Origin of the sequence: Streptococcus sp. ACS2, assembly GCF_000525585.1 — a bacterium.
In the GTDB taxonomy this organism is placed as follows: Bacteria; Bacillota; Bacilli; order Lactobacillales; family Streptococcaceae; genus Streptococcus.
Genome location: NZ_JALT01000012.1, coordinates 1 through 115,343, shown reverse-complemented (window position 1 = coordinate 115,343; position 115,343 = coordinate 1). Strand labels below are relative to the sequence as shown.

114 protein-coding genes, 1 tRNA gene and 1 pseudogene (1 of these 116 running past the window's edge) are annotated in these 115,343 nt (G+C 40.6%); 19 read left to right on the top strand and 97 right to left on the bottom strand.

The features are described from left to right. The 18 genes and pseudogenes from HMPREF1517_RS01850 to HMPREF1517_RS01760 form a co-directional block, all read right to left on the bottom strand. A protein-coding gene (locus HMPREF1517_RS01850) for a YutD family protein (protein ID WP_037599118.1) crosses the window boundary here: on the bottom strand, positions 1 to 333 show its 5' portion. 396 nt of this gene lie to the left of the window's left edge; only the first 333 of its 729 coding nucleotides appear in the window; it begins with the start codon at positions 331 to 333; the stop codon falls past the left edge of the window. Between the two features lie 54 nt (positions 334 to 387). Further along, complete coding sequence (locus HMPREF1517_RS01845; protein WP_037599117.1) at positions 388 to 1,743, bottom strand: bifunctional metallophosphatase/5'-nucleotidase; 1,356 nt, start codon at positions 1,741 to 1,743, stop codon at positions 388 to 390. A 273-nt stretch (positions 1,744 to 2,016) separates the two neighbouring features. After that, positions 2,017 to 2,247: a Blp family class II bacteriocin gene (locus HMPREF1517_RS01835; protein WP_002884558.1), complete on the bottom strand. Its 231-nt coding sequence runs from the start codon at positions 2,245 to 2,247 to the stop codon at positions 2,017 to 2,019. Positions 2,248 to 2,726: 479 nt separating this feature from the next. Further along, positions 2,727 to 4,070 carry a DEAD/DEAH box helicase gene (locus HMPREF1517_RS01830; RefSeq protein ID WP_037599115.1) on the bottom strand — a complete coding sequence of 448 codons (1,344 nt, stop codon included), beginning with the start codon at positions 4,068 to 4,070 and terminating at the stop codon, positions 2,727 to 2,729. 73 nt (positions 4,071 to 4,143) lie between these two features. Beyond that, a complete protein-coding gene (gene mraY, locus HMPREF1517_RS01825) occupies positions 4,144 to 5,166 on the bottom strand; it encodes a phospho-N-acetylmuramoyl-pentapeptide-transferase (protein ID WP_002891748.1) in 1,023 nt (340 codons plus the stop codon). 1 nt (position 5,167) lies between these two features. Then, complete coding sequence (gene pbp2x, locus HMPREF1517_RS01820) at positions 5,168 to 7,435, bottom strand: penicillin-binding protein PBP2X (protein WP_037599114.1); 2,268 nt, start codon at positions 7,433 to 7,435, stop codon at positions 5,168 to 5,170. A gap of 3 nt (positions 7,436 to 7,438) precedes the next feature. Continuing rightward, positions 7,439 to 7,759 (bottom strand): cell division protein FtsL, encoded by a 321-nt coding sequence (gene ftsL, locus HMPREF1517_RS01815; protein WP_002891750.1) that lies wholly within the window; start codon positions 7,757 to 7,759, stop codon positions 7,439 to 7,441. 2 nt (positions 7,760 to 7,761) lie between these two features. Further along, positions 7,762 to 8,712 carry a 16S rRNA (cytosine(1402)-N(4))-methyltransferase RsmH gene (gene rsmH / locus HMPREF1517_RS01810; RefSeq protein ID WP_002888254.1) on the bottom strand — a complete coding sequence of 317 codons (951 nt, stop codon included), beginning with the start codon at positions 8,710 to 8,712 and terminating at the stop codon, positions 7,762 to 7,764. 113 nt (positions 8,713 to 8,825) lie between these two features. Further along, a complete protein-coding gene (locus tag HMPREF1517_RS01805; protein WP_037599113.1) occupies positions 8,826 to 9,878 on the bottom strand; it encodes a hypothetical protein in 1,053 nt (350 codons plus the stop codon). A 30-nt stretch (positions 9,879 to 9,908) separates the two neighbouring features. Beyond that, positions 9,909 to 10,345, bottom strand: a pseudogene (locus HMPREF1517_RS01800) (Wzz/FepE/Etk N-terminal domain-containing protein). A gap of 141 nt (positions 10,346 to 10,486) precedes the next feature. Beyond that, entirely contained in the window at positions 10,487 to 10,885 is a 399-nt protein-coding gene (locus HMPREF1517_RS01795; RefSeq protein ID WP_037599112.1) for a DUF805 domain-containing protein, read from the bottom strand. Between the two features lie 87 nt (positions 10,886 to 10,972). After that, a complete protein-coding gene (locus HMPREF1517_RS01790) occupies positions 10,973 to 11,371 on the bottom strand; it encodes a DUF805 domain-containing protein (RefSeq protein ID WP_037599111.1) in 399 nt (132 codons plus the stop codon). 99 nt (positions 11,372 to 11,470) lie between these two features. Further along, positions 11,471 to 11,887 carry a DUF805 domain-containing protein gene (locus HMPREF1517_RS01785; protein WP_037599110.1) on the bottom strand — a complete coding sequence of 139 codons (417 nt, stop codon included), beginning with the start codon at positions 11,885 to 11,887 and terminating at the stop codon, positions 11,471 to 11,473. 99 nt (positions 11,888 to 11,986) lie between these two features. Next, positions 11,987 to 12,379: a DUF805 domain-containing protein gene (locus HMPREF1517_RS01780; RefSeq protein ID WP_021146440.1), complete on the bottom strand. Its 393-nt coding sequence runs from the start codon at positions 12,377 to 12,379 to the stop codon at positions 11,987 to 11,989. 95 nt (positions 12,380 to 12,474) lie between these two features. Next, on the bottom strand, positions 12,475 to 13,725 hold the full coding sequence (locus HMPREF1517_RS01775; RefSeq protein WP_037599109.1) for a glutamate-5-semialdehyde dehydrogenase: 1,251 nt from the start codon (positions 13,723 to 13,725) through the stop codon (positions 12,475 to 12,477). A gap of 1 nt (position 13,726) precedes the next feature. Continuing rightward, the gene (proB, locus tag HMPREF1517_RS01770; RefSeq protein WP_037599108.1) at positions 13,727 to 14,530 is read right to left on the bottom strand and encodes a glutamate 5-kinase; all 804 of its coding nucleotides are present in this window, start codon (positions 14,528 to 14,530) and stop codon (positions 13,727 to 13,729) included. Between the two features lie 119 nt (positions 14,531 to 14,649). Further along, positions 14,650 to 16,239 carry a DUF4231 domain-containing protein gene (locus tag HMPREF1517_RS01765; protein ID WP_037599107.1) on the bottom strand — a complete coding sequence of 530 codons (1,590 nt, stop codon included), beginning with the start codon at positions 16,237 to 16,239 and terminating at the stop codon, positions 14,650 to 14,652. Between the two features lie 2 nt (positions 16,240 to 16,241). Next, the gene (locus HMPREF1517_RS01760) at positions 16,242 to 16,973 is read right to left on the bottom strand and encodes an ABC transporter ATP-binding protein (RefSeq protein WP_002891761.1); all 732 of its coding nucleotides are present in this window, start codon (positions 16,971 to 16,973) and stop codon (positions 16,242 to 16,244) included. Between the two features lie 274 nt (positions 16,974 to 17,247). On the opposite strand from HMPREF1517_RS01760, the gene HMPREF1517_RS01755 reads away from it, so the two are divergent. Beyond that, entirely contained in the window at positions 17,248 to 17,979 is a 732-nt protein-coding gene (locus HMPREF1517_RS01755) for a DUF554 domain-containing protein (RefSeq protein WP_037599106.1), read from the top strand. A gap of 351 nt (positions 17,980 to 18,330) precedes the next feature. Here HMPREF1517_RS01755 and addA read toward each other — a convergent pair whose 3' ends face one another. The 15 genes from addA to HMPREF1517_RS01680 form a co-directional block, all read right to left on the bottom strand. Further along, positions 18,331 to 21,984: a helicase-exonuclease AddAB subunit AddA gene (gene addA, locus HMPREF1517_RS01750; protein WP_037599105.1), complete on the bottom strand. Its 3,654-nt coding sequence runs from the start codon at positions 21,982 to 21,984 to the stop codon at positions 18,331 to 18,333. Next, positions 21,974 to 25,294, bottom strand: coding sequence for an ATP-dependent nuclease subunit B (gene rexB / locus HMPREF1517_RS01745; protein ID WP_037599104.1), 3,321 nt, complete (start codon positions 25,292 to 25,294; stop codon positions 21,974 to 21,976). Before rexB ends, addA begins: the two co-directional genes overlap by 11 nt. A 245-nt stretch (positions 25,295 to 25,539) precedes the next feature. Next, positions 25,540 to 26,913, bottom strand: coding sequence for a GHKL domain-containing protein (locus tag HMPREF1517_RS01740; protein ID WP_037599103.1), 1,374 nt, complete (start codon positions 26,911 to 26,913; stop codon positions 25,540 to 25,542). A 34-nt stretch (positions 26,914 to 26,947) separates the two neighbouring features. Next, on the bottom strand, positions 26,948 to 28,258 hold the full coding sequence (locus HMPREF1517_RS01735; RefSeq protein ID WP_002891771.1) for a hypothetical protein: 1,311 nt from the start codon (positions 28,256 to 28,258) through the stop codon (positions 26,948 to 26,950). 277 nt (positions 28,259 to 28,535) lie between these two features. After that, positions 28,536 to 30,278, bottom strand: coding sequence for a DUF6287 domain-containing protein (locus HMPREF1517_RS01730; protein WP_037599102.1), 1,743 nt, complete (start codon positions 30,276 to 30,278; stop codon positions 28,536 to 28,538). A gap of 9 nt (positions 30,279 to 30,287) precedes the next feature. Continuing rightward, on the bottom strand, positions 30,288 to 30,548 hold the full coding sequence (locus HMPREF1517_RS01725) for a hypothetical protein (protein ID WP_002891774.1): 261 nt from the start codon (positions 30,546 to 30,548) through the stop codon (positions 30,288 to 30,290). Then, positions 30,549 to 31,364 (bottom strand): ABC transporter permease, encoded by an 816-nt coding sequence (locus HMPREF1517_RS01720; protein ID WP_002891777.1) that lies wholly within the window; start codon positions 31,362 to 31,364, stop codon positions 30,549 to 30,551. A gap of 8 nt (positions 31,365 to 31,372) precedes the next feature. Next, positions 31,373 to 32,158: an ATP-binding cassette domain-containing protein gene (locus tag HMPREF1517_RS01715; RefSeq protein ID WP_002891779.1), complete on the bottom strand. Its 786-nt coding sequence runs from the start codon at positions 32,156 to 32,158 to the stop codon at positions 31,373 to 31,375. A 9-nt stretch (positions 32,159 to 32,167) separates the two neighbouring features. After that, positions 32,168 to 32,680, bottom strand: a complete 513-nt coding sequence (locus tag HMPREF1517_RS01710) for a hypothetical protein (protein ID WP_037599101.1) — start codon at positions 32,678 to 32,680, stop codon at positions 32,168 to 32,170. After that, positions 32,677 to 34,275 (bottom strand): Hsp70 family protein, encoded by a 1,599-nt coding sequence (locus tag HMPREF1517_RS01705; RefSeq protein WP_037599100.1) that lies wholly within the window; start codon positions 34,273 to 34,275, stop codon positions 32,677 to 32,679. The genes HMPREF1517_RS01710 and HMPREF1517_RS01705 overlap by 4 nt, the downstream gene beginning before the upstream one ends. A 325-nt stretch (positions 34,276 to 34,600) precedes the next feature. Next, positions 34,601 to 35,296 (bottom strand): LiaF transmembrane domain-containing protein, encoded by a 696-nt coding sequence (locus tag HMPREF1517_RS01700; RefSeq protein ID WP_037599099.1) that lies wholly within the window; start codon positions 35,294 to 35,296, stop codon positions 34,601 to 34,603. 4 nt (positions 35,297 to 35,300) lie between these two features. Then, complete coding sequence (locus HMPREF1517_RS01695; RefSeq protein WP_004183428.1) at positions 35,301 to 35,747, bottom strand: LytTR family DNA-binding domain-containing protein; 447 nt, start codon at positions 35,745 to 35,747, stop codon at positions 35,301 to 35,303. A 209-nt stretch (positions 35,748 to 35,956) separates the two neighbouring features. After that, a complete protein-coding gene (locus tag HMPREF1517_RS01690) occupies positions 35,957 to 37,684 on the bottom strand; it encodes a zinc ribbon domain-containing protein (protein WP_037599098.1) in 1,728 nt (575 codons plus the stop codon). A gap of 51 nt (positions 37,685 to 37,735) precedes the next feature. Continuing rightward, on the bottom strand, positions 37,736 to 38,953 hold the full coding sequence (locus tag HMPREF1517_RS01685; protein ID WP_037599097.1) for a DUF6574 domain-containing protein: 1,218 nt from the start codon (positions 38,951 to 38,953) through the stop codon (positions 37,736 to 37,738). Between the two features lie 117 nt (positions 38,954 to 39,070). Beyond that, complete coding sequence (locus HMPREF1517_RS01680; protein WP_037599096.1) at positions 39,071 to 40,456, bottom strand: Cof-type HAD-IIB family hydrolase; 1,386 nt, start codon at positions 40,454 to 40,456, stop codon at positions 39,071 to 39,073. Between the two features lie 70 nt (positions 40,457 to 40,526). On the opposite strand from HMPREF1517_RS01680, the gene HMPREF1517_RS01675 reads away from it, so the two are divergent. Both HMPREF1517_RS01675 and HMPREF1517_RS10540 read left to right on the top strand, forming a co-directional pair. Further along, positions 40,527 to 41,495 (top strand): asparaginase, encoded by a 969-nt coding sequence (locus tag HMPREF1517_RS01675; RefSeq protein WP_037599095.1) that lies wholly within the window; start codon positions 40,527 to 40,529, stop codon positions 41,493 to 41,495. Positions 41,496 to 41,498: 3 nt separating this feature from the next. Further along, a complete protein-coding gene (locus HMPREF1517_RS10540) occupies positions 41,499 to 41,642 on the top strand; it encodes a hypothetical protein (protein WP_198017471.1) in 144 nt (47 codons plus the stop codon). 49 nt (positions 41,643 to 41,691) lie between these two features. Here HMPREF1517_RS10540 and HMPREF1517_RS01670 read toward each other — a convergent pair whose 3' ends face one another. The 14 genes from HMPREF1517_RS01670 to HMPREF1517_RS01605 all read right to left on the bottom strand — a co-directional run bounded on the left by HMPREF1517_RS01670 (position 41,692) and on the right by HMPREF1517_RS01605 (position 57,143). Next, complete coding sequence (locus tag HMPREF1517_RS01670; RefSeq protein ID WP_002884695.1) at positions 41,692 to 41,904, bottom strand: helix-turn-helix domain-containing protein; 213 nt, start codon at positions 41,902 to 41,904, stop codon at positions 41,692 to 41,694. A 9-nt stretch (positions 41,905 to 41,913) separates the two neighbouring features. Next, positions 41,914 to 42,522: a DUF2975 domain-containing protein gene (locus HMPREF1517_RS01665; protein ID WP_037599094.1), complete on the bottom strand. Its 609-nt coding sequence runs from the start codon at positions 42,520 to 42,522 to the stop codon at positions 41,914 to 41,916. Between the two features lie 191 nt (positions 42,523 to 42,713). Next, a complete protein-coding gene (locus tag HMPREF1517_RS01660) occupies positions 42,714 to 43,151 on the bottom strand; it encodes a hypothetical protein (protein WP_037599093.1) in 438 nt (145 codons plus the stop codon). A gap of 620 nt (positions 43,152 to 43,771) precedes the next feature. Continuing rightward, positions 43,772 to 43,990 (bottom strand): hypothetical protein, encoded by a 219-nt coding sequence (locus HMPREF1517_RS10605; RefSeq protein WP_232219551.1) that lies wholly within the window; start codon positions 43,988 to 43,990, stop codon positions 43,772 to 43,774. A gap of 277 nt (positions 43,991 to 44,267) precedes the next feature. Next, the gene (gene recG, locus HMPREF1517_RS01650; RefSeq protein WP_037599172.1) at positions 44,268 to 46,286 is read right to left on the bottom strand and encodes an ATP-dependent DNA helicase RecG; all 2,019 of its coding nucleotides are present in this window, start codon (positions 46,284 to 46,286) and stop codon (positions 44,268 to 44,270) included. A 132-nt stretch (positions 46,287 to 46,418) separates the two neighbouring features. Beyond that, the gene (gene alr / locus HMPREF1517_RS01645; RefSeq protein ID WP_037599092.1) at positions 46,419 to 47,522 is read right to left on the bottom strand and encodes an alanine racemase; all 1,104 of its coding nucleotides are present in this window, start codon (positions 47,520 to 47,522) and stop codon (positions 46,419 to 46,421) included. A gap of 27 nt (positions 47,523 to 47,549) precedes the next feature. Further along, complete coding sequence (acpS, locus tag HMPREF1517_RS01640; RefSeq protein ID WP_002891813.1) at positions 47,550 to 47,903, bottom strand: holo-ACP synthase; 354 nt, start codon at positions 47,901 to 47,903, stop codon at positions 47,550 to 47,552. 2 nt (positions 47,904 to 47,905) lie between these two features. Further along, entirely contained in the window at positions 47,906 to 48,937 is a 1,032-nt protein-coding gene (locus HMPREF1517_RS01635; protein ID WP_037599091.1) for a 3-deoxy-7-phosphoheptulonate synthase, read from the bottom strand. Positions 48,938 to 49,021: 84 nt separating this feature from the next. Then, on the bottom strand, positions 49,022 to 50,053 hold the full coding sequence (locus HMPREF1517_RS01630; protein WP_003094677.1) for a 3-deoxy-7-phosphoheptulonate synthase: 1,032 nt from the start codon (positions 50,051 to 50,053) through the stop codon (positions 49,022 to 49,024). A gap of 20 nt (positions 50,054 to 50,073) precedes the next feature. Continuing rightward, the gene (secA, locus tag HMPREF1517_RS01625; RefSeq protein ID WP_004183450.1) at positions 50,074 to 52,623 is read right to left on the bottom strand and encodes a preprotein translocase subunit SecA; all 2,550 of its coding nucleotides are present in this window, start codon (positions 52,621 to 52,623) and stop codon (positions 50,074 to 50,076) included. 182 nt (positions 52,624 to 52,805) lie between these two features. Further along, positions 52,806 to 53,150, bottom strand: a complete 345-nt coding sequence (locus HMPREF1517_RS10140) for a hypothetical protein (protein WP_084639271.1) — start codon at positions 53,148 to 53,150, stop codon at positions 52,806 to 52,808. Positions 53,151 to 53,152: 2 nt separating this feature from the next. Further along, positions 53,153 to 54,100: a mannose-6-phosphate isomerase, class I gene (gene manA / locus HMPREF1517_RS01615; RefSeq protein WP_037599090.1), complete on the bottom strand. Its 948-nt coding sequence runs from the start codon at positions 54,098 to 54,100 to the stop codon at positions 53,153 to 53,155. Positions 54,101 to 54,165: 65 nt separating this feature from the next. Continuing rightward, on the bottom strand, positions 54,166 to 55,059 hold the full coding sequence (gene scrK, locus HMPREF1517_RS01610) for a fructokinase ScrK (protein WP_002891824.1): 894 nt from the start codon (positions 55,057 to 55,059) through the stop codon (positions 54,166 to 54,168). Between the two features lie 182 nt (positions 55,060 to 55,241). Further along, on the bottom strand, positions 55,242 to 57,143 hold the full coding sequence (locus HMPREF1517_RS01605) for a sucrose-specific PTS transporter subunit IIBC (RefSeq protein ID WP_037599089.1): 1,902 nt from the start codon (positions 57,141 to 57,143) through the stop codon (positions 55,242 to 55,244). Positions 57,144 to 57,331: 188 nt separating this feature from the next. Between HMPREF1517_RS01605 and HMPREF1517_RS01600 the strand changes: the two genes are divergently transcribed. Then, positions 57,332 to 58,774, top strand: coding sequence for a sucrose-6-phosphate hydrolase (locus HMPREF1517_RS01600; RefSeq protein WP_013991171.1), 1,443 nt, complete (start codon positions 57,332 to 57,334; stop codon positions 58,772 to 58,774). An 8-nt stretch (positions 58,775 to 58,782) separates the two neighbouring features. Beyond that, positions 58,783 to 59,748, top strand: coding sequence for a LacI family DNA-binding transcriptional regulator (locus tag HMPREF1517_RS01595; protein WP_037599088.1), 966 nt, complete (start codon positions 58,783 to 58,785; stop codon positions 59,746 to 59,748). A 90-nt stretch (positions 59,749 to 59,838) separates the two neighbouring features. On the opposite strand, the gene nusB is transcribed toward HMPREF1517_RS01595, so the two are convergent. The 14 genes from nusB to uvrA form a co-directional block, all read right to left on the bottom strand. Next, positions 59,839 to 60,273 (bottom strand): transcription antitermination factor NusB, encoded by a 435-nt coding sequence (nusB, locus tag HMPREF1517_RS01590; RefSeq protein WP_002884506.1) that lies wholly within the window; start codon positions 60,271 to 60,273, stop codon positions 59,839 to 59,841. Then, a complete protein-coding gene (locus tag HMPREF1517_RS01585; protein WP_002884704.1) occupies positions 60,266 to 60,655 on the bottom strand; it encodes an Asp23/Gls24 family envelope stress response protein in 390 nt (129 codons plus the stop codon). Before HMPREF1517_RS01585 ends, nusB begins: the two co-directional genes overlap by 8 nt. 70 nt (positions 60,656 to 60,725) lie before the next feature. Beyond that, complete coding sequence (gene efp / locus HMPREF1517_RS01580; RefSeq protein WP_002884532.1) at positions 60,726 to 61,286, bottom strand: elongation factor P; 561 nt, start codon at positions 61,284 to 61,286, stop codon at positions 60,726 to 60,728. A gap of 115 nt (positions 61,287 to 61,401) precedes the next feature. Further along, positions 61,402 to 61,857: a deoxycytidylate deaminase gene (locus HMPREF1517_RS01575; RefSeq protein ID WP_002884736.1), complete on the bottom strand. Its 456-nt coding sequence runs from the start codon at positions 61,855 to 61,857 to the stop codon at positions 61,402 to 61,404. A gap of 18 nt (positions 61,858 to 61,875) precedes the next feature. Beyond that, the gene (locus tag HMPREF1517_RS01570; protein ID WP_014635041.1) at positions 61,876 to 62,937 is read right to left on the bottom strand and encodes a M24 family metallopeptidase; all 1,062 of its coding nucleotides are present in this window, start codon (positions 62,935 to 62,937) and stop codon (positions 61,876 to 61,878) included. 132 nt (positions 62,938 to 63,069) lie between these two features. Further along, positions 63,070 to 63,792 carry a hypothetical protein gene (locus tag HMPREF1517_RS01565; RefSeq protein WP_232219550.1) on the bottom strand — a complete coding sequence of 241 codons (723 nt, stop codon included), beginning with the start codon at positions 63,790 to 63,792 and terminating at the stop codon, positions 63,070 to 63,072. After that, positions 63,782 to 64,603 carry an ABC transporter ATP-binding protein gene (locus HMPREF1517_RS10535; RefSeq protein ID WP_037599087.1) on the bottom strand — a complete coding sequence of 274 codons (822 nt, stop codon included), beginning with the start codon at positions 64,601 to 64,603 and terminating at the stop codon, positions 63,782 to 63,784. The genes HMPREF1517_RS01565 and HMPREF1517_RS10535 overlap by 11 nt, the downstream gene beginning before the upstream one ends. 137 nt (positions 64,604 to 64,740) lie before the next feature. After that, positions 64,741 to 64,893 (bottom strand): hypothetical protein, encoded by a 153-nt coding sequence (locus tag HMPREF1517_RS10530; RefSeq protein ID WP_164555397.1) that lies wholly within the window; start codon positions 64,891 to 64,893, stop codon positions 64,741 to 64,743. Between the two features lie 12 nt (positions 64,894 to 64,905). Next, positions 64,906 to 65,055 carry a hypothetical protein gene (locus tag HMPREF1517_RS10525; protein ID WP_021152571.1) on the bottom strand — a complete coding sequence of 50 codons (150 nt, stop codon included), beginning with the start codon at positions 65,053 to 65,055 and terminating at the stop codon, positions 64,906 to 64,908. A gap of 37 nt (positions 65,056 to 65,092) precedes the next feature. Then, the gene (locus HMPREF1517_RS10130; RefSeq protein ID WP_037599086.1) at positions 65,093 to 65,227 is read right to left on the bottom strand and encodes a bacteriocin; all 135 of its coding nucleotides are present in this window, start codon (positions 65,225 to 65,227) and stop codon (positions 65,093 to 65,095) included. 202 nt (positions 65,228 to 65,429) lie between these two features. Beyond that, positions 65,430 to 65,630: a hypothetical protein gene (locus tag HMPREF1517_RS01550; RefSeq protein WP_004183464.1), complete on the bottom strand. Its 201-nt coding sequence runs from the start codon at positions 65,628 to 65,630 to the stop codon at positions 65,430 to 65,432. Positions 65,631 to 65,666: 36 nt separating this feature from the next. Continuing rightward, on the bottom strand, positions 65,667 to 65,816 hold the full coding sequence (locus tag HMPREF1517_RS10520; RefSeq protein WP_014632605.1) for a hypothetical protein: 150 nt from the start codon (positions 65,814 to 65,816) through the stop codon (positions 65,667 to 65,669). A gap of 174 nt (positions 65,817 to 65,990) precedes the next feature. After that, positions 65,991 to 66,233 (bottom strand): DUF3923 family protein, encoded by a 243-nt coding sequence (locus tag HMPREF1517_RS01545; RefSeq protein ID WP_014632604.1) that lies wholly within the window; start codon positions 66,231 to 66,233, stop codon positions 65,991 to 65,993. A 93-nt stretch (positions 66,234 to 66,326) separates the two neighbouring features. Then, on the bottom strand, positions 66,327 to 69,152 hold the full coding sequence (gene uvrA / locus HMPREF1517_RS01540; RefSeq protein ID WP_037599085.1) for an excinuclease ABC subunit UvrA: 2,826 nt from the start codon (positions 69,150 to 69,152) through the stop codon (positions 66,327 to 66,329). A 295-nt stretch (positions 69,153 to 69,447) separates the two neighbouring features. Between uvrA and HMPREF1517_RS01535 the strand changes: the two genes are divergently transcribed. The 3 genes from HMPREF1517_RS01535 to HMPREF1517_RS01525 all read left to right on the top strand — a co-directional run bounded on the left by HMPREF1517_RS01535 (position 69,448) and on the right by HMPREF1517_RS01525 (position 72,131). Beyond that, a complete protein-coding gene (locus HMPREF1517_RS01535) occupies positions 69,448 to 70,392 on the top strand; it encodes a magnesium transporter CorA family protein (RefSeq protein ID WP_013991181.1) in 945 nt (314 codons plus the stop codon). A gap of 69 nt (positions 70,393 to 70,461) precedes the next feature. Next, the gene (locus HMPREF1517_RS01530) at positions 70,462 to 71,133 is read left to right on the top strand and encodes a DUF1129 domain-containing protein (protein WP_014635046.1); all 672 of its coding nucleotides are present in this window, start codon (positions 70,462 to 70,464) and stop codon (positions 71,131 to 71,133) included. A 116-nt stretch (positions 71,134 to 71,249) separates the two neighbouring features. Next, the gene (locus tag HMPREF1517_RS01525; RefSeq protein WP_014635047.1) at positions 71,250 to 72,131 is read left to right on the top strand and encodes a DUF4300 family protein; all 882 of its coding nucleotides are present in this window, start codon (positions 71,250 to 71,252) and stop codon (positions 72,129 to 72,131) included. A gap of 125 nt (positions 72,132 to 72,256) precedes the next feature. Here the strand turns inward: HMPREF1517_RS01525 and rpsR are convergent, their stop codons facing one another. From rpsR to rpsF, 3 genes are read right to left on the bottom strand one after another with little or no spacing between them, the layout of a single operon-like run. Then, positions 72,257 to 72,496, bottom strand: coding sequence for a 30S ribosomal protein S18 (rpsR, locus tag HMPREF1517_RS01520; protein WP_000068665.1), 240 nt, complete (start codon positions 72,494 to 72,496; stop codon positions 72,257 to 72,259). Between the two features lie 41 nt (positions 72,497 to 72,537). Then, on the bottom strand, positions 72,538 to 73,056 hold the full coding sequence (locus HMPREF1517_RS01515) for a single-stranded DNA-binding protein (RefSeq protein ID WP_002891844.1): 519 nt from the start codon (positions 73,054 to 73,056) through the stop codon (positions 72,538 to 72,540). A gap of 11 nt (positions 73,057 to 73,067) precedes the next feature. Further along, positions 73,068 to 73,358 (bottom strand): 30S ribosomal protein S6, encoded by a 291-nt coding sequence (gene rpsF, locus HMPREF1517_RS01510; RefSeq protein ID WP_002884188.1) that lies wholly within the window; start codon positions 73,356 to 73,358, stop codon positions 73,068 to 73,070. Positions 73,359 to 73,578: 220 nt separating this feature from the next. Between rpsF and HMPREF1517_RS01505 the strand changes: the two genes are divergently transcribed. Beyond that, on the top strand, positions 73,579 to 74,532 hold the full coding sequence (locus HMPREF1517_RS01505; RefSeq protein ID WP_037599084.1) for a hypothetical protein: 954 nt from the start codon (positions 73,579 to 73,581) through the stop codon (positions 74,530 to 74,532). A gap of 1,176 nt (positions 74,533 to 75,708) precedes the next feature. After that, on the top strand, positions 75,709 to 76,860 hold the full coding sequence (mutY, locus tag HMPREF1517_RS01500; protein WP_037599083.1) for an A/G-specific adenine glycosylase: 1,152 nt from the start codon (positions 75,709 to 75,711) through the stop codon (positions 76,858 to 76,860). 21 nt (positions 76,861 to 76,881) lie between these two features. Here the strand turns inward: mutY and HMPREF1517_RS10700 are convergent, their stop codons facing one another. The 4 genes from HMPREF1517_RS10700 to polA form a co-directional block, all read right to left on the bottom strand. After that, positions 76,882 to 77,007: a hypothetical protein gene (locus HMPREF1517_RS10700; RefSeq protein ID WP_269634927.1), complete on the bottom strand. Its 126-nt coding sequence runs from the start codon at positions 77,005 to 77,007 to the stop codon at positions 76,882 to 76,884. 148 nt (positions 77,008 to 77,155) lie between these two features. After that, entirely contained in the window at positions 77,156 to 77,416 is a 261-nt protein-coding gene (locus tag HMPREF1517_RS01495) for a hypothetical protein (RefSeq protein WP_037599082.1), read from the bottom strand. A 20-nt stretch (positions 77,417 to 77,436) separates the two neighbouring features. Continuing rightward, positions 77,437 to 77,838 carry a DUF6608 family protein gene (locus HMPREF1517_RS10760; protein ID WP_002891858.1) on the bottom strand — a complete coding sequence of 134 codons (402 nt, stop codon included), beginning with the start codon at positions 77,836 to 77,838 and terminating at the stop codon, positions 77,437 to 77,439. Between the two features lie 543 nt (positions 77,839 to 78,381). Then, positions 78,382 to 81,021, bottom strand: a complete 2,640-nt coding sequence (gene polA / locus HMPREF1517_RS01485) for a DNA polymerase I (protein ID WP_037599081.1) — start codon at positions 81,019 to 81,021, stop codon at positions 78,382 to 78,384. A 231-nt stretch (positions 81,022 to 81,252) separates the two neighbouring features. Here polA and HMPREF1517_RS01480 point away from each other — a divergent pair, with 231 nt between their 5' ends. Then, on the top strand, positions 81,253 to 83,601 hold the full coding sequence (locus HMPREF1517_RS01480) for an endonuclease MutS2 (RefSeq protein ID WP_037599080.1): 2,349 nt from the start codon (positions 81,253 to 81,255) through the stop codon (positions 83,599 to 83,601). 102 nt (positions 83,602 to 83,703) lie between these two features. Here the strand turns inward: HMPREF1517_RS01480 and HMPREF1517_RS01475 are convergent, their stop codons facing one another. Continuing rightward, positions 83,704 to 84,246 carry a CvpA family protein gene (locus tag HMPREF1517_RS01475; protein ID WP_004183553.1) on the bottom strand — a complete coding sequence of 181 codons (543 nt, stop codon included), beginning with the start codon at positions 84,244 to 84,246 and terminating at the stop codon, positions 83,704 to 83,706. Continuing rightward, positions 84,243 to 84,557 carry a cell division protein ZapA gene (gene zapA / locus HMPREF1517_RS01470; protein ID WP_004183554.1) on the bottom strand — a complete coding sequence of 105 codons (315 nt, stop codon included), beginning with the start codon at positions 84,555 to 84,557 and terminating at the stop codon, positions 84,243 to 84,245. The genes HMPREF1517_RS01475 and zapA overlap by 4 nt, the downstream gene beginning before the upstream one ends. 316 nt (positions 84,558 to 84,873) lie before the next feature. On the opposite strand from zapA, the gene rnhC reads away from it, so the two are divergent. Genes rnhC through recD2 form a run of 3 tightly spaced genes read left to right on the top strand, consistent with a single transcriptional unit; the run spans position 84,874 to position 88,971 of the window. Beyond that, positions 84,874 to 85,764, top strand: a complete 891-nt coding sequence (gene rnhC / locus HMPREF1517_RS01465) for a ribonuclease HIII (RefSeq protein ID WP_037599079.1) — start codon at positions 84,874 to 84,876, stop codon at positions 85,762 to 85,764. 18 nt (positions 85,765 to 85,782) lie between these two features. Further along, on the top strand, positions 85,783 to 86,406 hold the full coding sequence (gene lepB / locus HMPREF1517_RS01460; protein ID WP_013991198.1) for a signal peptidase I: 624 nt from the start codon (positions 85,783 to 85,785) through the stop codon (positions 86,404 to 86,406). Between the two features lie 60 nt (positions 86,407 to 86,466). Then, positions 86,467 to 88,971: an SF1B family DNA helicase RecD2 gene (gene recD2, locus HMPREF1517_RS01455; protein WP_037599078.1), complete on the top strand. Its 2,505-nt coding sequence runs from the start codon at positions 86,467 to 86,469 to the stop codon at positions 88,969 to 88,971. Positions 88,972 to 89,022: 51 nt separating this feature from the next. Here recD2 and HMPREF1517_RS01450 read toward each other — a convergent pair whose 3' ends face one another. Genes HMPREF1517_RS01450 through tsaB form a run of 5 tightly spaced genes read right to left on the bottom strand, consistent with a single transcriptional unit; the run spans position 89,023 to position 92,194 of the window. Beyond that, the gene (locus HMPREF1517_RS01450; RefSeq protein ID WP_037599077.1) at positions 89,023 to 89,349 is read right to left on the bottom strand and encodes an AzlD domain-containing protein; all 327 of its coding nucleotides are present in this window, start codon (positions 89,347 to 89,349) and stop codon (positions 89,023 to 89,025) included. Continuing rightward, positions 89,336 to 90,028 (bottom strand): AzlC family ABC transporter permease, encoded by a 693-nt coding sequence (locus HMPREF1517_RS01445; protein ID WP_037599076.1) that lies wholly within the window; start codon positions 90,026 to 90,028, stop codon positions 89,336 to 89,338. The genes HMPREF1517_RS01450 and HMPREF1517_RS01445 overlap by 14 nt, the downstream gene beginning before the upstream one ends. A gap of 51 nt (positions 90,029 to 90,079) precedes the next feature. Next, positions 90,080 to 91,093, bottom strand: coding sequence for a tRNA (adenosine(37)-N6)-threonylcarbamoyltransferase complex transferase subunit TsaD (gene tsaD / locus HMPREF1517_RS01440; protein ID WP_037599075.1), 1,014 nt, complete (start codon positions 91,091 to 91,093; stop codon positions 90,080 to 90,082). Continuing rightward, on the bottom strand, positions 91,093 to 91,548 hold the full coding sequence (rimI, locus tag HMPREF1517_RS01435; RefSeq protein WP_037599074.1) for a ribosomal protein S18-alanine N-acetyltransferase: 456 nt from the start codon (positions 91,546 to 91,548) through the stop codon (positions 91,093 to 91,095). The genes tsaD and rimI overlap by 1 nt, the downstream gene beginning before the upstream one ends. Then, complete coding sequence (gene tsaB, locus HMPREF1517_RS01430; protein ID WP_037599073.1) at positions 91,508 to 92,194, bottom strand: tRNA (adenosine(37)-N6)-threonylcarbamoyltransferase complex dimerization subunit type 1 TsaB; 687 nt, start codon at positions 92,192 to 92,194, stop codon at positions 91,508 to 91,510. Before tsaB ends, rimI begins: the two co-directional genes overlap by 41 nt. Before the next feature lie 260 nt (positions 92,195 to 92,454). On the opposite strand from tsaB, the gene HMPREF1517_RS01425 reads away from it, so the two are divergent. Both HMPREF1517_RS01425 and rnjA read left to right on the top strand, forming a co-directional pair. After that, entirely contained in the window at positions 92,455 to 92,685 is a 231-nt protein-coding gene (locus HMPREF1517_RS01425) for a DNA-dependent RNA polymerase subunit epsilon (RefSeq protein WP_002884752.1), read from the top strand. 4 nt (positions 92,686 to 92,689) lie between these two features. Continuing rightward, complete coding sequence (gene rnjA, locus HMPREF1517_RS01420) at positions 92,690 to 94,372, top strand: ribonuclease J1 (protein ID WP_002884294.1); 1,683 nt, start codon at positions 92,690 to 92,692, stop codon at positions 94,370 to 94,372. A 100-nt stretch (positions 94,373 to 94,472) separates the two neighbouring features. Here the strand turns inward: rnjA and HMPREF1517_RS01415 are convergent, their stop codons facing one another. The 5 genes from HMPREF1517_RS01415 to HMPREF1517_RS01395 all read right to left on the bottom strand — a co-directional run bounded on the left by HMPREF1517_RS01415 (position 94,473) and on the right by HMPREF1517_RS01395 (position 99,123). Beyond that, positions 94,473 to 95,105 (bottom strand): CHAP domain-containing protein, encoded by a 633-nt coding sequence (locus HMPREF1517_RS01415; protein WP_008535629.1) that lies wholly within the window; start codon positions 95,103 to 95,105, stop codon positions 94,473 to 94,475. 186 nt (positions 95,106 to 95,291) lie between these two features. Beyond that, the gene (glnA, locus tag HMPREF1517_RS01410; protein WP_002884322.1) at positions 95,292 to 96,635 is read right to left on the bottom strand and encodes a type I glutamate--ammonia ligase; all 1,344 of its coding nucleotides are present in this window, start codon (positions 96,633 to 96,635) and stop codon (positions 95,292 to 95,294) included. Positions 96,636 to 96,683: 48 nt separating this feature from the next. After that, positions 96,684 to 97,058 carry a MerR family transcriptional regulator gene (locus tag HMPREF1517_RS01405; RefSeq protein ID WP_008535631.1) on the bottom strand — a complete coding sequence of 125 codons (375 nt, stop codon included), beginning with the start codon at positions 97,056 to 97,058 and terminating at the stop codon, positions 96,684 to 96,686. 173 nt (positions 97,059 to 97,231) lie between these two features. Next, positions 97,232 to 97,735 carry an FUSC family protein gene (locus HMPREF1517_RS01400; protein WP_037599072.1) on the bottom strand — a complete coding sequence of 168 codons (504 nt, stop codon included), beginning with the start codon at positions 97,733 to 97,735 and terminating at the stop codon, positions 97,232 to 97,234. Between the two features lie 188 nt (positions 97,736 to 97,923). Continuing rightward, complete coding sequence (locus tag HMPREF1517_RS01395) at positions 97,924 to 99,123, bottom strand: phosphoglycerate kinase (RefSeq protein ID WP_002884739.1); 1,200 nt, start codon at positions 99,121 to 99,123, stop codon at positions 97,924 to 97,926. A gap of 141 nt (positions 99,124 to 99,264) precedes the next feature. Here HMPREF1517_RS01395 and HMPREF1517_RS01390 point away from each other — a divergent pair, with 141 nt between their 5' ends. Further along, positions 99,265 to 99,969: a hypothetical protein gene (locus HMPREF1517_RS01390; RefSeq protein WP_037599071.1), complete on the top strand. Its 705-nt coding sequence runs from the start codon at positions 99,265 to 99,267 to the stop codon at positions 99,967 to 99,969. A gap of 111 nt (positions 99,970 to 100,080) precedes the next feature. On the opposite strand, the gene gap is transcribed toward HMPREF1517_RS01390, so the two are convergent. From gap to rsgA, 10 genes are all read right to left on the bottom strand, one after another. Then, positions 100,081 to 101,091 (bottom strand): type I glyceraldehyde-3-phosphate dehydrogenase, encoded by a 1,011-nt coding sequence (gap, locus tag HMPREF1517_RS01385; RefSeq protein WP_002884461.1) that lies wholly within the window; start codon positions 101,089 to 101,091, stop codon positions 100,081 to 100,083. A gap of 188 nt (positions 101,092 to 101,279) precedes the next feature. Next, a complete protein-coding gene (gene fusA / locus HMPREF1517_RS01380) occupies positions 101,280 to 103,361 on the bottom strand; it encodes an elongation factor G (RefSeq protein ID WP_002891917.1) in 2,082 nt (693 codons plus the stop codon). A 212-nt stretch (positions 103,362 to 103,573) separates the two neighbouring features. Then, the gene (gene rpsG / locus HMPREF1517_RS01375; RefSeq protein ID WP_002884746.1) at positions 103,574 to 104,044 is read right to left on the bottom strand and encodes a 30S ribosomal protein S7; all 471 of its coding nucleotides are present in this window, start codon (positions 104,042 to 104,044) and stop codon (positions 103,574 to 103,576) included. Between the two features lie 18 nt (positions 104,045 to 104,062). After that, positions 104,063 to 104,476, bottom strand: a complete 414-nt coding sequence (rpsL, locus tag HMPREF1517_RS01370; protein WP_002884809.1) for a 30S ribosomal protein S12 — start codon at positions 104,474 to 104,476, stop codon at positions 104,063 to 104,065. A gap of 228 nt (positions 104,477 to 104,704) precedes the next feature. Next, positions 104,705 to 105,520 (bottom strand): pur operon repressor, encoded by an 816-nt coding sequence (gene purR / locus HMPREF1517_RS01365; RefSeq protein WP_002891918.1) that lies wholly within the window; start codon positions 105,518 to 105,520, stop codon positions 104,705 to 104,707. A gap of 93 nt (positions 105,521 to 105,613) precedes the next feature. Further along, positions 105,614 to 106,555, bottom strand: a complete 942-nt coding sequence (locus tag HMPREF1517_RS01360) for a 3'-5' exoribonuclease YhaM family protein (RefSeq protein ID WP_037599070.1) — start codon at positions 106,553 to 106,555, stop codon at positions 105,614 to 105,616. Continuing rightward, the gene (gene rmuC, locus HMPREF1517_RS01355) at positions 106,545 to 107,819 is read right to left on the bottom strand and encodes a DNA recombination protein RmuC (protein ID WP_037598490.1); all 1,275 of its coding nucleotides are present in this window, start codon (positions 107,817 to 107,819) and stop codon (positions 106,545 to 106,547) included. Before rmuC ends, HMPREF1517_RS01360 begins: the two co-directional genes overlap by 11 nt. Position 107,820: 1 nt before the next feature. Then, positions 107,821 to 108,453 carry a thiamine diphosphokinase gene (locus HMPREF1517_RS01350; RefSeq protein ID WP_037599069.1) on the bottom strand — a complete coding sequence of 211 codons (633 nt, stop codon included), beginning with the start codon at positions 108,451 to 108,453 and terminating at the stop codon, positions 107,821 to 107,823. After that, positions 108,446 to 109,105 carry a ribulose-phosphate 3-epimerase gene (gene rpe, locus HMPREF1517_RS01345; RefSeq protein WP_002884311.1) on the bottom strand — a complete coding sequence of 220 codons (660 nt, stop codon included), beginning with the start codon at positions 109,103 to 109,105 and terminating at the stop codon, positions 108,446 to 108,448. Before rpe ends, HMPREF1517_RS01350 begins: the two co-directional genes overlap by 8 nt. Positions 109,106 to 109,112: 7 nt before the next feature. Beyond that, positions 109,113 to 109,985, bottom strand: a complete 873-nt coding sequence (rsgA, locus tag HMPREF1517_RS01340; RefSeq protein ID WP_037599068.1) for a ribosome small subunit-dependent GTPase A — start codon at positions 109,983 to 109,985, stop codon at positions 109,113 to 109,115. Between the two features lie 134 nt (positions 109,986 to 110,119). Here rsgA and HMPREF1517_RS01335 point away from each other — a divergent pair. Continuing rightward, a tRNA-Leu gene (locus HMPREF1517_RS01335) sits at positions 110,120 to 110,202 on the top strand. Positions 110,203 to 110,241: 39 nt separating this feature from the next. On the opposite strand, the gene rsmA is transcribed toward HMPREF1517_RS01335, so the two are convergent. From rsmA to trxA, 5 genes are all read right to left on the bottom strand, one after another. After that, entirely contained in the window at positions 110,242 to 111,114 is an 873-nt protein-coding gene (gene rsmA, locus HMPREF1517_RS01330) for a 16S rRNA (adenine(1518)-N(6)/adenine(1519)-N(6))-dimethyltransferase RsmA (protein ID WP_037599067.1), read from the bottom strand. A 126-nt stretch (positions 111,115 to 111,240) separates the two neighbouring features. Continuing rightward, entirely contained in the window at positions 111,241 to 111,801 is a 561-nt protein-coding gene (rnmV, locus tag HMPREF1517_RS01325; protein ID WP_037599066.1) for a ribonuclease M5, read from the bottom strand. After that, positions 111,794 to 112,570 carry a TatD family hydrolase gene (locus tag HMPREF1517_RS01320; RefSeq protein WP_037599169.1) on the bottom strand — a complete coding sequence of 259 codons (777 nt, stop codon included), beginning with the start codon at positions 112,568 to 112,570 and terminating at the stop codon, positions 111,794 to 111,796. Before HMPREF1517_RS01320 ends, rnmV begins: the two co-directional genes overlap by 8 nt. 53 nt (positions 112,571 to 112,623) lie before the next feature. Further along, positions 112,624 to 113,055: a CoA-binding protein gene (locus HMPREF1517_RS01315; RefSeq protein WP_037599065.1), complete on the bottom strand. Its 432-nt coding sequence runs from the start codon at positions 113,053 to 113,055 to the stop codon at positions 112,624 to 112,626. A 65-nt stretch (positions 113,056 to 113,120) separates the two neighbouring features. Beyond that, the gene (trxA, locus tag HMPREF1517_RS01310) at positions 113,121 to 113,435 is read right to left on the bottom strand and encodes a thioredoxin (RefSeq protein ID WP_037599064.1); all 315 of its coding nucleotides are present in this window, start codon (positions 113,433 to 113,435) and stop codon (positions 113,121 to 113,123) included. A 194-nt stretch (positions 113,436 to 113,629) separates the two neighbouring features. Here trxA and HMPREF1517_RS01305 point away from each other — a divergent pair, with 194 nt between their 5' ends. After that, positions 113,630 to 114,412, top strand: a complete 783-nt coding sequence (locus HMPREF1517_RS01305; RefSeq protein WP_037599063.1) for a protein-ADP-ribose hydrolase — start codon at positions 113,630 to 113,632, stop codon at positions 114,410 to 114,412. A 31-nt stretch (positions 114,413 to 114,443) separates the two neighbouring features. Here HMPREF1517_RS01305 and HMPREF1517_RS01300 read toward each other — a convergent pair whose 3' ends face one another. Continuing rightward, on the bottom strand, positions 114,444 to 114,857 hold the full coding sequence (locus tag HMPREF1517_RS01300) for an acyl-CoA thioesterase (protein ID WP_037599062.1): 414 nt from the start codon (positions 114,855 to 114,857) through the stop codon (positions 114,444 to 114,446). 17 nt (positions 114,858 to 114,874) lie between these two features. Next, on the bottom strand, positions 114,875 to 115,210 hold the full coding sequence (gene traF / locus HMPREF1517_RS01295) for a conjugal transfer protein TraF (protein ID WP_037599061.1): 336 nt from the start codon (positions 115,208 to 115,210) through the stop codon (positions 114,875 to 114,877). Positions 115,211 to 115,343 lie beyond the last annotated feature (133 nt).

Below are 115,343 nucleotides of genomic sequence, written 5' to 3'. Positions count from 1 at the left end.
CAAAATAAAGTAAGCACAGCCAAAGGCACAGTATTCACGCAAATACTCCGATAATCGGCTAATGCGGTCTGTCTTACGCGTATTAGGGCGCTCGTCCTCGTAAAATCCCTTAAGACGAAGCTGATCATTAGACCAGTCCCCAACGATATAATCATACTTGAGCATGATTTCAGAAAAACGTTGCCCAAAGCGGGTAGCGTCTAAAGCATCCTTGTGATTTTCAAGAACTGTAAACTGACAGGCATCTGATTTCAGAAGATCAGCCACATACACAAAGTCTGGCCCTGGATATTTATTATAATTAAACATTTCTGGCAAGATTTCTTTACGCATGTGCCATCCTTTCTGCTCTCTCTTATTTTCTATCCTGATGCTGTAATAATGTCTCTATATCTTATCCCAATTGGCACCATTTTTTCCTAAATACTTGGCCACAAGTTCCCTTAACAAATCTGGAAAAAGAAGAGTAACCTCCTTTTCCTTAATTGTAGGGAAGTAAGAAGCAAAGTAGTACTGGTCCACAAGGACCAAACTAAACTTCTCATTGGAATCTACAACCCTTCTATTATACAACAAATTACCGTTTTTGTAAGCAAAATTCCCTGTGATTACTTCACCAAATGTCTTCCCTCTGAATCCCATACCTTTAATAGCTTGATTTTTAAGGAGTTCAGCCTTAGTAAAAACTTCCTGACAGATTTCTTTGAGTTCTTGTCCTGTCACGACTAGACGTGCCATCCGCATCTGGTGAGGAAGGGCTTCTTGCAGGTCTGCCATGGTCACTTGAGGACCTAGTGTTTTCATGATAAGTCCAGTATTTAAAAGCGTTAATTGGCTATCGGTCTCCTGACAAACAGCCTGTAAAACCAATTGACAGGTCTCATCAAAATCTAGTTCTCGACCTAGATTAGCTACTTTTTTCTGAGCTAAACGACGATGGCCTTCCTCACGCATAGCCTTGATAAAGGTTTCGTCCTCCTTGTCTAAATCCAAGATGTAGGACTTGGTGGGGATAGCCTCAATCTGACATTCTATCAATCGCCCATTTTCCACAGTAAGGTCAATACAGCCAAGATAATAGCCATATCTGTCAGCAGCTGCCAAATAGGTTTCATTGACTAATTTCCCCTCTTCAAAAAGGTGATGCGTGTGGCTCCCGATGACAAGGTTTACCTGCGGATAAGTCTCTGCAATCTGCTCATCATAGCGTACACCCAGATGGCTAAGAACGACGACTATGTCTGCATCCTTTACCTCAGGACGAGCCAAATCCTCTTCCAACCTAGCCATAGGCTCTAACACCTGCCAACCATTGGGAGCATAGGTGATGTAATATGGGAAGGTATAGGCTAAGAAAGCAATGTTTGTACCTGCTTTAGTTCTGTGGATAAGATAGGACTTGGCCCATTCAGGCTGTCTCCCCTCATCCTTGAGATTTCCTATGATAGGCTGAAACTTAGCCTGCTCATAAAGACAGTCTAGCTCATCCTTGGCCAGACCAATCCCCTCATTATTTCCAATAGTCGCATAGTCTATCCCCAACTCATTCATCAGGGCTACATTAAAACGCCCGGCTGTCGCATCAGATAAGGGATGGGACTTATCCACATTGTCCCCAAGATCTACCTTAATCAACTCTCTATCCGTCTGACTCAAATCATCCACAGCTCGCTTGAGTTGTGGATACTGTTCAAAATGAGAGTGTAAATCATTGATATGAAGAATTCGAATCGTGTCTTTCATGACTCCTATTGTAGCACTTTTGCTATAAAAAAACTTGACAATCATTCTGCCAAGTTTTTACATGCTATTTTTCAAACAGGAACGTATTCCTAGTTAACTTTCTTTTTAACATATTCTTCTGCGAGATGATAGACGTCATCTGCTAGGGATATACTGACATAGATGCACACAATTGAGAAAATTTCTCCTCTAAAGTGTTGCCAAGCAAAGAATATAAGCCCATAAATTAGGAGAGCAAGTACTATTTGGCCAAAAAATTGACTCAGTAATCGCCTAATAACGACAAATAAGTCCATAAGTAATCCCATCTTTAATACCATAACCAATACCCTTTAAGGCTGCACCTTGCCAAGTACCTGTTTGAATACCACCTTTAATGGCTCCTCCAACAGCCCCGACGCCTACGGCAGCTGTAGCTCCCCAAAAACTACATGCTCCACCCTTAACAGTAGAAAGATCTTCGGAATTAAGTGAGTTAAAATTGTTAATGATTTGTGTCGTCATTAAAACAACCTCCTTTAAAATATTTTTTAGCCTTTTCTCAAAAGCTATGATTGTATTATAGATAGAAAGCCAACAAAAAAGTAGTGACATAAATGTCACTACCTGATTTTGAGAGTTGACTCAACTAATAACCTCAAACTTACACATTATTTTACTTTAAACGGAAAGCTTCTTAAAAATGTCTGTGATAAAACTATTTAAAATCTGTCATAGTTTCAGTTCTTAAGACAGCCAATTATTTTGCGAGTGTAGTGAGCATATACTGAGACTTGTCGCTGTGATAATGACGACTAAGACTTTGTAGTCATAAGCGTTGGGAAGTTTTGAGACCTTAGGCTCAAAAGAAAAATATATCTTCAAACTAAATAAGGTCTTTTGAGTTTCCAAAAAGTTTGATAATAATCAAAAAAGCTGAAACACTTTGGTTTCAACCTCTTGAATTTTTAAATTAAAATTTGCTCTCACCTAGAAGCCAATACTTAGAAACTTTGCTTCTTAGCTTTACGCTCAGCTCGCCCCTTAGCACGGTTAGCTGTACGACGCTCACGTTTGCGTTTTTCGTCAACTTTCCACTGAATTTTCTTCTTGTAGCCAGGCTTGATTTTTTTCTTTTTCTTCTTAACCAAACCAATCATTTCCGTATCAAGTTTTTGATAGGCTTTTTCACGATTGGCACGACGGTCGCGGTCATAGGTATCTTGAAACTCGCCGTCCTTATAGACTTTAGGTTCAAAGGTAATCCCCATCTTTTCAAGCTCACGAATATCTGAGTCGTCGCTTGGTTGATAGAGGGTGATGGCTGTTCCTGACAAGCCATTACGTCCAGTACGTCCTACACGGTGAACAAAGAAGGACAAGTCTTGAGGGATGGCATCATTGATTACATGGCTAACCCCTTCAATGTCAATCCCACGCGCCGCAAGGTCCGTCGCTACAATGTACTCAAAATCAAGCTTCTTGACTTGATTCATGATACGCTTACGTTCACGTGGTGGAATACCGCCGTGAATTTTCGCTACTTTAAGACCATTTGACACTAGGTAACTGTGCAAATCATCAGCACGTTCCTTGGTATTAACGAAAATCATTGCTAGATACGGCTGCATCCCCTTAAGCATCTCAAGAATCTGTTCATTCTTGTTGCGACCCTTGGTAGATACCAACCAGTTATCAATGGTATCCGCAATAACTGTTGAGGTTTTGATTTGTTCCATGACTGGATTGGTCAAATACTTCTTCAAGAATGGTTGCAATTTTTGAGGAATGGTTGCTGAGAAGACCAAAATTTGAACTTCCTTAGGCAGACTTGCTGCAATCTTGTCTACAGTATCCAAGAATCCCATATCCATGGTCATGTCAGCTTCGTCAACAACAAAAGTATGGGCCTTGTGGATAGCCAAATCACCAGACTTAACAAGGTCATAGATACGCCCTGGTGTCCCGATAACAATATGAGGTTGGGCTACCTTGAGTTTCTCAATTTGACGTTGCTTGTCCGTACCACCTACGTAATTAACAACACGAATTTCAGTTTCAGAGTGTTTGGCAATTTGTTTTGTCGCTTGGTAAATTTGTGTCGCCAATTCACGTGATGGTGCTGTAATAACAACCTGAACATCACCACTCTCTGGATTTAGTTTCTCAAAAATTGGCAAGAGGAAGGTATGTGTCTTCCCTGAACCCGTCTTTGATTCACCAACCAAATCACGACCTGAACGGACTACAGGAATCAATTTCTGTTGAACAGGTGTTGGCTCTTTAAACTTAATCTCGTCAAGAGCCTCCTGAATAAATGTTTTAAAATTAAAATCTTTAAATGACATGCTTAGTTACTTCTTTTCTATCTAGTCTATCCCTATCATTATAACAGAAAAAGAGCATTTCTGCTCTTTTCATTTATTTCATAACGTTTCCAAGAACCATCCAAAGGGTAATGGCACTTGCAAGTGCTCCAACTGTCCAAAGGAAAGCATCAACCTTCCACTCTGACCATTTGTCACCCTTACCTGAAAGACCACCCAACTCGAGGTGATGGTGGAATGGTGTCATACGGAAAATACGACGACCTTCACCATACTTACGCTTAGTGTATTTAAAATAGCTGACCTGTAGCATGACAGAAGCTGTCTCAAAGACATAAACCACACCAATCAAGAGTAGGGTCCACTCTACACGTAGGGCAATAGAGATAACCGCAAGCATAGCTCCAAGTGACAAGGAACCAACATCTCCCATAAAGACCTTGGCTGGCTTATGATTAAAGACGAAGAAGCCAAGAAGAGCCCCAATCATAGTGATAATGATAGTCAAGATAGCGAACTCACCCTTGACAAAAGCGATAATCCCATAGGCAATCAAGCTGATAACCACAGAGATAGAAGCTAAACCATCAATACCGTCTGTCAAGTTCACAGCATTTGAGAAACCAACAATCCAGAATAGGACAAAGAGAACATAAAAGACACCGAGATGAATGGTTAATCCACCAATAGCTAGGCTATCTGTCCCACTAGGGAGTACGTGGATAAAGTAGAAAAGCAAACCCGCAATAATCTGCAAGGCCATCTTTTGCCAAGGTTTAAGTCCCTCATTGATTTGACGGAAAATCTTAAGGAAATCATCAAGGAAGCCGATGATTCCATAAATCAAAATTACAAAGAGAATCCCTACTGTAGCACCATAGGCTTGGTGGCCCTCGCTAAAGACGTGGAAGTTAAAAATCAAGCTAACCAAGATGGCAACCACTAGGAAGACTGTCCCTCCCATAGTTGGTGTTCCAGCCTTAGCCAAATGCTGCTTCACATCTTCATGCATTTGTTGGCCACCGATTTTCTTGATTTTGTAGTAAGTAATAAAGTGAGGCATGGCGAGCACCGTCAACACAAAGGCGGCCACACCTGCTATCAGACTCATAGTCATCTTAGTCTCCTAAAGTAATGGTAATCTTCTTGGTTTTAGACAGGGCTTTTCCTGCCGCAACACTTTGTTTGGTAACAGTCCCTGACTTGCCACCCTTATAAGTAACTTTAATGCCTTTCCATTTGGCAAAGGTTTCAACGTTCTTCTTGGTCCAACCATACATGTCTGGAAGTTCTGTGAAATCATTGGTCATGATAAGAATCTGTTCATTAGCCTTGATATTGGCTTTGGCATCTACAGAAACCTTCTCAATCTTATCACCAACACCCAGAACAATCGGATGAATCAAGTTTTGACGAAGGGTGTTAGCTGTCTCGCCCGGACTCTTACCGATAATATCGCCGGTTTGATAGCTCGTTTCATCGGTCTTTCCACCACCTTCAGAAACAGAGGTATCAAGCGTATCACCCATGGACATAGCTTCTTCTAGGACAGGGTTAACCACCGTCGCATAAAAATTATTATCCCAGGTCTTAGGTTCCTGAACTGTTACATACATAACATATTGTGGATCATCAGAAGGAACCATAGCTACAACTGAGTTGAGCGTTTCGTTGGTCCCAACTTTATAGGTTCCTGTTTTTTCATCGGCCACTTGGGCTGTTCCTGACTTAACCGCAACATCATAGTTACCAACCTTAATGATTGGCGAACCTTCAGACTTGTTGTACAGGGTACCAAACTCTGGGTCTGTACCAACAGAAATCATATAATTACGGGTCTCAGAAGCAGCCTGCTTGGAAACTGGCTTACCAATAACTTCTTTCTTAGCCGTACGAACAGTGCCTTGGTTAACATCGGCAACTTGTTTGATAAATTGAGGTTCCAACATAACACCATTGTTAGAGATAGCTGAAAAAGCACGAAGCATCTGAACCTGAGTCACTGAAATCCCTTGTCCAAAGGATGATTGCGCAATATTCACAGAGTTTCTTGAGACAACCCCTGAAGATTCACCTACCATCCCAAAACGGGTTGGAAGTCCAAACTTATAGAGTGATAGGTAGTTTGACCAAACCTTGTCTCCCATCTCTTGTTCCAACATGGTCATCAAAACGTTACTTGAATAAGAGAAGCCTTGAGCAAATGACATGGTTCGGCCTGACGAGATACCTTCATTAATAGACCAGTCATTGATTTCAACATCATCAACCTTGATACCGTTGGCATTGCTATAGGTCGCATTAGGATTGAAACTTCCATTGTTAATAGCAGCTGACAAGAGCATGACCTTCATGGTTGATCCAGGCTCATACTGAGCTTCGTAAAGACGGTTAACCCAGTCATAATTCTTCTTAGCCTGTCCCTCAAGGGTATCAGAATTATAGGTCGGACGTTGTGTCGTTGCAAGAATTTCACCTGTCTTAGCATTAACAACTGTCGCTGAAGCATTTACCCCTTGCGTCTGCTCCATAAAAGTATCCATCTGCGTTTCTAAGAAGGTTTGGAGAGGCGCTGACAAGGTTGTATAGATGTTCTTACCATCGATAGCTTCCTTGGTAATGGTTTCCGTACCAAGAAGCGTATTACCGTTTTTATCCTTCTCATAGATGGCCTCACCATCTGTCCCAGTCAAGAGGCTATTGAGCGAGCGCTCCAAACCAGTTTGACCAATTAAAGAATATGAGCCGTCTTTTTTATTTTCAACAGCTTCGGCACGACCAAGAAACTCTGACGCGAAGGTTCCATTAGGATACATTCGTGACGTTGTTGCTTCAAAGGCCATCCCCTTAATTCCCGCATCTTTAAAGGCTTTTTCTAGTTCTTCTTTAACAGAGTAGGTAATCCCCTTCCCCTTTAGTCCAAAGGAAACCTGGTAAGCACCCTTAGTACGCAATTGGGCCAAGGAATCACTCTTTTCAATTCCTAGCTTATCCTTTAAAATATCAGCAACCTTGTCAAACTGACTATCTTGGACATAGAGTTTTTCTTGAGTCGCTGACACATAGCTGGTCGACACGATAGCGTAAATGGCATAACTGGTTGAATCCTCAGCCAAAACATTTCCATTTCGGTCGTAAATCGTCCCACGCTTGGCAGCCACTGTGGTCTTAGTGTTATAAGATTTAGCAGCCTGGGTCGACAAATCGACACCAAACTTACTGTCTGTCCCGATAATCACCACAAAGTTGATAATAAAGACGAAAAAGATAAAGATGCTGAGAACCATAAGGTTCTGACCAACGTGCTGTCGATTCTGGGCTGGCTTTCGCCTATCCCTAACGACATAGTTTAGAAATAAATGTTTAAGTTTTCTTAATCTGTTCATTGGTTACTTCACACTCTTAATACTATCGTTATTAATAGACAGGCCTGCCTTATTAGCAATCTCTTTAATACGGTCAGAGTTAGTCAACTCATTAACCGCCTGCTTAGCATTGTTAAGCTCTGTTTTTTCATCACTAATCTTGCTATTAAGGTCTGTGATTTGTTGCTTGATAGCCTGATTACGCCCTTGTAAAAATACAACAGCGATACTCATCACAATAGCTGTCAAAACAATTGCCGAATAGAAGGCCTTTTCCATACGCGTCATAAAACGAATATGGTTTCTAATGGCTCTATTGACAATCTGATGTTCCTTATTTTCCATAATTATTTCCTGATTTTTTTAGCCACACGCAATTTAGCAGAATGCGAGCGGTTATTAGCTTCTAATTCTTCCTGACTAGGTAGGATTGGCTTACGATTAACTAAGGCTACCTTAGGTTGGAGGTCTTCAGGAATAAAGGGTAGACCTTTAGGCACATCTACCGTACTAGCTTCCTTGAAAAGCTGTTTAGTCAATCGATCCTCCAAAGAGTGGAAGGTAATGACCGAAATACGACCATCCACAGCAAGTAAATCCAAGGCCTCTTGAATAGACTCATCCGCAGCACCAAGCTCATCGTTCACTTCGATACGAATAGCTTGGAAAATTTGCTTGGCTGGATGGCCCTTCTTCTTCAATTCCTTAGCAGGCTTAGCTGATTTAATGATTTCCGCCAGTTCCGTCGTGGTCTCAATTGGTTTAACCTGACGGGCCTGTTCAATCTTACGTGCAATTTGTTTAGAGAACTTGTCCTCACCATACTTGAAGAAAATGCGCACCAAATCGTTGTAAGGATAGGTATTGACCACATCATAAGCGGTCAGACTCGCCTCCTCATTCATACGCATATCTAGCTTGGCATCCTGTTTATAGGAGAAACCACGCTCACGCTCATCCAACTGTGGGCTAGAGACACCCAAGTCATAGAGAATGCCATCAATTTCAGACACCCCCAAGGCTTCAAGGTTGGACTTGAGATTACGGAAATTATCCTTGATGAAAGTCACCATACCCTTATCAATATAGTCCTTGAGACGCACTTGAGCATTATCAATAGCCTTTTGGTCCTGATCAAAGCAGTACAAATGACCCTTTTCAGATAATTGCGACAAAAGATAAGACGAATGTCCTGCGCCACCCAAGGTCGCATCAACATAGATGCCATCGGGCTTGATATCAAGCATATCAACAGTTTCGTGTAAAAGAACGGTTACATGGTGAAATTCATTAGTCATAACTTTTATTATAGCACAAGAATAGAGAAATTGTCTCGTTCTGTAAGTTGACAGGATAGTAAAAGAGCCAGACCAGAGGCCTAACTCTTTAGTTACTATATCATCTGATAAGATTAATCCACTCTGTAAAAATAGCTTTCCTCAGATGGCACTCCATTCGTCGCTAGAATACGGTCCTTACTGTTATCTCCCGCATCACTTGCATCACTAACTCCCTTAGGACAAAGCTGAATTGGAGTATTCCCAACTGGACTAGAATCAACATAAGTTAAGGTATATATACCAGACACATACTGATTCGGTGAAACTTTATCGATAGGATAAGTATATCCCCAGAAATCCAACTGTCCATCCGAAGTAATGGTGATGGTCTTTCCATTTGAAGATTTCCATGTTCCTACAGCTGATTTGTAATTGCCATTTTTGAGTTCATCAGACTTAAGAGATGTTGAACTTGTTTGAGTTTGTGACGCTGCGCTAGAACTACTATTAGTAGAGGCACTGCTCAGGTCCTTCCAATCCCAGTTAGAGAGATCAACCTTGTCTGCACCCGAATCACTGTCCTCTTTTTCAAGAGACTGACCATCACTACTAAAGCGGTAGCCAGAACCTCCACCAGCCATAGCACCAGCACTACCATAGTAGCTAAAGGTGTTATCCTTGAGGTAGGCCAAAGTCATGCGCTCACCCAACATGCCCAGTTGTGGACCTTCTGTTAGACGAATCACCTGACCACTATCCTTAGAGATAGTGTAAATATCCGTAATCATATGCTCTTTAAAAAGTTTCCCCGGCTTAAAAGCAAGAATCAACTCATCAACACCATTGCCATCCAAATCATGGTAAGTATAAACCGTTGAGGCAGGACTTGTTTGAGAATTAGCATAGGTAACAACGAGAGAATTAAGCGAGGCATCCGTTTGATTGTTGGCCACAGCCGTTTGGTACTTACTAATGATGCTATCATAGGCAGAGGTATCTACCTTTTTCTCTTGACTAGAGCTTGAGCTAGTACTTGTGCTAGAGCTTTCACTACTACTTGATTGTGACTGTTCTACTGATGAAGATGAAGTCGTCGAAGTCAAGCCATTTTGCTGGTTTGAACAAGCAGCCAATAGGACTAAACTAGATAATCCTGTTACTAATACTAAAACTTTATTTTTCATTTCTAATCCTAAATTCCTTTTCTCTAACCCTTATTCTGTTGTCCCAGAGCTAACATCTGCGCTGTAGGCAGGTGCTGTATAGCTTGAAGACTCACTATGTGACTCTGTATAAGTTGTTGGTGGCACATAGTTATACTGGGGCGCTTGATAAGTCTCTTGTGCTGAAGATGGTGTTGGTGCCGATGCTACCGCAGGAGTTGAGCTTGCTTCTGTCTGACTAGCTGCTTCTACCGTTGAGCTTGATGACTCACTTGAAGTTGAAGAAGATGACGACGAACTTGAGCTCGATGACTTGGATGAAGCCTTGGGTTTGCTTGATGATGACTGCTTAGTCCCCACCTTAACTTGGACCTTAGCATGATTCTGCGCAGGCTGCAAAAAGACAATAGCCAATGCCAAAAGAATAGCCGTAGGGTAAATGCCAAAATAAGGTAACGTTTTTCTTTTAAATGACGAAGTAGTTTCATAGAATATTCACATTTCTTAAATATATTTTAGTATTGATTAGTCTCAGATAAGATTATATCAGAAATATTAAAATGTGCAACATTAACATAAAACTTTTTTTGACATTAGAAAAACCAACTCAAAGAGTTGGTTGATTGTCATTATTGCTGTGGGTTATCGACGTTGTTCAATGGCACTTCTACTTTTGTTGGTTGACATAATAGAAAAATGAAGATAAAAATACCGACAAATGGGATTAAAGGAATAAAAATATACGGCCAATTATAGCCAGCATCACGTAAACGACGAACCGTTAGAGCAATACCAGGTAAAACCGCAGCAACACCATAGGCAAAAAAGATAAGTAGTAAAATAACACCAATAGTAAATAAATCGCTTGATCCTGTTTCAGCTACCATTCTTTCAAACACTGCTAGGAGCAAATACCAAGTAAAGAAAATCAATAGATGTGCCGAACATGCAAACCAGTAATCTGAAGGTGTTGAACGGCCCTTAAAATCAACATAGCCCTTCCAAAATTTTTTGTAGGCTTCAATCATAATAAAATCCCCCTTTTTTATGATACTTCCAGTATAACAAGTGACAAATCAACTAAAAAACAGCCTAGCGAGGCTGTTAAGTCATTATTATTGCTGAGGATTATTGAAGTTGTTAAATGGATAATCAACTTTAGTTGGTTTACACAACAACACAATGAAGATAATAGGACCTACAAATGGGATTAAAGAAATAAAAATATACGGCCAATTGTAGCCAGCATCACGCAAACGGCGAACTGTTACAGCAATACCAGGTAAGATAGCAGCAATACCAAAGGCAAAAAAGATAAATAGGATGATAAATGAAATAACAGCCAAAAAGCTTGATTCTGTCGCACTTGCAATGCCTCCAAAGATTGCGAGCAACACATAAAAAGCAATAACTGTTAACATATTTGCCAAATATGCAAACCAGTAATCTGAACGTGTTGAACGGCCCTCAAAATCTACATAGCCCTTCCAAAACTTCTTATAAGCTTCGATCATAATAAAATCTCCTCATTTTTTGATACTTATAGTATAGCAATAAAAAAAGAATTTGACAAATTGACGAAAAAGCAGCCATACTAGGCTGCTAAATACTTATCATTGTTGTGGATTATTCAAATTATTGAATGGTAATTCTACCTTTGTTGGTTGCAAGGTTAAGATAAAAATAATAAAACTACCAAGGTAGGGAATCAACGCTAAAAATATCAAAGCCCAATGGTAGCCACTATCTCTTAGACGACGTACCATGATTGCAATGGAAGGTATCAGTAAGGCTAACATATATATTCCAAAAGCTGACAATACAATATAAATCAAAATCATTTGAAAACTATATGCGTCAGAAGTATACGTTGCCGGATCTCCCCCTAAAATCATGATTAATATAAGTAAGAAACCGAAAAGTAAAAAAACCAAACATTGCGCAAGCACATTAAGCCAATAATCTGAACGTGTTGAACGGCCCTTGAAATCGACATAGCCCTTCCAAAATTTTTTGTAGGCTTCAATCATAATAAAATCCCCCTTTTTTATGATACTCCCAGTGTAGCAAGAGAAGGGAAGGTTGACAAATCAACTAAAAAACAGCCTCGCAAGGCTGTTAAGTCATTATTATTGTGGTGGATTATTGAACTGGTTGAAAGGAAATTCTACTTTTGTGGGTTGACAAAACAAAACCAACAGTACGATATCACCTATAACAGGCGCATAGCTTAAGAAAATCAATGCCCAATGAAAACCAGCATCACGCAAGCGACGCACCTGAAGGGCAATAGATGGAATATAGTTAGCAAAGAAATATAGCATTGCAAGCAAATACAATAATATAAAAATAATATGATAATGACTATTCGGACTATCAAAAACAGTTACAACTATAACTATGCTAAATAAAATGATAGTTACTATAGTATTTGCTAAAACTGCCAACCAATAATCTGAGCGGCTTGAACGTCCCGTAAAATCGAAATAGCCCATCCAATACTTCTTATAAGCTTTAAACATGGCAAAATCTCCTCATTCTTGATACCACCAGTATATCAGAAGGCCTGTCGTCTAGCAAACCAACTTAAAAAAGCTCCTTCATGGAGCTTGATGGTTTATTCTCTAACTTGTCCTTGTCCGTTAATATAGAACTTGGTTGAGGTTAAGGCCTCAAGTCCCATTGGACCACGAGCGTGCATTTTCTGAGTTGAAATTCCGATTTCAGCACCTAGTCCAAAGACGAATCCATCTGTGAAGCGGGTTGAAGCATTAATATAGACAGCTGCAGCGTCAACATCGTCTTGGAATTGCTCAGCACGACTAATATCCTGAGTCACGATAGCCTCTGAATGCGATGTCGTGTAAGTATTAATCCAACCAATAGCCTCGTCAAGGCTGTCTACCACTTTAACTGACATGATATAATCAAGAAACTCTGTCGCAAAATCTTCAGGTGAAGCGGGTACAGCTTTTTCCATAAGTTTCAAAGCCCTTTCATCCGCACGGAACTCAACAGACTGAATTTTTGAAATAGCTTTTTCCAAGTTAGGCAGGAACTCTTCTACAATATCAGCATGAACGACGAGAGATTCTGCCGCATTACACACACTTGGTCGTTGAGTCTTGGCATTGATGACAATCTGTGTCGCCATATCTAAGTTAGCATATTTATCCACATAAATATGACAGTTACCAACACCCGTTTCAATGACTGGAACCTTGGCTTTTTCTTTAACCGTTTGGATGAGACGAGCTCCACCACGAGGGATGAGCAAGTCTACATACTTAGTCGCCGCCATGAGTTCTTCTGCTACCTCATGAGAGGTATCTTCAACCAGCTGAACGGCATCTGCTGTGATACCCGCATTTTCCAAAGCCTTACGAGCTACTGTAACCAAGGCCTTGTTGGAATTGATGGCATCACGTCCTCCACGAAGAATAATGGCATTATTGGTTTTAAAGGCAAGGCTAAAGGCATCGATTGAGACATTGGGACGGCTCTCAAAAATCATAGCGATAACACCCATAGGAACACGCTTTTGAATGATTTTGAGACCATCCAGATTCGTATAGCCACGAACTACTTGACCGATTGGGTCCTGAAGATCTGCCACCTGACGGACACCCTCAGCAATCCCTGCGATACGGTCTTCCGTTAAGAGCAAGCGATCTTGCATAATCTCTGAAATACCATTTTCCTTGGCATTGGCCATATCCTTAGCATTTTCAGCGATAATATAGGCACTCTCAGCTACTAGAGCTTTAGCTACCTGATTTAGAAGGTCATTTTTAGCTGCTGTTGATAATTTAGCAATCTGACGACCCGCCACTTTGGCCTGCTGGCCCAATGTATCAATATGTGTCATATTAGTCCTCCTGTTTAAAGAGTGTACCGATTTTGGCTCCTTCTAGGACACGAAGAATGTCACGCGGATTTTCACCATTCATTAAAACCATTTGGCTTTGATTTTCAAAAACCATCTGGGCTGACTTAATCTTACTCATCATACCACCCGTACCAAATTTACTACCAGCACCACCAGCTGAGGCTAGAATTTCCTCTGTAATCTCTGGTACATAGCTACGAAGGGTTGCATCTTCATAGACATTTGGGTTCTTATCAAAGAGCCCATCAATATCTGACAGCATGATGAGTAGGTCTGCACCAACAATCTTAGCAACGATAGCAGACAAGCGGTCATTGTCTCCAAACTTAGTCGCATGATCCATTTCATCTACGCTGACAGCGTCATTTTCATTCACAACTGGGACAACCCCAAGCTCGAAGAGGCTCTCAAAAGCATTGATGGCATTGGCCAAACTCTCGGGATACTCAACCACATCACGCGTCAAAAGCAACTGAGATACCTTGGTCTGATAATGTGAAAAGACCTGAGAATATAGGCTCATCATAGCCACCTGTCCTACACTTGAGACAGCCTGTTGCTTACCGACTTCAGCCGGTCGCTTGTCTAGGTCTAGGACATTGAGACCAAAGCCCATGGCACCAGAGGATACGAGGACAACCTCAATACCTTTATTATGCAAGCTAGAAATGACAAAAGCTAATTGATCGATTTTTTCAAGATTAATTTTCCCTGATGGTAAAACCAGAGAACTAGTCCCGATTTTGATAACCAGGCGTTTTACTGAGTCAAAATTTCGTTTCATGTTTATGATTATACACTAAATTCAGGTATTTTAACATATATAATGCATAAGTTTACATATTAAGGATTTTCAGTAAAAAAGAACCCCTCCAATCGGAGAGACTCTTTAAACAGTTTGTTCTAGGCAAAAAACATGGCTCTAATACGTTTCCAACGTCTGCGGTCAACAAAGAGATAAACGATTAGGGCAATTAAAGCTATAAGCCCAGATACTATAGCGTTGACTACTAGGGCAATCCAGAACTTACTTGCAAAGAAGACAATACCTCCTAGCAAGGCAGCGATGAAAATTGTAAGAATAAAGATACCCATATAGAGCCACTGTCCGCCACCCCGATTGAAGAGCTGAGTGACTTCCTGCCAATTCACTTCCAATAATTTAAGGTCACGTTCAAAGAAATAGCCACCTACAAGATAGGTTGTTACGAGAAAACCAAGAGCGAAACTTGCCACCAAAATAGGATGGAGATGTGCAAGGAATATTAAACCAAGTCCTCCTAGTAAGAGGGATACACCGACTTGCAAGCCATAGAAAATCCAAAACTTTTGACGAAGATAGTCACCCGTATTGATTGGCAGGCTACGGATAAAGTCAAAGTTTGTTCCCTCTAAGGAAGTTGCCACCCCAAGAAAACTTGTTGGTTGCGCTGAAAAGAAACCAAAGGCAATTCCGACTAAAAGCATGAGCCCGAAATAGTCTGGACCTAAATCTTTCAAAAAGAACGCACCTCCGCCCAGCATGATCATATATAATACTGGTACCACATAGGTATTGATAATGAGGGTTGAGTTTCCCAAAGTAGATAAATGATGGCGAACCAAGACCTGTCTTTGACTTCGAGTAACAACTTTTACCTGAGTCTTTCTAGCCTTTTTGTTATAAATGGCTTCGTGGAAATAACGAGGCATTCTGACTTTATAAAACCAAAGACCCAAGATAAGCACTGAGATAAGAGGAAGATAAAAATTTAGTAGAGCCTCCGGAGATAGAGGAGCAGCTACCACATCATAGTAACCTCTTAGATAAGGCAACAAAGGAAAATCGATATGTCCAGCACCCTTAACATAACCATTAAGAAAACCAACCATCATGATAGGGAACATAATCAATAGGGTTGACAGGGTCATCAAAATAGTCGAATAGAGCTTTTGACGAGAACTGCGAACAATCAGCGTTCCAACACTATTAGACAGAATCACTGAAAAAACGAGATTGATAAAGAGAGAAACGATAAAGGATAGAAACCCCACGACTATCCCCAGCGGGCCAATAAATTGCCAGTAAGCTAGAATGAGAAGACTAAGGATAGGTACCATGAAGGTCATCCCAACCATAGAACCTGACAAGGTCTTGGCCAAAAAGACTTCTGATGGCTTTAAGGGAAGAGGCAGATAAGCCTTGCTATCCTTACTATCGTAAAAGGTACTATAGAGAGCCGTAAAAGTCTGGAGAAGCCCCATGACTGAAAATGTCAAAAGATAGAGGGTTAAGACTCCAGGATTGGCCTTATAATCGACACCTACAAAAAGATAGCTATAAACAACCGTAAAAATAATTAAAATCAAGAGTTGTTGTCTAAGCATGGCATTAACGATGGAGAAATTAGCCTTTTTCTTTTTCTCCTGACGTTTCTGTAGGTTAGTTACTGCTTGAGGATTTGCATAGAGGAGATTGATTTTAAAAAGCTCCCAAACATGGTTCCAGTTCATGACTACACCTCCTCGATCTTACGTCCAGCCATTTCCAGATAAATGGTTTCCAAATCCTTGTCAGGGTACTGAGACTTAAGTTCAGCTAGAGACCCTTGGAAGATGAGTTTTCCTTTCTTCAAAATAGCAATACGATCACAGAGCTGCTCAGCTACACTTAGAACGTGGGTTGAAAAGAGCACACTATTACCCTCCTTAGCGTGGTTACGCATGGCTTCTTTCAAATCATAAGATGCCTGTGGATCCAGACCAGTCAAAGGCTCATCCAAAACCCAAATCTGCGGATTTACCAGAAGAGCACCGATAACGACAACCTTCTGACGCATACCGTGAGAGAAGGAAGAAATGAGGTTATAGCGACTTTCCGTCAAGTCAAAGGTAGCCATAAGATTAGTCAAACGTTCCTCAACCTGACTAGCTTCCAAATCATAGATACGTGTCAAAAAGTACCAATAGTCATTAGCAGTTAAATTTAAGAATAAGTCTGGTGAATCTGGCACATAAGCGATTTTTTTCTTGATAGCATCACGATGTTGGCTGAGGGCCATATCATCGACGTAAACTTCACCGTAGCTAGCTTCAATGATAGACGTCAAAATGGAAATAGTCGTGGTCTTACCAGCCCCATTGTGACCAATCAGACCAAAAATCTCACCATCTCGAATCTCGAGGTTAAGATCTGAGAGAGCATCCTTATCTTCATAACGTTTCGTTACGTGTTCAAAACGAATCATCTTTTATCCTTTCTTGAGAATCTATTTAACAATAGTCTCATTTTACACTTTATATTAGATTATAAATTAGAGTTGTTACCTTGTTTTTTATGAACAATACTCTAAGAACACTGGCAATAGATTTAGATAAGGCTATTTCCTTACCTTCTCATTTATTGTATCATTTCAAAGATACAATTTCAAGAAAACGTTTGTAAAAACGAGACAATTTTGCATTCGATCTTTGATAATGCTAAACTTATAGTATTTAGAATAAATAGGAGGAAAATCACTGATGCCAACTGGAATTATCATCAACTCGCTATCTATTATCTTAGGAGGAATCGCTGGAGGGCTCTTCGGGGACTATCTCAGAGACGATTTCAAGGAAAATCTTAACCTTATCTTTGGTCTAGCCTCTATGGTAATGGGGATTAGCGCTATTATGAATATGGTTAATATGCCTGCGGTTATCTTTGCAGTAGTTATCGGTACCATCCTTGGGCTGGCCCTAAAATTTGGAAACCTCATCAACAAGGGAGCTGGGCTTATGGAAAAAGGCTTGTCCAAGATTACACCAAGCAAGCAAACAGGGTTAGCTCACGATGAATTTTATGCGCAGCTCTTGACAGTTATCGTCCTTTTTTGTGCGAGTGGTACAGGAATTTACGGGAGTCTTGAGTCTGGGATGACAGGCGATGCTTCTATCTTAATTTCTAAATCTATCCTAGATTTCTTTACGGCTATGATTTTCTCTTGTAGTCTAGGCTACATCGTCTCCATGATTGCCATTCCACAATTTATCGTTTTCTTCCTCCTCTTTGTGAGTGCTGGTTTCATTCTCCCTCTAACAACAAAAGCCATGATTGGAGACTTTAAGGCTTGCGGGGGCTTTCTCATGATTGCGACCGGTTTTCGTATTATGAAACTGCGTCAATTCCCAACAGCAGATATGATTCCAGCCATGATTCTGGTTATGCCTATTTCCTGGGCCTGGGTCAATTGGGTGGTTCCTTTGATTAGTTGATATTAGGATTAAAATAAACTAAAACCGTTAGTCTCATGCTGACGGTTTTTATCTCTATTTATTGCTATTATGGATCCTAACTATTAAAAACTAGTAATGTTTGTGGCAGTTAATTCTAATTTTTCTAACCTTGTTTAGACTAAGATGAGTTTGTTATAATAGCCCTTGTAGGCCTAAGCAACCTACAAGATACTTTTTTTCATAACTATTTCCATCCTCTAATATTTTAACGAACTTACAATACTGATGGAAATCTATCGAAAAGACTGGTGTGTGCACACCGGTCTTTTTTGGTGGGATTAAGACACAAAAAACCACTCTTTCACCATGAAAGAATGGTTAGGCTATAGCTTATACTTCTACGACTTCCAAGTCTTTTCCACCTAGGAGAATAAGGTATTTATCAATCTTATCTATTTGATAGGCTTGGCTGAGTGCTTTAGCATAGAGGCTCATTTGACCTTTGTAACGTTCCTTAAGTTCACTAGGATGAGTGAAGCGGTCCGTCTTATAGTCAAAGAGGACAATACGGTCTTCAAGAAGAAGGTAGCCATCGATGATACCACGGACGACAAAATCTTCTTTACTAGCGGGATCTTCTGCCAACATAGCAAATGGTGCTTCACGACGCAACTTACCACGGTTAGCTAGAATGAGCTTCCCAAGTTCGGTGTCAAAGAAGCCTAGTAACTTTTCTAACTGCACACGCGCCTTAACTTGATCATCTGCCGATACCCGACTCAACGCCTGTGTCAAATCTTGGAGGGTCACCTTGTCAGAAAGAATCAAGCGTTGCATGAGTTCATGGGTGGCTGACCCAACTGCAGCTCCAGTGACCTTAGTTTTTTGCCCAAAGTCTGGAAGCTCAAAGGTAGTGGTAGTCTCAAGAGGTTGCACTTCCTCTTTCTTGTCCATAATATCCACCCCTTCGGTATCCATAACAGGTTCGTAGAAGGCTTTGAGCTGGCTCGGCGTACGCACAGATGGTAGATCAATCGCTGGTGCATAAAGTTGGTTGAGTTTTTCAACACTTTCTAAGACAGTTAGAGCACGCTTAATGTCTTCCGTCTGGCGATTGTTAGATAAATCATCAGCATTTACTGCTGCTTGAACTTCAACCTGACCAATAGCCTCTGGCGTCAACTCCTCAGCCTCAACAAAGCGAACAGTAAACTTGAGATCCTTTCTCATAAAGGCGGTATCCAAAGCCATAACCCAATCCTGATAAGTAGCGATTTGGTCACGTAGAGCTACTGGTAAGCGATTATTTTCGACATCCGTACCAAATTGCTGGGTTAATTTTTCCTTACTCCCCTTACCAACTAGGTAGAGTTTTTTCTCTGCACGAGTCATTGCAACATAGAGCAGACGCATCTCTTCTGAGATACTTGCTCTGCGCTCTTCCCTACGATTTTCCTGGAAGGTTAGGGTCTCTAGAACAACATTTAACTTGGGCAAATTGGTGTTTATCTGGTCTTTAAGGTCAGCTAGGTACTTAATGCCAAGTCCTTTTTCACGGTTGATAATATACTTACCACTTAGTCCATCCCTACTGTGACCAATGAACTTGCGATTCATCTGCAAGACAAAAACATACTTGAATTCTAGCCCCTTGGACTTGTGAATAGTCATGAGGCTAACGGCATTTTTGGGAACCAAGTCTGTCACTTCCTCTAGGTCGTTACCGCTAGAAATGATCTTATCAATCATACCAATAAAACGAGAAAGTCCCTTAAAACCAGTCTTTTCATAGGCATTGGCACGCAAAGCAAGGGCGTAGAGATTGGCCTGGCGTTGCTCAGCTCGTGGAAGACTGCCAACATAATCATAATAGAAACGATCGTCGTAAATCTTCCAAATGAGGTCGTAGAGCGAGTGCCACTTACTGTAATCACGCCAATCTGCCAGAGTCTCAGTGAAAAGAGTCAACTTGGCATCAAGTCCTTGTGTGACAACTTCCGGATGAAGCCCTGTTTTAGTGCAAGCTACAAGAAGCTTGTCATAGAACTGTCCTTCGTCAGCCTGAACAGCAATACGAGCCAAATCATCCTCGTTGAAATTAAACATCGGTGAACGAAGGAGGGCAACGAGGGCATAGTCATTAAGAGGATTATTGATGGTACGAAGGGTATCCAACATAATCATAACTTCTAGCGACTCTAGGTAACTTGACTTGTACTCGTCAGGAACCAAAGGAATTCCGTGCTCCTCGAAGCTTGCCATCAAGTCCAGATAGGTGTTGCGAGTTGGTGCTAGGAGGGTAATGTCCTCAAAACGTACACCCTGCTTATGAAGGTTGATAATTTCTTTGATAACCAAGGAAATCTCACCACTACTGATAGGTTGATCAGCACCTTCTTCGTCAGGAGTCACACTTGCTTCATCACTATTGTAAATCAGAACCTCAGTCTCATTTTCAGGATGGGGCTCTTTTTGCTTCTCGCTACCTGCTACCAACATGTGTGTCTTGTCATAGAGGATGTCCCCGATTTCCTGATCCATGAGGTGGCTGAAAACACCATTGGTCGCATCAAGAACTTCAGATTGGCTACGGAAGTTCTCTTTAAGGAGAATCAGCTTACCTGCATCTGGATTTTCAAGGAAAAGCTGGAACTTGCCATTAAAAATCTGAGGATCTGCCTGACGGAAACGATAGATGGATTGCTTGATATCTCCCACCATGAATCGGTTGTGACCGTTAGAGAGGAGCTCCAACATGCGTTCTTGGGTATGGCTATTGTCCTGATACTCGTCTACCATTACTTCATGGTAACGGTCACGGTAGCTGGCTGCCACCTCTGGATTTTCCTCCAAAATACGGATGGCAAAGTGGGCAATATCTGAGAATTCAAAGGCATTTTCCTGAATCTTGGCCTGTAAATACTGGTCTGAAAAATCAAGCACAAAGGACTGGAGCAACTCCAATAGAGGTAGGATATCATCATTATGCTTGGTCAAAACCTCGAGAACTGTTAGTTGGGTATCAAGCTCTCGCAACTGGGCCACAAACTCATTTTTGGTCTTGTTGTAAGCTTCCTTGTAGGCCTTGAGCTCCTCATCTTTAGGACGAGTCATATTTGTCAAACTGGTCCCTCCTGACAGAGTCAAGAGTTGTTTGAGCAAGTCCTCCATATCGGTTTGGTCATTGGCCAAAGCTCCCTCCAGAAGGCTAATGGCATCTGACACATTATTCAGATACTTGGCCTTGGCAAATTCACGCTGAGCTAGACCTAAATGGTCTCTTAAGAAGGCTAAGAAATCAGCCAACAGGCCATCTTTGAGCCCCTCTAAAAGCTCAACTTTAGCCTTGTCTGGCTTGGCATCCGTCTGCCCTTTTAAGAGATTCTGACGTAGCCATTTTTCAGGACCTGCAGTAGCCTGAGAAAAGTTATAGACATCGTAAACTAGATCACGGAAGGCCTTACTAGTCTTACCATTTCCAGCGAAGTTGCGGACCAATTTTTGGAAAAGTTGGGTATCCTTCCCTTGCATGTAATCGTTGAAGAGATCAACATAAACCTCATTTTTCATGAGTGTCTGCTCAGCAGGATCTGTCATGATGCGAAAAATAGGTGACACCCCCAGGAGATAGCCATACTGATTGACCAATTTCTGGGTGAAGGCATCCATGGTTCCAATATCAGCCGTCCCAATCTTGGCTATCTGGTCTGAAAGAAAGGCACGCTCTTCATCCGTCTCAACCTGTCCCAACTGCTCTGTCAGACGCTTTTCCAGACGCTCTTTTAACTCTCCTGCAGCCTTTACCGTAAAGGTTGAGATAAAGAGTTGGTCAATACCAACGCCACGTCCAATCATATCAAGGATACGCTCAACCATGACAAAGGTTTTTCCTGATCCGGCCGAAGCTGACACAAGAATATTGCTACCATTACTGTAAATGGCCTCAATCTGCTCAGGTGTTAACTTGCGTTCCTTGTCAGAAGCTGCTTCTTGGGCAATGCGTTCCTTAATCTCTGTTGGACTTAAAAAAGCTTTAGTCAACATGGTTGTCCTCCTGGTCTTTTTTGTCTGCTTTTACAGCTTGATCAGTGACTGGAAAGGGGATGATATTTTCAGCAACTTGCATCTGATTCTTGTCCTCGTCTTTTGTCATCAGCTCCAAATAGGCTTCCTTCTTGCCCTTACTTGGTAAACGCAAGAGTTTACGAGCCTGTCCCATGTGGCGGTCAGCCTCAAAATGAGTAATTGCCTTGATTTGATCCCCTTGAACAGACTTGCCATCCTCGGTATAAGGATTGACCGCAAAATTCCCGCTTCGAATAACCTCAGCAGCACCTGTAAAGAGCTTGATATTGTAGTCTAGCAAGGTTTCTAGGTCCTCCTTGTCATAGGTGACAGTCTTTTGTAAATCATAGTTCCCACCAGCCAAATGCTCTGTTTCTGAAGCCACAAAGAGTCCCTTATAGGTTAATTCCTTATGAGCCTGAGCTGCTAGCTTATCCAGACCAAACTGAGCTAAGTTAAGCTGTGGGTCCTGCATGTGAAGATACATGGCACCAAAAAGCTGATCAGCATCAACCTTATAGGTCTGACGGAGGGCTTCCAGATAGGTCACCAATTGCGGACTGAGGCCATTGTAGAATTTCTGAATGTCAAAGACATTTTTACCTGATTTGTAGTCAACGACACCCAGAGCCCCATCCGTTAAACGGTCCACACGGTCAATAATCCCTGTAATCTTGATGCTATTTGCTAAAAGCAAGTCAAACTTAGCTTCCTCACGCTCAACTTTAACGGCCGCATTGTCACGCAAAACACTGGCAGTTGAACGGGCGATATCTTCCAAAATCTGACGAGACAAGCGACTCTCTTGGTCCTCTGTATAGAGAATTTCAAAAGGTTGTTCCTGATTGGTCTGAGCAATAGCCTTTTCCAATTTATCATCGAAGTTTTCTGACGAAGAATCACCCATCACACGCTCAAAGACACGGTGCAAATAAGTCCCGTGGTGTCGGGCATCTGGATGGATGGACTCCAACTCTTCAAGTCCCAAAACATAACGCAAGAAATAAAGATATTGGTTGTTATAGAAGGTCGTCAGAGCCGAAGCTGATAATTTTAGTGGTTCTTCCCCCGGAAAGACCAGCTGCATGACCTGATCATCCACCTTGGTCGTCGTCACATCGTCAATCACATTTGGAATCAAGACTTGATCCTTATCAAGTCGCTTACGGAGATAACGCACAGCAACTGACCAGAACGTCTGCGTTTCCTTATCCAAATCATCATCTAGATGGCTGCTGTTAAGGGCAATGACAGTCGATAAGAGGTCCTTATAGTTCCCAATCTGGTCACCCTTAGCCTCGAAACGATTACGTCCCTTTTCAACCAAAGGAAGACCAATCTCAAGAAGTTCCTTCAAATAAACCGACATGTCATCCTGCGTCTCATTGAGAATTTGTGGCTGACTAAGCACCAATTGTTCACTAGCCGCATTGAAAAGCGACATAGCCACAAAATGCCCCCGCTGACTATTACTCTGCGTAACAATATCCAAACTCCTATGCTCATCCGTCGCCTCATTGATACGACTACGCTCCTCATCAGACAGGAGACTCTTATTTTGCCCAACCTTTGGAAAATGCGACTGAGTCATGCCTAAGGCAAAAACATAAGGAGCTGAATGTGGTTGAATCAAATCGTATTTCTTCACATTGACCACATCAACAGTGGCTGGAACCGTACGATAATCACAGGCCAACATTCCCGAACGCAAAATGGACAAAAAGTCGTCCACTGACAGCGATTCGTCTCCAAAAATAGTCTCAACCTGCTCCAAGAGTTGGGTGAAAGCCTTCCAGACCTGTTCATTCTGTTCTTTTTCAGCCTCACTGGCCTTGGCAGTCAAAGAAGCCATCTGACTTGGCACTTGCACAGCCTCTAAAAAGACCACAAGTTTCTTGAGTAGACTAGAACCCTTCTGTTTGCGACTGTTAAGTAATTTGTCCAAAGGCTCTACCAGTTGTGAGCGCAAGGCATTAAGCTGGTCTAAATCATACTTATCACGACTATTGGCCGTAAAATCAGACAAGAACTTGTGACGCCCCTTGATATCTGCAAAATTGACATAATACTCAAAAAGGTCTAAGTCCTCTTGAGTAAAACCGCCATAGAGACCTGATTTTACGAGATTAAGCAAATCCTCGGCACGAAAATTATAGCGCTTGATACGCTCTAGCGAATCCACAAACTGCACCAAAGGATGGCTAGACATGGTTTCTTCCTTACCGAAATAATAGGGAATATCAAATTTTCGGAAAATCTGACCCACCTGAAGCTTATAACTCTCCTCATCACCAAGCAGGACCAAGATATCCTTGTAGCGCTTGCCATCCGCCAGCAACTGACGAATACTCTTGGCAACCTGAGCCACTTCTTCCTTTTGGTTGACCACTTCCCAGACCTGCAAGGCTTGCTTATCCTGGGCAGTCAGCTGCTCGTCTACCGTACTAAAATCATGACGGCTCTCCAAAAGGCGACTAATACGTGCAAAAGAAGGATTGCCCTCCTTGTCCGTCGTTACATAATCTGGTGTCACCTTATAGGTCTGAGCTAAAGTCCTCAAAAAATCCACTGAGGCCTGATAAACATTGCCATAAACAAAGTTAGCCTTATAAGCTTTTTGACTGGCATAAGTCCCAATGACAATCTGGTGGCACTTATCATTCAAGAGTGCAACCAGTGCTTCCTCCTCGGCAGAGAAACGCGTAAAGCCATCAATGACCAAAACCGTGTTACTCAAGGCCTTATCTAGGTGGCCTGAGGTAATCTCCTTGAAGAAGGCACTGAGTTTGGATTGATTGTCGAAATCTCCCGCCAACAAGAGATTCTGAACCGCACTGAAAATCCTTACCAAATCCTCTTGTTTCTCCGCCTGATCCAAATGCTGCAAATCCAGAACTGTCATATTAGCCTGCTGCAACTCTTTGTAAAGGTCCACCAATTGATTAATAAAGTTACTATCCTTGCGTAAACGACCATAAACCTTGAGCTCATCATCGTCCATATGTGACAAGACCTTATAAAAAATCATGGCCAGACCAGTATCATCCAACTGAGTTTTTGGGTTACTCGTATTGAGAATAAAGTACCTAGCCATCTGAGTAAAACGAGTCACCGTAATCTCAAAGGACGCTGACTGAGGCAGGTATTCCAATACCTTACGCTCCTTCTCAAATGATAGGGCATTAGGGGCAATATAAAAGACCCTCTTTCCCTTTTGAGCATAGCTAGTCGCCTGCTCCGTCAGAATTTCTGTTAAATCCTGAGACATATCCGTATAAAGTAATTTCATAAGACGTCCCTTTCTTGTCTCTACACCAGTCGTTAGGCTAAGCAATCGCCATTCACCTAGCGCTAAGAACCACTAATCCTTGCTATTATAACACAGAATGAAGTAACAATCAGACTCCTCCCTCACCCCTTCCTCCTCCGATGTCCTAAGCTTCGGACATAAGCATAAGCTCAACAGCAAAGAGCCCTACTTTATGGATCTGTAACGAAAAAAAGAGCCAAATCCTTTGATTTAGCTCTATATATTTATTTAAAAATCAATTCCTGTTTGAAGAGGTAATCACCACTGCTTGTAATCAGATTGGCATCACTATACTTCCTAAGAATATCCTTGGCTGAGTGAAGGTTAAGACCAGAGGTCTTCTTCTGATTTTCTTCCTGCATAATGGCATCAAGGTCAACTTTTTCTTCTTGCGTCCTATTTTCCATGACGAAATGGTAACTCCCATCCTTATCATGGCGATGAAAACTAAAATTGATTTGACTGGCAGGCACCTGCTTACTCTCATCAATCGCATTACTAAAGAAAATGGACACCAGCAAGGTCAGGTCAACCACGTTCATGGTAAAGCCTGAAATCTCCTCAGGAATATCACAAGTCACTGGAATATTACTACGTTTAGCCTCCATCATACGAGCCGAAAGAAGACTACGTAAGGGCAAGGATTGAATATTTTCTAGCTTAGGATTATCAATGACACGGAAACGTTCAAACTCCTTGGCACTCTCTCTAAGAACATTCTGATACACCTGTTCAGCAAGGGCCTCTTCCTGGTCACGCACTTCCTCTGAAAATTGTTCCACAACCGTCTGATAAGACTGTCTGTATTGTAACAATTCATTGTAGAGAAGATCAATCTTTTTGTTGGCTTTGGTCAAACTATTCAAATGTCGTTTTTCCTCCATGGCCAAACTCTCTTCCAAATACTGCCTAGACAGTTGATTAAGATGAGCAACTAGGAAAATAAAGGCCACCGCAGACAAGAGAACCCCTAACATACGAAGTCTCAATTCCAAATCTAAAGAATAACCAGGTAACCAGTCATCTAAATTCATACTGAGAAAGATTCCCAATAAATAAGTAGCCATGGCTAAGGCCGCTCTTCTAGAAATCTGGAGGTTATGGAAAGAGTCATCACTATAGACCTTCCAACGCTTCAAATCCAAGCCCAAGAAACGGTCAAAAACAAAATAAAGTGGCAAAATCAAACCGTAAGATAAGAGATAGAAAAGTGCATTAGACCCCACCTCAGCTACAGGGAGATTTAAGAGAAGGGGAATAAAGAAGAGTCCCAATAAACGATAAAGCAAATCTGATGTCACCACTGGAAACAAGGTATGAAAAGCATACTGCGTTACCGTCCAAGTCTTTCCTTTAGCCAGAATAGCCAAAACCATCAGAATAAAGACATCAGCAATCATGTTCATACTCTTAATATTATACTGAAGGACCACATCTAGCAGGGCTAAGGTCAGAAACACCGTCCAGGAGATACGAATGTCTGTCATTCGTTTGAAAATAGCACAGTTTATCGTCAGCGTTATAATAATCTGAATGGCTAGAAAGGCATCTGTATTATAGAGATTTAAAAAATTTATTCCCAAAAACGATTCAAACATCGAATCTCCTTTCTATATATTTTTTACAAGTTGTTTAGCATTCAAATTGCTGTCTATAGATGAACTTATCATTCTTAAAGCTAAGTTTAGACTGAGGGTAACGCTCCATAATATCTTCGAGCTGTTCATTGATTGACAGATGATTCTCGTACGCCTTGTGAGGTGCATCAGCACTGTCTTGCGAAAGGGTTGTCTCTACAGAGAGAACCTGAACCTCACCACTTTGGTAATAAGACAGACGAACTAAGCTATTTTCTTGACCATGAGCTCTCAACAAGGCATTGTCCAAGAAGGTCATTAGGACAGCTGATAAATCCACTATATCAATATGGGATGGGGATATAGGGTCTGGAACCTCCATGATAAAATCAATTCCAACAGCATTAAACTCCATATACTTACTCTCAATGACGGAACGTAACAATTGAGAAAGCAGGTTGGAAATATCTGGCATAACCTTGCTGAAGGGAACTTCTTCCTCAGATAGGTTTTGACTGTCTCCCTCTTGACTAGTAGCCAGAACAGTCTTAGCCTTCTTAGGTACAACTACCTTAGGCACTCCATCACGGTATAACTCCTGATAAAGATGGAGGATATGCCTACTAGATTCCTGTAAGCTCTGGAAATGACGTTCCTGCTCCTCTTTCAACTCCAGAAAAAGTTCATCCTTTATCCACTGATTGGCATAGGAAACAACGATAAAGAAGGCGCCTGTTGCCAATAGAACGACCAACTTAGCATAATTGTTAACCACTTCCACAGGCCAGATACTAGCAAAGTAAGGCATGAATTCATTTAAAAGCCCATATGAAAGAAAGGCAAAGCTAACCCCAATAACAATAGGGGTGAAGTGTATGCGCAAGCGCTCCTTTTCCTCGACCTGCAAATATTCATAACCAATAAAACGGTGAACCAAGAGGTAAATAGGATAGGTAACTACCACACAGATAAACTCCGTTAAAGATTCTGGAATACGGCTAGTCAAGTCGGCTCCCAAAAGTAAAGGAAAGACGATTAATGACAAGCCCCGTATAATGATATTAGTTGTTCCCCAGGCATAAAAGCTATTAAATACCGGCTCTATCCATGGCAAGTCTGGACGTTTGTAATAACTAAAACAAAATAATATGAGAGGATTAAGTAAAAATTTGAATCCCATAGGAAGAAGGGGAGTCAAAACAACTGACAAAAGACCACCTAATAAAAGTAGCCTCCAAGAAATCTTGACCCTACCAGCTGCATGAAACATCAGATAATTGACAAAGAAAATCAAGAGTGTATCTATAGATACTAGCCAATGAAAATCTTTAAAAACAGCAAATAGCGATTCAATAATAGAAGTCATTCTTTTCCCCCTCTCCCTTTAATCTGATTTAAGAAACTTCCTCAAAAATCCCCTAGGAAGCCCTTTTTACAACACTACTCATTATATAGCTTTTTGTAAGTTTTCACAATAATTAATTTTCTAATAAAGTCTATAATACCTCTAAGAATCCATTTATTTATAGAAGATGGACTTACTATTAAATTAAAGTTACAAATGTAACATAAAAAGTTGAGACAATTTTATCTCAACTTTTAGGTTATAACATTACTTTTTAAGACTTTCACCCTTGTCAGGTCTAGTCAGCCTTGTAGTAGAATTGTTTGGCGTCAGATTGTCCACTTCCTGATTGGGTCACTAGGATACGGTCTTTGGTATTATCTGAAGCATCAGGATAGTCTCCTGATACATTCGGTAATGTCGTACCTTTCGGGATGAAAAAGATTATTGCGCCATACATTCCTGTTCTTAGGCTCGCTCTCAGGTAGCCATTTTCAAGACTAGAATTAGCATTTTGAACCTCATAATCTGTTGGTGCAGTTACTTGATCCTTAGAAAATGTCAAACTATTACCATTCCCATTCTTCCAAGTCCCTTCAAGGCTTTGGAAGTTATTATCCTTGATAGCATTAACATCCATGCCTGTTTGATCGGTCTTAGTTTCAGTTTTCGATTCTGTTTTGGCCTCTGATGAGCTTGATGATGACTCTGATGTTTGTGAAGAACTTGAAGATTCTGAGCTATCAGACGTGCTAGCACTAGAGTAATGCTTGAGTAGCTCTTGGTAAGCCTCTTGCATGTCGTCTGGTGCCACCTTATAGGTCTGAACAGCCTTCTTATCATAATTGCCCTTCCAGTAGTTCGTCACATAATAAACAGTACCATTAGATCCGAGAACAATTTGGTAAGAATCCTTATCTTGGTCAACCAAATCCTTATAGAGCTTGTTGTAGCCATTATAATTGCCACCAGTTTTATCATCAGCTGAAAAGTCCTTAAAGAGGGCTTTTTGTTCAGCGGCATCATCTTCATACATAGCATGTTTCTTATCCTTCAAGGTATAAAGACGGAAGGATGATGTTGGGCTATAGTCGGCGGTCTTACCACTATTTTCATTAATTCCTAGAGCAAAGGAATCAACCGTGTTTTTATAGTCCTTGAAATCATAGTTTGAGACTTCCTTACCATTGATGATACCACTCGGAACACCAGTAATATGTTCATAGCCATCCGCATTGATGAGATTAGCAAGTATGGTAATCGTTTGGCTGCTACCTTTTTCCTTAGGTGCCTTAAATGAAAGGAAGGTTGGACTACCATCATTGACCTTAGTGATACTGTCAAAACTGCTTTGAACTAAAACAGCATCCTTGGCATAGTCAGACTGATAGAGCCATTTCCCAAAAGCTTCCGTGATAGACTTAATGTCCTCAGTCGAATAGTCTGCAATATAAGTGGTTTCCTTATCACCATTAACATCCGTCTTAGTCTTGATATCTGCATTTGGCTTATTTGGATCGTTAGAAGACGACTCTGAGCTTGCGTCGCTACCAGAGGATGAACTACTTGATTCCAAAATATCCTTAATAATGCTTTTAACTTGGCTACTTGAAGAACTAGACGAAGCCTCGCTAGACTCAACGACTTCAGAACCTCCCTCAACCTGAGTATAGGTGTTTGAGTCAGTCATTTCAACCTTTGCATCTCCTCCAGGCACCATACTTGGTGTGATACGGATAGTACCATCTGAGCTACCGTCAGTTCCAGCCAACTTAAAGCTCAAAGAACGGTCTTCACCGGCTTGGGCATTGGCCTGATAGGTATCCCCAGTCTCCGTATTTTTAACTTCGTATTTGTCTCCCTTGATTTTTCGGACTTCAAAACGCACCTTGTTCCCGGTATTCTTATCGACAACGGTTGTGGCATAAACTCTTGAAGACGATGTAAAAGCCGTGCTCTGAGTGTATTTTCCAAGTACCATGAAGACCAAAAAGACAATCAAGGCCAAACCGATAAACTTTTTATGTTTAAACTGTTTCATGAGGTCCTCCTAGATAAATAGATAGCCAACAACATAGCCAAAGAGGGCGATACAAATCAAGAGCAAAATTTCCAAAACTAAAAACCAGCTAAACTTGAGATCTCCCAAACCAACCTTAGACAAGACTTGTCTGAATTTAGAATTTTTCTGTCTGCTTAAACCACTAGAAAGAGCAAAACCAGTCTTAGCAGCTTCGGCAACTTCCTTATCACTTGGCTTGCGACCATACTGCACTTGGAAGTCAATCAGCCATTCATCATATTGTTGCATTTATTTCTCCTTCTTCTGAAGTGTGACGAAAAAGAGTAGGGCATAAACTAGGCAATGAAGTACCAAAGCCCACCATTGGCCCCAGAATTCACCTGTAGACCCTTGAAAGGCCTCCAACTGGCTCTTAGGAACAGGGACCCTGTACTTAGCCAAACTAGATGGCAAGTCTGACAGGTCACTAGAAATCCCAAAAAGCTTGTGCCCATAACCTAGATAGATAAATTTTTGTACCCAATCAATGGCTTTTGGCAAAGACAGGATAGTTCCCGACAATGAAAATTGCATGATACCCACAACAACTGCTAGGATAACAGAGGTAATCTCAGATTTGCCAACCAAGGCTGAGATAAAGAGGGCAATAAAATGCGACGCCAAGAAAACCAGGAGCACTGTAATCCCAACTTCCCAACGGTAGGAACCAAAAATATGACCAGCGTCTGGAAATTCCTTGTCAAAGAACTTACTAAAGACAGAGTAAGATAGGATAAAGACAATGGTTTCCAAAACAGCAAAGAAGGCGTGAATCCCCATACTAGCCAAGGCGAAGGCTGAACGACTCAAACCTGAGAAAAAGTCACGGTTGAGGACCGAGCGTTCCTTAGAAATATAAATACTGTTTTGAACCACAATCAAGAGACTGGTTGAGAAAAGCAAGAGAAAGAGGGTCATTCGAGTTGTTTCGAAATCTTTCAAAAATCCCTTGTCTTGGATATAGAGGATTAAGCCTTCGAAAGCGACAATGCCCAGAAGAACCTTCACAAAATCCATGTAGTGGTGTTTAAATTTATACCAACTTAATCGTAATGCTGCGTTCATAAGTCTCCCTAAATCTTGTAAATACGTGTTGAAGCATTGAGCTCTTGATAAACATCTGCTATATTCATATCCATATATTTACGAATCATATAAGGATCGCTAGTCTTGTATTCCAAAAGCAACTCTTCATAGGTTCCTGCAAATGTCGGACGTCCCTTAGACAAGAAGATGATCTTGTCAAAAATAGCCAAATTTTCTGTATTGTGAGTAATAACCACAATAGACTTGTTAGCTGATTTAGCCAAGATTTTCAAGGTACGTAAGAGATTACGATCACTAAGGGCATCCAAACCTGAAGACGGCTCATCAAGAATAAAGTAGGGACTAGGGCTAAGAAGCTCAATACCAATAGAGACACGGCGTTTTTGCCCACCAGAAAGCTCTGAGATCTTCTTATTAGCAAATTCCGTCAAGCCTAAATCATCCATGATGCCTGCAATGCGATGCTTTTTAGTCAGCTTACCACTCCCTTTCAGATGGTGGTCCGCATAAAAATCAAAGGTCTCAGATACCTTGAGGTACTCACGTAGGAGATTTTGTTGAGGTACATAGGACCAAGAGCGTGAACCCGCAGTCACAGGTTTGCCATTTTCTAAAATACGAAATTGTTGGCAAGTCGGTTTAAGCTGGCCTAGGAGAATCTCTGTTAACGTTGTTTTCCCTGAACCAGAAGCACCCAAGATACCGACAACTTGGCCAGTCTCCATAGTAACATCCAAATCTGTAAAGAGCTGGTTATCATTTCCCTTATATTTGAAACAGATATGTTCAAATGTTAATTGATTGGTTTCCATTAATATCTCCTAAGACATAAGTAACATCAAAGCCACAATTAGAATGGCTCCGATAATAAGAACGATGACATTGATATTGAAGAAGAGAATCAAGCTTAGTAGAATCACAAAGGCAAAGGCCGCAAAGAGGTAATTTTTAAGAGGTGACTCTTTAGTCTGAGTCACCGCAACAGGTTCAAAAGGGATTTCCTTTTTACCTGATACATTGCTAGCATCAGTGGTCGTCCCCTTGTCAACTTCCAAGGTCTTTCTCTGAGCCTGTCTAAGCTTTCGGTCGTATTGTAACTTCTCATGGTCTGAGAAAAAGATTGAGCGAATCGTGTAGAGCTCACTGCGCAAACGCTCACCTTCTTTATCCAAGGTACCATTTGTCCAGAGCTCCTCCAGCTCCTCACGTAAAAAGGAAAGGGCCACGAAACAATCTTGAGCCGACATCTCTGGAGAGATACGGTTACTGACCTCTCTTAAATAGGGCACTTCCTGTCCTGTCTCTGTATCAATTGCTTTGTAGTAGTCTATCATGAGATGAATTTAGCAAAAATAGCTTGAAGTTCTGACAAATCTTCCTTAACCACTTCTTGGGTTTGGTTGACTTGTGCATTGACTGAAAAACGTGCCACAACAGTATTGCTTCGAGGGTCCGACACTGTCACAGTAACAATTTGTTCTGAGTCAAAGGCATAGGTGACTTGCGCCAAGAGATCGCCTTTCTGACGAGGTTGTGGCACTTGCCCTTCCACTTGTCCTAAAATCTTCACAGCAAATGGATTCTCGTAATTTCCTTCTGTGATACGAAGCTTGAACTTGCTCTGTCCATCCACAACCGCAAAGAGATCCTTAGTAACAGCCAAAGGCAAGACCGAGTTACGTGGAACCACAACACTATTATAGTAGTCACCCACAAAGCTGTAGTTTTTGTTTGGATTTTTCTTGAAGAGCAGACCGATTCCCTGAGAGGTAACATCCTTAACAACTACTCTATCTGTCTCAGTTGTCTTACCATCCTGGTGTTCAGAGAAGCTAACCTCATTATTGACGATAAGGTCAGCCAAAATAGAAGCTCCCTGTGCCACGATAGTGTCTGGATTAAGGTCAAACTTAGGTTCCAAACCACTCATCAGGCGAATCATCTGACGAATCATTGGCATACGTGTTGACCCACCCACAAGAAGAATATGGTCAATCTCTTCCCATTTCAAGCCAGATGCTTGAAGGGTAGATTGCACCTTGATTTCAGTATCTTTGAGAAGGTCCAAGGTAATTTCATTGAAAATCGCTTGAGTAATCAAGACACCGTAACCTTGACCATTGACATAGTGCTCATAGAGAGCTTGGTCATTCACAGATAGACTAGTCTTAATCTGCTCAGCCTTATATTGAAGTTGAATTTTTTCCTTCTCGGAAAGGTTAGTCATATTGACCCCTTGTTTTTCCAACTCCTGCATGATGTAGCCCACAAGACGCTTATCAAAGTCAATCCCACCAAGGCGTGAATTCCCGTCAGTTGCCAAAATATCATAGGCATGATCAGCCACGCGCATGATGGTAACGTCAAATGTTCCTCCACCTAGGTCAAAGACCAAGACATTGCCTTGGGCATTTTTAGTGTGGGCATAGGCAATGGCCGCAGCTGTAGGCTCATTGATAATACGCAAAACATTAAATCCTGCAATACGACCAGCATTCTTAGTTGCCGCACGTTGATCTGACGTAAAGTAGGCAGGCACTGTGATAACAGCGTCCTTGATACCATCTGCCTGACCCATCTCCTGACCAACTACATAAGCGCGTTTACGAAATTCGTTCAAAACCAAGGCCGAAAGAATAATAGAATTGACACGTGTGTGGTCTGGTGTATCACTAGCAATTGGACGCCCAATATCACGTTTAAAGTCAAATTTAAAATTTTCTGTACTTCCGATTTCTGTCCCACGTTCAATGGCTTCCTTACCAAAAGACACATGGTTTTGGCCACTAATATTTGAGAAATAAACCGCTGAACGTAGGACCTGATCGTCATTCGTTCCCATCGGAATAATCTCTGGCACATCTTCACGAACAACAGCCATGACGGAATTCGTTGTTCCTAAATCAATACCAATCGCTTTTTTTCTCATAACAATTTCCCTTCTAGCCTCATTTTGAGTTTACTTGACTATCGCTCCAAGCAGGCATCCGCTTAGATTATCTCCATCATCGCTGTCACATAAAACTCCAAAAGAGTAAAGTTATTCCAGTCTAGTTTTTTTCACTATACTATATTATCACAAAAAAAGAGACTATAAAATAGGAAAAAAGGGAGTAGGACCGAACAACTTTTTAAAAATTGTTCCTTGTCCCACTCCCTTGAGTATTAGTTGATTTGAAAGACTTGATGAACTTAGGAAGCCCAGAGCTATTGCCCTCCTAAATTGTCATGTTTATAGCAACCTCTCTCCTAACTTAATCAATTGAACTCTCACCAACATAGATAATTTCTAAATTACCCAAGGAAACATCGCCTTTGATGTAGAAGTCCTTGCTGGTCAAATTGCTAGGATTTTCCTCATGCTGTACAGCTGAGAGAGAATTATCCACATTCACATGCACTCGCCAATCACTGGGCACATAGAGACTAAGACTTCCAAGAGAAACGTCCACGTCAAACTGGGCAGACGGCCCCTCAATACGGCAATTATCAAAATAAACGGAAGCCTGTCCTAAACTAACATCTGCACTCCCATGCGTAAATTGCTTGTCATTGAGATATTTGGTCACTGCTGAAAAAGTGACATCAATATCATTTCCACCATTATTAGCCTCCGAACCAGTAGAACCCAATCCAAAACGATTCTTTGTTTTACTAGAAGAATTGAAGAGAATGTTCAAGCCAATAACTGCAAGAATGGAAGAAAGGATGACGACCGAATTAGACACTGGAAGAAAATGGAACTGTCCATTGAGTGAGAAAAGAGCCACAATACCATAGGCGAAACCAAGACCAAAATGTCGCTTCAAAAGACTAGAAAGGGATAAGATAGCCAGTAAGACCACCCAGGCCAACATCCAAATACTAATTTCCCATTTTATAAAGTAGTTCTGTACAATTACCAAAGCTGCCAAAAGGATCAAGAGGACCCCAATTAATTTCTTTCTCATTATCTTACCTCATTTCGTTTAGTCGTTCTTTTAAAACTTGATAGTAGCGTCTTGATACATGAACCTGCTTGTGGGTCTGATAGAAATTCACCGTGCTGGTCCCTGAAAAAGACTTCTCCAAAGAATAAATCTGCTTAGCATTAACAATCGTCGATTTGGAAATCCGACAAAAGGCAATCGGAAGCAATTCTTCCAATTCGTAGAGTTTTTGCTTTACCTCATATGCCTCATCCTTAGTATGACCATAAATTTTCTCCCCGTCTGTTTCAAAAAAGAGAATATCTGCCAAATCCAGAAAATATTCACTGCGATCCTTGTAAAAAGCTAAAGGAACTAACTTTTGCTTTAGAATAGACTCTTGGAGCTGGGCTAATTCCTGTGTTAACCGAGGAGCTCGAATCAAGATTTCAGGCTCATCCATGGATGGGTCTAATTCGATTCTAACTTTCATAAGACTCCTTTCCTGTCCTTTTGATGCTTCCATTATAACAACTGCTTTACACAAAACAAGGCCTTTTGGGCAAGTGGCACGGTTTAGCCCCTAAGAGGTAAAAACAGACAAACAAAAGAACCTGGCTGTTGCCAAGTTCTCATTTTTAGTGTGGAGGACTCCCTCCCATTTGTAATCTGTTCAATGCTGACTAACTGGACAAGCAACTACTACTTCACAGTATCTTCACGACTCACTTTTTGTGATTCACCAGCCTTACCATTGATACGGTAGTCGCTGTAGTTAGAACCACTACTGCTAGAGTCGCTATCGTCACCAACATATTCCACATTACATGACCAAGAGATTTTATCTTTGATATCTCCTGATGACTTAAATTTCGAATCATAACCATAATAGAAATCATAAACTGCTGTGAAGGTCACCTTGAAGGTCTTCTCACCAGTCTGAACGACTTCTGTGACGTCAACATCTGAGAAAGAAATACTATCAGCAGCACGGTTTTTAGCACCCGTAGTATTTCTATCAATATCAGCTGTTACATCCTTGTACATGGTATCATCAGTACCATTAAGGAAAATGTCGGATACACCATCTGGTGTTGTGTTGTGATTAGAAGCGTAGCTACCAAATTTACCGTAGGCAGCAGTCAAAAGACGATCTGCCGTATCACGATCAAGAACACCATCAGCATCTAGAGTAACCGTTTGACCTTCAGAGAGTTTCTTAATAGACAGTGTCTCTGTCTTGATAGAGCTACCATCTTCGAAATTCTTCTTAACATAAACGGCTGATGATCCAGCTACTGCTACCTTGTTAACATCTAGTTTCCCTGAGTTAAGGGTTCCAATCTTGGTACCACCAACGTAGAGGTCTCCATCCTTAAGATTAGACTTAACAGTAAAGCTAAGATACTCTACAGAAAGATTGACTTCTGTTTTAGAGGTCACATTTTCCTCAGATGAGACAGTGATATCTTGATCATTTACCTTACCAGAAGCCACAAAATTGTAAGTTCCTGGATAGAGATGATTCAATTTAGCCGTGTAGTTATTACCATCTGTAGTCGCGTAAGAAACCCCGTTAATGGTCACATTCAAATCAGCTGTATTAACAGTCAAATCAACCGTTCCAGGATCTACCACGACTCGCCACTTAGGAAAAATAAGGAACTGACGTCCAACCTTTTGCATACGTTCGCCAGACATGAGTTGGCTCTTGCTATAGGCTTGTGTACTTTTAGTGTCTGTGTACTTGACTTCAGATGTTTTAATTTCCTTTTTAGTATCAGACCATACTTGGTATTCCAAGCTATCTTTAAAGCTCTTCTTAACTGCTGCTTCATAACGCTCTGCTACTTGACCACGTGAGTAGTAATAAGAACCAAAGCCATAACCAGCAAGCGCTAAGACTGCTGCAACAACACCAGCAATAATCAGGATTTTCTTCCCTTTAGCCATAGCTGGCTTGGCTGGTTTCGCAGCCTTACCATCTGAGATAAACTGATGGATGGTTGACACATCATAACCTGAAGACTTACCAAGTAGGAATTCCTCAGGAAGGGGTTGACGTCCAACATAGGTTTTAAAAGCCTTCATCCAGATAGCTTGTGCTTCTTTAGAAGCAGCCTCTGAATTTTCTTCAGCTTGACCTTGATCTGCTTGAGATACTGGTGCAAGCTCCTCTGTTTCTAAAGGAGTCGTTTCTTCTTCGTCACCAAGCGGTACATCTTCAAATACTTCCTCGGCAACGTCATACTCATCAACTTCTTCTGTTGGTTTAGAAGGAGTGGCTTCTTGGTCCAAGCCCATTGCCGCAATGCCTTTAATAGCCTTTAAGTCAAAGTCTGCTTTCTGGCCTTCTTCAATCTCCAAAGCATGGGGCGGACGACCAACTGCCTTTTCAAATAAATCAATCCACTTTTCTTTTGTTGCCATAAAGACTCCTATAAACTTACTTTTTCAAAAAATGCTAGAGGTTTACTTATATTAGAATAGAAGCCCCACCATAAATGATGACATAATAGTAAATACGATTGCAAACAAGATTGACAAAATTACACCATTCAAAAGTGCTGCCAAGATCATTTGATAGAACTTATCAGCCTTCCACGCTGTTGTTACAGGAACAATTGTAAAGAGGTTTGCAAGTGCAAATAAGAAGTAAACAACATAGAACAAGAAAAGTGGGAAGCCAACAAGTCCAATAGCTCCGAACAAGATTGTTACGAGCAAGATCGGCAAGGCCAATGATGTCAAGCGACCAAAACGGTCAAAGCTATTCAAGAAAGTAGTCTCAGGATCACGGAAGATAGCCTTACGTGTCACAAACCCTGCCAAGATAAAGGCAAAGATGAAGAGGAAGGCAGCTAGAATACTTGCGAAGAAAGCTCCAAAACCAATGCTAGATGTATGGCTTGAAATTGAAGATGAGTAACTATCTGTTCCATAAGAACCAAAAATGCTAGCCAATGCGTTTGTTGTTGATACAACTGCGCTAACCACTTTACGTGCCATAGCGCTCAAGATTGCAAAGAAGGCAAGTCCAGTGAAGAGTGACAAGAAGATATAGTTAAGCCAACCATTGTGTTTACCATAATCTGTCATGTCTGCTGGACGACGCCATGCATTAAGCAACCATGTCCAGTAGTTTTTGAAAGTTGTCCCAAATGCTGATGGTTGTGCTGGAACAACTACAGCTTGACCGTTGATAAATTGGACGTTTTGACCTGGTTGAAGAGGTTGACCGTTAGCAAAAGCTGCTTGTTGACCAGCTTGAGCATTGGCAAAACCAGCTTGTGGTTGCGCCGCTTGATTTGGTACTCCTTGTACTGGAGCAGTTTGAGCGCCCGCAAAGGTTGGTTGAGGTTGTGCTGCCTGAGCATTGGCAAAAGGAGCTTGCGGTTGTGCTTCTTGTACACTTGCAAAAGTCGGTTGTTGTTGCGCTTCTTGTGCACCAGCGAAAGTTGGCTGTGGTTGCGCCTCTTGTGCACCAGCGAAAGTTGGCTGTGGCTGCGCCTCTTGTGCTGGTGTTTCTTGGGTACTAGCGAAAGCTGGTTGCGCTGGCGCTTCTTGTGCTGGAGCAGTTTCTACAGCTGGGGCGTCATCTTGGAACTCACCAGCTGCTAGTGCTGCTGCAATTTCTTCTTCAGTCGCTGAACGACCATTGATGGCTTCAAAAAAATCTAACCAATCTGCTTTAGTCATAATATTCTCCTTAAAAATACATAGAATGACTTTATTTTATCACAAATAGAGCTATTAATAAATGTCATTTTTATTAGAAAAAGGTTCGGAACAGACTGTCCAAACCTTTTTATCTTCTTATTTATTTCTTTGGATAGATTTCTGAATCTGACGATCCAACTCTCGTTTTATATGAGGTTCTGGCGCAAAGCGCTCTTCCCAGTCACTCGGTTTAAGGATTTTATGAGTCACTGGATCAAAGTGAGCCTTGCCATCTGGGAAAATTTTACCCATATTAGCCTCATGAACGGTATCAAAGAAAGGCTTAGGATCCACCCCCATAAGAACAAATGAACCATAGGTCAAATAAAGCAAATCTGTCAAAGCATCCACTTGGCCAACCATAGTTGACTCTGGGTGCTCCTTAGAACTAACCTTGAGCGCAGCCTTATCAAGAGCGGCATGTAGATCCAAAACAGCTTGTCCAAAGACACGCTTGTCCCCACCTGATGAAGCATAAAGGAATTCGACGATTTCTTCCAACTTGAAGTCCGAACGATGACTAGCTTCTTCTATACTATAGACACGAGGCATATCATTGGTAGAGCCATCCATCAAATGGTGGAAATCCTTAACCTTGTTAAAGTTGTCATCATCACTGGTGAATGAATTCTCTGTTTCAAAGTGAATCAAACCATAATGGGACAAGGCTTTTGCAATCCCGTTTTGGTTATTGGTATCAGTGACATGGGTAGCTTGGTCTTTCAGTTCGTCTTCACCATTTCCCATGGCAACACCAATACCAACACCAGATAGCATTTCTAGGTCATTTTCCGAATCTCCGAAGGCCATAACCTCGCTGAGTTCGAAACCAAAAACCTCACCTAGATGGGCAATTCCTTTAAGTTTAGACTGTCCAGCTGAAATGATATCAGCTGAATAAGGGCTCGAACGTGTAATCTTCACGTGTGGAAATTTTTCCTCGATAGCCTGGGTTTCACCCACTGTCGCTACCATAACCACCTGATAAACCGGTTCGCGCATGATTGTTTTGAGGGTCTCCATGCTTTGTGGCTTGAAACGACGAATTAAGGATTTGAAACTACGTTCCACCATCTTAGCCCAAGACTTTGGTACAATACGGCTTACCATTTGCCCAAACTTGCTAGTCCCCATACTGATGATATTGGAACCAACCAGTCCTGTGCTAGTCCCCAGAGAAATCTCTCTACGGTGCTTGGTAGCATAGCGGATCAAGTTGTAGATAGTTGATTTAGGGAGCTGGTTTTGATAGAGAACCTTGTCGTGGGTCAAGATATACTGACCATTATAAGTCACTGCAAAATCCAGACCCAGATTGTCCATGAAAGGCTGAACAAATCCTGGACCACGACCAGTTGCCAAACCAACTAAGATACCATCTTCCTTCATTTGACTGATGGCTTTTTTGGTTGAACTAGACACGCGTTTTCGGTCATTTAGAAAAGTCCCATCAATATCAAAAAAGACTGCTTTAATGGCCACCGAGCTCCCCTCCTTCTAACATTTTATGCTAAAATAAATTATAACATAAATATGATAGTGAGTAGTATAAATGACAAAAAAAATCCTAGTCCTTCACACTGGAGGGACCATTTCCATGTCAGCGGATAATGATGGCAGGGTCAGCCAAAACGCTGATAATCCCATGAACCATGTGGGACTTGATTTAGATAATTTAGAACTAACCATTCTCGATTTTCTTAATATCCCTAGCCCACATATCACACCCTACCACATGCTGGATATTTACAAAAAAATCAAGGAAACAGCTGGTCAATATGATGGTGTGGTCATCACTCATGGGACAGATACCTTGGAAGAAACAGCCTACTTCCTAGATACCATGGCCGTCCCTGAGATTCCAATCGTTCTAACTGGTGCCATGCGTTCGTCAAACGAGCTAGGAAGCGACGGTGTCTATAACTATCTATCAGCCCTACGCGTTGCTAGCGACGACAAGGCCGCTGACAAAGGAATCCTGATCGTGATGAATGATGAAATCCATGCAGCCAAGTATGTGACTAAGACCCATACCACAAACGTGGCAACCTTCCACACGCCAACCCATGGTCCACTAGGCATCATCATGAAGCATGATATCCTCTGGTTCAAAACTGCTGAGCCTCGTGTTCGCTTTGACTTGGAACAAATTACAGGAACAGTACCAATCATAAAAGCCTATGCAGGGATGGGGATTGGAGATGGTATCATCAGTCTCCTGGACCCTGAAAAGATTGATGGGGTAGTTATCGAGGCACTAGGTGCTGGAAACCTCCCACCACTAGCAGCAGGAGAAATCACAAAGCTTATGGACAAAGGAGTCCCTGTTGTGCTCGTTTCCCGCTGTTTCAACGGTATCGCCGAACCTGTCTACGCCTATGAAGGGGGTGGGGTCAAACTCCAAGAAGCTGGTGTTATGTTTGTTAAAGAACTCAATGCACCAAAAGCTCGCCTCAAACTCCTCATCGCACTCAGTGCCGGACTCAAAGGTCAAGAATTGAAAGACTATATCGAGGGATAAAACATGAAACTTAGTATTGAAGCAAGCGATAAATTGGAAAATAAAGATTTCCACTATGAGCTGACAGTCTCAAAAACACATATCGCCATGGTCTGTGGCACCGTGCTAGCCAGTCTAGCCCTGGTCGCATGGTTGAAGAAAAAATAAAAAGCTTGAAGCATGATCACTAGAGAAGTGACTGAACTGCTTCAGGCTTTTAATTTTCTTCATCTGGTCTATATTCAAGAATATCTCCTGGTTGGCAATCTAACTCCTTACAAATAGCGTCCAGTGTTGTAAAACGGATTGCCTTGGCCTTGCCTGTCTTAAGAACCGAGAGATTGGCTGGAGTAATACCAATCCGTTCTGCCAGCTCACCCGAGCGCATCTTCTTTTTGGCAAGTTCAACGTCCAAATTGACAATAATCATAAGCCCCTCCTAAATCGTGTACTCATTTTCCTCAGCAATGGCATTAGCCTTAGTCAAAATCATGGCAACAGCATAGAGAACAAAGCTAACTAGCAAATAACTTATGTTAAAAAAACTATAACTCTGGTTGCCTGTCCCAAATGTAAAGATACCATTATTGATAAAGGCCCCAAGAACTAGCAAATGTGCTGACCAACGAACCAACTTAGCATTTTTAGCGATAAAAATATCAGAACGATAAAGATTAATCAGAAAGGCACGTAGACACAACAAGAAGCCTATGTTGACTGACATACGAAGGAAATCAATGGTTGCTGTAAAAAGCGTCAGACTAGTGCTACTACTTTTCACGGTAACTCCCGAACCAAGAAGCATACGCAAACCTTGGTGTAAGAGTCCTTCATGACCAGTCAGGATAAAGGCACCATTAAGAATGGTAATAACAAGACTTAAAAAGCCCGCAAAAAGGAGGACATTAACGAACAGGAGAATACTACGTAGACGTTTCTGTTCTTGCGTTTCCTGACGATTTTTAGCACTTTTGGCCGATCTCCAACCATAATAACTAGAGCCAGCCAAGGCTAGGATGATTAAAAAATAAAATAAGATAGTTGTCATGTGTTACCTCGATTGTAAATTCATTTGATTTCTTTGAGCATAGACTAGAAAAAGCCAAGGTGCCTCTAGGAGCCCTTGACCTCATACTAAATCATTAGCTAACTATTAACAGTATCAATTATATCGAATATCAATATAAAATACTAGTTTATAGGTAAGATTTTACTACTTTTCAAATAAGATTCCTTCAATTATTTGACAGCTGTTTGTCCCTTACGAAGACGGACAGCATCACAAGCTAGAGAGACCAAGAGGAGCCAGACTGATGTGCTGAAGTCCACTACAAGGTGATTAGTCGTTCCCAACTGTAAGAAGATATTCAAGGCTGATGGCACAAAGGTTAGAAGAGCAGCCTTTTTCAAGAAGAGAGAAAAATCTTCTGTCCAAAATGCCTTCCAAGTAAAGTCTTTAAGCTCTTTACGAAGGAGCCAAATCAAGGCAAGATAGAAGGCAAATTGTAACTCTGATACAAGCCAGTAACCCCATCCAGAAAGGTAATGAACCTCAGCACCTGGGAAAAGATTAGTCACATCCACAAAAGGAAGGATAAGTAAAGCAAGCATTGCAAGACCGTAGATTGCCATAAGAAGAATAAGAACTGCGTTGATGATTGTTTTAAGTGTTTTCATGATAAGTATTTCCTTTATTAAATAGTTTTTGGTATATAATTTCTCTTTTTCGCGAATAAGGTTATCTTTATCGAAAACTTATTATCGTTTATCGATAATTATATATTACACTCTTTATTTCTCCTTGTCAACACATTTTTATCGTTTTTCGATATTTTTTATCTAAAATTCAAAAAATAAAAACCAGTCAAGAAAATCTCAACTGGTTAGCTTACTTATGTTAATCGCCTAGACTGGTCATGCTTCCGTCTAGACTTTTTATGAGTTTAAGAAGAGGGATTCTACGTTATGAAAAAAAGGAAAAAAGGGATTTTGGAAAATGAGGGATGAAAGTTGTAGAATATGGGTAAATTTAGCCTCTTCCTAGCATCAATACTAGTTTTGATAAACCTTAAAGTCTTGAGGATGCTTCTGGAAATTTCGGTTGTAGGTTACTTTAATTTTTACTGTCATTGTTTTGTCCTCCTTCGTAGGAATGGTTTGGCTAAGCCAAAACGTTTTATTATCAAAACCTATCTCGTTTTGATGGTTTTATTATAGGTTGCCTAACTTAAAGAAAGCTTGTAATAAGCTTGAAGGAAACTTAAAACTCTCAGTGAGTTTACTGAGAGTTTTTCTGTCTAAAGCATGGATAAAAGAATTCCCAAGACCAGAGCCACCCAAACGGCATAGCGAATTGTCGCATGATAGCGGTAACTTTCAATAACCTTGGGTAGCTTTGTAAAGAGATAGGCAATGTAGGCAACTATGGAAAGAAAATACCCTTTAAAATTCCAGGACGAGCCTAAGATACTAAAATCTTCGAATAGGGGCACAAGCATCAGTACAGCCGTAAGCATACACCAGACCGGCAAAAGCGTCCTTTCCTTTTGATGCTGTATATGGATAATCAGCTGAGCTATAAAACCCGCGACGTACATAATCAGTAATACCGAACAAACTAGAGAGATAAGAAGTGAATAAAGATATAGGGTATGAAAGTCTGTCTTTCCTTCTATCAGCTTTGTCAATTCGGTAATAAACCAAATCAAGATGAAGGCGAAAAAATAAAATATAAGACCTAACATCATAAGAAAAATCGAATTTTTAACCGTTTCTTTTTCATGGTTTTCCTCCTTAATCAAACTCGCCTTGGCTTCTCAAATAAGCTCCTAGCACCTGCCAATCAGGATTCTCACGCCAGTTAGGGTCAGATACAATTTGGCTAGCCACCCGTCTGGCTTCCTCTAAGATATTGTAGTCTTCCACAATATCAGCCACTTGAAATTCAGGAATTCCTGACTGACGTGTTCCAAAGATTTCTCCTGAACCACGCATTTTAAGGTCCTCTTCGGCTAGAACAAAACCATCTGTAGTCTCACACATGGCCTGCATGCGTTTTTTCCCGGTATCATTCTTAGGATTAGCCACCAAAACACAGTAGGACTGCTTATCGCCACGACCTACACGCCCTCGAAGCTGGTGAAGCTGGCTAAGTCCAAAACGATCCGCATCCATAATGACCATAACTGTAGCATTTGGCACGTTAACACCTACTTCGATAACTGTGGTTGATACTAAAATCTGAGATTTTCTGTCCTTGAAATCTTGCATAATTTGGTCTTTTTCATCATTTTTCATACGACCGTGCATCAGAGCTACTGTAGCTGAATCCCCAAAGAACTCTGTGAGTTCCTGATGAAGAGCCACCGCATTTTTCAAATCAAGAGCCTCAGACTCTTCAATCAGAGGAGAAATAAAATAGACCTGAGCATCTTTTTCCAACTCACCCTTAATCCAAGTCAGTACGGTATCTAACTGCTCATGTTTGACCCAACGGGTAATAATGGGCTTACGCCCAGCCGGCATCTGGTCAATGATAGATACATCCATCTCCCCAAAGGCAGTGATTGCCAAGGTCCTAGGAATAGGTGTTGCCGTCATCATGAGGACATCAGGATTGTCACCCTTCTCACGGAAAATACGACGTTGATTAACTCCAAATCGGTGCTGTTCATCAGTAATGACTAGCCCAAGACTATGATAAGTCACTGCATCTTGAATCAACGAGTGGGTTCCCACAATCATCTGAGCCTCCCCAGACTCGATTTTGGAAAGGGCTACTTTCTTATCCGCGGCCTTCATTCCAGAAGTTAGGAGCACTACCTCTAACTCAGGAAAAAGGCCCTGTAAACTCTGATAATGCTGCTCTGCTAAGATTTCCGTCGGTACCATGAGGGCAGACTGAAATCCTGCCGTATAGGCCCCATACATAGCCAAGCTAGCGATAACTGTTTTCCCTGAGCCCACATCTCCTTGCAAGAGACGGTTCATATGAGCCCCAGATTTCATATCAGCTAGAATTTCCGATAAACTACGCTGTTGGGCCTCTGTTAAGGGGAATGGTAATGCTGCAATTTTGGCTTTGATTTTGGCTTCATCGTAAGCAATTGCTAGACCATTGGTTTCGGACTTATTTTCAGCCTTCAGCACCTGTAAATTCATCTGAAAATAAAAGAGCTCCTCAAACTTGGTCCTACGTAGAGCCTGCTTATATTCAGCCAAATCTTTCGGAAAATGCATGGCACGCACAGCCTCTTGACGTCCCATGAGACGGTACTTGTCCAGCAGCACCTGATGGAGATTTTCCTCCAACAAATTAAGGGCCCCACTATCAAAAGCTGCCTTTATGGCCTTTATCAGTTGGGCTTGACTAACACCCTGGGCCACATGATAGACTGGCTGCATATCGTCCTCAACTTGAGCCAACACTTTCATACCAGTCACTGCAGACTTCTTCTGGTCCCATTTGCCAAAAATAGCCACTTCTGCCCCCATCTCAATCTTGTCCACAAGATAAGGTTGGTTGAAGAAACTAATGGCAATCACAGCCTCTCCTTGCTTGATTTTAAAACTCAGACGATTCCGTTTAAAGCCATAATACTGCACATTGGCAGGCGTCACCACTGTTCCCGTAATAACAGCCTTTTCGCCATCCATCAGTTCAAAGATAGACTTACTCTTAAAATCCTCATATCGGAAAGGAAAATAAAGCAAGAGGTCCCCAACCGTGTATAAATCTAATTTGGTAAATTTTTCAGCGGACTTAGGCCCAAAGCCTTTCAAATCCGCAATTGGTGAATCTAGTTGAATCATATCCTCTATCATTTCTATCGTGTTCTTCTTCCCGTGAAAAAGGAAGCCTTATCAGCTATTATAACACATGAAAATGGTCTTCACTAAAACCAAAAAATCCAGTATCAAACTGGATTTCTCTTTTTATTGATATTAATCATAGCTACGAGGTACGCGGTCACTAAGTAAACAAAGAACTTCGTAGTTGATAGTGCCACGTTTTTCAGCCACCTCTGTCGCAGTAATACTTGCTCCCCCATTTTCACCCATAAGAGTGACAGGAGTTCCTAGGGGATAAACCTTAGGAAGACGAACGGTAATCTGGTCCATAGACACACGCCCAACAATAGGACAAAACTGTCCATCCACAATAACGTGGAAACCTTGTAAATCTCTGGTCCAACCATCCGCATAGCCAATCGGAATGGTTCCAATAACCTCATCAGCTGTCGTCGTATAGGTTGCACCATACCCCACATCTTGACCTGCTGGTAGGATCTTAACATGAACAAGTGCAGTCTCCAAACTTAAAGCAGGACGAATGTTATAGGGAAGGTCTAAAACACTACCACTAGGATTGAGACCATAGATAACAACACCTAGACGTACCGCATTAAAGACTGTTTCTGCATGCCAGATACTCGTCGCAGAGTTGCTAGCATGTACCAAGCGAGGACGGTCCACCAAGTTATTAACTAAGTCCGTGAAGAAGGCCAATTGACGCTTGAATTTACTATCATCTGCCTCATCAGCCGTTGCAAAATGAGTAAAAATACCTTCGACATCCGCACCAAGTGATTTAAGACCAGCAATCAAGCTATCCGCATCCTCTTGGCTACGCACCCCAATACGGCCCATACCTGAATCAACCTTAATATGACAGGTCAAACCAGTTAAATCAAGCCCTTGATCCTTAACCATTTCCAACCACTCTAGCGAAGCTACCGTCAGCGTGATGTTTTCTTGAATAGCCAAAGGAACCTCGTCTGGCAAGACGACTCCTAAAATAAGTATCGGTTGTTCTAAGCCAGCTTGACGAAGTTCAAGCGCCTCGTCTAAGTTGGAAACACAAAAACCATCCACCTGCTTAGATACATGCTTGGCCACTTCGACAGCACCATGACCATAAGCATTGGCCTTAACAACTGCAAAAGTCTTTACCTGTTTAGGGATGTGACTAACCACTTGTTCAATATTTTCTGAAATTGCTGATAGATCAACCTTTGCCAAGGTTGGTCGATGTAAACTTGAAATCATAAGCTATCCTCTTCCAACATCTATCTCTTAGTTTTTTTCTAAAATGACGCTTGCCTGAACAAAATCACCGCTATGGGAAATCGAGATAAAAACCTTGCCTTCAAAAGGTGATTGGGTCACCACTGGAGCTCCCTTGTCATTGGTCAATATTTCAATATCCTTAAAGCCAACTGCTCCAATACCAGTACCCCAAGCCTTTGAAAATGCTTCCTTACCGGCCCAGCGCCCTGCTAAATAAGACATCTGACGATTACCAGAAAGGGATTCAAAACGCTCCCACTCTTTTGGTGTCAATACCTTTTTTGCAAAGCGTGGATTACGGTCATAAGCCTTTTTTACAGCTGAAATTTCCTGCAAGTCTATACCATGTCCAAAAATCATAATTATAACGAAAGTCGATTGTGGATTTCACGAATAAGGCTATCTGTCTTATCCCAACCAAGACATGGATCTGTAATTGATTTCCCATAAACTTCAGGTGTGTCTTGACGACCATCCTCAAGGTAAGACTCAATCATAAAGCCACGCACGGTATCCGCGATACGCTCATCCCACTCACGGTTAAGAAGGACTTCACGCACAATACGAACTTGCTCCATGAAGTTTTTACCTGAGTTGTCATGGTTTGTATCAACAAGAATAAATGGGTTTTCCAGATTAAGTGCACTATACTTGTCCAAAGCCTTAACCAAGTCCTCGTAATGGTAGTTGACAATGTTCTGACCATTTTCATTGTTGGCGCCACGCAGGATAGCGTGAGCGAGTGGGTTACCATCTGTTTTAACTTCAGCACCATTGTAAAGGAAATGCTGTTGATTCTGCGCAGCATAGATACCATTAAACATGACATTCAAATTCCCTGACGTTGGGTTCTTCAAGCCAATTGGCACATCAATACCTGAAGCTACAAAGCGGTGTTCTTGGTCCTCGACAGAACGTGCTCCAATAGCGTGATAGCTAAGCAGATCATCAAAGAAGGAAAGATTTGACGGATAAAGCATCTCGTCAGCGATTGGAAGGCCTGTTTCAGTAATAATACGTGACTGAAGGTGGCGAACCGCCTTAACCCCAGCAAGAAGGTCTACATCCCCCTCTGCATCTGGCTGGTGGATAAGCCCCTTATAACCGTCCCCATTAGTACGTGGTTTAGCTGTATAAACACGCATAACAATAAAGATTTTATCCTTCACTTCTTCCTGAAGTTTGGCCAAACGGTGAGCATAGTCAAGAACGGCTTCTTCATTATCAGATGAACATGGACCAATAACCAAGAGAATACGTTTGTCCTCACCCTTGATAATTTTTGCCAAGGCCTCATCATTAGCCTGTTTAGTTACTAGTGCGTCTCCCGTAAGAGCATGCAATTTCCTTACTTCCGCTACATCAATCAGCGGACTATTTTGATGAATTCCCATCTATTTCCCTCTCTTTGTGAAAAGAGAGCGAACCGCTTGGTCATCCAAACGGTTCACTCCCCATATATGGTTTCTGTTACCTTATTATTTTGACAAAGTATCGTGGATTTCACGAATCAATTCTTCTGTCTTATCCCAACCAAGACATGGGTCAGTGATTGATTTACCATAGACATCTGGCGCATCTTGACGGCCATCTTCAAGGTAAGATTCAATCATGAAACCACGTGCAACTTTGTTGATTTTTTCATTCCAGTCACGGTTAATCAAGGTTTGACGAACGATACGGATTTGTTCCAAGTAACGTTTACCTGAGTTATCATGGTTTGTATCAATAACGATGAATGGATTTTCAAGGCCCATTTGTTCATAGTGTTCGATTGTTTCAAGAACATCATCATAGTAGAAGTTAGGCACGTTTTTACCATATTCATTCGTTGAACCACGAAGAATAACGTGTGCCAATGGGTTACCTGATGTTTCAACTTCTTCACCGTTAAAGAGGAAGTTTTGTTTGTTTTGTGCAGCGTAGATACCATTAAACATAACGTTAAGGTTCCCTGATGTTGGGTTCTTCATACCAGTTGGAACATCAATACCTGATGCAACAAAACGGTGTTGTTGGTCTTCTACAGAACGTGCACCGATGGCAATATATGACACAAGGTCATCTACCAAAGGAAGGTTTTCTGGGTAAAGCATTTCATCAGCAGTTGTGATACCAGTTTCAGTGATAACACGGTAGTGAAGATTACGTACAGCCTTAATACCATTGATTAGGTTTGGTTTCCCTTCAGCATCAGGTTGGTGTACAAGTCCTTTATAGCCATCACCATTTGTACGAGGTTTAGCTGTATAGACACGCATAACCATAAAGACTTTATCTTTAACTTCTTCTTGAAGTTTAGCCAAACGGTGAGCATAATCAAGAACAGCTTCTTCATTATCAGATGAACATGGACCGATAACCAAAAGCGTACGGTCATCTTCACCCTTGATGATTGCTTCAAGCTCTTTATCACGAGCTTGTTTCTTGGCAAGAGCTTCACCTGTTAATGTAGTTGATTCTTTAACTGCATCAAAATCAATTTTTTCACTTACTGCTTTAAAAACCATAATAATTACCTATTTTTTTCCTAAAATTGTTTACGACCGTGACAATTTTTAAATTTCTTACCAGAGCCACATGGACAGAAGTCATTACGACCAACCTTACTAAAGTCAATTTCTTGACCATTAGCATCTGCTTGGTGGGCCTGGATATTGCCTGTTGCTGTTGTCGAAACACGTTCATTCACATTTTCACGAGATTGTTCATGAATTTGTGCTTTCATCATTGTACGTGTCACATCATATTCAATTGCCCCAATCATATCTTGGAACATCTTGAACCCTTCAGATTGATACTCAACGATTGGGTTGTTTTGTGCATAACCACGCAAACCAACGGCATTACGTAATTGATCTAGGGCATCGATGTGGTCCGTCCACTTGTTATCAACAACCATCAAAATCAAGACTTTTTGGAATTCACGGATAGCTTCCTCTGAACGCAATTTCTTGATTTGACGATCATAAACATCATCTGCTAACTCATTCAAGTAAACTTTAATAGCGTCATAATTAACACTACGTTTCGTTACCTCTCCCACTTCTTGTAAATCTTCAAGTGAGATGGCATTCTCAGGAACCAAAGCCTGACGAGCAAAGTTCAAAATACCTTTAAGAGCTTCCTCTTGATCATTGCGGCTGTGACCATCTACTGTACGGTTAATCGTACGCGTAATCATAGCCTTAATCTCAGGTTCAAGGTCACGTTCCGCTGTGATAACATCATAACGCTCAGCATAGATGATTTCACGTTGTTCACGCATAACGTCATCGTACTGAAGGACTTGTTTACGAGTATCGTAGTTATTTCCTTCGACACGTTTTTGAGCCGCTTCCACTTGGCGTGTCAACATACGTGATTTGATAACAATATCTTCATCATCAGCATTCAAACGTTCCAAGACTTGTTTGATACGATCAGAACCGAAACGACGCATCAATTCGTCTTCAAGTGAAAGGTAGAATTGAGATTCCCCTGGGTCCCCTTGACGTCCCGCACGACCACGCAACTGGTTATCGATACGGCGGCTTTCGTGACGCTCTGTACCAATGACACAGAGTCCACCAAGGTCAAGAACACCTTCACCAAGTTTGATGTCGGTACCACGACCGGCCATGTTGGTCGCAATCGTAACGGCACCACGTTGACCCGCATTCATGATAATATGCGCTTCTTTTTCGTGGTTCTTGGCATTAAGCACTTCATGAGGAATACCTGCTTCAACCAACATCTTAGAAATCAAGTCAGATGTTTCAACGGCAACCGTACCAACAAGGACTGGCTGTCCTTTTTCATAACGACGTTTAACATCTTGTACCACTGCACGGAATTTAGCATCCAAGGTAGGGTAAAGAAGGTCATCGTGGTCAATACGTTGAATTGGACGGTTAGTTGGAATCGGAATGATTCGCATGTTGTAAATTTCACGGAATTCATCTTCCTCAGTTTTACCAGTACCAGTCATCCCTGACAATTTCTTGTACATACGGAACATATTTTGGTAAGTGATTGAGGCAGATGTCTTCGTTTCTTCTTGAACTGGCACACCTTCTTTTGCCTCAATGGCTTGGTGGAGCCCATCTGAGAAACGACGACCTTCCATGGTACGACCTGTAAATTGGTCAACGATAAGAATTTCTTGCTCAGGACTGACCACATAGTCAATATCATGCAACATGATGTAGTTGGCACGAAGGGCGTTGTCAATATAGTGAGTCAAGGCAACATTATCAATATCGTACAAGTTGTCCAAGTTGAAGAATTCTTCAGCCTTGTCAATACCTGAGTCATTCAAACCAATCGTTTTTGTTGGAATATCAATGGCATAATCATCCTCTGTCAAGGTCTTAACAAAGGCATCCGCACGGTGATATAACTGATTAGTTTCTGAACTTACAGGACCTGATACAATCAATGGTGTACGAGCTTCGTCGATAAGAACTGAGTCAACCTCATCGACCAAGGCATAGTTCAATGGACGTTGTACCATGTTTTCCTTACGAACAACCATGTTATCACGAAGATAGTCGAAACCTACCTCTGAGTTGGTTGAGTAAGTGATGTCACAGTTATAAGCTTCACGTTTTTCAGCTGGTGATTTGGCTGAAAGGTTAATCCCTACTGACAAACCAAGCCAACTATAAAGCTCACCCATTTCAGTCGCATCACGCTCTGAAAGGTATTCGTTAACGGTGATAACGTGCACACCTTCACCTGAAATAGCATTTAGGTAAACAGGCATGGTCGCAGTCAGGGTTTTCCCTTCCCCTGTACGCATCTCTGGGACGTCACCATGGTGAAGAACGATACCACCCATGATTTGCACACGATATGGGAAAAGTCCAAGGACACGTTTTGCCCCTTCACGAACAACTGCAAATGCCTCTGGCAAGAGTTGGTCTAGGCTTTCTCCGTTTTGATATCGTTTTTTAAATTCTTCTGTTTTTGCCTGAAGTTCTTCATCTGAAAGAGCCGCCATTGCATCAGCATAGCTCTCGACTTTCTTGGCAGTTTTTTCTAGTTTCTTAATTTCGCCTTTATCATTTTCAATGATTTTGCGTAATATATTTGCCATCTTTTTTCCTTTCGACAGTCTTTATCTCCATATTTTACCACAAAAGCCCCCTTTAAACAAGAAATCACTCAAGGATTGACAAAGAAAAAAGCCCTAGTTTAAGGGCTTTCACAATGGATTTGCAAATAAACGAAAACTTTTTTATTAGATTCACTGAAAATATCGACAATAATGCTTTAAAACTACTTCTTAGAGTTCTCTTGGCTCTCTAGGATATCCTCAAAATCATGCAAGAGATTTTCAAAAGCCTGCTCAAAGAAGGCATGGTCGGTGCCGCTATAGGCCTTCATTATCATAGGGCTAGCTTCAAAATCAACGTAGAATTGATAGTCCAAGACACCATTTTTCCAGTAAAATTTGATGCTAGGGGAGGCCGTTTTTTCACCGCACATCCCAGGAATGGCCCTTTGTAAGCCATAAATGTGGTCTCCATAGTCTTTTAGACGATAGTAAGCTCCCTCAAAATAATAGGATTTGCCAATTTCAATACACTCAAATAGTACAGCTAAAACTTTTTCATTACTCATACTTAAGCCTCGTTAGGGTGACTGACAATCATCTCCAATTGTCCATCAATTTCCCAATCTGTCACATCATTTGGAAGAATGAAGTGATCACCTTTTTTTAGACAATAAATGCGTGAATCGATAGTCATAGTCCCATTGCCAGAAAGTACCGAACAAAGCAAATAAGGAGCTGATTGCTTGAAGTCAACCAAGCCATTGAGTTTCCATTTATATACGGCGAAGAAGGAGTTTGATGTCAAACAAGTCGACTCTAATTGTAAGGTCTTAACAGTTGCTGGGACGCTATTTTTTGGCTCCCCTAGATTCAAGACATCAAGAGACTGTTGAATATGAAGCTCACGTTTATTGCCCTGATCATCCCTACGATCAAAATCATAGACACGGTAAGTGGTATCGCTAGATTGTTGAGTCTCTAAGATTAGGATACCTGGACCAATAGCATGCATGGTACCACTTGGTACAAAGAAAAAGTCACCTTTTTTAACAGGAGTTTTCGACAAAAGTCCGTCCCAATCACCTGCTTCAATTAAGGACGCCAATTCTTCCTTTGTCTTAGCCTTGTGACCATAAATAATCTCTGCACCCTCTTCAGCATCAATAATATACCAACATTCTGTCTTTCCTAGCTCACCTTCATGCTCTAGTCCATAAGCATCATCAGGGTGTACTTGTACTGAGAGCCAGTCATTAGCGTCCAAAATCTTTGTCAACAAAGGAAAAACACTAGTCTTGGGATTTCCAAAAAGTTCTGGTTTATCCTTGTAAAGTTCTGCCAGATGAAAACCAGCATACTTTCCGTTTTTGACATAGGATACACCATTAGGATGGGCAGAAATTGCCCAGTATTCACCAGTGTGTTCACTGGGAATATCGTAACCAAACTCTGTCTTAAGTCGATTACCTCCCCAGATTTTTTCATGCATTGGCGAATCTAAAAATAAAGGTTCCATTACATCCTCCTGTATAGAGCAAAACGCCTTAAGATCATGTCTTAAAGCGATTTTACATATTTTGCTTATTTGCGTGAGTGTTTGTCAGCTACATCTTTGGCAAGTGCAAAGTTACCAAGTGTTGCAGAGCCATTACCTGAAACAGCAGGTGTCACAATATACTCAGTCACGTCTGGCACTGGAAGGTAACCATTCAAAAGAGCTGTGAATTTTTCACGGACACGACGAAGCATGTGTTCTTGTCCCATAACACCACCCCCAAATACGATAACTTCTGGACGGTAGAGCACAGTTGCCTGGACAGCAGCTTGAGCAATGTAGTAAGCTTGAACATCCCAAACCTCAGAATTTTGCTCAATCAATTCGCCACGAATACCTGTACGGGCTTCAAGTGATGGACCAGCAGCCAAACCTTCCAAACATCCGCGGTGGAATGGACAAGTTCCGTTAAATTCATTGGAAACATCATTTGGGTGAAGAGGTACATATACGTGACCAGCTTCAGTGTGACCCATACCACCAATGAACTCACCATTTTGAATAGCACCGGCTCCAATACCAGTTCCGATAGTGTAGTAAACAAGACTCTTAACACCTTTACGAACAAGTGTCTCACCATAAGCAGATGAGTTAACATCAGTCGTAAAGTAGAAAGGAATATTAAACTCTTTAGCAATCAAACCAAGAAGGTCGACATTTGACCAATGTGGTTTTGGTGTTGAAGTCACAAAACCATATGTTTCAGAGTTTGGATCAACATCAATTGGTCCAAATGAACCAATTGCAATTCCAGCCAATTGATCTTCATAACGTTTGAAAAATTCAATCGTACGGTCAATTGTTTCATAAGGTGTAGTTGTTGGGAATTGAGTTTTTTCAACGACTTGGAATTTCTCATCGCCAACAGCACAAACAAATTTTGTACCACCAGCTTCCAAGCTTCCGTAAAGTTTAGCCATAGGTAAAGCTATCTCCTTTTGTAATCAATAAATAACTATTTCATACTATTATAAAGAAAAGCTAGGCAAAAGACAATCTAAATGAGACCTTGTTTAAGGAGGCACCGACTGCTCTGCTTCACACTTATCTTTATGAGCCATTTAACTAAAAAAGCCGAATTGGCTTCGACTTTTCTAGCTTATTATTTAACTGCGATGAAGTCTGCACCTTCAGCAACCGAACCAGTCGCTACTGATGAAACATCTTCGAAGTCTGCAGTGTTTGTAACGATAACCATAGTTGTATCGTCAAGACCTGCTTCAGTGATTACTGAGCTATCGAAGGTAGCCAAGACATCACCTTTTTTAATACGTTGATTTGCTTGAACTTTAGCATCAAATCCTTTACCCTCAAGTGAGACAGTGTCGATACCGATGTGGATAAGCACTTCAGCACCTTTATCAGATTTAAGACCGTAAGCGTGACCTGTTGGGAAGGCGATTTGCACTTCGCCATCAAATGGTGCAACTACTTGGTTACCTGAAGGTTTGATAGCGGCACCTTTACCCATAGCTCCTGATGAGAAGACTGGATCATTAACATTTTCCAAAGCTACAACTTCACCTTTAAGTGGTGCAGCGATTGTTTCGGCTTGCAATGCAACTGGAGCTGATTCTGCAGATGCAATATCTTCAGCAACAACTTCTTTTTGAGCTTCAACTTCTTCCTCTTTGTAACCGAAGATCCAAGTAAGAGCGAAACCAAGAGCAAGTGTTACAAGTACCATAAGAACATATTTAAGTACTTGACCGTTAAGGTAAAGAAGTGTACCAGGAACGATTGTTACACCAAATCCTGTACCAGCAAGGTTAAGGATTGATGCCAACCAACCACCAGCAGCACCGGCAATAAGACCCATGATAAATGGTTTACCGAAACGAAGGTTAACCCCGAAGATAGCTGGTTCAGTGATACCAAGTACCGCTGAAAGAGTTGCAGGGAAAGCAAGTGCTTTCAATTTAGCATCTTTAGTTTTAACACCCACTGCAAGTGTCGCACCAGCTTGGGCAGTCATAGCAGCTGTGATGATAGCGTTAAGTGGGTCTTTACCAGTATTAGCAATGAGGTTAGCTTCAAGCAAGTTAAAGACGTGGTGAACCCCTGTAACGACGATAACTTGGTGAACTCCACCAAGAACAAGACCAGCAAGACCAAATGGCAAGTTAAGAATCCATTCTGTAGCAGCAAGAACATAGCTTTCAACAGTATGGAAGACAGGGCCAATGATAAAGAGGGCCAAAGCTGACATTACTGCGAAGACGATAAGTGGACGTAAGAGAAGGTCAAGAACGTCTGGAACCCATTTACGAACCCATTGCTCGAACTTAGCACCAAGCAAACCTACGAAGAAGGCTGGAAGCACTGAGTTTTGGTAACCTACTACTGGAATAAAATCAAAGAAGTAAATTGGTTTAGCAGCACCTGATGCAACATCCCAAGCGTTAGGAAGGGCGTTGTTAACCATCATCAAACCAAGAACCAAACCAAGAAGTGGTGAACCACCAAATACGTTAAAGGCTGACCAACAAATCAAGGCTGGGAAGAAGGCGAAGGCTGTATCTGTCAATACAACTGTGTAAGTATAAAAATCAGTAGCAGCAAAAGCTTTTGATGTTGTACCGAACAAACCAAGAACTGTATCGTTATTGATTGCTCCACGGATACCCATGAAAAGACCAGTCGCTACGATTGCTGGAAGCAATGGAACGAAAACGTCACCAAATGAACGGATAGCACGTTGGAACCAGTTACCTTGTTTAGCAGCTTCTGCTTTTTGTTCGTCTTTAGATGCTGTTGGAAGACCTTGAGCAACGACTTCGTCGTAAATCTTGTTAACAGTACCTGTACCAAAAATCATTTGGTATTGACCTGAGTTAAAGAAAGCACCTTGAACTTTTTCAATGTTCTCAGCCTTTTCTTTATTGATTTTGTTTTCATCTTTGACCATCACACGTAGACGAGTCGCACAGTGAGCAACACTGTTGACGTTTTCACGTCCACCGAGGGCATCGATGACTTCTTTTGCAATTTGTTTGTTATCCATTTGCAAAATTCTCCTTAATAAAATTTGGTATGAAAGCGTTTAGCTTTTCTTTACGATAACTATTTTAGCATCTTTCTGCCATATGTCAACCGTTTAGCATATTTTTTTATTTTTTGTTATAAATCGTTGATTTTTATAGGTAAAACGTTTACTATATTATTAACAAATAGATTAGGAGATTACTAAATATGAATCTACCAACAGAAGTTCGTTACCGTCCATACGCAGATTGGACAGACGAAGAAAAAACAAAGATTAGAGAAAATGTCGCTAAATCACCTTGGCGTGCAAGTTACCATATCGAACCAGAAACAGGGCTTCTTAATGATCCAAACGGTTTTTCTTACTTTAATGGTAAGTTCCAACTTTTCTACCAAAGTTGGCCATTTGGAGCTGCTCATGGTTTGAAACAATGGGTGCATACTGAAACTGAAGATTTGGTTCACTTTACAGAAACTGGTGTCAAACTCTTGCCAGACCATGAAAATGATAGCCACGGTGCCTACTCAGGTTCTGCTTATCAAATCGGTGATAAACTCTTTATCTTCTATACTGGGAACGTTCGTGATGAAAACTGGATTCGTGACCCACGTCAAATCGGCGCTTGGATGGATAAAGACGGCAAAATCGAAAAATTCGACAAGGTTCTTATCAAACAACCTGCTGACGCTACTGGGCACTTCCGTGACCCTCAAATCTTCGATTACAAGGGACAATTCTACGCTATCGTAGGTGCTCAAAACCACGATAAACAAGGTTATATCAAACTTTACAAGGCAGTAGACAATGATGTCGAAAACTGGGTTGAGGTTGGTAATCTTGACTTTGGTGGCACTGGGTCAGAGTACATGATTGAGTGTCCTAACCTTGTCTTTGTAGATGGCAAACCTGTTCTTCTTTATAGCCCACAAGGTCTCGATAAAGCTGAACTTGACTACGGTAACATCTACCCTAACACTTATAAGATTTTCCAAGATTTCGACACAGAAAAACCTGCCCTCGTTGATGGCACACCAATTATCAACTTGGACTACGGATTTGAAGCATATGCAACTCAAGGCTTTAATACTCCAGATGGTCGTGCCCTTATTGTCAGCTGGATCGGTCTTCCAGATGTGGACTATCCAACTGACAAATACGACTACCAAGGGGCTATGAGCTTGGTTAAAGAATTGTCTATTAAAGATGGCAAACTCTACCAATATCCAGTCGAAGCCATTACAAGCTTACGTGCTAGCCAAGAAGATTTCTCTGAAAAAACGGCAACAACTAACACTTACGAGCTTGAACTTAACTTTGAAGCTAACACTCAAACAGAACTTGTCCTCTTCGCAGACCAAGAAGGGAATGGCTTGTCACTTACAGTTGATACTGAAAACGGAAAAGTTATCCTTGACCGTTCTAAAGCTGGTGAACAATATGCTACTGACTTTGGAACAAGTCGTGAATGTACACTTGATGCCGGTCAAGCTGCAACAGCAAACATCTTTGTAGATAACTCAATCGTTGAAATTTACTTCAACAAAGGTGAGAAAGTCTTCACTAGTCGTGTTTTCCCAAGTGCAGAACAAACTGGTATCAAAGTAACATCAGGAAACGTTTCTGGGCACTACTTCGACTTGAAATACTAAGGTGATTTATGGTCGCAAAGCTTACTGACGTTGCCGAACTGGCTGGTGTGAGCCCAACCACAGTTTCTCGCGTCATAAACAAAAAGGGCTACCTCTCACAGAAGACCATTGACAAAGTTCACGCTGCTATGCAAGAACTCAACTATAAACCAAATAATTTAGCTCGAGGTCTTCAAGGAAAGTCGGCCAAACTTGTTGGCTTGATTTTCCCAAATATCTCCAATGTCTTTTATGCTGAGCTTATTGAACGTCTTGAAGATGAACTCTTTAAGCAAGGCTATAAAACCATCATTTGTAACAGTGAGCATGATCCTAACAAGGAAAAGGACTATTTGGAGATGCTTGCCGCCAATCAATGTGATGGCATCATCTCGTCTAGCCACAATCTTGGCATTGAGGATTATGAGAAGGTTGAAGCTCCCATCGTTGCCTTCGACCGTAATCTCGCCCCAAAGATTCCTATCGTTTCATCTGACAACTTTGAAGGTGGGAAGTTAGCCGCAAGAGCTCTGGTTAAAGCTGGTTGTCAACGAATTGTCATGATTACAGGTTATGATAATTCAGATTCTCCAACAGGACTCCGTCAACTAGGTTTTAATTATGAGTTGGACAAAAAAGGTATTATCTGTCCCGTTCCAAACGATTTGTCTCTCATGCGACGAGAATTAGAAATCAAATCTATCATTTCTCGTGAAAAGGCAGATGGCATCTTTGTTTCGGACGATTTAACAGCTATCTTGGTTATGAAGGTAGCTAGACAATTGGAACTTTCTATCCCTGATGACCTTAAAATCATCGGTTATGACGGAACTGCCTTTATCCGTCACTTCTACCCAGAGCTAGCAACCATCCAACAACCTTTGGATGAAATCGCTAAGCTTTGTGTCGAAATTCTTCTCAAGAAAATTAAAGGCAAAACAGTTAATCGTGATTACGTGCTTCCAGTAAGTTTGATTGCCGGTGGTAGTATATAAATAAAAGTCGCAAGAAATCTCCGCTTGCGACTTTTTTTCTTGTTAAATTTGTAGAAAAAAGAAGTTGAAATAGTGTTCAACTTCTTTTGCTTATGCTTCATCTGTCACGAACTGACTAAGTACACCGTTAATGAACTTAGCAGATGTTTCATCAGAATATTTTTTAGCGATTTCAATGATTTCGTTGATAGCCACACGACCTGGTGTTTCTTCAAATGACGTGATTTCATAAAGTCCTAAACGAAGGAGGGTACGATCTGTCACAATCAAACGTGAGAGACTCCAACCTTCTTTCAATTTTTCTTCAATTTGACTATCAAGTTGAGCCAACTCTTCACGGACGCCTGTTACTAGGCTAAGGAGAAAGGCTGGTACATCAACTTCAGTTTCTTCGTCAATTGGCTTGTCATAAGTGTAAGCGAAATGTGCTTGTTCCAGAGCTTCACCACCAAATTCAAGGGCAAAAAGCGTTTGAAAAGCACGCTCACGAAGGTCACGACGTGAATCTTTAAAGATATTAGTCATTCAAAAAATCCTCGTTAAACAATTCAGCCAAGTCTGGTTTTTGTGACTTTTCAGTAACAATAGATTCAACGTGAACGTTGACTTCTGAAATTGCCACTTCTGCCATATCATAGACAGCTGCTTTAACAGCCTTTTGAATTTCAATTGAAACCGCTGGTACGTTAACCCCATACTGAAGTGAAACGTAGATATCAGCATTTACAGTACCATCTTCTTCTGTTCGGAGGTAAACACCACGTCCCAAGCTTGTTTTGCTGAGACTATCCGTAACATTTTTATTTTGAAGGGCGTAAACACCTTCCACTTTAGTTGCAGCGATACCTGTAATCACTTCGAGCACGCGAGGGGCAATTACAATTTCACCGATATTTTCTGTAGTCATCGCATGTTTCCTTTCCGTTAGTTTGGAAAATAAAGCCTTCAAACCAGTGGTTTGAAAGACTTAGTTGGGCTTAGGCACGTGATACGTAAGTACCTTCAGCTGTGTTGATAACCAATTTTTGACCAGCTTCGATAAAGTCTGGAACGTTAACCACAAGACCAGTTTCAAGTGTCGCAGGTTTACCTGAACCTGTAACTGTTGCACCCTTGATTGATGGTTGTGTTTCAGTAACAGTCAATTCAACAGTTGTTGGTACTTGCACACCGATAACTTCTGTTCCGTAGAATTGGATTTTTACTTCTGAGTTTTCAAGGATAAATTTCAATTCTTCTTGAACGTTGGCTACTGGAATTTCATATTGGTCATATGTTTCAGTGTTCATGAAGTACGCAGTATCATCCATTTGGTACAAGTATTGTGCTGGTACTGTTTCGATGATTGCTTGTTCAAATTTTTCTTCTGGACGGTAGCTAGTATCAAAAGTTGAACCTGAGCGAACATCACGCAATTTCATACGCATGATTGTGTTACCTTTACCAGGTTTGTGGTGGCTAGCTTCAAGAACTTTGATCAATTTGCCATCGTTAGTTACGAAAGTCATACCCGCACGGAGTTTACTTGCTTCAATCATTATTAAATACCTCTTTGTAAAAAATTATTATCAGTTTATTCTACCATAAATGACAGCATGGCTCAAATGTTTTATAGATTCAAGCCCAATCCTCAGGCTTTTTTCAAAGAACAAACTAGTCATCCATTCCTAAGTGAACCTCTGGAACATCATGCTGCAAATAAGAAACACCCTTTTGTTCCATCAACTCAATCGCAAATGGGTGCGGTCTATAATTGGCCTTGTAAGTAATCTTTACGATACCAGCTTGCAAGAGAGCTTTGGTGCAGTTGATACAAGGAAAATGAGTCACATAAATCTCTGTATTTTTGGTAGAAATCCCCTCTTTGGCACATTGGATAAGGGCATTCATCTCTGCATGTACCGTACGAATACAATGACCATCTTCCATGTAGTGACCTACTTCGTTACAGTTATCAGTCTCAGAAACCCCGCCGTTATAACCTGTAGCGATAATACGCTTGTCCTTGACTAAAACAGCCCCAACAAAGGCACGGTCACACGTAGAACGCTTAGAAATCAGCTCTGCATTAGCCATAAAATAATCTTGCCAAGATAAACGGTTTGGCATAAAGTATTCCTCCAAATCTTAGAGAACAATCAATTCCTTAGGCGCAAGGGTAATCAATTCACAACCATTTTCTGTGATAATGATGTCGTCTTCGATACGGACACCATATTTATCAGCCAAATAAACACCTGGCTCGTCCGTCAAGACCATACCAGCTTCGATGGTTTCATCAGAATTACCAAAGTAAGGAATCTCGTGAATGTCAAGACCGATACCGTGTCCAATACCATGTGTAAAGTAATCACCGTACCCCGCTTCGACAATAACATCACGCGCAACCTTATCATAGTCACGACGTGTCATGCCAGCCTTAGCCGCGTCAATCAAGGCCTGATTAGAACGTAGAACGATATCATAAATTTCACGCTCCTCATCAGTAGTGTCACCAATATGGATAGTACGAGTCATATCGCTAACGTAGTGGTTGTAGTAACAACCAAAGTCCATAGTCAAGGTCTCACCAGATTGAATAACCTTTTCTGAAGCAACCCCGTGAGGCATAGCTGAACGGTAGCCTGAAGCAATGATAGACTCAAAGGAAATCCCTGAAGCTCCGTACTCGCGCATACGGAAATCTAAGAAGTTTGCTACTTGTAGCTCTGTTGTTTGACCTGGTTTAATGAAATCAAGCACATCTGTAAAGGCACGGTCTGAGATAGAACAAGCCTTACGGATAGTTGCCAATTCTTTTTCGTCCTTGATCATACGCAACTCTTCCATGAAGTTGCTTTGTGGTGACAAAGTGTAGCCTTCAAAAATCGCTTGAAGACCTTGGTAGTAAGCAAATGACACCTGATTATCAAAACCGATTGTTTCAAGGTTATCAGCCTCGATAATTTTAACAATATCCTTAAGTGGATCCTTACTTTCGATAATATCAAAGCCATGCACAGATTGTTTGGCAATGAGGGTATAACGTGAATCCGTTAAGAAGAGGCGACGATTCTTAGTAATGAAGACAGTCGCATTTGTCCCCCAGAAATCTGTTAAATAATAGATATTTTTTTGTCCTGTCACCAACAAGGCATCAAGGCCTGATTGGGAAAGTTTGGCATCAAATCGTTCAAGTCTACGTTGCATTATGAATTACTCCTTTGGTATTTTAGGTTAATTATACCAAATTTTCAGACTTTAAAGGATTAAATTGACATTTTAGATTGTTTTTTTGATGTCATAAAGAAAAAGCCAGATGAAACTCTGACTTTATTAGCATTATACAAAGGCTCGCTTTTCGTAGATAGTTGGCATAAAAAGGAGCAAAACCGTAGTCCAAACAAACAAAACAAAGGCTTCGCGAAGATTAAAGAACCCTTGACCACTAGTAAAGACTGCTCGCATAAAACTAAATGGCACATAAGTCATCAGCTTAGTCATGGTATCCCCTAAACTAGCCAAATAGAGCGTGAAGAAAGTCATTCCTGTTACTCCAAAATAAGCCGTTACAAAGGCCGTTAAGGTATTCTTCACAAACAAGACAAGCAAAGAAGAAATCATATAAATAAAGGCTCCATAGAGTAGAAAATCAATATAGATGTTTCTGATATAATCCCACAAAGGAAAATCCACATGTTGCACAGAATACTTATAAAAAGCTAACTCTAAAACCAAAATAGTCGCAGCGACTATAGACAACACAAGGAAACTTAAGAGTTTTCGAAGAATGACCTCCCATCCAGATAAGGAAGATACCCGAATCATATTAATTGTTCGATTCTGAAATTCTCGTCCAAGACTAGACACTGCTAGATAAGCAAAGACGATATCCACGATAAAGGAATAACTGGCAATAATTGCTGATGGCCCAAGGTAAGCTCCCTTATAGCCATCACATAAGATTACAATTGCACCAATCAATGCTACCAATCCAAGACAAATAAAGACACTCCTTGTCACACATTCCTGCTTTAAAAATACCGTTCTCAATTTACTTTTCATTGAATAGCACCTCACTTAATCCTTCTTTTTCATAAGTAAAAGGAATCCCCTCCCGATCCATAACCTGCTTAACAGCTGCCAACCCTTTGACTAAGATGTCATGCTTTTGTCGTTCAAAAGGTATACCATTTAATTTGAGTAGGGTCATTAATGACTTCAAACTTAAATCCTCAGTATAAATCTTATATTTGACATTATCACTGTCATCTAAGTAAATCAGCTTATGATTCTTCAACAAATAATTTTTCGTACAAACCTGTTCAAGATTAGACAGGATATGACTTGAAATAATAAAGGTTAGACCATGGTTTTTAGCTAACTTTTTAATTAATGTGAGGAGACTGTTGATTCCATTAGGATCCAAACCATTTGTAGGCTCATCAAGAAGGATGAGTTCATCTGAAGCAATTAAGGCGATAAACAAACCCACACGTTGCTTCATTCCCAAAGACAATTTGGAAGCCTTGCGTTTAAGATAGGCTGCCACCTCCAACTCGTCCTTATAACGATCAATTAACGCGTAATCCTTACTGTACAATTTACAATAGAATTTAAGGTTAGCTTCAACAGTCATGTTAGGATATAGAGCTGGAGCTTCAATCAAGGCTCCTACAGTTTTTGTTTTTAAGTCAATAATATCCTTGGGTCCTGCCAAGATACCTGAGACTAGTTTCATCAGGGTCGTCTTCCCTGCACCATTATTACCAATCAAACCAGCAATATCCCCCTTCTCTAACGTGAACGAGATATTATCCAAAACGGTTTGCTTTCCAAAACTATAGGTTAAGCCTTTCACCGCTAGCACTGTCATGTATTTACCTTTCTTTGTTTAAATATATTTCTAATATAAATCTTTAACATCCAAGTGAATAGTTCACTTGGACGATGAAAACTTATAACGCTTATTCTTTTTAACTCTCATGAAAATAGGAGTTATTTAATAACCTGCTATCTTATTTTTCTCAGTTTTAAAATCTCAACTGCAATATAACTTACTTGTCCAACTCCATAACCAATGTCATATGCTACATTTCCCCCAACAATTTCAGAAAGCTTATCAAAGGTTAAAGAATCAAATTTATCCATCATCATTGTATCCATATACATTTTCCCTTAACCTCTAAATCCATCTACAAATCCACGACCAAAATCATAAACCGTGTGAGTAACTACTCCGACTCCATATCCTACAGATGAGTAAATACTTCCACCAACTACAATTGCTAAATCTTTAATATCAATTTTTTGAAATGTATTTTTCATGTTCTCTCCTATTCTTTATTTCATTGACTTCGACTACCTACCACGCTTGACGAAAACCTTTTACAAATTCGTTAATAACGTACTTACCATATTTAACTGGGTTGAAACCACCACTGATTTGCTCTAAATCATCATTGGACAACACCGTAAATAATTGTTTTTCTTCTAACATTACAAAGCTCCTTTCTAAATAAAATTCTAAGGTTAGCTCTCTCAGCAGCTCTTAGCCACTAAGTCCAAGCTATGACTTCATTATAAGAGCTTAACGAAATAAAAAATAGTGACATAGATGTCACCATTCCATAGGATTAAAGACAAAAGAAAAGGCTAAGTATATAAACTCAACCTGAGACTATAGTAATTAGCAGAGAAAATCATTTCTCCTTGTCCTTACCCGCTACCCTAAGCGCAAACAAAGAAAAAGCTAGCGAAAGTGTTGACCAGACGAGACAATGGTCAATAAAAGCAACGCCTTCGGTGAAACTTAGCGTAGCATTTATCATCACAATAAATAGCCAGACGATCACGATAACAATGCTTAAACTTCTGATAAGATTATTCTTCTGTTTATCCATATTTCTCTTTCCCATATTTGGTACTCATGGTAACTTCTAATCGCCATAAGGAGGTCTTCTTTTCAACCACCATTTGTTCCAACCCAATCGTTCAGGTAAGGTTTGAGGTCTAGATACAAAATCACCCCCTGTGACATTTTCTAAGGTTTCAGCAGTCAGCTCTTCGCCATATGCCTTAGTTCGCATTCTTATTTCTCCTTTCTTGTCAAAAAATAAATACAGCAATAACCACTTGGACTATTCAAAAACTAGTTGTCTTGGTAACCTAGTGGGTTTGGCTATAAGGTCATTATAGGTTCTCTCTTTTCAAAAAAATAGTGACATAAATGTCACTATCACTCAACACAAAAATCCAGGCCTTTATAAGACCTGTTCCAAAACTTGTTTATTTCTACGGTGTTTCAGAATAAGATAAAAAATAACCTCAAAAAGGAGAAAAGTAAAATAAATTCCTAAAACGTAAAGCAAAGTTTCCCATTTATCTGTTGCTGATTGAAAATGGCCGTGATGATCCACTGTACGGATGCTAATCAAAAGACAAATATCTAGAAATAGGGCTAGAAGAATACCATTAAAGCCTATAAAAAAACGCTTTTTAACCATAGTCTGACTCCTGTATGTTTGTTCTTAACCATAGAATAGCAAGCTCAACTTAAACCAGCCTAAAGCAAAAAAAGACTCAAAGAGCCTTTTTCTTTATGTCAATTTTTCTTTCAGATATTGTCCTGTGTAGCTTTCTGGAACAGCTGCCACCTCTTCTGGAGTCCCTGTTGCAACAATAGTACCTCCACCGACACCGCCTTCAGGACCCAAATCAATAATATGGTCTGCGGTCTTGATAACATCCAGATTGTGCTCAATCACGAGAACAGTGTTGCCATCATCCGCAAAACGCTGAAGCACCTTCAAAAGACGTGCAATGTCATCTGTATGAAGACCCGTCGTCGGTTCATCCAGAATGTAGAAGGACTTCCCAGTAGAGCGTTTGTGCAACTCACTAGCCAACTTCATACGTTGAGCTTCTCCACCTGATAGGGTTGTTGCTGGTTGTCCCAAGGTCACATACCCAAGCCCTACATCCTTGATTGTCTGCACCTTACGAGCAATCTTAGGAATAGCCGCAAAGAAGTCAACCGCGTCATCAACTGTCATATCCAGAATCTCCGCGATATTTTTCCCTTTATAACGAACCTCTAGGGTCTCAGAATTATAGCGTGTGCCATGACAAACCTCACAAGGGACATAAACATCAGGCAAGAAATGCATCTCAATCTTGATAATACCATCACCAGAACAGGCTTCACAACGACCACCCTTGACATTGAAAGAGAAACGCCCCTTCTTGTAACCTCGAATCTTGGCCTCATTGGTTTGAGCAAAAAGATCACGAATATCGTCAAAGACACCTGTATAAGTCGCTGGATTAGAACGAGGTGTACGCCCAATTGGACTTTGGTCAATATCAATCAAACGTTCGATATGCTCGATTCCTGTCACTGATTTGTGTTTACCAGGTTTCTCACTATTGCGATTGAGCTCTTGAGCAATTTTTTTCTTGAGAATTCCATTAACCAAAGTCGATTTTCCTGAACCAGAAACACCTGTGACTGCAATCAACTTTCCAAGTGGAAACTTGACAGATACATTCTTAAGGTTATTTTCGCTAGCTCCTGTAACCTCGATAAAACGACCATTACCTACACGACGTTCTGTCGGTACAGGAATTGATTTAGCACCTGACAAATATTGCCCGGTGATTGATTTCTTGTTCTTAGCCACTTCCTCTGGGGTTCCAGAGGCCATGATTTGACCACCAAAGGCACCAGCACCAGGTCCCACATCGATAAGCCAGTCAGCCTCACGCATAGTATCTTCATCATGCTCCACCACAATCAAGGTATTGCCCAAGTCACGCATCTTTTTAAGACTTGAAATCAAGCGATCATTGTCACGCTGATGAAGCCCAATAGAAGGCTCGTCCAACACATATAGGACTCCAGAAAGGTTAGAGCCAATCTGTGTCGCCAAACGGATACGCTGACTCTCACCACCTGAAAGGGTTCCAGCCATACGAGAGAGAGTCAAATAATTAAGGCCTACATTATTTAAGAAAGTCAAGCGATCCTTGATTTCCTTAACAATTGGACGAGCAATCACTCCCTCGTTTTCACCTAATTCAAGGTTATCTATCTCCTTAAGATGATCTAAAATAGACAAATCAGAGATTTGACCAATATTGAGACCATTCTCACCACCAACACGAACTGAGAGTGCTGCTTCGTTAAGACGATAGCCATGACAAGTTGGACATGACAGCTCATTCATATAACCTCGCATGACATTGCGAGTGAAATCACTATTGGTCTCGTGATAGCGACGATTGATATTAGTCACAACTCCTTCAAAAGGAATATCAATATCACGCACCCCACCAAAATCATTAACATAATGGAAATGGAATTCACGATCCCCAGATCCGTAGAGAATCAAATCTTGTTCTTCTTTTTTAAGATCTTCAAATGGCGTATCCATATCCACGCCGAACTGCTCCATAGCCTGCTCAAGCATGGCTGGATAGTAGTTGGACGAAATAGGATTCCAAGGCGCCAGAGCACCTTCACGTAAGGTCTTACTAGCATCAGGGATAACCAAATCCATATCAACTTCCAGTTTATTACCCAAACCATCACAGGTCGGACAAGAGCCAAATGGCGCATTGAATGAAAAGAGACGAGGCTCCAACTCTGGCACTGTGAAGCCACAAACCGGACAAGAATAATGTTCTGAGTAAAGCAGTTCATTATCATCCATGGTATCCACAATCAAGTAGCCATCTGCTAAACGTAGGGCCGCCTCAACCGAATCAAAGAGACGACTACGGATACCATCCTTATTCACCAAGCGGTCCACAACCACTTCGATATTATGCATCTTAGACTTAGACAACTCTGGCACTTCTGTGACATCGTAAATCTCACCATCTACACGAACACGAACATAACCGTCCTTTTGTACACGCTCAAAAACGGCCTTGTGTTGCCCTTTTCTACGACGAACAATCGGCGCTAAAATCTGCATACGCGTACGCTCAGGAAGAGCTAGAACCTCGTCCACAATCTGTTCCACAGAGGACGACTGAATGGCCCCATGACCATTAGGACAATAAGGAACACCCACACGGGCATAAAGAAGACGAAGATAGTCATTAATCTCTGTTGCCGTTCCGACCGTCGAACGAGGGTTTTTGCTTGTTGTTTTCTGGTCAATGGAGATGGCAGGACTCAAACCATCAATCGAGTCCACATCAGGTTTCTCCATATTTCCCAAAAACTGGCGGGCATAGGCTGAGAGACTTTCCACATAACGACGTTGCCCCTCTGCATAGATGGTATCAAAGGCCAAAGAAGACTTACCAGAACCTGACAAGCCCGTCACCACCACCAGTTTATCACGCGGAATCTCCACATCGATATTTTTTAAATTGTGAGCTCTTGCTCCATGAATCACTAACTTATCTTGCATATTTTTAAGAGGCCCTAGCGCAAAAGCTACTGCCGCTCCTTTCTACAGACGGATGGAAAATCCATCCCGACTTTCTCTCATAATTATAACAAAATTTCAATTTATCCAGCCCAAAAATGTTTCAAATGTAGTATAATGGTGGAGTGTCTAAAAAAGGCAAGGAACATCATCCCAAGCCTCATTTGACAGCACTAAAAAAGTTAAGAGCAGTGTTAATTGGACTTAAAAGCGATTGTAAAAATCCTTTTACAATCAAGATGCTAGCGCTTACTTAATGACGAAGGAGGGGTTCCCATTGAAACAGATGTTCTTATCCACCGGAAAAGAATTCAAAGAAATTGAAACATTCGAGCCTGGTGCTTGGATTCATTTGGTGAACCCTTCCCAAGAAGAAGCCATGAAGGTCGCAGAACGGTTTAACATTGATATTCAAGACCTCCGCGCCCCTCTGGACGTGGAAGAAACTTCACGTATCGATGTCGAAGATGACTACACCCTAATTCTGGTCGACGTCCCAACCCATGAAGAGCGTAATAACAAAAGCTACTACGTCACTATTCCATTGGGTATCATCGTTACTGATGAGGTGGTTGTTACTACCTGTCTTGAGGACATCAGTCTCATGGATAACTTCCTCAACCACCGTGTACGTAACTTCTACACCTTCATGAAGACCCGTTTTGTCTTTCAGATTCTCTATCGCAATGCTCAACTTTACCTAACCGCCCTACGTTCTATCGACCGTCAGAGTGATAAATTGGAAGCTCAGTTGGAAAATGCGACTAAAAACGAGCATTTGATTGACATGATGGAATTGGAAAAATCCATTGTCTACCTAAAAGCCTCACTTAAGATGAATGAGCGAATTGTCAAAAAGCTAACAGGTAACGCCTCTAGCTTGAAAAAATATATCGAGGACGAAGATCTCTTGGAAGATACGCTGGTTGAAACCCAACAGGCCATTGAGATGGCAGGCATCTATGAAAATGTCTTGAATGCCATGGCTGAAACCTCTGCCTCTATTATCGGCAATAACCAGAACACAATCATGAAAACACTCGCTCTCATGACTATGGCTCTGGACATCCCAACCGTTATCTTCTCCGCCTACGGTATGAACTTTAAAAACAATTCTATGCCTCTAAACGATTTAGATAACGCCTTTTGGGTCATCTTCTTCATGGCAGCCTTCGGGTCATCCTGCGTTGTTATCTACTTTATCAGGAAAAAATGGTTCTAACATAGAGCCTCTTCTTTTCCCTAAACTACAAAACTAAAAAAATAATACTATTTATCGAAAGGTCATCTCATGGACATCCAAAAACTCACCAAGAAAAACCAAGAATTTATCCACATCGCAACTAACCAACTCATCAAAGATGGTAAATCAGACCAAGAAATCAAAGACATTCTTGGCAATGTCATTCCTGAACTTATCGAAAATCAAAAAAAAGGAATTACAGGACGTGGACTCCTTGGTGCTCCAACTGTTTGGGCTGCTAGTTTCTCTCCTGAAAAACACCATAAACCTGAAACTGGTAAGCCTAACAAAGAAGTGCCAGAAACAGATAAAACACCTTGGAAGATGTGGCTTGATACCTCACTCTTCCTTCTAGCCATCGTTGCTATCATGAACGCAATCTTTGGTTTCTCAGGTACACAAACTAGCTACGGTCTCACAACCCTTCTTTCAGTGTCATTCATTGGAGGCCTTGCTATGTATACCCCTTATCACTACATCTACCGTCACAATAACAAACCAAAAGAAGAACGTCCAAAATGGTGGTTCAGCATGACCGTCATCACACTCTCTTTTATTGCATGGTTTGCTCTCTTTAGTCTTACAGCCCTTCTTCCAAGCTACCTTAACCCTGGTCTTTCACCAATTGTGATCCTTATCATTGGTGTCATCGCTGGTGTTGCCAAATACTTCTTCAAACGTCACTACAACGTTCAAAGTACTTACGCACCTGCATCTTAATCATTCTCAACCTCAAGCACCTTTATGGGTGCTTTTTTACGTCAGAAATCTTGACACAGTTGGCTATTCTATACTAAAATGTTAAAGTTAATAGACAAAAGAAAGAATTCCAATAGATGCGTATCAAATTCCCTCTACTAATCATTGCTTGCTGCCTACTACTTATGGCTTGTGGCCACAAGAATACTCAGAAAAACTATCAAGCTTACTATAGTTTTAACAATGTGACGACTTCTACTCAGGAAAAACAGCTAGCAAAAGCCTTAAAAAGCAAGGGCATTCCGACAAAAGACTGGGACAATCTAGCCCCTTATATTAGTCGTTACAATCAGGAAAATACAAACCTCCAACCTGTTGTCAAAAAATGGACCCAAAGTAAAATCGGCAAGGATCAAAATCAATTTGTCACCTTCCTTAATGAAAAAACTTTCGAAGATAACAAATCACATTTTACTGATGACTTAAACTGCCGACGAACATCGTTCCTCCTTCTTCATGATCTTATTACAAGTTCAGAGGACCTCACCAAATTGGACCTCCCCCTTCAAAACGAATTTATAGATCTTAAGTCACGCCACAAAGAGCTAACTGCCAAGGATCAAGCTCTCTATAGTCTCCTCTTTGGGGATAATATCAGCTATCAGTCTACGGATGACCTCCTTAAAGCTTGGAAAAAAGCTGGACTCAAGTTCCCAAAAAAGGTTAAACTCCTCTCAGTCTTTCAAAGTAGCCCTGGTGATGTCAGCAATTTCCACACGGCTATAGCTTATGAAAAAGATGGCAGTATCTATGTCTTTGAAAAACAGGACCCTACACTTCCTTACAGGTGGAGCCGCTTCAATAATTGGGCGGATATCAAAACACACTGGTTATCAAACCGCTTCAAGGTCTTCAAAGATAATGTCGATATCCTCGTTAACGACCAAAAATTTGATGATTTCTTAGAAAACACACTCTATATACCACAAACCAACCAACTAGCTCCTCAAGATAAATGAGAAGACCAGTTGGTTTTTCTTTTTCCCTAAAGTATAAAATAAAACTCTCCACTGTCAGCCCTAGAAATAACAAAAGCCTACAAAATCAAGGCAGAAAAAAACACCCTCAGTCGAGGGCATTATTTTTAGTCTTCGTTTACGTAAGGCATAAGTGCCATAACGCGAGCGCGTTTAATCGCTGTTGTTACTTTACGTTGGTTTTTAGCTGAAGTTCCTGTTACACGACGTGGAAGAATTTTACCACGTTCTGAAACGAAACGGCTAAGAAGCTCAGTATCTTTGTAATCAACATATTCGATTTTGTTAGCTGCGATGTAATCAACTTTTTTACGGCGTTTGAATCCGCCACGACGTTGTTGAGCCATGTTTATTTCTCCTTTATATATTTAATTCGTTTTGTCCATTCTTAGAATGGGAGATCGTCATCTGAAATATCCATTGGATTTGAATTACCAAATGGACTCTCATCACGACCGAAGTTTGGTGTAGATTGTGCAGGTTGTGATCCACCAAATGAACCACCAGTTGAAGCTCCTCCACCGAATGAATTTGAATTATCAAATCCTCCAGCGTTGTAAGAACCACCACTGTGACCTTCACGTGCCGCACGGCTTTCCAACATTTGGAAATTATCAGCGACAACTTCAGTTACGTAAACACGTTGACCTTGTTGATTTTCATAGTTACGAGTCTGAATACGACCTGTAATTCCAATCAATGCGCCTTTCTTAGCCCAGTTAGCCAAATTTTCAGCTTGCTGGCGCCAGATAACACAGTTAATAAAGTCAGTTTCACGTTCACCATTAGCACCCTTGAAGTTACGATTAACTGCAAGACTGAATGTAGCAACTGCAACATTACTTGGTGTATAACGAAGTTCCGCATCACGGGTCATGCGACCAACGAGTACGACATTATTAATCATAATCTACCTTCTTACGCGTCAAGTTTAACGATCATGTGACGAAGAATGTCACCGTTGATTTTTGAAAGACGGTCAAACTCGTTAAGAGCAAAATCGTTATCAGATTCAACGTTAACAACGTGGTAAAGTCCTTCACGGAAATCTTGGATTTCGTATGCAAGACGACGTTTTTCCCAATCTTTTGATTCAACAACAGTTGCACCGTTGTCAGTCAAGATAGAATCGAAACGTGCTACCAAAGCGTTTTTAGCTTCTTCTTCAATGTTTGGACGAATGATATAAAGAATTTCGTATTTAGCCATTGATATTTTCCTCCTCTTTTGGTCTAATGACTCATGGTCTTTCTCCACGAGTAAGTGAGGTGCACTCACAAGATATGATTTTACCAAAGAATAGGAGATATTGCAAGGAAAAACTTATTAACTTTATCTTCCAAATAGTAAAAAGTTTAAATGACCAAGAAAAGAGCTAGACCTCATCAGTTATCTTTTCTCTGACTAAACTTCATGCTAAAATAAGAGAATGCTTTATCATAAAAAGAAATTAGGGGAAAAACTAGGACTTCCAACCTTTAACCACTACTACAATATTCCTATTACTACCCTAGAATATGATTTTAAAAACTTAGGTCCAAGTGATACCTACATTATCACTTTTAAACAGGACAATAACCTCTTTGTTGTTGACATAAGACATCAGCTTGGTCATACCAGTCATTTTGATACCGTCTCCCTCTTTGAACAAGATAATCTCTTATCAGGTATCGCTGCTGTCCCTTTAGCCTCTGTTCCTAGCATACAAATCTTGTCTTTTCCAGACAAGTTACACTCTCTGAACCCTAGTCAGCGTCTAAAAAATCTCGTCGCTCTTTACTACAAGGATGAAGAAATCATGCGTTACCTCAAGACGAATAAAAATATCGGTGATCAGGTGACAAGATATCAATTAGAGGCTGAACGACTAGAAAGACAAGGTGAGAGTTTTGACTTCTTTAAGTACGTCAGCCGTGGCAAAATACGAGAAGAAGACGGTCTATCGGAAGTGTCTAGCAAGGACTACGACTTCATTCCTGATTTTCACCCCTTCTTAACCTCACCAAGAAGCCAGCAGGTTTTAAGCGTACCAGTAACCTACTTTGATGACAAAACGAAACAGACCGCCAAAATAGACATCATGGGGTGGTATATCAAGGACCAGCAACTTAAGATTCGTTGGAAACCCAAGTACATGCGCAAACGTCGATGGCGCTCATCACGTATCTCAGTTGATATCGTGACCGACAACTACTTCTTCCAAGGACAAATCTATAGAGACAGTAGTGCCCCCATATTTCTGAACAAGCTAAACTTCGATAGTAAAATTCCTAAGAGTTTCCTACCGCATCTTAAAAATCAATACCAAATCTTTACGACTCTAGTAAAAGAACAAAAAAGGCTTGCTCTCCTACGGAAGGTTCGGTTGAACAAAAAGGACTAAGAGTCTCTCACTAAAATCCACTAATATTCAACATATCAAAAAGCTCATTCTTACACGCTAGAATGAGCTTTTAAGATTCTTCAATTGTCATTAGAACATCCTTTTGGAATTTCGTAAAAAATATTTTCATAAGGAGGAGTCATTGTGTGTCACCATTTTTATACCTAGCAATCATAGATTACCTCCATCAACTTACAAACAACTTTCAAGCATTGTAAATTTTCTATTACATCGGTATCACTCCCTAAGCTATTTTATGCAATAACTTGAAGTGTCTCCATTTTTATAACGTCCTAAATTCATCATCATAGTAATCACCTCTGATTCATATGATTTGAGACCTATCTCCCCATTGACCACTCAATGAGGTTTACTTGTCGCCGTTCTTATAACGACTTACATCAAACATCAACATAAGCGTCACCTCGGTACTTTATTACAAGATTTAAGCATTTAACTTTTGTCGATAGATTACTCATTTGGCATTGGTATCACTCCTTAAGCTATCTTACGCAACAGCTTAAGTGTCACCATTTTTATACCTACTAACATTTCTCATGAGCTTTACCTCACTTTTTGACGTTAATCTTGAGTTTAGCTTTCGATTTCTGGTGGTATCACTCCCTTGTAGCTATTTTATGCAACATTATTAATCGCCGTTTTTATACCTACTCATATTTTTCATGAACTCACCTCGTTCATCTTAAGAATATAGGACTTACGTTTCGTGTGGCATGGGTATCACTCCTTAGGCTATTTTACGCAACAACCTATGTGTCTCCATTTTTATACCTACTAACATTTCTCATGAGTTTTACCTCACTTTTCTTAAGTTAACAGATTTGAGTTTGGCTTTCGACTTCTGGTGGTATCACTCCCTTGTAGCTATTTTATGCGACTGAATTAATCTCCGTTCTTGTAACGCCCTACTGTCATGCGGTCACGCTCCTCAGAGATGATTGGTAAAGTTATTTGTTTTGCCTACTGTTTTGTTTAGAGATTTTAGTCTCCGTTTTTGTACCTTGAAATATTTACTCTCACCATGGCTCTTACCTCCTTGATGAATCCTTATCTTCTTTACACTTTTAGTATAATGTAAACGCTTACTTTTGTCAATCCTTTTGTCGGAAAAACGCATAATTTTTTGAAAAAAGATTTCTTTGCTACAATAGAGACATGTTAGATTTAAAAGAATACGGCATTGTCATGTGGGATGCTGAGAAAATCGCGTCTTTTCGTCGCACCCTCCTGGACTGGTACGATCGAGAGAAACGAGACCTCCCCTGGCGTAGGACTAGAAACCCATACTATATCTGGGTCAGTGAAATCATGCTACAACAAACCCAGGTTCAGACTGTTATTCCCTATTACGAGCGCTTTTTAGACTGGTTCCCAACAGTTAAGGATTTGGCCGAAGCCCCAGAAGAGAAGCTTCTCAAAGCTTGGGAGGGACTAGGCTACTATTCACGTGTCCGAAACATGCAAAAGGCTGCGCAACAAATCATGGATGACTTTGATGGTCAGTTTCCAGATACATATGAAAACATTGCCAAACTCAAGGGCATCGGACCCTATACTGCTGGTGCTATTTCTAGCATCGCTTTTGGGCTCCCAGAACCTGCTGTTGATGGTAATGTTATGCGGGTTATGGCTCGTCTCTTTGAGGTTAACTACGATATCGGAGACGCCAAAAATCGTAAGATTTTCCAAGCGATTATGGACATTTTGATTGACCCTGACCGTCCAGGTGACTTTAATCAGGCGCTTATGGACCTTGGGACTGATATCGAGTCAGCTAAAAATCCAAGACCCAACGAAAGCCCTATTCGCTTTTTCTGTGCAGCCTATCTCAATGGAACTTATGACAAATACCCCATCAAATTGCCTAAGAAAAAGCCTAAACCTATGCAAATTCAGGCTTTTATTATCAGAAATGCAAAGGGTGAATTTCTGCTCGAAAAAAATATCGAGGGACGTCTGCTAGGTGGTTTCTGGTCCTTCCCTATCATGGAAACAGACTTTATTGGCCAACAACTCAGCCTTTTTGAAAAGGATGATTGTATTCTCGAAACAGTCTCTCAAAAGGCTATTTTTGAGGAAAATTATGCCCTCAAACCAGAATGGACAAACAATAGCTTTACACCCGTAAAGCATACCTTCAGCCATCAAAAATGGACCATCGAAATGATGGAAGGCAACGTTAAGAACGATAAACCTACTTCCGATAAGGAGCTACGCTGGGTGGCTAGTCAAGACTTTGACCAGTTCCCAATGGCCACACCACAGAAGAAGATGATTAAAACTTATGAAGACAGTAAAAAAGGATAGCATTGAGTGCTACCCTTTTTCTTATACATCAAGTTTATCGTGCTTACGGCCTCGAAAAGCAAGGTATACTTTTGAAAGAACTACTCCCAAAAAGATATAAAACAATTCCAAATAAGTCACATTTTTTGACATAAAAAATTCAATCATAATACGACACTCCTTTTTATTAAGAACTCCTGTCGCTGTTCTCAGTTATACTTCTATTGTAGATAAGATGGCCAATAAAGAATAGTGACATAAATGTCACTATGGGGAACAAAAAAGCCGAAACATTCAAGTTTCAGCTTTGGAGTTATTAGTCTACTTTGTAAAAGAAGTAACTGTCGTCTGTGGTGCCATAAAGTGACTGCCCACCCCAGATACGATCCTTACTTTTATCTGACTGATCATCAGCTTTCTCATTTGGTGATGACATTACAGAACCAGTCAAAGATACTCCTTGGGGTAAAAATGATAATGTTCCACCACCAGGACCAACTTCTTTTGGCACAAGTTCTGCTTTAAAAAAGCCATCAGTAATTTTACCATATTCAATTGCTACCTTTGCCGTATACAATTCTATAAATTGGAATTAATTTACTTCATTGTCTCTTTCTTTTTTCTACATTTGTACACAATAAAATGGACTATACAAAATATAACGAACATAGACGTGAAATTTATCCAGACGTCCATATACGCGGACTGAGCTAAATTTTCTCTAAAGCTCGTAGACCATACATAAAAAAATGCAAGTAAAACTGTCGGTATGTACGAAACTACATATCTTAGAACCATAGGCTTTATAATCAGCTCTGTAACAAGAGCATATGCCACTACACCTATTAAAACTATGATTGCTCTGTCTATTTCGTGCCAGTTTCCGCTCGGATCCTCATATATTCCGTTATATAAATACAAAATGCTGTTTAGCACCGTTACAAATGTATATAAAACCGTATATGCGAAAATCAAATTCTTATATTTATCCTTTTTCATTGCACTACTACTCCAGAAATTCAAATTTGTTTATCTAATTATAAAATAAAGGTTAACGATTAATCAATTTAATTATATAACTAAAATTAGAAATGTTTATTCCAAATTTATTTGAGAGTTGTTCTAAGTTATTCCTTCCTTTCTAAGTTCATAGATTAGAACTTGTGACTTGCTCTTCGGATGAAAGCCTCTGCTACCGGCCAAGGCTTAAAAAACCACCGATTCAGCACCACCTTTGCTAGCTAACCCGACTAGCAAGTCTCATTAGTATATTAACTACTGGTCGGGAACCCCTATCTAATATAACACTTTAGGGGAACTTTTTTGATACATCGTTAAAAACTTTTCGGAACCACTAGCATAGCTGGTGGTTTTCAATAGGCAAAAAAGCCGAACCTCAGTCCAGCTTTCATCTGTCTATTTCTACTTGGTCATAAAGTAGATGATTATTACTAATATAGCCACAATACCTAGGATAACAGCCAGAAATCCTAGCATGTAACGCAAGAGAAAATAGGTAAATGGAAAATTTTCTTTCATGTTTTACTTTGCCTCATACCATGTACGGCCGTCATTCTCATCTGCAATGAGTGGGACAGCGAGTTCGACTGCAGCTTCCATGGTTTCTTTAACCAAGGCTTTCATCGCTACAAGTTCATCGTTTGGCACCTCAAGGACGATTTCATCGTGCACTTGGAGGAGCATCTTAGTTTTATAGCCACCTTCTACCAAAGCCTTGTCTAAGTTAATCATAGCAATCTTGAGGATATCAGCGGCACTTCCTTGGATAGGTGAGTTGATAGCTGTACGCTCTGCGAAGTTGCGAACATTAAAGTTACGAGAATTGATATCTGGCAACTCACGACGGCGGTGGAAGAGAGTTTCTACGTAGCCCTTATCCTTAGCTTCACGAACCACATTATCCATATAGGCCTTGATACCAGGATAACGCTCAAAGTAGGTGTCGATATACTCCTTGGCCTTTTTACGGCTAATGCCAAGGTTGTTAGAAAGGCCGAAGTCAGAAATGCCATAAACGATACCGAAGTTAACAGCCTTGGCGTTACGACGGTCGTTAGGTGTGACATTCTCTGGCTTTTCAATACCAAAGACACGCATGGCGGTAGAGGTATGGATATCTGCCCCCTCTTTAAAAGCAGCAATCAAATGCTCATCTCCCGAAATGTGAGCCAACACGCGCAACTCAATCTGTGAATAATCCGAGCTTAAAAGCACTGCGTCCTCAGTCGATGGGACAAAAGCCTTACGGATGAGACGACCTTGCTCCAAGCGAACAGGGATATTTTGCAAGTTTGGATCCACTGATGAGAGGCGACCTGTCTGTGTTAAATCTTGCACATAACGGGTATGGATCTTGCCATCCTCAAGGATATAATCCTGAAGCCCCAAGACATAGGTAGACTGAAGCTTAGTGATTTGGCGGTACTCCAAAATCTTAGCTACGATTGGAGCAATTGGTGCCAAACGTTCAAGGACATCCACAGCCGTTGAATAACCTGTCTTGGTTTTTTTAGTGTATTCCAAAGGCAGTCCCATCTTTTCGAAGAGGATGACACCCAACTGTTTTGGCGAGTTGATATTAAACTCTTCGCCCGCCATTTCATAGATTTCTTGGGTCAATTTATCGATGACTACTTGGTTTTCCACTGCCATCTCGTTAAGGGTTTGTCCCTTAACCTTAATACCAGCGATTTCCATCTTAGCTAGCACATTTGCCAGTGGTAACTCCATATCAAAGAGAAGCTCTGATTGACCGTGTTCAGCCAATTTTTCAAGCATGACAGGTTTAGCTACCTGAAGGACCTTGACTTTTTTAGCTAGGTGGCTGAGCAAGACCTCTTTTTCAGGAACGGCACGTTTAGCTCCTTTACCATAGACCACTTCATCTGTTTCAAGCGGCAAGTCTGTATAGAGACGGGCAATGGTTGACAATTCATTGTCCTCAACGGTTGAGAGGAGATACTTGGCCAGACGTGCATCAAAATTAGCTGTAGGCAAGTCAATACCTAGATGACTCAAAAGGACCTTACTACGCTTGAAATCGTAGATATTAACAGCTTTAGAAAGAGCTGCCTGGAAGGCGTCTGATTTGAGTAGATCAGTATCTGTAGACGCATAAATCTGCTTGTCGTTACCCCATGCAAAACCGATGATAGGCTCAGTGTGATAATTCTCACCAAGGATTTCAAAATAAAAGAAATCATCAAGGCTGAAGTGATCCGCTGTTACTTGGCTAGGCTCTTCATAGGCCACATCAAAATCTTGTGGCACAGCCTCGCCACCAAGGGCATTTTTAAACTGAACAAAGCCCATCTCGTCATAAAAGGCTGCCAATTTTTCAAGGTCAGGTCCCGTAAAGGCCGTATCATCGAGACCAATTTCAATAGGAGACTGGGTATCAATAGTCGCCAGGGTCTTAGAAAGGAAGGCTTGTTCCTTGTCATTGATGAGATTTTCCTTCATTTTGGACTTCTTCATCTCGTCGATGTGATCATAGATACCTTCAAGGGAACCGTGTTCCAAGAGGAGCTTGAGACCTGTCTTTTCACCAATCTTAGTCACTCCTGGAATATTATCGGACTTATCACCCATGAGGGCCTTAAGGTCGATGAATTGAGCTGGAGTAATCCCCATTTTCTCCATGAGGTAGTCAGGTGTGAAGGCTTCAAACTCAGCTACACCTTTTTTCGAAATCTCAACGACTGTATTTTCGTCAGTCAGCTGAATCAAGTCTTTATCCCCAGAAACAACTGTGATTTGGTAGTCCTCACTGGTATTTTCAGCCATCTTAGCTAAGGTACCGATAATGTCATCTGCCTCGTACTGAGCCAAGTCATAATAGGCGATGCCACGTGCAGCCAACATCTCACGAATATAAGGGAACTGCTCACGGAATTCCTCTGGAGTCTTGGCACGACCAGCCTTATAGTCCGCAAACATCTCTGTACGGAAAGTTGTTTTACCAGCATCAAAAGCTACCAAAACATGAGTCGGTTGGATACGCTCAAGCAGGTTGTCCAACATGAGGTGGAAACCGTAGATAGCATTGGTATGAAGGCCGTTATTGTTACGAAAACGGTCAATTTGATTATAGAGTGCGAAAAAGGCACGAAAGGCAACGGATGAACCGTCGATTAATAGTAATTTTTTCTGATTAGTCATAGGTTTATTATAGCATAGATGGGAGCATTGGTTTTAATTGAAAATCTCTTATTTTAGAGAGACTCTTTTGTAAAATAGTCGTTCAAAAATAAAAAACTTCAAGGAAAATTGTTCAGAGACAAACTGTAAAAATAGTCACTCAACATCTGATGACAAAAGCCCGCTTATAAAACTATCTCAAGCATTTCCCACCTCCACCCCCCTATAGTCAAATGTGTTATAATAGGAGCTATGAACACAAAGATTTTAGACCAATTAGAATTTAACAAGGTCAAGGACCAGTTCACAGAATACCTGCAGACTGAACAGGCTCAGGCGGAGTTGCGTGACTTGGTACCTATGACCAATCCAGAAAGAATTCAAAATCAATTTACAGAAATCCAAGAAATGGCAGAGATTTTCGTAGAGCACCATGGCTTTGCCATTGGTAGCTTGCGAGATATTTCTGAGCCCTTGCGTCGCTTGGAACTAGATGCTGACCTCAACATCCAGGAGCTCATTGCTATCAAGAAGGTGCTACAAGCTTCAGCTGACCTCGGTCGCTTTTACGCTGACCTTGAAAATGTAGAGCTCATTGCCCTTAAACGTCTTTTCGAAAAGATTGAAGCCTTCCCAAGTCTCCAAGGTAGCCTTCAGAGCATCAATGACGGTGGTTTTATTGAGCATTTTGCTAGCCCAGAGTTGCAAAATATCCGTCGTCAACTTAAATCTTGTGATGATGCCATTCGCCAGACCTTGCAAGACATTCTCAAGAAATCTGGCCACATGTTGGCTGAGAGTTTGATTGCTAGTCGTAACGGTCGTTCGGTGCTTCCTGTCAAAAATACCTACCGTAACCGTATTGCTGGAGTTGTGCATGACATCTCAAGCTCTGGAAACACAGTATATATCGAGCCACGTGCCGTTATCCAGCTTAACGAAGAAATTACACAATTACGTGCAGACGAACGCCACGAGATGGCTCGTATCCTGCATGAACTGTCTGATCAACTCCGTCCACAGGCTGCTGCAATTGCCAACAACGCTTGGATTTTGGGCCACATGGACTTCATTCGAGGAAAATATCTCTATCTCCATGATAAAAAAGCGGTTATTCCAAAGATTAGTGACAACCAAACACTACAACTACTTAACGTTCGTCACCCTCTTTTGGCCAATCCTGTAGCCAACGATTTGCACTTTGATGAGGACCTCACGGCCATTGTCATCACAGGTCCCAATACTGGTGGTAAAACGGTCATGCTTAAAACGCTAGGACTAGCACAACTAATGGCTCAATCTGGTCTTCCAATTTTGGCTGATAAGGGCAGCCGTGTCGCCATTTTCCAAGAGATTTTTGCGGACATCGGAGACGAACAGTCTATCGAACAAAGTTTGTCAACTTTCTCTAGTCACATGACCCACATTGTTGAGATTCTGAATGCTGCCGACAGTAACAGCCTGGTCTTGGTCGATGAGCTTGGGGCTGGTACCGACCCTCAGGAAGGAGCTAGTCTAGCCATGGCAATCTTAGAGCACCTCCGTTTAAGTCAGATTAAGACCATGGCTACCACTCACTATCCTGAGCTTAAGGCCTATGGGATTGAGACGCAACATGTGGAAAATGCCAGCATGGAGTTTGACACAGCGACTTTAAGCCCTACCTATCGTTTTATGCAAGGGGTTCCTGGTCGTTCTAATGCCTTTGAAATTGCTCGACGCCTCGGTTTGAATGAGATTATTGTCAAGGAAGCAGAAAACCTCACGGATACTGATAGTGATGTCAACCGTATCATCGAGCAACTTGAAGCCCAAACTGTGGAAACACAAAAACGTCTGGAACACATCAAGGACGTGGAGCAAGAGAACCTTAAATTCAACCGTGCGGTCAAGAAACTCTATAACGAATTCTCCCATGAATACGACAAGGAACTCGAAAAGGCTCAAAAAGAAATTCAAGAGATGGTTGATACCGCTTTGGCTGAGAGCGATAGTATTCTCAAAAATCTCCACGATAAGAGTCAACTCAAACCTCATGAAGTTATCGACGCCAAAGGAAAACTCAAGAAACTTGCCCCACAAGTGGATCTCTCTAAGAATAAGGTCCTTCGTAAGGCTAAGAAAGAAAAGGCTGCGCGTGCCCCTCGTGTCGGAGATGATATCATCGTTACTGCTTATGGTCAACGTGGTACGCTTACCAGTCAAGCCAAAAATGGTAACTGGGAAGCCCAAGTAGGTCTCATCAAGATGACACTCAAGGCAGATGAATTCACTCTGGTTCGTGCCCAAGCTGAAGCCCAACAACCTAAGAAGAAACAGATTAACGTGGTTAAAAAAGCCAAGAAGGCATCTAGCGGTCCTCGTGCCCGTCTAGACCTTCGTGGGAAACGTTACGAAGAAGCCATGCAAGAGCTTGATGCCTTTATTGACCAAGCCCTACTTAATAACATGAGTCAGGTGGACATCATCCACGGTATTGGTACAGGTGTCATCCGTGATGCTGTTACCAAATATCTCCGACGTCATCGCCATGTTAAAAGTTTTGAATATGCCCCACAAAGTGCTGGTGGTTCCGGGTGTACCATTGCAACCTTAGGGTAAAAATAGATAAGAAAGACTGAGACCTTGTGTTCAGTCTTTTTTCATATGTTACCAAAACAAAGAACAAAAAAGCCTCCCTTAATCAAGGAAGACTTCTATTTTCTATATCACACTTGTCCACAAGTGCTGGATAATCTGACTAACTGGAAAATTCCAATTAATCAAAAGTCGCAAAACCCAGCTAGATGACAAGACCGTTTGAATGTTATTCATGGGAACAGTCGCAAGAATATTACCCAACATAGTCAAAGGCACAAGACTCACTAAGGAGGCCAAGACACCACCTACCACTTGGTAACGTCTCTGATCAAGTCGCTCAATTCTCACAAAATGGAAGAAAATCCCAAGAAAGCGCAAACCATAATAAGCCACACAGTAAATGGCAAAATAGGCAACACCTGCATAATAGACACGGTCAAGTGAGAAGATGTTCTGATCTTTAAAGAAAGCTATACTAGCATCTTTTGTTGGATTGGTATAAGGTATCCAAAGATTGATAGCCTCTCCTAGCGACCGGTAAAAGTAGGCCGCTACACACATGGCAATAATGACTGAAACCACGTAATAAGCTTGCATAAAAAGGCCTCGACGGTAGCCAATGTAGAAATTCCAAGCCACGATAGCTAAGACAAGGAGTCCAATCATGCGTCATCCTCATCGTCATTTGTAGCTGTCGCCTTGACCTTAAGTTGTTCAAGTTGCTTAGCTCTCAACGTTTCCAACTCTTTTTCCATATCTTCAACTTGTATTTCACGTTCCAACTGAGTCGACAAAGAATTGATAGCCATTAGGATAGCAATCGTTTCATTGTCAGCATTTTTCATCTGCTCTTTGATAATTTTATATTTCTCGTGGGCAACACGCTCAACCTCTTCCATGAATAGATTATCCTTATCAGTTGTTAGCGTGAGGTTCTTCTCTCCAAAATGAAATTTGTAACGGTTCTTATTTGCCATTTGCTTGTTAGCTGCCAATCAATGGTGGTCACGGATTCGCCACCGCAGCTTCTCCTTATTTTATTGCTTTTATATCGCCATTTTTTAGCAAGATTCAGACACTTACTCTGAGGCGTGTTCGACACTTAAATGCCAACCTATTTCTTCTAATTGTGGAAAAAAGAGCAGGGTTAGGCATTCTCTTTCTAATCATTATATCCTAAATTTTAACTTTCGTAAATTTTAGACTTTGCACTTCTCCAGAAAAATAATTTTCAGGGATTCCGAGTCTGTAAAATATCTACCAATTCTCCTTTTTTGTGCTAAAATAGATTTCATGGGCACAATCGTATTAAAAATGACAGCAGAGCAGATTTCGACACTCCAGAAGGACCTAGCAAGCTATGCGACTGCGACTAAAAATCCTTATGCAAGTTTTTCAGCCAAGGTCGATGGAATAAGTGTCATCGCCTATACTTCAGGAAAGGTAACTTTCCAAGGTGCTAAGCCAGAAATCCTAGCTAGCCGTTTTGGATACCAAGCTGAACCTAAGCATTCACCTGATGGGCAAAACCTAGCCCTAATTGGATCAGACGAAGTCGGAAATGGCTCCTATTTTGGTGGTCTAGCTGTTGTAGCTAGTCTAGTTACCCCAGCTGACCATGCCTTTTTGAAATCTCTAGGAGTTGATGATTCTAAAAATCTTAACGATATCAAGATTCGTCAGATTGCACCTATGTTGGAGGAGAAAATTCCTCACAAGGCACTCCTTCTTTCGCCTAGAAAGTACAATGAAGTGGTTGGAGACGGTAAGAGTCATAATGCTGTGTCCGTTAAAGTAGCCCTCCATAATCAGGCTATCTTCCTATTGTTACAATCAGGTGCTAAACCAGATAAGATTGTCATCGATGCCTTCACCAGCGAGAAAAATTATCAAAAATATCTCAAGAACGAACGTAATCGCTTTGACTTCCCTATTACTTTAGAAGAAAAAGCCGAAGGTAAATACCTAGCTGTCGCGGTGAGCTCTATCATCGCTCGCAATCTCTTCCTGGAAAATCTGGATAAACTCAGCCAAGAAGTAGGTTATACTCTTCCTTCAGGTGCTGGTGCTAAGTCCGACCAGGTCGCAGCCAAGCTTCTTCAAGCCTACGGAGATCAGGCTCTCCAAGCTACTGCTAAATATCATTTCGCCAATACTAAAAAAGCCTACCAACGCTTAAAATAACCCTGAAAGGCCTTAACTATGAAAAACAAATGGACCCAATACTTTCTCATTTTTCTTCGTGAATGGGGACTCTTTATCCTCTTTATCACATTCTTCCTCTTGACTCGCCTCTTCCTCTGGCTTCCTGTTCAGGTTGACGGCCACTCAATGGATCCAACTCTCGCCAATAACCAGCGTGTTATTGTTTTGAAACACACGTCCATTGAACGCTTTGATATTGTCGTTGCCAAGGAGGTTGAAAATGGTAAGACGAAACAAATCGTAAAACGTGTCATTGGGATGCCAGGTGATACCATTACCTATCAAAACGATAAACTTACTGTCAACGGTAAAGAAGTCAAGGAAGAATACCTCAAAGAATTCCAGGCTGCCTTTGCCAAAGATAAGCTACAAAAAGAGTATGCATACCGCGATTACTTCCAACAACTGGCTAAAGAATCTAAGGCCTTCACTGTCAACGCAGACAAAAACACCACTTTCTCTGTCACTGTTCCTGAAGGCAAATATTTCCTACTTGGAGATAACCGTATCGTTTCAAAAGATAGCCGCGAAGTTGGTTACTTTGACAAGAGTGCTCTTGTAGGGGAAGTCAAATTCCGCTTCTGGCCTCTTAATAAAATTGGTACCGTTGAAGACAACTAAAACTACTAAATAAGATAAGGTTGGGGAAACCCAGCCTTATTATGTATCTAGGAAAAACACATGCAAGAATTTTATTTTTCAGGAACTATCGAACGCGTCATTTTCGAAAACGCTAGCAATTTTTTTCGTATCTTACTCTTAGAGATTGACGAAACGGACAGTGATTTTGAAGACTACGAAATCATTGTCACAGGAACTATGGGGGATGTCATGGAGGGTGAAGACTATACCTTCTGGGGCCAACTAACCAATCACCCTAAATATGGGGAACAGCTACAAATGACCCGCTACGAGCGTTCAAAACCTTCTGCCAGCGGTCTTATCAAATATTTTGCCAGCGACAATTTCAAAGGAATCGGTAAGAAAACGGCCGAGCGTATTGTCGAAATTTACGGAGAAGACCCTATTGACAAGATTCTCGAGAATCCTAGCGAGTTAGAGCAGATTCCCAACCTCTCCAAGGTCAATCGAGAAGCCATTGTTGCTAAGTTAAAAATCAATTATGGAGCCGAGCAAATCCTGTCCAAACTTTCTAGCTATGGACTCACACCAAAGGCCGCCTCACAAATTTTCAACCAATATAAGGAAGAGTCACTAAATCTTATTGAGGAACACCCTTATCTATTAGTAGAGGAGATTCAAGGAATCGGTTTTAAAATGGCTGACCAACTAGCTGAACGTCTTGGAATTGCTAGTGATGCTCCTGAGCGTTTACGAGCTGCCTTGATTCATTGTCTACTAGAAGCCAGTATGGAAGAAGGCGACACCTACATAGAAGCCAAAGCCTTGCTTGAACGGACCATCATTCTTTTGGAAGGTGCTCGTCCGATTGAACTTGACCCCGCCTTGGTCGCTAACCAATTAACCAATCTTATCCAAGAGGATAAGGTGCAAAATGTAGAGACTAAAATCTTTGATAATACCCTATATTTTGCGGAACAGGGCATTTATACCCACCTAACTCGTATCATGAAGGACAAACTTGATGTTAGCTCTGAAGACAAAATCTTAGACAGCCTTGAAGAGGTGGAAGAGGAGCTTGGTATTACTTATGATCAGGTTCAAAAAGATGCCATTATCAAAGCCCTACAAAGCAAGGTCTTCATCCTGACAGGTGGTCCCGGAACAGGGAAAACCACTGTTATTAACGGCATTATTAAAACCTATGCTGACCTTCATGGCCTAGATCTCAAAAAGTCTGATTTACCCATTATTTTAGCAGCACCAACGGGACGGGCTGCTCGTCGGATGAACGAACTCACCCAACTCCCTAGCGCCACTATTCATAGACATTTAGGCCTCAATAGCGAGGACGATTTTAAGACCTTAGAGGACTATCTCGATTGCGATTTGATTATCATCGACGAGTTCTCTATGGTTGATACTTGGTTGGCCAATCAACTCTTTGAAAGTATCCCTGATTCAACCCAAGTTATCATTGTGGGTGACCAAGACCAACTACCTTCCGTAGGCCCTGGCCAAGTCTTGGCTGACCTTTTGCAGATTGATAACTTGCCTAAAGTTTCCCTAACCAAAATTTTCAGACAATCCGAGGATTCCACTATCGTTACCCTAGCTAGCCAGATGCGCCAAGGCCAACTACCCGCTGATTTCACAGAGAAAAAGGCTGACCGCTCTTACTTTGAGGCCAATGCCAACCATATTCCACAGATGGTTCCTAAAATCGTCTCTGCTGCGATAAAGAGTGGGATTGCAGCTCAGGATGTTCAGATTCTAGCCCCCATGTACCGAGGACAGGCTGGTATTAACAATCTCAATACCATTATGCAAGACCTACTTAATCCTAAAGAAAAGGCCAATCAGTTCGCCTTTAATGATATCTTCTTCCGCAAAAACGACAAGATTCTCCATCTGGTCAACGATACCGAACTTAATGTCTTCAATGGCGACATCGGAATCATTACTGATCTCATTCCTGGTAAATATACTGAAAGCAAGCAGGACGAAATTTACATGTCCTTCGATGGCAATGAAGTTATCTATCCTCGTAACGAATGGAGTAAGATTACTCTGGCCTATGCCATGTCAATCCACAAATCCCAAGGGAGTGAGTTCCCAGTCGTTATCCTTCCCATCACACGCCAAAGTGGGCGTATGCTACAACGTAACCTCATTTACACCGCAATCACACGCGCCAAGAGTAAACTAGTCATGCTAGGGGAAATCGCAGCCTTCGATTATGCTGTTCACAACGAGGGGGCTAAACGAAATACTTATCTCATCCAACGTTTTGAACAAACTTATACACAAGCTGTTGATAAGTCTGTCGAAAAGATTGTTAAAAACGAGGCAACAGACGCATCCAATCAAACAAAAAAGGAAAACAACGAATCCTCAGAACCCCTTGAAAACAAAGACATTTCGGGAAATCTAAATCCATCTCCAGCTCTTATTAACACTTATTCACAACCTGTGGATAAGTCTGTTAACAAACCTGTGCAAACCGAAGAAAACTATCGTTTAACTGAAGATAATTGGTCAACTATAGATCCAATGATTGGTCTCAGTGAAGACGATATCGCTGCTTTTTTTAACAATAACTAAAAAAGACTTGGAAAGCGACTCACTAAGAGCAACTCCAAGTCTTTTCATTTACTAAAACACTAAACGAATCAGGGCCATAGACACTATACCGACGATTACTGCATAGAGCAGATTTTTGCTCTTAAATGCTACAATTACCGTTGGCACAGTAGCCAGTATTTCCATCCACTTAAACTGTGGCAAGTGACCAATCTTCTCAGTCGTGAGACTAGAGAGAATCAGAGCAAAGAGGATAGAAACTGGTAAGTAGTGCAAAAATCGAACAACGATATCTGGTAAGCCCTTGTATTTCACTAAAACAAAGGGGAGAATACGGGGCACCCAGCTAACAACAAATCCAAGTAGAATGGCAATGAGAATAAACTTATTGACGGCCATCACACATCACCCCCACACTACATCCAACTAAAGTAGCCACTAAAACAGCCAAAGATTCCGACAAGATGACACTAAAGCTCAGATAAGCCATAGCAATAGATAGTAAAATCAAGAATAGCTTACGCACGCCTTTACCTAACAAAGCATCTATCTGACTACTTAACAAACCTATAAACATGGCAATCAAGGCAAAATCCAAACCAAAAAGCTCAGGATTAGGAATCATAGAACCAATCAAACACCCAACAACTGATGATACAATCCAAACCAGATAGCTGAAAATATTGTTCCCATGCATCCAGTTCGCAGAAATATCTTTATGGTGCACATATTCTCCCAACAAGACACCATAACTTTCATCCGTAATCAGACTACCAATTCCCAGCTGATTCCAGAGGCTTGTTTTTGTAAAAATCGTCGTTGCATGTAAACTCATCAACATGTTACGCAAATTAACTAAGAAAACAGTCAAGGTTAACTCACCAAGGCTAGCTCCTGCAACTACTAATGCACACATAGCAAACTGAGCCGAGCCACCATAGACCAAGGCACACATGAGGCCAACCTCAAGGGCCGATAGACCAGAAGCCGCCGCTACAACACCAAAGGCTAGGCCAATAGCCACATATCCTAGGGCTGTCGGTACTGCAGCTTTTACACCTAAACGAAAGGCAGACATACTCAATTCCTTTCTAAAGGAACCTCTTACCAGACTAGTAAGAGGTTCTTCTTATTCTTCAAATCCTGCAAAGGCAAGACTTGGTTTTGCATTCAAGTCCAACTCAGCAAAATGTTTCTGATCACATTCAATGGCAGCTGCTAGGGCAATCATGCCAGCATTATCACCACAGAGACGTAAAGGCGGAATAACCACATCTACATCCGTAATTTCTTCAGCCAAACGTTCACGTAAGCCCTGATTAGCTGCTACGCCACCAGCAACAACAAGTGTCTTAACAGGATAACGTTCCAAGGCTTTCTTAGTCTTAGCTAGGAGAATATCCAACACAGCAGCTTGGAAGGAAGCACAAAGGTCCTCTTTGACTAGAACTTCTCCCTTCTGTTCTGCATTGTGATGCAAATTGATGAAAGCAGACTTTAGGCCTGAAAATGAAAACTCCAAGTGGTCTTCCTTAATCATAGCGCGTGGAAAATCATAAACATCTTTCCCTTTATGAGCCAATTCATCAATTTCACGCCCAGCTGGGTAGGTCAAACCCATCACACGCCCAACCTTATCATAGGCCTCACCAACTGCATCATCACGTGTCTCACCAACAATCTTGTAATTTCCTGGTTCTGACACATAAACCAACTCTGTGTGTCCCCCAGACACCAAAAGTGCTAGGAGGGGGTATTCCAACTCTTGCACCTCACGCGCTGCCATAAGATGCCCAGCCATATGATTAACTGGAATCAAAGGCAATCCATGTGCCCAAGCGAAGGCCTTAGCCGCTGCCATCCCGACCAAGAGCGCTCCGACCAAACCAGGACCATAGGTTACTGCTACAGCATCTAGTTGTTCAGCAGTAATGCCCGCCTCTGAAAGGGCATCCTTAATGCAAAGAGTCACCACTTCCACATGGTGACGACTAGCCACCTCAGGGACAACACCACCAAAACGTTTATGGCTTTCCACCTGACTGGCAATAATATTACTCAAAAGTTCCTTCTCATTTTTCAAAACGGCAACTGAAGTCTCGTCACACGAGCTCTCCACTGCCAAAATATATCTATCTGCCATTAGACTTCCTCTCGCCTCATGATAACTGCATCTTCTTGAGGCTCATGATAATAATTTTTTCGAATTCCTAGACTTTCAAAACCAAATTTTCTATAAAGCGCCTGAGCGACTTGATTTGAAGTCCTCACTTCTAGAAATATAGGCTCACTACGATCTTCCAAATGCTTCATCAACTGACTAGCATAACCACGCCCTTGATAAGCTTTTAAAACGGCGATATTGGTCACCTCGAGCTCACCCACCAAATTTTGAAGGGCTAAAAAACCAACAACTTCTTCCTGATCATACACATAGAAATATTCCGTAGTATCTAAAGCCAAGTCTGCTACGACTTGTTCCATCGTCCACGGAGACTTGTCATAAACATCCGACAAAATCTGATAAATCAGTTGGGCTTGCTCTTGGCTACTCAGTCTAGACGCGCTTGATGTAGTTGTCACGGTTAGTCTCCTCATGCGTCTTAAGCCAATTCTCCTCTGCCTCAACCCGCTTCAAGTAATGTGGAACAAAAGCATCCACATCAACAGAAGGCAAGGACAAGCCTAAACGACCAATTAACTGAGCTGATGGAAGGTTAGACAAGATCGTTGCCTCTGGAAGACTTTCCTTAATCTGATCCACAAAATGAGATACTTCACCGACAAATGTCACCTTTTTATAAACTTTAGCTTGCTCAAGAACATCTACAAAAGCTGCATGACAATCAGGGACGATAGCCTGACCATTTTCATAAAAACCAACGTAAACATTATTACGACGGGCATCCATGATAGGAATCACAACACCGTCAACCGAAAGGTTTGTCAGCGCCTGTAGACTTGAAACCCCCACTAAATCAATGTCAAGCGCATAGGCTAACGTCTTAGCTGTTGCGACAGCCACACGAAGCCCTGTGTAGGATCCAGGCCCCTGTGCAACCACAATACGTTCTAAATCAGACGGCTGCCAGCCTGCCTGAGCAACTAAAAAATCAATGGTGGGCATTAAACTAATACTGTGGTTCTTTTTTACTGTGACAGTTGTTTCTGCCACTAGTTTCTCATCTTCCAACAAGGCTACTGATAAAGCAGTGCTAGAAGTATCAAATGCTAATATTTTCATCTTTTTTCCTTGTTTCCTTTTATGCTTTTCTATTATAACACAAGTCACTGTTTCCCAGAAACGAACATTTTCCAACTTTTTCCGCCATTTTCTTTATCTAGTCCTTATCTTATGGTACAATAATAGTAATTGTTAAACGAATCAAGGCTACTAGCTATTACTCATAAAGTGAATATCATAACGTCAAGTAAATCATAGAAAGATTAACTTGACCGGTTTTTTTATAGAATGGCAGAGCCTTTTGGAAAGAAAGGAAAACCATGATTTATAAAGTCTTTTACCAAGAAACTAAAGAGCGTAATCCACGCCGTGAACAGACAAAATCACTCTACCTAGATATCGATGCAGAAACTGAACTTGAGGGACGTATCCAAGCTCGTCAAATCATCGAAAAAAACACTGCCTATAACATCGAATTCATCGAGCTCCTCTCAGAAAAAGCCCTTGAATACGAAAAAGAAACAGGCGTTTTTGAAGTAACGGAGTTCTAAGACCATGGCATCAAAAATCAATCTAAAACCTGAAGAAGTTGGGGTTTATGCGATTGGTGGTTTGGGGGAAATCGGTAAAAACACCTATGGTATTGAATACCAAGATGAGATTATCATCGTCGATGCGGGTATTAAATTCCCCGAAGACGATCTTCTCGGAATCGACTATGTCATCCCAGACTATTCTTACATCGTTGAAAACGTTGATCGTGTAAAGGCACTTGTCATTACCCACGGTCACGAAGACCATATTGGTGGGATTCCCTTCCTTCTTAAACAGGCAAATATCCCAATTTATGCAGGACCGCTTGCTCTTGCTCTTATCAAAGGAAAATTGGAAGAACACGGACTACTTCGTGACGCACAACTCTACGAAATTAATGCTAATACAGAGCTTACTTTCAAAAATATGAGCGTGACCTTCTTCCGTACTACTCACTCAATTCCAGAACCTCTCGGTATTGTCATCCATACACCTCAAGGTAAAATTGTGTGTACCGGTGACTTTAAGTTTGACTTCACCCCAGTAGGGGAACCAGCAGACCTTCACCGTATGGCTGCACTTGGTGAGGAAGGCGTTCTTTGCCTCCTCTCAGACTCAACCAATGCTGAAGTACCAACTTTCACTAATTCCGAGAAGGTTGTTGGCCAATCCATTATGAAAATTATTGAAGGCATCCACGGACGTATTATTTTCGCCTCATTTGCCTCAAATATTTTCCGTCTTCAACAAGCTGCCGAAGCCGCTGTAAAAACTGGCCGTAAGATTGTTGTCTTCGGACGTTCTATGGAAAAAGCCATTGTCAATGGGGTTGAACTAGGTTACATCAAGGTTCCAAAAGGGACTATCATTGATCCTAGTGAAATGAAAAACTACCACGCCAGTGAGATTCTTATCATGTGTACCGGTTCTCAAGGGGAGCCTATGGCGGCCCTTGCACGTATCGCCAATGGTATGCACCGCCAAGTGACACTACAACCTGGTGACACTGTCATCTTCTCATCTAGTCCTATTCCAGGGAACACCACTAGCGTTAACCGTCTGATTAATACCATTCAAGAAGCTGGTGTTGATGTTATCCACGGTAAAATCAACAATATCCATACCTCTGGACACGGTGGTCAACAAGAGCAAAAACTAATGCTTCGTTTGATCAAACCAAAATTCTTCATGCCTGTTCACGGTGAATACCGCATGCAGAAAGTCCACGCAGGTCTTGCTGTTGATTGTGGCGTTCCAAAAGATAATATCTTCATTATGGAAAATGGTGATGTCTTAGCCCTAACAAAAGACTCTGCTCGTCGTGCAGGTCACTTCAATGCCCAAGATATCTATGTTGATGGTAATGGTATTGGGGATATCGGAGCCGCGGTTCTTCGTGACCGTCGTGATCTTTCTGAAGATGGTGTCGTACTTGCCGTAGCTACTGTTGACTTCAAGTCTAAGATGATTCTAGCTGGTCCAGACATCCTCAGTCGTGGCTTCATCTATATGCGTGAATCTGGCGATCTTATCCGCGAAAGCCAACGCATTCTATTCAATGCTATTCGTATCGCTCTTAAGAATAAAGATGCTAGCATCCAATCTGTTAACGGAGCTATCGTCAATGCTTTACGCCCATTCCTATATGAAAAAACAGAACGTGAACCAATCATTATTCCAATGATTCTCACACCTGATAAATAAAAAAATGGTAGCCATCTAGCTACCATTTTTTAAGTTTAAATCCAGTCTGAGCACAACTCTTCCAGCAAGTAAAAAAGCGCTATAAGCGCTTCTTTTCGTTTTATGCACCTGGATAAATGTAAGATACTGAACCTGGTGTAGTTGAGTTTTGTGGATCAAACCAACCACGATAGTTATTGATTTGTTGCTGGTTGTTATAGTTTGACTCCAAGATCTGAATTTGACCATCTTGACCAACTTGTGTTACATAACCAACGTGACCATAACCACCATCAGTCCAACATACAATTGATCCTGTCACAGGTGTTGAACCTACAGCATAACCTTGGCTAGCAGCGCTTCCGGCCCAATCGCCACCATTACCCCACCAGTTACTTGCCCATGGAGCGACTTCCTTAACACCCCATGTACATTGACCAACTGGATAACGATTCCAAGTAGCATCTGAATCAGTAGCTGTTACCTCTGAAGAAGAAACTTCTGTTGTTTCTTCAACTGCCGTAGTAGCTCCTGAAACTTCCAAGCTTCCACCAGGAACAATTGTTGACCAAATAGTCATGCCATTTTCAGCTGCTAATTGATAAGGATCTACACCATACTGACTAGCAATCCCGAAGAATGAATCTCCATTTTGAACTGTATAAGTATCAGCATTAACTGTTTGTGCGACTGTAAGACCGAGCAATAATGCACTTGAGGCTGCTGCCAAAGCAGCTTTTTTTGTAGTTTTCATATTTCCCCCTGAATAAGATTAATATGGAATTAGTTTAACACTCTCATATTTTAATGCGATTAAGGGGGAATAAAGAAATATGACAAAAGAAAACAGCTCAGTTAAAACTACGTAATTTGTCCAAGAACTTAATAAATTTAGAAGAAAAAGAAAACCAGGCATAACCTGATTTTCAAATTTAATTCCTTAATAAATGTCCAAGTAGTTATCAATTTCCCATTGTGAAACAAAGGTAGCATAGCTTGCCCATTCCATACGTTTCGCATCAAGGAAGTTTGTATAGATATGATTACCCAAAGCTTGACGAACCACTTCATCTGTTTCCAATGCTTTAAGGGCGTTACGAAGTGTTGATGGCAAATCAATAATACCTGCTTCTTTACGTTCTTCAGGAGACATTGAGTAAATGTTTGTTTCAACTGGATCTGGAGCATCAATCTTGTTAATAATACCATCAAGACCAGCTTCCAAAAGAACAGCAAGTGCCAAGTATGGGTTTGCCATTGGGTCTACCGAACGCAATTCCAAACGCGTACCCATACCACGAGACGCAGGAACGCGGATCAATGGTGAACGGTTGCTACCTGCCCATGCAATATATACAGGAGCTTCATATCCAGGAACCAAACGTTTGTAAGAGTTAACTGTTGGGTTAATAATTGCAGTATAGTTGTATGCATGTTTCATCAAACCACCAAGGAAGTAGTAAGCGTCTTGAGACAATTGCATACCACGTGGATCCTCTGGATCAAAGAATGCATTTCCTTCTTCAGTGAAGAGAGACATGTTACAGTGCATACCGCTACCAGCAATACCATATTTAGGTTTCGCCATAAATGTCGCATAAAGACCATGTTTACGAGCGATTGTCTTAACAACCAATTTGAAAATTTGGATATTATCACAAGCCTTCAAAACATCTGTATACTTGAAGTCGATTTCATGTTGACCAACCGCCACTTCATGGTGAGATGCCTCAACATCAAATCCCATTTCTGTCAACACATTAACGATTTCACGACGTGTGTTGTCTGCAAGGTCAGTTGGAGCAAGGTCAAAATAACCACCTTTATCGTTAACTTCAAGCGTAGGATTACCTTGCTCATCTAATTTGAAAAGGAAAAATTCTGGTTCTGGTCCAAGGTTAAATGATTTATAACCAACTTCTTCCATATGACGCAAAGCTTTTTTCAAGTTACCACGAGGGTCACCAGCAAATGGTTCACCCGCAGAAGTATAGATATCACAAATAAGACCAGCTACTGCACCATTTTCATCGCCCCAAGGGAAAACTGTCCACGTATCAAGATCTGGATAAAGATACATATCAGATTCGTTGATACGAACAAATCCCTCGATTGATGAACCATCAAACATAGCTTTATTTGAAAGTACCTTATCCAACTGTTCATCTGTCGCAGGAATTTCAACGTTCTTCATAACACCAAGGATATCAGAGAACATTAAACGCAAGAAAGTAACATTCTTCTCTTTGACTTCGCGACGAATATCAGCTGCTGTGATTGCCATAATAGGGGTCTCCTTTATAAAAACCAAAAATAAAAGTTCAAAGCGTAATTAGATACGCAAGTTACCAAATTGTTGTGACGGGGTCGTAAAACGGCCTTGCTGAAGGAGTTCATCATGCAAGATACGTCGAACGTCCGCATCTGTTAAAGCCACTTGTTTTTGTTGGGCACGAACTTCACGCTCTTCGTACTCATGTTTAATCGCTGCAATATTGTAACCATCATCCAAAAAGTCTTTGATTTCCAATAAACGATCCATATCATTTAATGAGTACATCCGACGATTTCCAGCTGTACGTTCAGGTTGAATTAAACCTTGATCTTCATAGTAACGAATTTGACGAGCGGTTAAATCCGTCAACTTCATAACTGTTCCAATCGGAAAAACAGCTAGAGAACGCCTTAATTCTTTCTCTCTTGCCATGATCATCCTCCTTTCCTAACAATTATATTCTGAATATTTCTACATGTCAACAGTTTATGTCACTTTTTCTTACACAATAAGCAATTACCGAACATTACATTGTATATTCGCTCTAATTTAAGGATTTTATCGAAAAATCATAAAAAATAGAGTCCAATAGAACCCTATCATTCTTATTTTAAATGTTTAAGTAGCCAATCATAATCATAATTGACAAGGATTGCTATAAAGACTCCACAGAAAGTTTCAAAGACTCTAGCAATAACATAAGTAAAGGTATTATCAGGCGGAATAGACAAGGTAATAATCAAAAGTGCAGCCACCCCTCCAATAACACCAGAAGCATTATTAAAAGACACATTAATGACAATCGTTAACATTGTCAAAATTGGAACCAATAGCAAGGTCACCCAAACTGAATGATGAAACCACATATTCACAAAGTAAAATAATAGCGACAAAAGACCTCCAACCGTATTCGCAAAAATACGTGATTTACCAAACTGAATACTTCTATCAAAGTTTTCTCGAAGACTAAAGACTGCTGTCAAACAACCAATCTGAAGCCCTTCCCAACCTAAAGCAGAAAAAAGACCTAAAACAAGAAAGACAGCAAGCCCCGTCTTAAATGTACGCATACCAAATTTAAATTTTTTCGGTTCAAATTTCAATCCCATTTTACTATTTTAACATGATTATGAAGCTTTTGGCTACTTATACATTATGTTACTGCAAAGTTCTAACTAATAATCGCCAATTTTTAGAGAGAAACTTACTTTCCAATAATAGTTTTAGCCTCTATCAAACACTCAATGAGATGACACAAAAAAGAGTTGGTTTCCCAACTCTTATCATTCTAATAGACTTATTTATCAGTAAGTGCAGCCAATCCTGGAAGTTCTTTACCTTCAAGAAGTTCCATAGAAGCACCACCACCAGTAGAGATCCATGAGAACTTGTCTGCACGACCAAGGTTGATAGCTGCAGCAGCTGAATCACCACCACCGATGATTGATTTAACGCCTGGTTGTTTTACGATAGCGTCCATCACACCGATTGTACCAGCTTGGAAGTCAGGGTTTTCAAATACACCCATAGGTCCGTTCCATACAACTGTTTTCGCACCAGTCAAGGCTTTATCGAATTCAGCAATTGATTTAGGACCGATATCCAAACCAAGGAAACCTGGGTCTACTGCTTCACCTTCAGTGTCTTTCACTTCAGTGTAGTCAGCAAATGCATTAGCTTCTTTTGAGTCAACTGGCAAAATCAATTTACCGTTTGATTTTTCAAGAAGAGCTTTAGCAACATCAAGTTTATCTTCTTCTACAAGTGAGTTACCGATTTCGATACCTTGTGCTTTGTAGAACGTGTAAGTCATACCACCACCGATAAGAACTTTATCAGCTTTTGCAAGAAGGTTTTCGATAACACCAATCTTATCAGATACTTTAGAACCACCAAGGATAGCTACGAATGGACGTTCTGGAGTTTCAACTGCTTCTTTGATGTAAGCAATTTCATTTTCAAGAAGGAAACCTGCAACAGCTTTGTCAACATTTGCTGAGATACCAACGTTAGATGCGTGTGCACGGTGAGCTGTACCGAATGCATCGTTTACGAAGATACCATCTCCAAGTGATGCCCAGTATTTACCAAGTTCAGGATCGTTTTTAGATTCTTTCTTGCCATCAACATCTTCAAAACGAGTGTTTTCAACCAAGAGAACTTGTCCATCTTCAAGAGCATTAACAGCTGCTTCCAATTCTGCACCACGTGTAACGCCTGGGATAAATTTAACGTCTTGACCCAATTTCGCAGCCAAGTCAGCGGCTACAGGAGCAAGTGATTTTCCTTCCTTATCAGCTTCTTCTTTTACACGTCCAAGGTGAGAGAAGAGGATTGCACGTCCGCCTTGTTCAAGAATATACTTGATAGTTGGAAGAGCAGCAGTGATACGGTTATCGTTAGTGATCACGCCATCTTTTACAGGTACGTTGAAGTCAACACGAACGAGAACTTTTTTCCCTTTCAAGTCAACGTCTTTAACAGTCAATTTAGCCATTTGATCAGACTCCTTATTTTTTTAATACGTTTTCATTATATCACAAAATGCATAAAAGAGATAGCAAAATCAGAAGGATTTCTAGCTTATTGCTAGTATAATACATTTATCATATAATCAAAATAGAAAGGTAAAAAAGCTATGAAAAAACAACTAAACAATAGGCAGCAACAAGCTGACTATGATCTAAATGTAATCCTCATTCTTACCCTTGTTCCTCTTCTACTCTTTCTTACTTTTAAACCAACTCTTTTTTCCTACACTAACCAAACCTCAGTACCACTATGGCTTCGATTAATCTTATTAGCCAGTTGTCAATTTGCCATTGCAGGCTTGGGAACCAGCACTGTTATGCTTTATCGTAAAGAATCTTTCAGATACTTTAGATTAATCACAAAAAATCTAGTTCCTACCCTTTTTCAATCTCTTCTTATAGCCTTACCACTTATCATATTGAAAGTAGTTACTCACCAGATTCATTCCTATCTACCTCTTCAATCAATAGAATTAACAAAAGAAGTAATGATACAATCATTTCCTAGTAATATCCTAGCATACCTATTCATCTGTCTTATTTGGGGATTCTGGGAAGGATTTAACTATGTAGTCATCGCTGAAAAGATACGCATACGTTTTCCATCTCCTTACTCTTGGTTAGATAGTGGAGCAATAACTTGTGCGATTTTTTGCCTTCTTATCCATGGAATCATTGGTTTTGATATCTATACCTTATTTGAAGCACTTACCGTTTTTATACTAATTTATGGTATGCTAGCCATTCAAAAACACAATAAAAACTCCTGGGGTTGTGTCATGCTCTTTCTACTTATTTGGAATGCCTTCTAGCTTATTCATAAATCACAATACTACTGAGATTATAACAACCAATTTATACGGCTGTTTTATTATTTTGAGAAATAAAAAAAGAGCCGAAGCTCTTCTTTTTATACAATTGAATTATTTAGCGATTTTCGCGAAGTATTCAAGAGTACGTACAAGTTGTGAAGTGTATGACATTTCGTTGTCGTACCAAGAAACAACTTTAACCAATTGTTTACCATCAACAGTTTGTACTTTAGTTTGAGTTGCATCAAACAATGAACCGTAAGAAATACCTACGATATCTGAAGATACGATTGGATCTTCAGTGTAACCGAATGATTCGTTTGAAGCTGCTTTCATAGCTGCGTTCACTTCATCAACAGTAACGTCTTTTTCAAGAACTGCTACCAATTCAGTAACTGATCCAGTTGGAACTGGAACACGTTGTGCAGCACCGTCAAGTTTACCGTTCAATTCTGGGATAACCAAACCGATAGCTTTAGCAGCACCAGTTGAGTTAGGAACGATGTTTGCAGCACCAGCACGTGCACGACGAAGGTCACCACCACGGTGTGGTCCGTCAAGGATCATTTGGTCACCAGTGTAAGCGTGGATAGTAGTCATCAAACCTTGTTTAACACCGAAGTTATCTTGCAATGCTTTAGCCATTGGAGCCAAGCAGTTTGTAGTACATGAAGCACCTGAGATAACTGTTTCAGTACCGTCAAGGATGTCGTGGTTAGTGTTAAATACGATTGTTTTAACATCGTTTCCACCAGGAGCAGTGATAACAACTTTCTTAGCTCCACCTTCGTGCAAGTGTTTTTCAGCAGCATCTTTCTTAGCAAAGAAACCAGTTGCTTCAAGAACGATTTCTACACCGTCGTTAGCCCAGTCAATTTGTTCTGGGTCACGTTCAGCAGAAACTTTAACGAATTTACCGTTAACTTCAAATCCACCATCTTTAACTTCAACAGTACCGTCGAAACGACCTTGAGTTGTGTCGTATTTCAACAAGTGTGCAAGCATAACTGGATCTGTAAGGTCGTTGATGCGTGTAACTTCAACACCTTCTACGTTTTGGATACGACGGAAAGCAAGACGACCGATACGACCGAAACCGTTAATACCAACTTTAACTACCATTAGTGATTTCCTCCTTATGAAAATCAAATAAATATAATTTTGAGAGCAAGCTCTCCCTATTGTGAAAAGATTAACTTGAGCGCTTTCAACTCAACCTTTCAACAGTCATATTATATAATTTTTTTCAAAAAATTGCAAATAGAAAAAGGCACTTACTTTCATAAGTACCTTAACTTTATAAGTTCTAATTAAGCCTCACCAGAATTTTTCTTGATGATTTCTTCTTGAACTGATTTAGGAACATCTTCATAGTGGTCAAATACCATCATGAATGTACCACGTCCTTGAGTTGCAGAACGAAGTGTTGTTGCATAACCGAACATTTCAGCAAGTGGAACATATGCACGAACAATTTGGCTGTTACCATGTGCTTCCATACCATCAACACGTCCACGACGAGCTGTAACGTGACCCATAACATCACCAAGGTTTTCTTCAGGAACAGTGATTGTTACAAGCATCATTGGTTCAAGGATAGTTGGTTGTGCAGTCTTAGCAGCTTCTTTAAGTGCAAGAGATGCAGCAATCTTGAAGGCAGTTTCAGATGAATCGACATCGTGGTATGAACCATCGTAAAGTTTAGCTTTGATGTCAACCATTGGGTATCCAGCAAGGACACCGTTAGCCATAGATTCTTCCAATCCTTTTTCTACTGCAGGGATGAATTCACGTGGAACCACACCACCGACGATAGCATTTTCGAATTCGAAACCTTTACCTTCTTCATTTGGAGTAAATTCAATCCAAACATCACCAAACTGACCTTTACCACCAGATTGACGTTTGAAGAATCCACGTGCTTGTGTAGCTGCACGGAATGTTTCACGGTATGATACTTGTGGAGCACCTACGTTTGCTTCAACTTTGTGTTCACGTTTCAAACGGTCAACAAGGACATCAAGGTGAAGTTCACCCATACCAGAGATAACTGTTTCACCAGTTTCAGGGTTAGTTTCAACACGGAATGTTGGATCTTCTTCAGCAAGTTTTTGAAGACCGATACCCATCTTATCTTGGTCAGCTTTAGTCTTAGGCTCAACCATCAATTGGATAACTGGTTCTGGAACTTCAATTGACTCAAGAATAACTTTAGCTTTTTCATCAGTCAATGAGTCACCAGTTGTAGTATCTTTCAAACCGATAGCAGCAGCGATATCACCGGCGTATACTTGTTCAATTTCTTGACGGCTGTTAGCGTGCATTTGAAGGATACGTCCGATACGTTCACGTTTACCTTTAGATGTGTTCATTACGTATGAACCTGATTGAAGGATACCTGAGTAAACACGGATAAATGTCAAACGACCTACAAATGGGTCAGTCATGATCTTGAAGGCAAGAGCTGCAAATGGCTCATCATCAGATGCTGGACGAGTTTCTTCTTCGTCTGTATCTGGGTTGATACCTTTGATTGCAGGGATATCAAGTGGGCTTGGAAGGTAATCGATAACCGCATCAAGCATCAATTGAACACCTTTGTTCTTGAAGGCAGAACCACAAAGAACTGGGAAGAATTCAACATTGATTGTTGCACGACGGATAGCTGCTTTCAATTCCTCGTTAGTGATTTCTTCACCTTCAAGGTATTTCATCATCAAATCTTCGTCAGTTTCAGCAACTGCTTCGATCAATTTTTCACGGTATTCGTTTGCTTGATCAACGTAATCTGCTGGAATATCTTCTTCAAGAATATCTGTACCAAGGTCATTAGTATAGATTTCAGCTTTCATTTTAATCAAGTCAATGATACCACGGAAATCATCTTCAGCACCGATTGGCAATTGGATTGGGTGTGCGTTTGCTTGAAGACGATCGTGAAGTGTGCTTACTGAGTAAAGGAAGTCTGCACCGATTTTATCCATTTTGTTGGCAAATACGATACGTGGAACACCATACTCAGTTGCTTGACGCCAAACTGTTTCAGTTTGAGGTTCTACACCTGATTGTGAGTCAAGAACGGTTACGGCACCATCCAATACACGGAGTGAACGTTGTACTTCGATTGTGAAGTCCACGTGTCCTGGTGTATCAATGATGTTAACGCGGTGACCATCCCATTGTGCTGTTGTAGCGGCAGATGTGATTGTGATACCACGTTCTTGTTCTTGCTCCATCCAGTCCATTTGTGATGCACCTTCGTGAGTTTCACCGATTTTGTGGATTTTACCAGTGTAGTAAAGGATACGCTCTGTTGTAGTTGTTTTACCGGCATCGACGTGGGCCATGATACCGATATTACGAGTTTTTGCAAGTGAAAATTCGCGTGCCATTAGGTTTATTCTCCTATAAATATTTTAGTTTACTTATTCATTATAACATTATTGTCAAAAAACGGATAGGCAGGACCTACCCGTTTTTTCACTAATATTTAACTGGTTTTCAAATGATATGAATTATATTATTTGAATTCAGAGTCAGCCTATTACAAATCCATAATCTTAGCTTATGAATATATGACTGTAATTCAGCTTGAAACTTATGATTACCAGCGGAAGTGTGCAAAGGCACGGTTTGCTTCAGCCATTTTGTGAGTATCTTCACGTTTCTTGACTGATGCACCAGTGTTGTTTGCAGCATCCATGATTTCTTTTGCAAGACGATCTTTCATAGTGTGTTCACCACGCGCACGTGATGCGTTAACCAACCAACGAAGACCAAGAGTTGTACGACGTTCTGGACGAACTTCAACTGGGACTTGGTAGTTTGAACCACCGACACGACGTGCACGTACTTCAAGTACAGGCATGATGTTGTCCATAGCTGTTTCAAATACTTCAAGAGCATCGTTTCCAGTTGCTTCTTTAATTTGCTCGAAAGCATCGTATACGATTGTTGCAGCAGTACCACGTTTACCGTCAAGCATTACACGGTTGATAAGACGTGTAACGATTTTTGAATTGTACAATGGATCTGCCAATACTTCGCGTTTAGGCGCTCTATTTTTACGACTCATTTTATCTTATCTCCCTTCTTATCCTTTAGGACGTTTAGCACCGTATTTAGAACGGCTTTGTTTACGATCAGCTACACCTGCAGTATCAAGTGCACCACGGACGATGTGGTAACGTACCCCTGGAAGGTCTTTTACACGTCCACCACGGATAAGAACAACGCTGTGTTCTTGGAGGTTGTGTCCGATACCTGGGATGTAAGCAGTAACTTCGATAAGGTTGCTCAAACGTACACGAGCGAATTTACGAAGGGCTGAGTTAGGTTTCTTAGGTGTCATTGTTCCAACACGTGTTGCAACACCACGTTTTTGTGGTGAAGATACGTTAGTTTGAACTTTTTTGTGGCTATTGTAACCAACGTTCAAAGCTGGTGATTTAGATTTAACAACTTTTGATTGACGTGGTTTACGAACCAATTGGTTAATTGTAGGCATCTACATTCTCCTGTGTTTTTTTATTTTTGGTTGATATGGCACTTGGTGACAGCCCATATCTGTGTGTACTTTTGCAACTTATGTCAGCACGTCTCTGTACACTTTTGAGAGACCAAAAGTAAAAAGTACCGTCTAGTATAATATCATTTTTCGATGGTTTTTGTCAACAGTTTCTTGTTAAAAAGAAAAATTCCTAATCATCAAATTAGGAATAATATCGTAGATTAATTACTTGTCAAAAATGTTACCGACTTCAACTTCTACCTTCTGTGCTTTTACATCAATGTCAGAAACCGTAAGTAATGATTTATATTCATGGATATCACGATCGCCTTTGGCATTTTCTGCGAATACAGCTACACCTACTAACTCACTATCAAATTCTGAAAGCAAGCTAATCATACCCGTAATGGTACCACCACCTTTAAGAAAATCGTCAACAATAAGGACGCGGCTATTGGGTTTCAAACTACGTTTTGAAAGGAACATCTTTTCAATACGGTCACTTGAACCACTAACGTAGTTTACCGATACAGTTGAACCTTCTGTAATTTTTAAGTCACGACGAACAATAACAAACGGAATGTTCAAGACATCTGCTACTGCATTTGCTAAAGGAACTCCTTTAGTTGCTACAGTCATAACGGCATCAATTTTTTGTCCCTTAAAGGCACTAGCAATGATACGACCAACATTTTTCAAAATAGATGGTGTACTCAATAAATCAGATAGGTAGAGATAACCACCTGGTAAGATACGATCACTCTCTGAAAGACGTTTACAAAGATCTTCAACCAGACTTCTTGCATCTTCATCAGAAATCGTTGGTGTAAACATAACACCGCCAGATGCACCAGTTACTGTTTCGATTTCTCCTATTTGACTTTCCTCAAAAGCTTTTTTAATGATAGCGACATCTTCTGAGATTGAAGACTTAGCAGCTTCATATCGCTCTGCAAAAGTATTGAGACTTGTCAATTGATAGGGATTATTAATTAGGTAGTTTGAAATCACTACCATGCGTTCACTTCGTTTTAATTTCATATGTTACCTATTTTTTCTGTACTTTTTAACTATTATACCATAATACAGCAAAAAACGAACATTTTCATATAAAATGCTCGCTTAATTTCGATTTTAATCAAATTTTGGCTTGTAGAAGGAACGATTATCCATAGCAAAGAGACGATTTGTCATTTCTCCTGGTCCTACTAGGTTAAGAGCTGTCGTCATCATCATCATACTGGCATCAAGATTATCAATCATATGAATAATTTCTGCTTCCATAATACGCGGGCGAACTGGGCTACCATACTCCAGTTGTCCGTGGTGGCTGAGAATAACATGACGCAAAACAACGACATCCTCACGCGTATCGTCAATATTAAGTTCCACAAGGACCTTGGTAATTTCTTCATCAATCAAGGCAATATGACCAATTAAGTTCCCACGAACCGTATACTCAGTGTTTTCAGGACCAGTAAGTTCAATAACCTTAGCTAAATCATGAAGCATAATCCCTGCAAAAAGTAGACTCTTATTGAGCTCTGGATAAATATCTCCAATGCTGTCCGCTAGGCGAACCATAGTAGACGTATGATAGGCTAGTCCACTTTCAAAAGCATGATGATTTGTTTTAGCAGCTGGAAAAGTGAAAAACTCTTTATTATACTTTCGATAAAGAGCACGAACAACACGCTGCCAAGTTGCTTCCTCAATCTTGAAAATCATTTGCTCTAGGTATTCGCGTACTTCAGAAGGATTTACCGGTGGTTTCTCTTTGAAATCAGCTGGATCATTTGGCTCACCAAATGTAGGCAAGCGTAAGGTTATTTGGTTTACCTGAGGAGTATTATTATAAACTTCTCGACGCCCCTCCATATGCACTACTTTACCTGCGGTAAATTCTTCGACATTATAAGGCTGAGCATCCCACAGGTTTCCTGAAATCTCTCCAGTATCATCCTGAAAAGTAAAGGCAATATAATCCTTTCCTGCTCTTGTCTTACGTACCTCTGCACGCTTAATCAGATAAAAACCTTCAAAATACTCGTCTTTTTTCATTTGATTAATCTTCATGCTTGTCCTCGTTTTCTAATCGTGGTAAATCTAACAAACTTTGTGTCGCACTGTCTTGATAGGTTTCAATTGTATCAAGAGCTCTAACAATTGCCCTACTCCTTGTGTTGAGAAGACTATCGACTGTTTTACTTGCTGTATTCAATTGTCTCTGAGCTTTAGCTAACATATCTCCAAACTTGCTAAATTCTAGTTTGACATTGCCTAAAACCTTACTAATATCATCTGCATTCTTTTGAATATTCAAAGTTCTAAATCCTACGGACAATGAATTCAAGAGTGCTGATAAAGTTGACGGCCCTGCGATAACAATATTCTCCTCGCGACGAAGGGCGTCAAAGAAGGCTGGTTGACGTACTACCTCAGCATAAAGTCCTTCCGTCGGCAAAAATAATATACCAAAATTTGTGGTTTCAGGTGGGTTAAGATACTTCTTGTTAATATCCTTGGCAAATCGCTTAATACTAGTCAAAAGAGACTTACGGTGATTCTCAATTTCCTCTTTATTACCAGACTCATAAGCATCTTCCAGACGATAGTAATCTTCCAAAGGAAACTTAGAATCAATGGGAAGGTAGATATATTCGTCTTTATGGTTTCCTGGCATTTTGATTGCATATTCAACTCGTTCACTTGAACCTGATACCGTAGGAAATTCTCGTTCGTACTGATTAACAGTCAATATGTCTTCAATAATTTGTCCTAATTGAAGCTCTCCCAGAATGCCTCGTGTTTTTGTATTTGAAAGGACCTTGTTAAGACTTCCAACATCCTTAGCTACATTTTTCATTTCCCCCAAGCCCTGGTTGACTGACTCTAACTGTCTTGAAACTGTCTCAAAAGAGGCTTGTAAACGTGTTTGTAGGGTTTGCTCAAGTTTCTCTTCAACTGTCTGACGCATTTGTTCCAAACGTTTCTCATTGGAATCCTGCATATCTTTAACAGCTTTGGTTAAGCTTTGGTTTATTTGCTCAAGACGTTGGTCAGAACGGTCTCGATTATCAGACAAATTTTGATGTAAAACTTCTCGGATATCTGTCAACTGTTGATATAGTTCCATCTGCAATTGGTTCAATTGCTTTGTCGTTTCCAGTTGGTTTGTCTTAGCAAAACTTTCCAATTGAAACGAAATTTGATCTGAAAGATTATCTGCATTTTCTTCCAAACCCTTATTAATCTGTTCTTTTAACTCCATATTTCTCAAGAAAAGAACAATAAGAATCCCAAAGCTTAATAAAGTTAAAAGTGTAAGTAGATAGATCATACTAACTCCTATCTTTAGTCTGGATGACAATCACATATCCATTTGGCACAATCACTTGAATTGGACCATCAACAAATTCATTACTAGAGTAGATTTTCTTTTGAAAATAATTCATACTAGTTAATTCGTATTTTGCTCCCAAAATCGTCAGTTCTCCATCACCTTCATGTAAAAAAGAAACATATGTCATTCCAGGTTCTGGTAACAAGTTATGACTTCCTTCTGGATAATAAGTAATCTTATTTTGCTTATCCTGCAAACAGATATGCCTCATAAGGGGAGCTAATTCAGGGTCACTGACCAAAAATAGATTTGATAACATATGATCAATTCTGCCACCAAAAGCACCGAAAATAGTTACTTCCGCCTCAGGATATAATTGAAATACAATTTTTAGGGCTAACTCTGTATCCGTGTCATCCTTTTCAGCTGGAGCAATCCTACACTCTTTAGCAGCCGATTGAATCATCTCTAACTCTGACCGAGATACTGAATCAAAGTCCCCGACAGCCAGATTAAGCGGCAAACCTAACTCCAACAAACGTAAGCAAGCACGATCCACCCCAACAAAATAATCAAAATCGGTAGTGAACCACTCTAGCTCACCACCGACAAATAAAGCTATTTTAGGCATCAATAGCATCACGAAGCGTTTGAACTTGGGCTGTCAAATCAGGATTTTTGAAGAGGTAAGAGCCCGCTACAAAAACATTAGCCCCCGCCTTGGCACATGCTGCAATGGTGTTGTTATCTACACCACCATCAACTTCAATATCGAATGAATAGCCACCTTTTTCGCGAAGCTCCACAACACGCTCTACTTTAGACATCATTTCTGGAATGAACGCCTGACCACCAAAACCTGGATTTACAGTCATAATAAGTACTTGATCCACTAAATCAAGTACAGGAATAAGTGCCTCGACTGGGGTTCCAGGATTAATCACAACACCTGCTTTCATACCAGCAGCTTTGATTTTCTGGAGGGCACCATGGATATGTTTAGTCGCTTCAACATGAATAGTCATGATATCTGCACCAGCTTGTGCATAGGCATCCACATAACGTTCAGGATCAACAACCATAAGGTGGCAATCAAAAACCAACTTGCTATGTTTACGCATGCTAGCGACCACATCTGCTCCCCAACTGATATTAGGGACAAATTGACCATCCATAATATCAATGTGAACATATTCCGCACCTGATGCATCAATACGAGCTAGTTCTGAAGCAAAATTAGCGTAATCAGCAGCTAGGATAGAAGGAGCAATTTTATATGACATGAGAGACCTACTTTCTTTTTACAGTTTTTTTATATGTTTCACGACGATTTTCAATTTCACTTAAAAATTGAAGGTAATTATCATAACGGACTTGCCAGATTTGGCCATCTTCAACCTCATCCTTAACAGCACAAGAAGGCTCATGGGTATGAGTACAAGAACGGAATTTACAGCCATGACTAGCTTGACGGATTTCTGGAAAAGCTTCACTCAAGTCCTCGGCATTATCCACTTCATAATCTAGAGAAGAGAATCCTGGTGTATCAGCAATCTTCCCTCCATGAACATCATAAAGACTTACAGCCCTTGTAGTATGACGTCCACGACCTAAACTGTCTGAAATCTCACCTGTTTCTAAATGTAACTGCGGAGCAATACGGTTCAACAAGGTTGATTTTCCAACACCTGTCTGTCCCATAAAAACTGTTATTTTATTAGTCAAGAGCGGTAATAGTTCTTCCAAACTGAAGACAAAATCAAAACCAATTTTTTGATACTGTTTTTGAATGGCCTTCATTTCTGAATCATCTTCAACCAAATCCATCTTAGAAATATAAATTACAGGTTTTATATTTTTATGCTCTAGTAAAACCAAAAAACGGTCCAGAAGATTACTATTGAAATCCGGTTCCTTAGCAGACATAATGACCACAGCCTGATCTATATTGACAATGGGTGGGCGCACTAAGCTATTGATTCGTTGACCAATTTTAAGGATATAACCTTCTGAATTTTCCTCTGCTGAAAATTCGACAAAGTCCCCAACGTAAGGTGTTTGTCCTTTTTTTCTAAAATTTCCTCGCGCACGCGTCTGGTATACAACACCATCATGCTCTACATAATAGAAACCTGCCAGTGCTTTGATAATTCTTCCTTGCAAGTGAACTCCTCAATCGTTTAATAGCCCTATTATACCACAAAACAACACGCTTTTCTGATCCAAAACAAACCACATTCCCATTTCCTTAAGCTCCTTGCATTTTTAGTAATTTGCAGTATAATAATCCTATCACTGCGGAGGTGGTGGAATGGCAGACACGCATGCTTCAGGCGCATGTGCTTTTTCAAGCGTGAGGGTTCAAATCCCTTTCTCCGCATAGCTGAAAATCCCACTGAAATTCAGTGGGATTTTTGAATTATAGACCTGATTCACTCAAAGCATCTGATAAGTGTGCAAAATCAGAAATAGATAGAGCCTCTCCACGAATAGAAGGTTTTATATCAGCAATTTCCAAAGCCTGCTCAAGTTTGGTTTTCACTTCTTCAGATTTACCAAAATGATTTGTTAAATTATTCCACAATGTCTTACGACGATGGACAAAGCTAGCCTTAGCCACTCGGAAAAGGAAATCCTCATCTTTAACTTCAACCAACGGTTGTTCACGGCGCGTCATCTTCAAAATTGCCGAGTCAACATTCGGGGCTGGTACAAAGACTGTACGAGGGACAACAAATGCCACTTTAGCGGTCATATAATACTGTACAGCAATTGATAGAGAACCATAAGCCTTGCTATTAGGCTCTGCAGAAATGCGGTCAGCAACCTCTTTTTGCATCATAACAACAAATTCTGCAAAAGGAATCTTACTCTCAATCAAATGCATCAAGATTGGCGTCGTAATATAATATGGCAAATTGGCGACTACCTTAATTGGTAGTTCTGGATTTTTAAACTCTTTGACACGTGTCTGTAAATCCGCCTTGAGAACATCTTCATTAATTACGTTAACATTTTCATGATCACGTAATGTATCCTCTAAAATCGGAACCAAGCGATCATCAATTTCAAAAGCCATAACTTCCGCAGCATTTTCAGCTAAGAATTCTGTTAATGCTCCGATACCAGGTCCAATTTCGATTACATTGACATTTTTATCGATCTCTGCCGTATCAACAATTTTTTGTAAAATATTTGTATCTGTTAAGAAGTTCTGTCCAAAAGACTTCTTAAAGGTAAAGCCATGGCGTTCAAGGACAGCCTTGGTCACCCTATAATCTGCAATTCTCATTTATTCTCTTTTCTTATTATTTTCTCGATTTTAATATTTGGACACAAAACAGGTCCAAACCCTTAATTATCCCAACCTCAATAATAAGCTACTTAGTAGCGATTTGATGTTAAAATCACTGGTAATCTAGTAATTTGACATAGCCTCTTCTAGCTCCTCTAATGTGATTCCAAACAATTCCAAACGCTTTAAAAGCTGCTTTCCATTGCAATAACCAATACGAAGCACCTCGCCCAAATATTCTCGACGCTTTCGACTATCTGCTCCCATTAGTAGCCCTAACTTCATAAGATTTGATTTACTAATATCAAACTGATTATCATCATCGTAACTACCTAAAACTCCAGATAAGGCCTTTTGAAGATCCTCAAAACTCGCATGCTCAACACCCAATGAACGACCTTTAGTCTTAGATTTTGGTGTTGCTTCCCCACGGTTTAAAAAAGCATGCTTTGCTGTCGGAACAGCTTCCATAATGATTTTACGGATACGTTCACCATTATAGTCTGGGTCAGTAAAAACAATTACTCCGCGTAAGTCATTAAGCTTATCGATACGCTCTAAGTCATCCTCATTAATAGCGGATCCTCTAGTCTCATAGGTATCCACCTCATAAAAACGTCTCAAATTTGCCGTATCATCCTTACCTTCTACGACGATGACTTCTTGAATCTTTATTCTATTCATCCAGACCAAAAATCCTCATCGCATTGTCATAAGTAGCCCTAGCCACTTCTTCACTCGTTAAACCACGAAGCTCAGCAATCTTGTCTACTACGTAACGTGTATAGCCTGTACGATTCTCACGACCACGTTTGGGAACAGGTGCCAAATACGGTGCATCCGTTTCAACCAGAATCTTATCTAAAGGTAACTTCTGAGCAGCTTCTTGGACATCCAAAGCCTTCTTAAAAGTTACAACACCTGAAAATGAAATCATCATTCCAAGATCAACAAATTTTTGAGCCATTTCTAGGGATCCTGAGTATGAGTGCATAATCCCCCCACGAGGACCAACACCAACTTCTTTAATAACAGCGTAAGTATCCTCAAGTGCATCACGTGTATGGACAACAAAAGGTAAATTGTGTTCCTTTGACAAAGCTATTTGACGCTTAAAGACATCAATCTGAGTTTCTTTAGGATCTTCCATCCAATAATAATCCAAACCGATTTCCCCAAGTGCCACAACTTTCGGATTATCCAATTGTGATACAATCATATCCTCAATTTCCTGAGAATAGGACCCCGCTTCCGTAGGATGCCATCCAATCGTACTATATAATTGATCATATCTCTCTGATAGTGCTAAAGATTTATTTATTGTTGGTTTATCAAAACCAACAATATTCATTTTAACAACACCTAGTTCAGCTGCAAAATCTATTTCTTCTTGTTCTTTTCCTGCAAAATTATCCACATTAAGATGGGTATGCGTATCAAAAATTTCAATCATAGCTCTATTATAACAAAAACGAGCGAGCATAGCTCACTCACCTTTTCATTTTATTAAACAAAGAGTCGCATATATTCCTTCTTTGTACAACGATTCATTACAATATCCTGTCTATTCGCTTGACGAAGAATAGTCTCAGCCTCCTCATTCTCAAGACCAATTTGACTCCAAAAAACTGTTGCATCCGTTTCAAGAAAATCATAGGCAACATCTGGTAAAAACTCACTTCGTCTAAATACATCAACAATATCAATCGAAAATGGGATATCTTTAAGATGAGCATAAACATGCTCTCCTAGAAGCTCCTGACCTTCTAGTTTGGGATTTACTGGTATAATACGATAACCAGCAGCTTGTAGAAAATGAGCAACCTGATAAGATGCTGCCTCCTTGCGATGAGATAAACCAACAATTGCAATCGTCTTTGCAGATTTTAAATAAGATTCTATAACCTCATCACTAGGATTTTGAAATGAATAAGACATATGATTCTCCTCGTCGTTTGAATAAACTAAAAATAAAAATCCCCAAACGGGACTGTGACGATTAGTTAGCTAAGCTCGGCAACGATAGCTTTAATTTGTTCTTTTGTATGTACACCTGCTACTTGCTTAACAACCTCACCATCTTTTTTGAAGAGTAAAGTTGGAATAGACATAATTCCAAACTTCTGAGCTGTTTCTGGGTTCTCATCAACATCAATTTTAACAATCTTAAGTTCATCTTCTGAAATTTCTTCAGAAAGTTGCTCAAGAATTGGTGCTTGCATCAAGCAAGGCCCACACCAAGTTGCCCAAAAATCAATCAAAACGAGGCCTTCAGCTGTTTCTTGTTCAAATGAAGCATCTGTTACTACTTGTGTCATTTAATCATCCTCCTAGACATTATAAAACTTTTGTAGACCTATTCTATATGATTCTAAAGGCTATTGCAAGAATTTGACACATACATAAAAAATTCTTATCAAATATTAGTCATTACCTATCATAGACATCACTTGCCCACAGCCAGTCTTGGGAGTATAATAATAAAAAACTATAAAAATAGAAATGAGTAAATATGGATAAAGATGCAATGATTACCTATCTCATAGGTGAACTCAAAAAAGAAAATCTAGAACTACATGATTTGATTATCCCAGAAGAACTCGAGGAAAAACAAAAACTTCTCAGAGCACTCTTTAATACACGTAAACCAATGGCAGCATCAACACAATTCTTAACAATCCAAGACCTTTACCTACAAGTTAGAAAAGGGGAAAGAGGATTTGTACAACTCAGTTCGCTCCAGACCATTCCACAAGATGATCGAATCTACCTCTGGAAAGGTGATATTACAAGACTCGAAGTAGATGCAATCGTAAATGCAGCTAATAAAACCTTACTTGGATGTATGAAACCACTTCATGATTGTGTAGATAACGCCATTCATACATACGCAGGTGTTCAGTTACGCCAAGCTTGTTTCGAGCTCATCTTAGAACAAGGATATGAAGAACCCGTTGGCATGGCTAAAATCACCCCAGCTTACAATCTTCCTTCTGCCTTTGTCATTCATACAGTAGGTCCAAAAATAGTAGACCAACCGACACAAATTGATGAAGATCTTTTAGCAAAAAGTTATCTTTCAGTATTAGCACTAGCTGAGAAAAATAACATTGAATCAATTGCTATACCATGTCTATCAACTGGAGATTTCAATTTTCCAAAACAAGAAGCTGCCAAAATCGCCATTCAAACAGTCAAAACCTTTATTGACGAGTCAAGTATAATAAAAAAAGTAATATTTAACGTATTTGATGATGAAAATTTAGCTATTTATAAAAAACTCCTTGCCAAATAAAAGAAGAAAATCGATTTGATTTTCTTCTTTTTTATTGCATAACTGAATGCTCTTTTAAAAGATTAAAAAATGACGAATAATCTCTTTTAAGATTGACAAAACTACCGTCCTTAGACAAGAAACTATGTTCAGAAACAGCTGTACAAACAAGGATTCCGTTTTGATTTACCATATTGTATACAAAAGTAAGTTTAGCAGATTTAACTCTTTTAACATTAATCTCGATAGAAATTACATCTGCAAAAGTAGAAGTAGCTTTATAGTCACAGGAAATTGAAGTAACAGGAGAGATAATTCCCTCCTCTTCAATTTTTTCATAAGGCCAACCTATCTCTCTTAGAAAAAAAGTTCTCGCCTCTTCCATCCACCGAACATAATTAGAATGATGAGTAATACCCATTCGATCTGTTTCATAATACTGGACCTCGTGTTTACAAATAAACATAAGAACCTCCAAAAAGACTAAGAAATAAAATCTAAAATATCATCCTCAGAAAGAGATGAGTCACATACAACCTTAGCAGCTCCATTTTCTGAAACAAAGAGAGCAGGAACTGTAGCAATACCATATCTTTTACGTAAAGCTTGAATATCTTCTAATTCTTCACTATTTTCGCTATTAATATAGAAAATAGTAAGATTTGAATTACGTGCCACATTTGATAATTTAGGTTCAAAAAGTTGACAATATGGACAAGAAGGACGTCCAATAAATAAAATAAATTTATCAGCTGTATCAATATTCTCCTTGGCCGAAGAAACAGAAATAGGTGTAAAAGCAGATGCAAAATTTGACATAATAATACCTCTCGAATAAAAATCTATTCATATAATATCTTAAAAACGTGAAATTAACAAGAAAATAAAACAAAAAAAGCTAGACCTAGGTCTAGCAATGAGAATTATACTCCGCCAGTAGGACTCGAACCTA

Bases quoted from the DNA above. Each gene is read 5' to 3' on its own strand.
- HMPREF1517_RS01845 (WP_037599117.1), bottom strand. From the start codon at position 1,743: ATGAAAGACACGATTCGAATTCTTCATATCAATGATTTACACTCTCAT.
- HMPREF1517_RS01835 (WP_002884558.1), bottom strand. From the start codon at position 2,247: ATGACGACACAAATCATTAACAATTTTAACTCACTTAATTCCGAAGAT.
- HMPREF1517_RS01830 (WP_037599115.1), bottom strand. From the start codon at position 4,070: ATGTCATTTAAAGATTTTAATTTTAAAACATTTATTCAGGAGGCTCTT.
- mraY (WP_002891748.1), bottom strand. From the start codon at position 5,166: ATGACTATGAGTCTGATAGCAGGTGTGGCCGCCTTTGTGTTGACGGTG.
- pbp2x (WP_037599114.1), bottom strand. From the start codon at position 7,435: ATGAACAGATTAAGAAAACTTAAACATTTATTTCTAAACTATGTCGTT.
- ftsL (WP_002891750.1), bottom strand. From the start codon at position 7,759: ATGGAAAATAAGGAACATCAGATTGTCAATAGAGCCATTAGAAACCAT.
- rsmH (WP_002888254.1), bottom strand. From the start codon at position 8,712: ATGACTAATGAATTTCACCATGTAACCGTTCTTTTACACGAAACTGTT.
- HMPREF1517_RS01805 (WP_037599113.1), bottom strand. From the start codon at position 9,878: ATGAAAAATAAAGTTTTAGTATTAGTAACAGGATTATCTAGTTTAGTC.
- HMPREF1517_RS01795 (WP_037599112.1), bottom strand. From the start codon at position 10,885: ATGATTGAAGCCTACAAAAAATTTTGGAAGGGCTATGTTGATTTTAAG.
- HMPREF1517_RS01790 (WP_037599111.1), bottom strand. From the start codon at position 11,371: ATGATCGAAGCTTATAAGAAGTTTTGGAAGGGCTATGTAGATTTTGAG.
- HMPREF1517_RS01785 (WP_037599110.1), bottom strand. From the start codon at position 11,887: ATGATTGAAGCCTACAAAAAATTTTGGAAGGGCTATGTCGATTTCAAG.
- HMPREF1517_RS01780 (WP_021146440.1), bottom strand. From the start codon at position 12,379: ATGTTTAAAGCTTATAAGAAGTATTGGATGGGCTATTTCGATTTTACG.
- HMPREF1517_RS01775 (WP_037599109.1), bottom strand. From the start codon at position 13,725: ATGACACATATTGATACATTGGGCCAGCAGGCCAAAGTGGCGGGTCGT.
- proB (WP_037599108.1), bottom strand. From the start codon at position 14,530: ATGAAACGAAATTTTGACTCAGTAAAACGCCTGGTTATCAAAATCGGG.
- HMPREF1517_RS01765 (WP_037599107.1), bottom strand. From the start codon at position 16,239: ATGAACTGGAACCATGTTTGGGAGCTTTTTAAAATCAATCTCCTCTAT.
- HMPREF1517_RS01760 (WP_002891761.1), bottom strand. From the start codon at position 16,973: ATGATTCGTTTTGAACACGTAACGAAACGTTATGAAGATAAGGATGCT.
- HMPREF1517_RS01755 (WP_037599106.1), top strand. From the start codon at position 17,248: ATGCCAACTGGAATTATCATCAACTCGCTATCTATTATCTTAGGAGGA.
- addA (WP_037599105.1), bottom strand. From the start codon at position 21,984: ATGTTGACTAAAGCTTTTTTAAGTCCAACAGAGATTAAGGAACGCATT.
- rexB (WP_037599104.1), bottom strand. From the start codon at position 25,294: ATGAAATTACTTTATACGGATATGTCTCAGGATTTAACAGAAATTCTG.
- HMPREF1517_RS01740 (WP_037599103.1), bottom strand. From the start codon at position 26,913: ATGTTTGAATCGTTTTTGGGAATAAATTTTTTAAATCTCTATAATACA.
- HMPREF1517_RS01735 (WP_002891771.1), bottom strand. From the start codon at position 28,258: ATGACTTCTATTATTGAATCGCTATTTGCTGTTTTTAAAGATTTTCAT.
- HMPREF1517_RS01730 (WP_037599102.1), bottom strand. From the start codon at position 30,278: ATGAAACAGTTTAAACATAAAAAGTTTATCGGTTTGGCCTTGATTGTC.
- HMPREF1517_RS01725 (WP_002891774.1), bottom strand. From the start codon at position 30,548: ATGCAACAATATGATGAATGGCTGATTGACTTCCAAGTGCAGTATGGT.
- HMPREF1517_RS01720 (WP_002891777.1), bottom strand. From the start codon at position 31,364: ATGAACGCAGCATTACGATTAAGTTGGTATAAATTTAAACACCACTAC.
- HMPREF1517_RS01715 (WP_002891779.1), bottom strand. From the start codon at position 32,158: ATGGAAACCAATCAATTAACATTTGAACATATCTGTTTCAAATATAAG.
- HMPREF1517_RS01710 (WP_037599101.1), bottom strand. From the start codon at position 32,680: ATGATAGACTACTACAAAGCAATTGATACAGAGACAGGACAGGAAGTG.
- HMPREF1517_RS01705 (WP_037599100.1), bottom strand. From the start codon at position 34,275: ATGAGAAAAAAAGCGATTGGTATTGATTTAGGAACAACGAATTCCGTC.
- HMPREF1517_RS01700 (WP_037599099.1), bottom strand. From the start codon at position 35,296: ATGAGAAAGAAATTAATTGGGGTCCTCTTGATCCTTTTGGCAGCTTTG.
- HMPREF1517_RS01695 (WP_004183428.1), bottom strand. From the start codon at position 35,747: ATGAAAGTTAGAATCGAATTAGACCCATCCATGGATGAGCCTGAAATC.
- HMPREF1517_RS01690 (WP_037599098.1), bottom strand. From the start codon at position 37,684: ATGGCAACAAAAGAAAAGTGGATTGATTTATTTGAAAAGGCAGTTGGT.
- HMPREF1517_RS01685 (WP_037599097.1), bottom strand. From the start codon at position 38,953: ATGACTAAAGCAGATTGGTTAGATTTTTTTGAAGCCATCAATGGTCGT.
- HMPREF1517_RS01675 (WP_037599095.1), top strand. From the start codon at position 40,527: ATGACAAAAAAAATCCTAGTCCTTCACACTGGAGGGACCATTTCCATG.
- HMPREF1517_RS10540 (WP_198017471.1), top strand. From the start codon at position 41,499: ATGAAACTTAGTATTGAAGCAAGCGATAAATTGGAAAATAAAGATTTC.
- HMPREF1517_RS01670 (WP_002884695.1), bottom strand. From the start codon at position 41,904: ATGATTATTGTCAATTTGGACGTTGAACTTGCCAAAAAGAAGATGCGC.
- HMPREF1517_RS01665 (WP_037599094.1), bottom strand. From the start codon at position 42,522: ATGACAACTATCTTATTTTATTTTTTAATCATCCTAGCCTTGGCTGGC.
- HMPREF1517_RS01660 (WP_037599093.1), bottom strand. From the start codon at position 43,151: ATGAAAACACTTAAAACAATCATCAACGCAGTTCTTATTCTTCTTATG.
- HMPREF1517_RS10605 (WP_232219551.1), bottom strand. From the start codon at position 43,990: ATGCTTACGGCTGTACTGATGCTTGTGCCCCTATTCGAAGATTTTAGT.
- recG (WP_037599172.1), bottom strand. From the start codon at position 46,286: ATGATTCAACTAGATTCACCAATTGCGGATTTGAAAGGCTTTGGGCCT.
- alr (WP_037599092.1), bottom strand. From the start codon at position 47,522: ATGATTTCAAGTTTACATCGACCAACCTTGGCAAAGGTTGATCTATCA.
- acpS (WP_002891813.1), bottom strand. From the start codon at position 47,903: ATGATTTTTGGACATGGTATAGACTTGCAGGAAATTTCAGCTGTAAAA.
- HMPREF1517_RS01635 (WP_037599091.1), bottom strand. From the start codon at position 48,937: ATGGGAATTCATCAAAATAGTCCGCTGATTGATGTAGCGGAAGTAAGG.
- HMPREF1517_RS01630 (WP_003094677.1), bottom strand. From the start codon at position 50,053: ATGGTTTTTAAAGCAGTAAGTGAAAAAATTGATTTTGATGCAGTTAAA.
- secA (WP_004183450.1), bottom strand. From the start codon at position 52,623: ATGGCAAATATATTACGCAAAATCATTGAAAATGATAAAGGCGAAATT.
- HMPREF1517_RS10140 (WP_084639271.1), bottom strand. From the start codon at position 53,150: ATGAGTAATGAAAAAGTTTTAGCTGTACTATTTGAGTGTATTGAAATT.
- manA (WP_037599090.1), bottom strand. From the start codon at position 54,100: ATGGAACCTTTATTTTTAGATTCGCCAATGCATGAAAAAATCTGGGGA.
- scrK (WP_002891824.1), bottom strand. From the start codon at position 55,059: ATGGCTAAACTTTACGGAAGCTTGGAAGCTGGTGGTACAAAATTTGTT.
- HMPREF1517_RS01605 (WP_037599089.1), bottom strand. From the start codon at position 57,143: ATGGATAACAAACAAATTGCAAAAGAAGTCATCGATGCCCTCGGTGGA.
- HMPREF1517_RS01600 (WP_013991171.1), top strand. From the start codon at position 57,332: ATGAATCTACCAACAGAAGTTCGTTACCGTCCATACGCAGATTGGACA.
- HMPREF1517_RS01595 (WP_037599088.1), top strand. From the start codon at position 58,783: ATGGTCGCAAAGCTTACTGACGTTGCCGAACTGGCTGGTGTGAGCCCA.
- nusB (WP_002884506.1), bottom strand. From the start codon at position 60,273: ATGACTAATATCTTTAAAGATTCACGTCGTGACCTTCGTGAGCGTGCT.
- HMPREF1517_RS01585 (WP_002884704.1), bottom strand. From the start codon at position 60,655: ATGACTACAGAAAATATCGGTGAAATTGTAATTGCCCCTCGCGTGCTC.
- efp (WP_002884532.1), bottom strand. From the start codon at position 61,286: ATGATTGAAGCAAGTAAACTCCGTGCGGGTATGACTTTCGTAACTAAC.
- HMPREF1517_RS01575 (WP_002884736.1), bottom strand. From the start codon at position 61,857: ATGCCAAACCGTTTATCTTGGCAAGATTATTTTATGGCTAATGCAGAG.
- HMPREF1517_RS01570 (WP_014635041.1), bottom strand. From the start codon at position 62,937: ATGCAACGTAGACTTGAACGATTTGATGCCAAACTTTCCCAATCAGGC.
- HMPREF1517_RS01565 (WP_232219550.1), bottom strand. From the start codon at position 63,792: ATGAAAAGTAAATTGAGAACGGTATTTTTAAAGCAGGAATGTGTGACA.
- HMPREF1517_RS10535 (WP_037599087.1), bottom strand. From the start codon at position 64,603: ATGACAGTGCTAGCGGTGAAAGGCTTAACCTATAGTTTTGGAAAGCAA.
- HMPREF1517_RS10530 (WP_164555397.1), bottom strand. From the start codon at position 64,893: ATGGATACAATGATGATGGATAAATTTGATTCTTTAACCTTTGATAAG.
- HMPREF1517_RS10525 (WP_021152571.1), bottom strand. From the start codon at position 65,055: ATGAAAAATACATTTCAAAAAATTGATATTAAAGATTTAGCAATTGTA.
- HMPREF1517_RS10130 (WP_037599086.1), bottom strand. From the start codon at position 65,227: ATGTTAGAAGAAAAACAATTATTTACGGTGTTGTCCAATGATGATTTA.
- HMPREF1517_RS01550 (WP_004183464.1), bottom strand. From the start codon at position 65,630: ATGGATAAACAGAAGAATAATCTTATCAGAAGTTTAAGCATTGTTATC.
- HMPREF1517_RS10520 (WP_014632605.1), bottom strand. From the start codon at position 65,816: ATGCGAACTAAGGCATATGGCGAAGAGCTGACTGCTGAAACCTTAGAA.
- HMPREF1517_RS01545 (WP_014632604.1), bottom strand. From the start codon at position 66,233: ATGGTTAAAAAGCGTTTTTTTATAGGCTTTAATGGTATTCTTCTAGCC.
- uvrA (WP_037599085.1), bottom strand. From the start codon at position 69,152: ATGCAAGATAAGTTAGTGATTCATGGAGCAAGAGCTCACAATTTAAAA.
- HMPREF1517_RS01530 (WP_014635046.1), top strand. From the start codon at position 70,462: ATGGACATCCAAAAACTCACCAAGAAAAACCAAGAATTTATCCACATC.
- HMPREF1517_RS01525 (WP_014635047.1), top strand. From the start codon at position 71,250: ATGCGTATCAAATTCCCTCTACTAATCATTGCTTGCTGCCTACTACTT.
- rpsR (WP_000068665.1), bottom strand. From the start codon at position 72,496: ATGGCTCAACAACGTCGTGGCGGATTCAAACGCCGTAAAAAAGTTGAT.
- HMPREF1517_RS01515 (WP_002891844.1), bottom strand. From the start codon at position 73,056: ATGATTAATAATGTCGTACTCGTTGGTCGCATGACCCGTGATGCGGAA.
- rpsF (WP_002884188.1), bottom strand. From the start codon at position 73,358: ATGGCTAAATACGAAATTCTTTATATCATTCGTCCAAACATTGAAGAA.
- HMPREF1517_RS01505 (WP_037599084.1), top strand. From the start codon at position 73,579: ATGCTTTATCATAAAAAGAAATTAGGGGAAAAACTAGGACTTCCAACC.
- mutY (WP_037599083.1), top strand. From the start codon at position 75,709: ATGTTAGATTTAAAAGAATACGGCATTGTCATGTGGGATGCTGAGAAA.
- HMPREF1517_RS10700 (WP_269634927.1), bottom strand. From the start codon at position 77,007: ATGATTGAATTTTTTATGTCAAAAAATGTGACTTATTTGGAATTGTTT.
- HMPREF1517_RS10760 (WP_002891858.1), bottom strand. From the start codon at position 77,838: ATGAAAAAGGATAAATATAAGAATTTGATTTTCGCATATACGGTTTTA.
- polA (WP_037599081.1), bottom strand. From the start codon at position 81,021: ATGACTAATCAGAAAAAATTACTATTAATCGACGGTTCATCCGTTGCC.
- HMPREF1517_RS01480 (WP_037599080.1), top strand. From the start codon at position 81,253: ATGAACACAAAGATTTTAGACCAATTAGAATTTAACAAGGTCAAGGAC.
- HMPREF1517_RS01475 (WP_004183553.1), bottom strand. From the start codon at position 84,246: ATGATTGGACTCCTTGTCTTAGCTATCGTGGCTTGGAATTTCTACATT.
- zapA (WP_004183554.1), bottom strand. From the start codon at position 84,557: ATGGCAAATAAGAACCGTTACAAATTTCATTTTGGAGAGAAGAACCTC.
- rnhC (WP_037599079.1), top strand. From the start codon at position 84,874: ATGGGCACAATCGTATTAAAAATGACAGCAGAGCAGATTTCGACACTC.
- lepB (WP_013991198.1), top strand. From the start codon at position 85,783: ATGAAAAACAAATGGACCCAATACTTTCTCATTTTTCTTCGTGAATGG.
- recD2 (WP_037599078.1), top strand. From the start codon at position 86,467: ATGCAAGAATTTTATTTTTCAGGAACTATCGAACGCGTCATTTTCGAA.
- HMPREF1517_RS01450 (WP_037599077.1), bottom strand. From the start codon at position 89,349: ATGGCCGTCAATAAGTTTATTCTCATTGCCATTCTACTTGGATTTGTT.
- HMPREF1517_RS01445 (WP_037599076.1), bottom strand. From the start codon at position 90,028: ATGTCTGCCTTTCGTTTAGGTGTAAAAGCTGCAGTACCGACAGCCCTA.
- tsaD (WP_037599075.1), bottom strand. From the start codon at position 91,093: ATGGCAGATAGATATATTTTGGCAGTGGAGAGCTCGTGTGACGAGACT.
- rimI (WP_037599074.1), bottom strand. From the start codon at position 91,548: ATGAGGAGACTAACCGTGACAACTACATCAAGCGCGTCTAGACTGAGT.
- tsaB (WP_037599073.1), bottom strand. From the start codon at position 92,194: ATGAAAATATTAGCATTTGATACTTCTAGCACTGCTTTATCAGTAGCC.
- HMPREF1517_RS01425 (WP_002884752.1), top strand. From the start codon at position 92,455: ATGATTTATAAAGTCTTTTACCAAGAAACTAAAGAGCGTAATCCACGC.
- rnjA (WP_002884294.1), top strand. From the start codon at position 92,690: ATGGCATCAAAAATCAATCTAAAACCTGAAGAAGTTGGGGTTTATGCG.
- HMPREF1517_RS01415 (WP_008535629.1), bottom strand. From the start codon at position 95,105: ATGAAAACTACAAAAAAAGCTGCTTTGGCAGCAGCCTCAAGTGCATTA.
- glnA (WP_002884322.1), bottom strand. From the start codon at position 96,635: ATGGCAATCACAGCAGCTGATATTCGTCGCGAAGTCAAAGAGAAGAAT.
- HMPREF1517_RS01405 (WP_008535631.1), bottom strand. From the start codon at position 97,058: ATGGCAAGAGAGAAAGAATTAAGGCGTTCTCTAGCTGTTTTTCCGATT.
- HMPREF1517_RS01400 (WP_037599072.1), bottom strand. From the start codon at position 97,735: ATGGGATTGAAATTTGAACCGAAAAAATTTAAATTTGGTATGCGTACA.
- HMPREF1517_RS01395 (WP_002884739.1), bottom strand. From the start codon at position 99,123: ATGGCTAAATTGACTGTTAAAGACGTTGACTTGAAAGGGAAAAAAGTT.
- HMPREF1517_RS01390 (WP_037599071.1), top strand. From the start codon at position 99,265: ATGAAAAAACAACTAAACAATAGGCAGCAACAAGCTGACTATGATCTA.
- gap (WP_002884461.1), bottom strand. From the start codon at position 101,091: ATGGTAGTTAAAGTTGGTATTAACGGTTTCGGTCGTATCGGTCGTCTT.
- fusA (WP_002891917.1), bottom strand. From the start codon at position 103,361: ATGGCACGCGAATTTTCACTTGCAAAAACTCGTAATATCGGTATCATG.
- rpsG (WP_002884746.1), bottom strand. From the start codon at position 104,044: ATGAGTCGTAAAAATAGAGCGCCTAAACGCGAAGTATTGGCAGATCCA.
- rpsL (WP_002884809.1), bottom strand. From the start codon at position 104,476: ATGCCTACAATTAACCAATTGGTTCGTAAACCACGTCAATCAAAAGTT.
- purR (WP_002891918.1), bottom strand. From the start codon at position 105,520: ATGAAATTAAAACGAAGTGAACGCATGGTAGTGATTTCAAACTACCTA.
- HMPREF1517_RS01360 (WP_037599070.1), bottom strand. From the start codon at position 106,555: ATGAAGATTAATCAAATGAAAAAAGACGAGTATTTTGAAGGTTTTTAT.
- rmuC (WP_037598490.1), bottom strand. From the start codon at position 107,819: ATGATCTATCTACTTACACTTTTAACTTTATTAAGCTTTGGGATTCTT.
- HMPREF1517_RS01350 (WP_037599069.1), bottom strand. From the start codon at position 108,453: ATGCCTAAAATAGCTTTATTTGTCGGTGGTGAGCTAGAGTGGTTCACT.
- rpe (WP_002884311.1), bottom strand. From the start codon at position 109,105: ATGTCATATAAAATTGCTCCTTCTATCCTAGCTGCTGATTACGCTAAT.
- rsmA (WP_037599067.1), bottom strand. From the start codon at position 111,114: ATGAGAATTGCAGATTATAGGGTGACCAAGGCTGTCCTTGAACGCCAT.
- rnmV (WP_037599066.1), bottom strand. From the start codon at position 111,801: ATGAATAGAATAAAGATTCAAGAAGTCATCGTCGTAGAAGGTAAGGAT.
- HMPREF1517_RS01320 (WP_037599169.1), bottom strand. From the start codon at position 112,570: ATGATTGAAATTTTTGATACGCATACCCATCTTAATGTGGATAATTTT.
- HMPREF1517_RS01315 (WP_037599065.1), bottom strand. From the start codon at position 113,055: ATGTCTTATTCATTTCAAAATCCTAGTGATGAGGTTATAGAATCTTAT.
- trxA (WP_037599064.1), bottom strand. From the start codon at position 113,435: ATGACACAAGTAGTAACAGATGCTTCATTTGAACAAGAAACAGCTGAA.
- HMPREF1517_RS01305 (WP_037599063.1), top strand. From the start codon at position 113,630: ATGGATAAAGATGCAATGATTACCTATCTCATAGGTGAACTCAAAAAA.
- HMPREF1517_RS01300 (WP_037599062.1), bottom strand. From the start codon at position 114,857: ATGTTTATTTGTAAACACGAGGTCCAGTATTATGAAACAGATCGAATG.
- traF (WP_037599061.1), bottom strand. From the start codon at position 115,210: ATGTCAAATTTTGCATCTGCTTTTACACCTATTTCTGTTTCTTCGGCC.